This is a genomic window from Enterobacter sp. 3U4 (assembly GCF_057224565.1).
In genome coordinates this window covers 3,658,065-3,772,285 of sequence record NZ_CP136665.1, presented here as the reverse complement: position 1 = coordinate 3,772,285, position 114,221 = coordinate 3,658,065, and the positions used below count along the sequence as shown (strand labels likewise).

Annotated in this window: 110 protein-coding genes (2 of these 110 cut by a window edge); 59 read left to right on the top strand and 51 right to left on the bottom strand. The window is 56.8% G+C overall.

Annotation, left to right across the window (positions count from 1 at the left end):
• Positions 1 to 1,118 carry the 3' portion of a YjbH domain-containing protein gene (locus RVY89_RS18000; protein WP_484826062.1) on the top strand. It extends 979 nt beyond the left edge of the window, so 1,118 of the gene's 2,097 nt are visible here — the last part of the coding sequence; the start codon falls outside the window, past its left edge; its stop codon occupies positions 1,116 to 1,118.
• Between the two features lie 78 nt (positions 1,119 to 1,196).
• On the opposite strand, the gene RVY89_RS17995 is transcribed toward RVY89_RS18000, so the two are convergent.
• Positions 1,197 to 1,649: an acyltransferase gene (locus tag RVY89_RS17995; RefSeq protein WP_484826061.1), complete on the bottom strand. Its 453-nt coding sequence runs from the start codon at positions 1,647 to 1,649 to the stop codon at positions 1,197 to 1,199.
• A gap of 96 nt (positions 1,650 to 1,745) precedes the next feature.
• On the opposite strand from RVY89_RS17995, the gene psiE reads away from it, so the two are divergent.
• A complete protein-coding gene (gene psiE / locus RVY89_RS17990; protein WP_000202963.1) occupies positions 1,746 to 2,156 on the top strand; it encodes a phosphate-starvation-inducible protein PsiE in 411 nt (136 codons plus the stop codon).
• 97 nt (positions 2,157 to 2,253) lie between these two features.
• Here the strand turns inward: psiE and malG are convergent, their stop codons facing one another.
• From malG to malE, 3 genes are all read right to left on the bottom strand, one after another.
• Positions 2,254 to 3,144, bottom strand: a complete 891-nt coding sequence (gene malG / locus RVY89_RS17985; RefSeq protein WP_008500077.1) for a maltose ABC transporter permease MalG — start codon at positions 3,142 to 3,144, stop codon at positions 2,254 to 2,256.
• 14 nt (positions 3,145 to 3,158) lie between these two features.
• Positions 3,159 to 4,703: a maltose ABC transporter permease MalF gene (gene malF / locus RVY89_RS17980; RefSeq protein ID WP_395314510.1), complete on the bottom strand. Its 1,545-nt coding sequence runs from the start codon at positions 4,701 to 4,703 to the stop codon at positions 3,159 to 3,161.
• A gap of 120 nt (positions 4,704 to 4,823) precedes the next feature.
• Positions 4,824 to 6,014: a maltose/maltodextrin ABC transporter substrate-binding protein MalE gene (gene malE, locus RVY89_RS17975; protein ID WP_039264157.1), complete on the bottom strand. Its 1,191-nt coding sequence runs from the start codon at positions 6,012 to 6,014 to the stop codon at positions 4,824 to 4,826.
• A gap of 370 nt (positions 6,015 to 6,384) precedes the next feature.
• On the opposite strand from malE, the gene malK reads away from it, so the two are divergent.
• From malK to ubiA, 5 genes are all read left to right on the top strand, one after another.
• Positions 6,385 to 7,494 carry a maltose/maltodextrin ABC transporter ATP-binding protein MalK gene (malK, locus tag RVY89_RS17970; protein ID WP_371899851.1) on the top strand — a complete coding sequence of 370 codons (1,110 nt, stop codon included), beginning with the start codon at positions 6,385 to 6,387 and terminating at the stop codon, positions 7,492 to 7,494.
• Between the two features lie 71 nt (positions 7,495 to 7,565).
• Positions 7,566 to 8,879: a maltoporin gene (locus RVY89_RS17965; protein WP_331413752.1), complete on the top strand. Its 1,314-nt coding sequence runs from the start codon at positions 7,566 to 7,568 to the stop codon at positions 8,877 to 8,879.
• Positions 8,880 to 8,992: 113 nt separating this feature from the next.
• On the top strand, positions 8,993 to 9,946 hold the full coding sequence (malM, locus tag RVY89_RS17960) for a maltose operon protein MalM (RefSeq protein ID WP_484826060.1): 954 nt from the start codon (positions 8,993 to 8,995) through the stop codon (positions 9,944 to 9,946).
• 180 nt (positions 9,947 to 10,126) lie between these two features.
• Positions 10,127 to 10,624, top strand: a complete 498-nt coding sequence (gene ubiC / locus RVY89_RS17955; RefSeq protein WP_484826059.1) for a chorismate lyase — start codon at positions 10,127 to 10,129, stop codon at positions 10,622 to 10,624.
• 12 nt (positions 10,625 to 10,636) lie between these two features.
• Positions 10,637 to 11,506: a 4-hydroxybenzoate octaprenyltransferase gene (ubiA, locus tag RVY89_RS17950; RefSeq protein ID WP_371899572.1), complete on the top strand. Its 870-nt coding sequence runs from the start codon at positions 10,637 to 10,639 to the stop codon at positions 11,504 to 11,506.
• 88 nt (positions 11,507 to 11,594) lie between these two features.
• Here ubiA and zntA read toward each other — a convergent pair whose 3' ends face one another.
• Together zntA and RVY89_RS17940 are read right to left on the bottom strand one after the other, a co-directional pair.
• A complete protein-coding gene (gene zntA, locus RVY89_RS17945; protein WP_484826058.1) occupies positions 11,595 to 13,766 on the bottom strand; it encodes a Zn(II)/Cd(II)/Pb(II) translocating P-type ATPase ZntA in 2,172 nt (723 codons plus the stop codon).
• Between the two features lie 76 nt (positions 13,767 to 13,842).
• Complete coding sequence (locus RVY89_RS17940; protein ID WP_024906687.1) at positions 13,843 to 14,469, bottom strand: lysoplasmalogenase; 627 nt, start codon at positions 14,467 to 14,469, stop codon at positions 13,843 to 13,845.
• A 129-nt stretch (positions 14,470 to 14,598) separates the two neighbouring features.
• On the opposite strand from RVY89_RS17940, the gene RVY89_RS17935 reads away from it, so the two are divergent.
• The gene (locus RVY89_RS17935; protein WP_111965828.1) at positions 14,599 to 14,955 is read left to right on the top strand and encodes a DUF2500 domain-containing protein; all 357 of its coding nucleotides are present in this window, start codon (positions 14,599 to 14,601) and stop codon (positions 14,953 to 14,955) included.
• 60 nt (positions 14,956 to 15,015) lie between these two features.
• Here RVY89_RS17935 and RVY89_RS17930 read toward each other — a convergent pair whose 3' ends face one another.
• Positions 15,016 to 15,297: a DUF1145 family protein gene (locus RVY89_RS17930; protein ID WP_010436509.1), complete on the bottom strand. Its 282-nt coding sequence runs from the start codon at positions 15,295 to 15,297 to the stop codon at positions 15,016 to 15,018.
• On the bottom strand, positions 15,281 to 15,883 hold the full coding sequence (gene rsmD, locus RVY89_RS17925) for a 16S rRNA (guanine(966)-N(2))-methyltransferase (protein ID WP_008500089.1): 603 nt from the start codon (positions 15,881 to 15,883) through the stop codon (positions 15,281 to 15,283). The genes RVY89_RS17930 and rsmD overlap by 17 nt, the downstream gene beginning before the upstream one ends.
• A gap of 127 nt (positions 15,884 to 16,010) precedes the next feature.
• On the opposite strand from rsmD, the gene ftsY reads away from it, so the two are divergent.
• From ftsY to livJ, 6 genes are all read left to right on the top strand, one after another.
• Positions 16,011 to 17,501: a signal recognition particle-docking protein FtsY gene (ftsY, locus tag RVY89_RS17920; protein WP_484826057.1), complete on the top strand. Its 1,491-nt coding sequence runs from the start codon at positions 16,011 to 16,013 to the stop codon at positions 17,499 to 17,501.
• Positions 17,502 to 17,503: 2 nt separating this feature from the next.
• Complete coding sequence (ftsE, locus tag RVY89_RS17915) at positions 17,504 to 18,169, top strand: cell division ATP-binding protein FtsE (protein WP_025758973.1); 666 nt, start codon at positions 17,504 to 17,506, stop codon at positions 18,167 to 18,169.
• Positions 18,162 to 19,217, top strand: a complete 1,056-nt coding sequence (gene ftsX, locus RVY89_RS17910; RefSeq protein ID WP_045909157.1) for a permease-like cell division protein FtsX — start codon at positions 18,162 to 18,164, stop codon at positions 19,215 to 19,217. The genes ftsE and ftsX overlap by 8 nt, the downstream gene beginning before the upstream one ends.
• Positions 19,218 to 19,468: 251 nt before the next feature.
• Positions 19,469 to 20,326, top strand: coding sequence for an RNA polymerase sigma factor RpoH (gene rpoH / locus RVY89_RS17905; protein ID WP_033144392.1), 858 nt, complete (start codon positions 19,469 to 19,471; stop codon positions 20,324 to 20,326).
• A 136-nt stretch (positions 20,327 to 20,462) separates the two neighbouring features.
• A complete protein-coding gene (locus tag RVY89_RS17900) occupies positions 20,463 to 21,728 on the top strand; it encodes a 4-aminobutyrate--2-oxoglutarate transaminase (protein WP_484826056.1) in 1,266 nt (421 codons plus the stop codon).
• 197 nt (positions 21,729 to 21,925) lie between these two features.
• Complete coding sequence (gene livJ / locus RVY89_RS17895) at positions 21,926 to 23,026, top strand: branched chain amino acid ABC transporter substrate-binding protein LivJ (RefSeq protein WP_072163886.1); 1,101 nt, start codon at positions 21,926 to 21,928, stop codon at positions 23,024 to 23,026.
• A 177-nt stretch (positions 23,027 to 23,203) separates the two neighbouring features.
• On the opposite strand, the gene panM is transcribed toward livJ, so the two are convergent.
• Positions 23,204 to 23,587 carry an aspartate 1-decarboxylase autocleavage activator PanM gene (gene panM, locus RVY89_RS17890; protein WP_023334145.1) on the bottom strand — a complete coding sequence of 128 codons (384 nt, stop codon included), beginning with the start codon at positions 23,585 to 23,587 and terminating at the stop codon, positions 23,204 to 23,206.
• Between the two features lie 424 nt (positions 23,588 to 24,011).
• Here panM and livK point away from each other — a divergent pair, with 424 nt between their 5' ends.
• The 10 genes from livK (at position 24,012) to ugpQ (ending at position 34,117) form a co-directional block, all read left to right on the top strand.
• Positions 24,012 to 25,121: a high-affinity branched-chain amino acid ABC transporter substrate-binding protein LivK gene (gene livK / locus RVY89_RS17885; RefSeq protein ID WP_008500098.1), complete on the top strand. Its 1,110-nt coding sequence runs from the start codon at positions 24,012 to 24,014 to the stop codon at positions 25,119 to 25,121.
• A gap of 46 nt (positions 25,122 to 25,167) precedes the next feature.
• Complete coding sequence (livH, locus tag RVY89_RS17880; RefSeq protein ID WP_008500099.1) at positions 25,168 to 26,094, top strand: high-affinity branched-chain amino acid ABC transporter permease LivH; 927 nt, start codon at positions 25,168 to 25,170, stop codon at positions 26,092 to 26,094.
• On the top strand, positions 26,091 to 27,368 hold the full coding sequence (locus RVY89_RS17875; protein ID WP_024906697.1) for a high-affinity branched-chain amino acid ABC transporter permease LivM: 1,278 nt from the start codon (positions 26,091 to 26,093) through the stop codon (positions 27,366 to 27,368). The genes livH and RVY89_RS17875 overlap by 4 nt, the downstream gene beginning before the upstream one ends.
• Positions 27,365 to 28,132: a high-affinity branched-chain amino acid ABC transporter ATP-binding protein LivG gene (gene livG / locus RVY89_RS17870; RefSeq protein WP_024906698.1), complete on the top strand. Its 768-nt coding sequence runs from the start codon at positions 27,365 to 27,367 to the stop codon at positions 28,130 to 28,132. The genes RVY89_RS17875 and livG overlap by 4 nt, the downstream gene beginning before the upstream one ends.
• A 1-nt stretch (position 28,133) precedes the next feature.
• Positions 28,134 to 28,847, top strand: a complete 714-nt coding sequence (gene livF, locus RVY89_RS17865; RefSeq protein ID WP_008500102.1) for a high-affinity branched-chain amino acid ABC transporter ATP-binding protein LivF — start codon at positions 28,134 to 28,136, stop codon at positions 28,845 to 28,847.
• Positions 28,848 to 29,099: 252 nt separating this feature from the next.
• The gene (ugpB, locus tag RVY89_RS17860; protein WP_021242738.1) at positions 29,100 to 30,416 is read left to right on the top strand and encodes a sn-glycerol-3-phosphate ABC transporter substrate-binding protein UgpB; all 1,317 of its coding nucleotides are present in this window, start codon (positions 29,100 to 29,102) and stop codon (positions 30,414 to 30,416) included.
• A 156-nt stretch (positions 30,417 to 30,572) separates the two neighbouring features.
• Entirely contained in the window at positions 30,573 to 31,460 is an 888-nt protein-coding gene (ugpA, locus tag RVY89_RS17855) for a sn-glycerol-3-phosphate ABC transporter permease UgpA (RefSeq protein WP_484826055.1), read from the top strand.
• Positions 31,457 to 32,302: a sn-glycerol-3-phosphate ABC transporter permease UgpE gene (gene ugpE, locus RVY89_RS17850; protein ID WP_028015153.1), complete on the top strand. Its 846-nt coding sequence runs from the start codon at positions 31,457 to 31,459 to the stop codon at positions 32,300 to 32,302. The genes ugpA and ugpE overlap by 4 nt, the downstream gene beginning before the upstream one ends.
• Position 32,303: 1 nt before the next feature.
• On the top strand, positions 32,304 to 33,374 hold the full coding sequence (locus RVY89_RS17845) for a sn-glycerol-3-phosphate import ATP-binding protein UgpC (protein WP_484826054.1): 1,071 nt from the start codon (positions 32,304 to 32,306) through the stop codon (positions 33,372 to 33,374).
• A complete protein-coding gene (gene ugpQ / locus RVY89_RS17840) occupies positions 33,371 to 34,117 on the top strand; it encodes a glycerophosphodiester phosphodiesterase (protein WP_484826053.1) in 747 nt (248 codons plus the stop codon). Before RVY89_RS17845 ends, ugpQ begins: the two co-directional genes overlap by 4 nt.
• On the opposite strand, the gene RVY89_RS17835 is transcribed toward ugpQ, so the two are convergent.
• Entirely contained in the window at positions 34,101 to 34,478 is a 378-nt protein-coding gene (locus RVY89_RS17835; RefSeq protein WP_023326493.1) for a DUF2756 family protein, read from the bottom strand. The two genes, ugpQ and RVY89_RS17835, sit on opposite strands and share 17 nt — an antisense overlap.
• Before the next feature lie 126 nt (positions 34,479 to 34,604).
• On the opposite strand from RVY89_RS17835, the gene ggt reads away from it, so the two are divergent.
• A complete protein-coding gene (gene ggt / locus RVY89_RS17830) occupies positions 34,605 to 36,347 on the top strand; it encodes a gamma-glutamyltransferase (RefSeq protein WP_484826052.1) in 1,743 nt (580 codons plus the stop codon).
• Positions 36,348 to 36,433: 86 nt separating this feature from the next.
• On the opposite strand, the gene yhhY is transcribed toward ggt, so the two are convergent.
• On the bottom strand, positions 36,434 to 36,922 hold the full coding sequence (yhhY, locus tag RVY89_RS17825) for an N-acetyltransferase (RefSeq protein ID WP_484826051.1): 489 nt from the start codon (positions 36,920 to 36,922) through the stop codon (positions 36,434 to 36,436).
• A gap of 256 nt (positions 36,923 to 37,178) precedes the next feature.
• Between yhhY and RVY89_RS17820 the strand changes: the two genes are divergently transcribed.
• The 5 genes from RVY89_RS17820 to gntU all read left to right on the top strand — a co-directional run bounded on the left by RVY89_RS17820 (position 37,179) and on the right by gntU (position 42,119).
• On the top strand, positions 37,179 to 38,216 hold the full coding sequence (locus RVY89_RS17820; protein WP_484826050.1) for an oxidoreductase: 1,038 nt from the start codon (positions 37,179 to 37,181) through the stop codon (positions 38,214 to 38,216).
• A 122-nt stretch (positions 38,217 to 38,338) separates the two neighbouring features.
• Complete coding sequence (locus tag RVY89_RS17815) at positions 38,339 to 39,034, top strand: pirin family protein (protein WP_000639796.1); 696 nt, start codon at positions 38,339 to 38,341, stop codon at positions 39,032 to 39,034.
• Between the two features lie 91 nt (positions 39,035 to 39,125).
• Positions 39,126 to 40,121 (top strand): gluconate operon transcriptional repressor GntR, encoded by a 996-nt coding sequence (gene gntR, locus RVY89_RS17810; protein WP_021242747.1) that lies wholly within the window; start codon positions 39,126 to 39,128, stop codon positions 40,119 to 40,121.
• A gap of 126 nt (positions 40,122 to 40,247) precedes the next feature.
• On the top strand, positions 40,248 to 40,775 hold the full coding sequence (gene gntK, locus RVY89_RS17805; protein ID WP_008503362.1) for a gluconokinase: 528 nt from the start codon (positions 40,248 to 40,250) through the stop codon (positions 40,773 to 40,775).
• Between the two features lie 3 nt (positions 40,776 to 40,778).
• Positions 40,779 to 42,119 carry a gluconate transporter gene (gene gntU, locus RVY89_RS17800; protein ID WP_484826049.1) on the top strand — a complete coding sequence of 447 codons (1,341 nt, stop codon included), beginning with the start codon at positions 40,779 to 40,781 and terminating at the stop codon, positions 42,117 to 42,119.
• A 117-nt stretch (positions 42,120 to 42,236) separates the two neighbouring features.
• Here gntU and plsB read toward each other — a convergent pair whose 3' ends face one another.
• Entirely contained in the window at positions 42,237 to 44,657 is a 2,421-nt protein-coding gene (gene plsB / locus RVY89_RS17795) for a glycerol-3-phosphate 1-O-acyltransferase PlsB (RefSeq protein WP_023334157.1), read from the bottom strand.
• Positions 44,658 to 44,811: 154 nt separating this feature from the next.
• Here plsB and RVY89_RS17790 point away from each other — a divergent pair, with 154 nt between their 5' ends.
• The 4 genes from RVY89_RS17790 (at position 44,812) to RVY89_RS17775 (ending at position 47,629) form a co-directional block, all read left to right on the top strand.
• Positions 44,812 to 45,180: a diacylglycerol kinase gene (locus RVY89_RS17790; RefSeq protein ID WP_047653110.1), complete on the top strand. Its 369-nt coding sequence runs from the start codon at positions 44,812 to 44,814 to the stop codon at positions 45,178 to 45,180.
• Positions 45,181 to 45,288: 108 nt separating this feature from the next.
• On the top strand, positions 45,289 to 45,897 hold the full coding sequence (gene lexA / locus RVY89_RS17785) for a transcriptional repressor LexA (protein WP_045909165.1): 609 nt from the start codon (positions 45,289 to 45,291) through the stop codon (positions 45,895 to 45,897).
• Between the two features lie 64 nt (positions 45,898 to 45,961).
• Complete coding sequence (gene dinF / locus RVY89_RS17780; protein ID WP_484826048.1) at positions 45,962 to 47,299, top strand: MATE family efflux transporter DinF; 1,338 nt, start codon at positions 45,962 to 45,964, stop codon at positions 47,297 to 47,299.
• A 120-nt stretch (positions 47,300 to 47,419) separates the two neighbouring features.
• The gene (locus RVY89_RS17775) at positions 47,420 to 47,629 is read left to right on the top strand and encodes a CsbD family protein (RefSeq protein ID WP_024906712.1); all 210 of its coding nucleotides are present in this window, start codon (positions 47,420 to 47,422) and stop codon (positions 47,627 to 47,629) included.
• Between the two features lie 47 nt (positions 47,630 to 47,676).
• On the opposite strand, the gene zur is transcribed toward RVY89_RS17775, so the two are convergent.
• Positions 47,677 to 48,189: a zinc uptake transcriptional repressor Zur gene (gene zur / locus RVY89_RS17770; protein ID WP_008503369.1), complete on the bottom strand. Its 513-nt coding sequence runs from the start codon at positions 48,187 to 48,189 to the stop codon at positions 47,677 to 47,679.
• Between the two features lie 115 nt (positions 48,190 to 48,304).
• Between zur and RVY89_RS17765 the strand changes: the two genes are divergently transcribed.
• From RVY89_RS17765 to pspG, 4 genes are all read left to right on the top strand, one after another.
• Positions 48,305 to 48,793: a cupin domain-containing protein gene (locus RVY89_RS17765; RefSeq protein WP_193941032.1), complete on the top strand. Its 489-nt coding sequence runs from the start codon at positions 48,305 to 48,307 to the stop codon at positions 48,791 to 48,793.
• 172 nt (positions 48,794 to 48,965) lie between these two features.
• Positions 48,966 to 50,213 (top strand): conjugal transfer protein TraF, encoded by a 1,248-nt coding sequence (locus tag RVY89_RS17760; RefSeq protein ID WP_484826047.1) that lies wholly within the window; start codon positions 48,966 to 48,968, stop codon positions 50,211 to 50,213.
• 82 nt (positions 50,214 to 50,295) lie between these two features.
• The gene (dusA, locus tag RVY89_RS17755) at positions 50,296 to 51,291 is read left to right on the top strand and encodes a tRNA dihydrouridine(20/20a) synthase DusA (protein WP_484826046.1); all 996 of its coding nucleotides are present in this window, start codon (positions 50,296 to 50,298) and stop codon (positions 51,289 to 51,291) included.
• A 136-nt stretch (positions 51,292 to 51,427) separates the two neighbouring features.
• Complete coding sequence (gene pspG, locus RVY89_RS17750) at positions 51,428 to 51,670, top strand: envelope stress response protein PspG (RefSeq protein WP_407226251.1); 243 nt, start codon at positions 51,428 to 51,430, stop codon at positions 51,668 to 51,670.
• Positions 51,671 to 51,854: 184 nt separating this feature from the next.
• Here the strand turns inward: pspG and RVY89_RS17745 are convergent, their stop codons facing one another.
• On the bottom strand, positions 51,855 to 52,838 hold the full coding sequence (locus RVY89_RS17745) for an NADPH:quinone reductase (RefSeq protein ID WP_484826045.1): 984 nt from the start codon (positions 52,836 to 52,838) through the stop codon (positions 51,855 to 51,857).
• 66 nt (positions 52,839 to 52,904) lie between these two features.
• Here RVY89_RS17745 and dnaB point away from each other — a divergent pair, with 66 nt between their 5' ends.
• The 6 genes from dnaB to RVY89_RS17715 all read left to right on the top strand — a co-directional run bounded on the left by dnaB (position 52,905) and on the right by RVY89_RS17715 (position 58,582).
• Positions 52,905 to 54,317 carry a replicative DNA helicase gene (dnaB, locus tag RVY89_RS17740; RefSeq protein ID WP_023310046.1) on the top strand — a complete coding sequence of 471 codons (1,413 nt, stop codon included), beginning with the start codon at positions 52,905 to 52,907 and terminating at the stop codon, positions 54,315 to 54,317.
• A gap of 16 nt (positions 54,318 to 54,333) precedes the next feature.
• Entirely contained in the window at positions 54,334 to 55,413 is a 1,080-nt protein-coding gene (alr, locus tag RVY89_RS17735) for an alanine racemase (protein WP_484826044.1), read from the top strand.
• Positions 55,414 to 55,532: 119 nt separating this feature from the next.
• Complete coding sequence (tyrB, locus tag RVY89_RS17730) at positions 55,533 to 56,726, top strand: aromatic amino acid transaminase (RefSeq protein ID WP_484826043.1); 1,194 nt, start codon at positions 55,533 to 55,535, stop codon at positions 56,724 to 56,726.
• A gap of 256 nt (positions 56,727 to 56,982) precedes the next feature.
• Positions 56,983 to 57,696: an acid phosphatase AphA gene (aphA, locus tag RVY89_RS17725; protein ID WP_059347291.1), complete on the top strand. Its 714-nt coding sequence runs from the start codon at positions 56,983 to 56,985 to the stop codon at positions 57,694 to 57,696.
• A 113-nt stretch (positions 57,697 to 57,809) separates the two neighbouring features.
• On the top strand, positions 57,810 to 58,226 hold the full coding sequence (locus RVY89_RS17720; protein ID WP_484826042.1) for a secondary thiamine-phosphate synthase enzyme YjbQ: 417 nt from the start codon (positions 57,810 to 57,812) through the stop codon (positions 58,224 to 58,226).
• Positions 58,227 to 58,228: 2 nt separating this feature from the next.
• Positions 58,229 to 58,582, top strand: a complete 354-nt coding sequence (locus tag RVY89_RS17715) for an MmcQ/YjbR family DNA-binding protein (RefSeq protein ID WP_023310053.1) — start codon at positions 58,229 to 58,231, stop codon at positions 58,580 to 58,582.
• Positions 58,583 to 58,585: 3 nt separating this feature from the next.
• Here RVY89_RS17715 and uvrA read toward each other — a convergent pair whose 3' ends face one another.
• Complete coding sequence (gene uvrA / locus RVY89_RS17710; RefSeq protein ID WP_045328845.1) at positions 58,586 to 61,408, bottom strand: excinuclease ABC subunit UvrA; 2,823 nt, start codon at positions 61,406 to 61,408, stop codon at positions 58,586 to 58,588.
• A gap of 250 nt (positions 61,409 to 61,658) precedes the next feature.
• Between uvrA and ssb1 the strand changes: the two genes are divergently transcribed.
• Positions 61,659 to 62,189: a single-stranded DNA-binding protein SSB1 gene (ssb1, locus tag RVY89_RS17705; protein ID WP_006177466.1), complete on the top strand. Its 531-nt coding sequence runs from the start codon at positions 61,659 to 61,661 to the stop codon at positions 62,187 to 62,189.
• Between the two features lie 61 nt (positions 62,190 to 62,250).
• Here ssb1 and RVY89_RS17700 read toward each other — a convergent pair whose 3' ends face one another.
• A complete protein-coding gene (locus tag RVY89_RS17700) occupies positions 62,251 to 62,532 on the bottom strand; it encodes a YjcB family protein (protein WP_008503385.1) in 282 nt (93 codons plus the stop codon).
• Positions 62,533 to 63,176: 644 nt separating this feature from the next.
• Between RVY89_RS17700 and RVY89_RS17695 the strand changes: the two genes are divergently transcribed.
• Positions 63,177 to 64,742, top strand: a complete 1,566-nt coding sequence (locus RVY89_RS17695) for an EAL domain-containing protein (protein ID WP_484826041.1) — start codon at positions 63,177 to 63,179, stop codon at positions 64,740 to 64,742.
• 6 nt (positions 64,743 to 64,748) lie between these two features.
• Here RVY89_RS17695 and soxS read toward each other — a convergent pair whose 3' ends face one another.
• Positions 64,749 to 65,075 (bottom strand): superoxide response transcriptional regulator SoxS, encoded by a 327-nt coding sequence (gene soxS, locus RVY89_RS17690; protein ID WP_008503387.1) that lies wholly within the window; start codon positions 65,073 to 65,075, stop codon positions 64,749 to 64,751.
• Positions 65,076 to 65,173: 98 nt separating this feature from the next.
• Here soxS and soxR point away from each other — a divergent pair, with 98 nt between their 5' ends.
• The 4 genes from soxR (at position 65,174) to RVY89_RS17670 (ending at position 70,111) form a co-directional block, all read left to right on the top strand.
• Positions 65,174 to 65,632 carry a redox-sensitive transcriptional activator SoxR gene (gene soxR / locus RVY89_RS17685; protein WP_008503388.1) on the top strand — a complete coding sequence of 153 codons (459 nt, stop codon included), beginning with the start codon at positions 65,174 to 65,176 and terminating at the stop codon, positions 65,630 to 65,632.
• A 366-nt stretch (positions 65,633 to 65,998) separates the two neighbouring features.
• Positions 65,999 to 66,670, top strand: coding sequence for a glutathione S-transferase family protein (locus RVY89_RS17680; protein ID WP_484826040.1), 672 nt, complete (start codon positions 65,999 to 66,001; stop codon positions 66,668 to 66,670).
• Between the two features lie 294 nt (positions 66,671 to 66,964).
• Positions 66,965 to 68,314 (top strand): guanine/hypoxanthine transporter GhxP, encoded by a 1,350-nt coding sequence (gene ghxP / locus RVY89_RS17675; protein WP_029740208.1) that lies wholly within the window; start codon positions 66,965 to 66,967, stop codon positions 68,312 to 68,314.
• 150 nt (positions 68,315 to 68,464) lie between these two features.
• On the top strand, positions 68,465 to 70,111 hold the full coding sequence (locus RVY89_RS17670; RefSeq protein ID WP_008503391.1) for a Na+/H+ antiporter: 1,647 nt from the start codon (positions 68,465 to 68,467) through the stop codon (positions 70,109 to 70,111).
• An 81-nt stretch (positions 70,112 to 70,192) separates the two neighbouring features.
• Here the strand turns inward: RVY89_RS17670 and RVY89_RS17665 are convergent, their stop codons facing one another.
• A complete protein-coding gene (locus tag RVY89_RS17665; RefSeq protein WP_024906729.1) occupies positions 70,193 to 71,080 on the bottom strand; it encodes a LysR family transcriptional regulator in 888 nt (295 codons plus the stop codon).
• A gap of 102 nt (positions 71,081 to 71,182) precedes the next feature.
• Here RVY89_RS17665 and RVY89_RS17660 point away from each other — a divergent pair, with 102 nt between their 5' ends.
• The gene (locus RVY89_RS17660; RefSeq protein ID WP_021242769.1) at positions 71,183 to 71,593 is read left to right on the top strand and encodes a CidA/LrgA family protein; all 411 of its coding nucleotides are present in this window, start codon (positions 71,183 to 71,185) and stop codon (positions 71,591 to 71,593) included.
• Complete coding sequence (locus RVY89_RS17655; protein ID WP_484826039.1) at positions 71,586 to 72,275, top strand: LrgB family protein; 690 nt, start codon at positions 71,586 to 71,588, stop codon at positions 72,273 to 72,275. The genes RVY89_RS17660 and RVY89_RS17655 overlap by 8 nt, the downstream gene beginning before the upstream one ends.
• Positions 72,276 to 72,307: 32 nt before the next feature.
• Here the strand turns inward: RVY89_RS17655 and actP are convergent, their stop codons facing one another.
• The 3 genes from actP to acs form a co-directional block, all read right to left on the bottom strand.
• Positions 72,308 to 73,957 (bottom strand): cation/acetate symporter ActP, encoded by a 1,650-nt coding sequence (gene actP / locus RVY89_RS17650; protein WP_032662568.1) that lies wholly within the window; start codon positions 73,955 to 73,957, stop codon positions 72,308 to 72,310.
• Positions 73,954 to 74,268, bottom strand: coding sequence for a DUF485 domain-containing protein (locus tag RVY89_RS17645; RefSeq protein WP_484826038.1), 315 nt, complete (start codon positions 74,266 to 74,268; stop codon positions 73,954 to 73,956). Before RVY89_RS17645 ends, actP begins: the two co-directional genes overlap by 4 nt.
• 135 nt (positions 74,269 to 74,403) lie before the next feature.
• A complete protein-coding gene (gene acs / locus RVY89_RS17640) occupies positions 74,404 to 76,362 on the bottom strand; it encodes an acetate--CoA ligase (RefSeq protein ID WP_395305182.1) in 1,959 nt (652 codons plus the stop codon).
• A 423-nt stretch (positions 76,363 to 76,785) separates the two neighbouring features.
• Here acs and gltP point away from each other — a divergent pair, with 423 nt between their 5' ends.
• Positions 76,786 to 78,099, top strand: a complete 1,314-nt coding sequence (gene gltP, locus RVY89_RS17635; RefSeq protein WP_484826037.1) for a glutamate/aspartate:proton symporter GltP — start codon at positions 76,786 to 76,788, stop codon at positions 78,097 to 78,099.
• Between the two features lie 79 nt (positions 78,100 to 78,178).
• Here gltP and RVY89_RS17630 read toward each other — a convergent pair whose 3' ends face one another.
• From RVY89_RS17630 to fdhF, 3 genes are all read right to left on the bottom strand, one after another.
• A complete protein-coding gene (locus RVY89_RS17630; protein ID WP_371899542.1) occupies positions 78,179 to 78,853 on the bottom strand; it encodes a tetratricopeptide repeat protein in 675 nt (224 codons plus the stop codon).
• A 121-nt stretch (positions 78,854 to 78,974) separates the two neighbouring features.
• A complete protein-coding gene (locus tag RVY89_RS17625) occupies positions 78,975 to 79,127 on the bottom strand; it encodes a Hok/Gef family protein (protein ID WP_042719158.1) in 153 nt (50 codons plus the stop codon).
• 320 nt (positions 79,128 to 79,447) lie between these two features.
• Complete coding sequence (gene fdhF / locus RVY89_RS17620; protein WP_484826036.1) at positions 79,448 to 81,595, bottom strand: formate dehydrogenase subunit alpha; 2,148 nt, start codon at positions 81,593 to 81,595, stop codon at positions 79,448 to 79,450.
• A 256-nt stretch (positions 81,596 to 81,851) separates the two neighbouring features.
• Between fdhF and RVY89_RS17615 the strand changes: the two genes are divergently transcribed.
• The gene (locus tag RVY89_RS17615; RefSeq protein ID WP_484826035.1) at positions 81,852 to 82,583 is read left to right on the top strand and encodes a response regulator; all 732 of its coding nucleotides are present in this window, start codon (positions 81,852 to 81,854) and stop codon (positions 82,581 to 82,583) included.
• A gap of 2 nt (positions 82,584 to 82,585) precedes the next feature.
• Here the strand turns inward: RVY89_RS17615 and RVY89_RS17610 are convergent, their stop codons facing one another.
• From RVY89_RS17610 to RVY89_RS17570, 9 genes are all read right to left on the bottom strand, one after another.
• Positions 82,586 to 83,113, bottom strand: coding sequence for a C39 family peptidase (locus RVY89_RS17610; protein WP_484826034.1), 528 nt, complete (start codon positions 83,111 to 83,113; stop codon positions 82,586 to 82,588).
• Positions 83,113 to 84,315: a transporter gene (locus RVY89_RS17605; RefSeq protein ID WP_484826033.1), complete on the bottom strand. Its 1,203-nt coding sequence runs from the start codon at positions 84,313 to 84,315 to the stop codon at positions 83,113 to 83,115. Before RVY89_RS17605 ends, RVY89_RS17610 begins: the two co-directional genes overlap by 1 nt.
• Positions 84,316 to 84,332: 17 nt before the next feature.
• On the bottom strand, positions 84,333 to 84,911 hold the full coding sequence (locus RVY89_RS17600; RefSeq protein WP_484826032.1) for a hypothetical protein: 579 nt from the start codon (positions 84,909 to 84,911) through the stop codon (positions 84,333 to 84,335).
• Positions 84,912 to 85,151: 240 nt separating this feature from the next.
• Positions 85,152 to 86,168: a carbohydrate kinase family protein gene (locus RVY89_RS17595; RefSeq protein ID WP_484827955.1), complete on the bottom strand. Its 1,017-nt coding sequence runs from the start codon at positions 86,166 to 86,168 to the stop codon at positions 85,152 to 85,154.
• Positions 86,165 to 87,025 carry a ketose 1,6-bisphosphate aldolase gene (locus RVY89_RS17590; protein ID WP_484827954.1) on the bottom strand — a complete coding sequence of 287 codons (861 nt, stop codon included), beginning with the start codon at positions 87,023 to 87,025 and terminating at the stop codon, positions 86,165 to 86,167. The genes RVY89_RS17595 and RVY89_RS17590 overlap by 4 nt, the downstream gene beginning before the upstream one ends.
• 10 nt (positions 87,026 to 87,035) lie before the next feature.
• Positions 87,036 to 87,722, bottom strand: a complete 687-nt coding sequence (locus tag RVY89_RS17585) for a D-lyxose/D-mannose isomerase (protein WP_484826031.1) — start codon at positions 87,720 to 87,722, stop codon at positions 87,036 to 87,038.
• A 146-nt stretch (positions 87,723 to 87,868) separates the two neighbouring features.
• Positions 87,869 to 88,810, bottom strand: coding sequence for an ABC transporter substrate-binding protein (locus RVY89_RS17580; RefSeq protein WP_021242935.1), 942 nt, complete (start codon positions 88,808 to 88,810; stop codon positions 87,869 to 87,871).
• Between the two features lie 32 nt (positions 88,811 to 88,842).
• Positions 88,843 to 89,838 (bottom strand): ABC transporter permease subunit, encoded by a 996-nt coding sequence (locus RVY89_RS17575; RefSeq protein ID WP_484826030.1) that lies wholly within the window; start codon positions 89,836 to 89,838, stop codon positions 88,843 to 88,845.
• A 2-nt stretch (positions 89,839 to 89,840) separates the two neighbouring features.
• Positions 89,841 to 91,355 (bottom strand): sugar ABC transporter ATP-binding protein, encoded by a 1,515-nt coding sequence (locus RVY89_RS17570; RefSeq protein ID WP_484826029.1) that lies wholly within the window; start codon positions 91,353 to 91,355, stop codon positions 89,841 to 89,843.
• A gap of 233 nt (positions 91,356 to 91,588) precedes the next feature.
• Here RVY89_RS17570 and RVY89_RS17565 point away from each other — a divergent pair, with 233 nt between their 5' ends.
• Positions 91,589 to 93,871, top strand: a complete 2,283-nt coding sequence (locus tag RVY89_RS17565) for an ATP-binding protein (protein ID WP_484826028.1) — start codon at positions 91,589 to 91,591, stop codon at positions 93,869 to 93,871.
• 69 nt (positions 93,872 to 93,940) lie between these two features.
• Positions 93,941 to 94,264, top strand: a complete 324-nt coding sequence (gene yjdP, locus RVY89_RS17560; RefSeq protein ID WP_033144428.1) for a DDRRRQL repeat protein YjdP — start codon at positions 93,941 to 93,943, stop codon at positions 94,262 to 94,264.
• A gap of 52 nt (positions 94,265 to 94,316) precedes the next feature.
• Here yjdP and phnP read toward each other — a convergent pair whose 3' ends face one another.
• The 16 genes from phnP to RVY89_RS17480 form a co-directional block, all read right to left on the bottom strand.
• Positions 94,317 to 95,075 carry a phosphonate metabolism protein PhnP gene (gene phnP, locus RVY89_RS17555; protein WP_484826027.1) on the bottom strand — a complete coding sequence of 253 codons (759 nt, stop codon included), beginning with the start codon at positions 95,073 to 95,075 and terminating at the stop codon, positions 94,317 to 94,319.
• Between the two features lie 9 nt (positions 95,076 to 95,084).
• Complete coding sequence (gene phnO / locus RVY89_RS17550; protein ID WP_484826026.1) at positions 95,085 to 95,519, bottom strand: aminoalkylphosphonate N-acetyltransferase; 435 nt, start codon at positions 95,517 to 95,519, stop codon at positions 95,085 to 95,087.
• A complete protein-coding gene (gene phnN, locus RVY89_RS17545; RefSeq protein ID WP_484827953.1) occupies positions 95,512 to 96,063 on the bottom strand; it encodes a ribose 1,5-bisphosphokinase in 552 nt (183 codons plus the stop codon). The genes phnO and phnN overlap by 8 nt, the downstream gene beginning before the upstream one ends.
• On the bottom strand, positions 96,060 to 97,196 hold the full coding sequence (gene phnM / locus RVY89_RS17540) for an alpha-D-ribose 1-methylphosphonate 5-triphosphate diphosphatase (RefSeq protein ID WP_484826025.1): 1,137 nt from the start codon (positions 97,194 to 97,196) through the stop codon (positions 96,060 to 96,062). The genes phnN and phnM overlap by 4 nt, the downstream gene beginning before the upstream one ends.
• On the bottom strand, positions 97,193 to 97,873 hold the full coding sequence (gene phnL, locus RVY89_RS17535) for a phosphonate C-P lyase system protein PhnL (protein WP_484826024.1): 681 nt from the start codon (positions 97,871 to 97,873) through the stop codon (positions 97,193 to 97,195). The genes phnM and phnL overlap by 4 nt, the downstream gene beginning before the upstream one ends.
• A 107-nt stretch (positions 97,874 to 97,980) precedes the next feature.
• The gene (gene phnK / locus RVY89_RS17530; protein WP_484826023.1) at positions 97,981 to 98,736 is read right to left on the bottom strand and encodes a phosphonate C-P lyase system protein PhnK; all 756 of its coding nucleotides are present in this window, start codon (positions 98,734 to 98,736) and stop codon (positions 97,981 to 97,983) included.
• On the bottom strand, positions 98,733 to 99,578 hold the full coding sequence (gene phnJ / locus RVY89_RS17525; protein ID WP_229226663.1) for an alpha-D-ribose 1-methylphosphonate 5-phosphate C-P-lyase PhnJ: 846 nt from the start codon (positions 99,576 to 99,578) through the stop codon (positions 98,733 to 98,735). Before phnJ ends, phnK begins: the two co-directional genes overlap by 4 nt.
• Positions 99,571 to 100,635 (bottom strand): carbon-phosphorus lyase complex subunit, encoded by a 1,065-nt coding sequence (locus RVY89_RS17520; RefSeq protein WP_484826022.1) that lies wholly within the window; start codon positions 100,633 to 100,635, stop codon positions 99,571 to 99,573. Before RVY89_RS17520 ends, phnJ begins: the two co-directional genes overlap by 8 nt.
• Positions 100,635 to 101,219: a phosphonate C-P lyase system protein PhnH gene (gene phnH, locus RVY89_RS17515; RefSeq protein WP_484826021.1), complete on the bottom strand. Its 585-nt coding sequence runs from the start codon at positions 101,217 to 101,219 to the stop codon at positions 100,635 to 100,637. Before phnH ends, RVY89_RS17520 begins: the two co-directional genes overlap by 1 nt.
• The gene (gene phnG, locus RVY89_RS17510; RefSeq protein WP_484826020.1) at positions 101,216 to 101,668 is read right to left on the bottom strand and encodes a phosphonate C-P lyase system protein PhnG; all 453 of its coding nucleotides are present in this window, start codon (positions 101,666 to 101,668) and stop codon (positions 101,216 to 101,218) included. The genes phnH and phnG overlap by 4 nt, the downstream gene beginning before the upstream one ends.
• Positions 101,669 to 102,394, bottom strand: a complete 726-nt coding sequence (phnF, locus tag RVY89_RS17505; protein WP_371899527.1) for a phosphonate metabolism transcriptional regulator PhnF — start codon at positions 102,392 to 102,394, stop codon at positions 101,669 to 101,671.
• A gap of 20 nt (positions 102,395 to 102,414) precedes the next feature.
• Positions 102,415 to 103,194: a phosphonate ABC transporter, permease protein PhnE gene (gene phnE, locus RVY89_RS17500; protein WP_008500063.1), complete on the bottom strand. Its 780-nt coding sequence runs from the start codon at positions 103,192 to 103,194 to the stop codon at positions 102,415 to 102,417.
• A gap of 126 nt (positions 103,195 to 103,320) precedes the next feature.
• A complete protein-coding gene (phnD, locus tag RVY89_RS17495; protein ID WP_484826019.1) occupies positions 103,321 to 104,337 on the bottom strand; it encodes a phosphonate ABC transporter substrate-binding protein in 1,017 nt (338 codons plus the stop codon).
• A gap of 24 nt (positions 104,338 to 104,361) precedes the next feature.
• Positions 104,362 to 105,150, bottom strand: coding sequence for a phosphonate ABC transporter ATP-binding protein (gene phnC, locus RVY89_RS17490; RefSeq protein ID WP_484826018.1), 789 nt, complete (start codon positions 105,148 to 105,150; stop codon positions 104,362 to 104,364).
• A gap of 173 nt (positions 105,151 to 105,323) precedes the next feature.
• Positions 105,324 to 105,764: a VOC family metalloprotein YjdN gene (gene yjdN / locus RVY89_RS17485; RefSeq protein WP_484826017.1), complete on the bottom strand. Its 441-nt coding sequence runs from the start codon at positions 105,762 to 105,764 to the stop codon at positions 105,324 to 105,326.
• Positions 105,765 to 105,887: 123 nt separating this feature from the next.
• Positions 105,888 to 106,223 carry a zinc ribbon domain-containing protein YjdM gene (locus RVY89_RS17480; protein ID WP_484826016.1) on the bottom strand — a complete coding sequence of 112 codons (336 nt, stop codon included), beginning with the start codon at positions 106,221 to 106,223 and terminating at the stop codon, positions 105,888 to 105,890.
• 594 nt (positions 106,224 to 106,817) lie between these two features.
• Here RVY89_RS17480 and crfC point away from each other — a divergent pair.
• Both crfC and RVY89_RS17470 read left to right on the top strand, forming a co-directional pair.
• Positions 106,818 to 109,163 (top strand): clamp-binding protein CrfC, encoded by a 2,346-nt coding sequence (gene crfC / locus RVY89_RS17475; RefSeq protein ID WP_484826015.1) that lies wholly within the window; start codon positions 106,818 to 106,820, stop codon positions 109,161 to 109,163.
• Positions 109,160 to 110,035 carry a diguanylate cyclase regulator RdcB family protein gene (locus RVY89_RS17470; protein WP_484826014.1) on the top strand — a complete coding sequence of 292 codons (876 nt, stop codon included), beginning with the start codon at positions 109,160 to 109,162 and terminating at the stop codon, positions 110,033 to 110,035. Before crfC ends, RVY89_RS17470 begins: the two co-directional genes overlap by 4 nt.
• Before the next feature lie 55 nt (positions 110,036 to 110,090).
• Here the strand turns inward: RVY89_RS17470 and kdgT are convergent, their stop codons facing one another.
• Positions 110,091 to 111,083, bottom strand: a complete 993-nt coding sequence (gene kdgT, locus RVY89_RS17465; protein WP_484826013.1) for a 2-keto-3-deoxygluconate transporter — start codon at positions 111,081 to 111,083, stop codon at positions 110,091 to 110,093.
• 649 nt (positions 111,084 to 111,732) lie between these two features.
• Between kdgT and proP the strand changes: the two genes are divergently transcribed.
• A complete protein-coding gene (gene proP, locus RVY89_RS17460) occupies positions 111,733 to 113,235 on the top strand; it encodes a glycine betaine/L-proline transporter ProP (protein WP_371899520.1) in 1,503 nt (500 codons plus the stop codon).
• Positions 113,236 to 113,268: 33 nt separating this feature from the next.
• On the opposite strand, the gene RVY89_RS17455 is transcribed toward proP, so the two are convergent.
• Positions 113,269 to 114,221, bottom strand: partial view of a nickel/cobalt transporter gene (locus tag RVY89_RS17455; protein ID WP_484826012.1) — the 3' portion only. The gene runs 1 nt beyond the window's last position; only the last 953 of its 954 coding nucleotides appear in the window; only part of the start codon is in view: it crosses the right edge, with 2 bases visible at positions 114,220 to 114,221; it ends in the stop codon at positions 113,269 to 113,271.

Sequence of the window (114,221 nt, the reverse complement as noted above, 5' to 3'; positions counted from 1 at the left end):
ATACGCTTTATGTCACCGGCGAGCAGGTGAAATACCGCGACTCGCGCGAAGGGATCGAACGCGCCAACCGGATCGTTATGAACGATCTGCCTGAGGGGATCCGCACGATCCGCGTGACGGAGAACCGTCTCAACCTGCCGCAGGTGACGACGGAAACGGACGTTGCCAGCCTTAAGCGCCACCTGGAAGGCGAACCGCTCGGGCATGAAACCGAGCTGGTGCAAAAGCGCGTTGAGCCGATCGTGCCGGAGACCACCGAGCAGGGCTGGTATATCGACAGGTCGCGTTTCGATTTCCATATCGATCCGGTGCTGAACCAGTCCGTCGGCGGGCCGGAAAACTTCTACATGTATCAGCTGGGCGTCATGGCGACGGCGGATCTGTGGCTTACCGACCACCTGCTGACCACCGGTAGCCTGTTCGGCAACATCGCTAACAACTACGACAAGTTCAACTACACCAACCCGCCAAAAGACTCACAGCTGCCGCGCGTGCGTACTCGCGTGCGTGAATACGTGCAGAACGATGCTTACGTGAATAACCTGCAGGCCAACTACTTCCAGTACTTCGGCAACGGCTTCTACGGCCAGGTGTACGGCGGGTATCTGGAAACCATGTACGGCGGCGCGGGAGCGGAAGTGCTTTATCGTCCTGTCGATAGCAACTGGGCGTTCGGGGTTGATGCCAACTACGTCAAGCAGCGTGACTGGCGCAGCGCGCAGGACATGATGAAGTTCACCGACTACAGCGTCAAAACCGGTCACCTGACCGCCTACTGGACGCCGTCGTTCGCGCCTGACGTGCTGGTGAAAGCCAGCGTCGGCCAGTACCTGGCGGGCGATAAGGGCGGCACGCTGGATATCTCCAAACACTTCGACAGCGGCGTCGTGGTGGGCGGCTACGCCACCATCACCAACGTTTCGCCGGACGAGTACGGGGAAGGGGACTTCACCAAAGGGGTCTACGTGTCGATTCCGCTGGATCTGTTCTCGTCAGGCCCAACCCGCAGCCGTGCGGCAGTGGGCTGGACGCCGCTGACGCGTGACGGGGGTCAGCAGCTTGGACGTAAGTTCCAGCTGTATGACATGACCAGCGATAAGAACATTAACTTCCGCTGATGCTTCACGCCGGGCGGCACTGCGTTTGCCCGGCCTACGGTTTTTGTAGGCCCGGTAAGCGCAGCGCCACCGGGCAAACTACAAGCGGCGCAGCAGCCTTGCCGGGTTCCCGGCATAGACACCTTTCTCGACGATCGATTTCGTCACCACGCTTCCCGCCCCTATCACCGCTCCGTCGCAAATGGAGACCGCCAGAATGGTGGCACCGCTGCCAATCGACACATCATTTCCGACAGTAATATGGCCCCAGCTGGACCGGTCGGCGCTCGGTTTCCCCTCGCGAAACATATCGTTGGCAAACATCACGCCATGGCCAACAAAGCAACGCTTACCAATGGTCACATACTCACAGATGAAGGTGTGCGATTGAATTTTGCTGTCGTCACCGATGCGCGAATTGCCCTGGATTTCAACAAAGGGGCCGACGAATACGCCGTTGCCCAGTACACAGTCGTAAAGATTAGTGGGTTCATATACGGTCACATTGTCGCCGCACGTTACGTTGCGAACCCCGGTTGGTTTACGATCCATCGGTTACCTCCCTACATAAAACATAATTAAAAAATATAGATCTCCGTCACATTTTTGCGTTATACAGAAACCTCGCCCTGGAGAATGAGGTGCTGTATGACATCCCTGACTCGCCCGCGCGTTGAGTTTATCTCAACTATCCTCCAGACCGTGCTGAACCTCGGTCTGTTGAGCCTTGGCCTGATACTGGTCGTCTTTTTGGGTAAAGAGACGGTGCATCTGGCGGATGTGCTGTTCGCCCCTGAACAAACCAGCAAATATGCGCTGGTGGAAGGCCTGGTGGTCTACTTTCTCTACTTTGAATTTATCGCCCTGATTGTGAAGTACTTTCAGTCCGGCTTTCACTTCCCGCTGCGCTATTTTGTCTACATCGGGATCACCGCGATTGTGCGGCTGATCATCGTCGATCATAAATCCCCGCTCGACGTGCTGATCTACTCGGCGGCGATCCTGCTGCTGGTGATCACCCTCTGGCTGTGCAACTCGAAGCGGCTGAAACGCGAATAAAAAAATGGCGGCCCGGAGGCCGCCTAACAACAGTCACAAGTTGGGTCAATACAATACGTCTAAAGTTGAGGGTTGCAGTGGCATAACAAAATGAAACTTAACCTTTCACACCGCCCGCCGTCAGGCCGTTCACCAGCCAGCGCTGCGCCAGCAGGAACACCACGGTAATCGGGATGGCGGAGAGTACGGCCGCCGCGGCAAAGTCGCCCCACAGGTAGTTTTGCGGGTTGAGGTATTGCTGCATACCTACGGCCAGGGTGTAGCTGTTCACATCACGCAGTAACAGTGAGGCAACCGGTACTTCGGTGATCGCAGCGATAAACGACAGGATAAACACCACCGCCAGAATCGGCACCGACAGCGGCAGCAGCACCAGGCGGAACGCCTGCCACGGGGTAGCCCCATCCAGCGCGGCCGCTTCTTCCAGCGAACCGTCGATGGTTTCGAAATAGCCCTTAATGGTCCACACATGCAGTGCGATACCGCCAAGGTAGGCGAAGATCACGCCGCCGTGGGTGTTCAGACCGATAAACGGAATGTACTGGCCCAGGCGGTCAAACAAGGCATACAGCGCCACCAGCGACAGCACCGCCGGGAACATCTGGAAAATCAGCATCCCTTTCAGCAACGTCGCTTTGCCCGGGAAACGCATACGGGCAAAGGCGTAAGCGCAGGTGGTGGACAGCGCCACGATACCGATCGCGGTAATGCCTGCGATTTTCACCGAGTTCCACAGCCACAGCAGCACCGGGAACGGCGGCGGCGTGACGCGGCCATCCGCGTGTTCCACGCTGAAGCCCAGCGCGAGCTTCCAGTGCTCCCAGGAGATTTCGTCCGGGATCAGGCTCCCGGTGGCGAAGTTACCCGAACGCAGGGAGATGGCGATAACCATCAGCAGCGGGAACATGATCGCCGCGATGAAAATCAGCAGGCCTAAGTGCGTCGCCAGGAGGCGCAGTTTCTGAGATTTGGGTTGTACCATAGCCATGTTCAGTGCCCTCCTTAGTCAAATTTCATACGTGTGGCTTTCAGGTTCACTATCGCCAGAGCGCCCACCAGCAGGAAGATCAGGGTGGCAATCGCTGCCGCCAGGCCGAAGTCCTGGCCGCCGCCGCCTTCGAAGGCGATACGGTAGGTGTAGCTCACGAGCAGGTCGGTATAGCCTGCGGGCGTCGTGGTGCCGAGGCGGTCCGGGCCGCCGTTGGTCAACAGCTGAATCAACACGAAGTTGTTAAAGTTAAAGGCGAAGCTGGCAATCATCAGCGGGGTGAGCGGCTTGATGAGCAGCGGCAGCGTAATCTTGAAGAAGTTCTGGAACGGACCCGCACCGTCCATCGCCGAAGCTTCGTACAGGTCATCCGGGATGGCCTTCAGCAGCCCCATGCACAGGATCATCATGTACGGATAGCCCAGCCAGGTGTTGACGATGATGATCATCGAGCGGGCGGTGGTCGGGTCGCTGAACCAGGCCGGTTTGATGCCAAACAGGGCGCTCAGCATCATGTTGATTTCACCGAAGCTCTGGTTAAACAGCCCTTTGAAAATCAGAATCGAGATAAACGACGGTACGGCATACGGCAGAATCAGCAGCACGCGGTAGATCGCTTTGCCCTTCAGGGATTCCCACTGGACCAGACAGGCCAGCACCATACCCACGGCCACGGTGAGGATCACGGTCAGTACGGAGAAGACCACCGTCCAGACGAAGATGGCAAAGAACGGTTTCTGAATGCCTTCGTCGGTAAACACGCGGGTAAAGTTGTCCCAGCCGATGGTGACGGTATAGCCCGGGCTGAGTTTGTCATCACCCCATTTGCCGTCGGCAGTAATGGACTGATAGAAACCAATGTCGTTATTCGGACGATATTTCACGCCGCTCTGGTTGTTGGTCAGCGTGCCGTCATCCGCCAGGGTATAGAGCGGTTGGGTGCCTGAGAACTGGCGCAGCGAGCTCATGATCACTTTGCTTTCGTCTGGCAGCACGGCGGTGAGTTGGGTCAGCGCCTGACGGTTCTGAGTAATGACGCGCAGGTTGGCACGTTCACCTTCCGGCAGGGCTTGCGCCTCTTTTAAGGCCAGCTTCTGCTCGCCGCCAAATTTGAAGGCGTCAGAGATATAGTATTTTCCGCTTGCTTCGTCAGTGAGTGCTAACTTCCACTCATTGCCTGCAGGATACAGGCCGAAGTTAAAGGTCTTGCCTGCCTGATATGAGCGGTCCAGCAGAACCTGCTGCGCGCGTTCCTGCGCAAGCTGGTTAGTGCTGCTGTAGTTGGTAAACGCAATGGCGACGGTACAAATCAGCGGGAACAGGACAAACAGCCCCATCCCGGCCACGCCAGGGTAGACATAGCGCCAGGCGTAGGCTTTACGGTTGGCGAAAATATACAGGCCAGCAGAGCTTAAAATCAGCGTCATGATGGCGAACAGATATTCCCCTTGTACGTACATTAAAACAACAAGGTAACCCACCAGCAGGCACAGCAGACCGATCGCTGACCACTTCAGCGCGTCGCTTTGCCACCAGCGTTTCTTTTTAATGACATCCATGGGGTTCTTCCTCTACAACGGTGGAATCTTATCGTCAGGTGGCGCTGCGCTTACCTGACCTACGGATCGTGCCGTAGTCGTAGGGCGGGTAAGCGCATGCGCCACCCGCCGTTTTTCTGCTTACTTAGTAATACGACCCTGAGCATCTTTCAGCGCAGCATCAACGGTCTGGCGACCGCTTGCAGCGTTGATAACCGCGGTACGGGTGGCGTACCAGAACGCGGCCATCTGTGGGATGTTCGGCATGATTTCGCCTTTCTGGGCGTTATCCATGGTTGCCGCGATACGTGGGTCTTTCGCCAGCTGATCCTGGAAGGATTTCAGCGCAACGGCACCCAGCGGTTTGTCCTTGTTCACTTCATCCAGACCCTGATCGGTCAGCAGGTAGTTTTCCAGGAACTCTTTCGCCAGCTCTTTGTTCGGGCTGGCGGCGTTGATGCCCGCGCTCAGCACGCCAACGAACGGTTTAGACGGCTTGCCTTTGAAGGTTGGCAGCAGCGTTACGCCGTAGTTGACTTTGCTCTTATCGATGTTTGTCCAGGCCCACGGACCGTTGATGGTCATCGCGGTTTCGCCTTTGTTGAACGCCGCTTCCGCGATGGAGTAATCGGTATCCGCGTTCATGTGTTTGTTCTTGATAAGGTCAACCAGGAAGGTCAGGCCCGCTTTCGCGCCAGCGTTATCCACGCCCACGTCTTTCACGTCATATTTGCCGTTTTCAAACTTGAACGCATAACCGCCGTCGGCAGCAATCAGCGGCCAGGTGAAGTACGGCTCTTGCAGGTTGAACATCAGGGCGGATTTACCTTTCGCCTTCAGCTCTTTATCCAGTTTCGGGATCTCTTCCCAGGTTTTCGGCGGGTTAGGTACCAGGTCTTTGTTGTAAATCAGAGACAGGGCTTCAACCGCGATTGGGTAAGCGATCAGCTTGCCGTTATAGCGAACGGCGTCCCACGTGAACGGGAACAGCTTATCCTGGAAAGCTTTGTCCGGGGTGACTTCAGCCAGCAGGCCAGACTGTGCGTAGCCCCCGAAACGGTCATGCGCCCAGAAGATGATGTCCGGGCCGTCGCCGGTTGCTGCAACCTGCGGGAATTTCTCTTCCAGCTTATCCGGGTGTTCTACGGTAACTTTGATGCCGGTGTCTTTCTCGAATTTTTTGCCCACTTCGGCCAGGCCGTTGTAACCCTTGTCGCCGTTAATCCAGATAACCAGCTTGCCTTCTTCAATTTTGGCGAGCGCCGGTGCGGAAATCATCATTGCTGCGAGGGCGGACAATGCGAAAACGCGTGCGCCAGTCTTGATATTCATATCTGCCATCCTTTTTGGTGATGTGCTCGTGGATACATAAGGTGGTTCAACGTGACTCAGTCTCCTTATTTGACATCCTCTTTCCATCCTCCCAACCCCTACGCCCCACCCCCCGTTTGTGTGATCTCCGTTGCATAAATTTAAGTTATGAGTGCTGGCGCACATAAAAACCCACCGAATTTTGCAGGCGGCTTCACGAATTTTGCCGCAGCCCTCCCACGCCGGTCGCAGAGCCTGCTCCCTCATCCTCCCGCCTCCTCCCCCATAAAAAAGCCGGGGGGTGGAGGATTCGGGAAAGTAATGGATACCCCATAGTGAACTTATCTTGAATGTTTCTGTCGGTGACAGGTTGTAACGAAGGGAGAAGGGCATGGCGAGCGTACAGCTGCGTAATGTAACGAAAGCCTGGGGTGACGTAGTGGTGTCGAAAGACATCAATCTGGACATCCACGAAGGTGAATTCGTGGTATTTGTCGGCCCATCAGGCTGCGGTAAATCAACTCTGCTGCGTATGATTGCCGGTCTTGAAACCATCACCAGCGGCGACCTGCTGATCGGTGATACCCGAATGAACGACATCCCGCCTGCCGAACGTGGCGTAGGCATGGTGTTTCAGTCTTATGCACTCTATCCCCACCTTTCCGTTGCCGAAAACATGTCCTTTGGCCTGAAGCTGGCCGGCGCGAAGAAAGAGGTTATTAACCAGCGCGTGACGCAGGTGGCGGAAGTGCTACAGCTGGCGCACCTGCTGGAGCGTAAGCCGAAAGCGCTTTCCGGCGGTCAGCGCCAGCGCGTGGCGATTGGCCGTACGCTGGTGGCAGAGCCGCGCGTGTTCCTGCTCGATGAACCGCTCTCTAACCTGGATGCCGCCCTGCGCGTCCAAATGCGTATCGAAATCTCCCGTCTGCACAAGCGTCTTGGCCGCACGATGATTTACGTCACCCACGATCAGGTGGAAGCGATGACCCTCGCCGACAAAATCGTGGTGCTGGATGCCGGTCGCGTGGCGCAGGTGGGTAAACCGCTGGAACTGTATCACTACCCGGCAGACCGCTTTGTTGCGGGCTTCATTGGCTCGCCAAAGATGAACTTCCTGCCCGTCAAAGTGACCGCGACAGCGATTGAACAGGTACAGGTGGAGCTGCCAAACCGCCAGCAGGTCTGGCTCCCGGTCGACAGCGCCAACGTACAGGTGGGGGCAAACATGTCCCTCGGTATTCGTCCTGAGCATTTACTGCCGAGCCACATCGCCGATGTGACGCTGGAAGGTGACGTTCAGGTCGTCGAACAGCTTGGTCACGAAACACAGATTCATATCCAGATCCCCGCCATCCGTCAGAACCTGGTCTACCGCCAGAACGACGTGGTGTTGGTAGAAGAGGGTGCCAGATTCGCTATCGGCTTGCCGCCAGAGCGTTGCCATCTGTTCCGTGAGGATGGCACTGCATGTCGTCGGTTGCACAAAGAGCCAGGCGTTTAAGCAATCCCAAAAGAAGACACGAAACCGACAGGTGAAGTGTTCAAAGAAAAGCAATGATCTCAGGAGATAGAATGATGATTACTCTGCGCAAACAAGTCCCTCTGGCAATCGCCGTTGCGGCAGGCATCCTGTCTGCCCAGGCAGGCGCCGTGGACTTTAAAGGTTATGCTCGTTCCGGCATTGGCTGGACCGGGAGTGGCGGTGAACAGCAGTGTTTCCAGGCAACAGGTGCTCAAAGTAAATACCGTCTGGGTAACGAATGTGAGACCTACGCTGAACTGAAACTGGGCCAGGAAGTGTGGAAAGAGGGCGACAAGAGCTTCTACTTCGACACCAACGTTGCCTATTCCGTCTCTCAGCAGAACGACTGGGAATCCACCAGCCCAGCCTTCCGTGAAGCTAACGTGCAGGGTAAAAACCTCATTGAAGCATTGCCAGGTTCCACCATCTGGGCCGGTAAGCGCTTCTATCAGCGTCATGACGTTCACATGATCGACTTCTACTACTGGGATATTTCAGGTCCTGGTGCGGGTATCGAAAACATCGACCTGGGCTTTGGTAAGCTCTCTCTGGCCGCAACCCGTTCTTCTGAAGCGGGCGGCTCAGCGACCTTCGCCGATCGTGACGCGCTGGGTAACCGTATTTATGACAACCTGGTACCGAACGATGTCTTCGACGTCCGTTTAGCACAGATGCAGGTCAACGAAGGCGGTACGCTGGAGTTCGGTGTTGATTATGGCCACACCAATATTCCGGATGACTACTACCTGCAGCCTGGCGCGTCTAAAGACGGCTGGATGTTCACTGCTGAACACACCCAGAGCATGCTGAAGGGCTTTAACAAATTTGTGCTGCAGTACGCAACGGACTCTATGACCTCCAACGGCAAGGGCCGTCCGGAAGGTGGTAGCATCAACAACAACGGCGACATGTGGCGCGTGCTGGACCACGGTGCGATCTCTCTGGGCGACTCCTGGGACCTGATGTACGTGGGTATGTACCAGGACATCAACCTGGATAACAACAACGGCACCAAATGGTGGACCGTCGGTGTTCGTCCTATGTACAAATGGACGCCAATCATGAGCACCCTGCTGGAAGTTGGCTACGACAACGTCAAATCTCAGAAAACTGACGATACCAACAGCCAGTACAAAATCACCCTGGCACAACAATGGCAGGCAGGCGACAGCATCTGGTCCCGTCCGGCTATCCGTGTCTTCGCAACCTACGCGAAGTGGGATGAGAAATGGGGCTACGCGAACGGCGACTCCGGTGCAGGCTATGACTCTGGTATTGCGTACAGCGACACTTCCGCAAAAACCTTCAGCCGTGGCGACTCTGATGAGTGGACCTTCGGTGCCCAGATGGAAATCTGGTGGTAATTCGTTAGACCTGACGTAATGACCTAAAAGAGGGGCGTAAGCCCCTCTATCCTTAGGGTGCTGCGCGCTATTGCCTGGCCACCGCAGTGCTCACGCTATCAGAGGTAATAACAATGAAAATGAAGAAAAGTCTCGTCGCGCTGTGCCTCTCTGCGGGGCTGATGGCCTGTGTTCCGGCGGTCTCCCTGGCAGACGTGAATTTCGTGCCACAAAATACCAGCGCTGCGCCAGCTATCCCGGCAGCGGCGCTCCAGCAGCTGACCTGGACACCGGTTGATCAATCTAAAACGCAATCTACTCAGCTTTCTACGGGCGGACAACAGCTGAACGTGCCGGGGATCGCCGGGCCGGTTGCCGCCTACAGCGTGCCGGCTAACATTGGTGAGTTAACCCTGACGCTGACCAGCGAAGTGAGCAAGCAAACCAGCGTCTTTGCGCCGAACGTGTTGATTCTTGATCAAAATCTGACCCCATCTGCCTTCTTCCCAAGCGAGTACTTTGGCTATCAGGAACCTGGCGTCATGAGCGCGGACCGTCTGGAAGGTAAAATGCGCCTGACGCCAGCCCTGGGACAGCAGAAGATTTATGTTCTGGTTTTCACGACTGAAAAAGATCTACAGCAGACCACTAAGCTTATCGATCCGGCAAAAGCCTACGCCAAAGGAACGGGTAACTCTGTTCCGGATATCCCGGATCCGTTAGCGCGCCACGTCACCGATGGCCTGCTCAAGCTGAAAGTCTCAACGAACAATGCGTCCAGCGTCCTGGTCGGCCCGCTGTTTGGCTCCTCCGGTACCGGCCCTGTCACCGTAGGTAACACCGCTGCACCTGCCTATACCGCACCCGCTGCCACGGCAGCCGCACCGGTAGCAACCGCAGCGCCTGCCCCGGCGAAGAAAGCGGAGCCGGTACTGAATGACACCGAAGAGTACTTCAACAACGCCATTAAGCAGGCGGTGAAGCGCGGCGATGTCGATAAAGCGCTGAAACTGCTTGATGAAGCCGAACGTTTAGGTTCAACCACTGCCCGTTCCACCTTTATCAGCAGTGTAAAAGGCAAGGGGTAACCGTTTCCCCACAGTGCTGATTTGTTAGTCGTTTGGTGCGCCTGAGTGGGCGCACTTTTTTTCGTCTCCGCCAGGCTGTTGCACTCTTGTTGCGATCGTGATCGTTAAATAACGTTTGGCCCCCCTCAATCCGTGTTTCTGCGATACAATGCCATTACGTTATGTATCGGAGAGTCTGGCATGTCACACCCTGCGCTAACGCAACTGCGTGCGCTGCGCTATTTCGACCAAATACCTGCGCTTGATCCGCAGCAACTGGACTGGTTGCTGCTGGAAGATTCCATGACGAAACGTTTTGAGCAGCAGGGAAAAACGGTTACGGTGACCCTGATTCAGGAAGGGTTTGTCTCTGGCGAGGAGATCGCCAGCGAGCTGCCGCTGCTGCCGCAAGAGCCACGCTACTGGCTGCGCGAAATTTTACTCTGTGCCGATGGCGAGCCTTGGCTTGCCGGGCGGACGGTGGTGCCCGAGTCCACCCTTTCCGGGCCAGAGCTGGCGCTGCAGCGCCTGGGTAAAACGCCGCTGGGGCGTTACCTTTTCACCTCGTCTGAGCTTACCCGGGATTTTATTGAGATTGGTCGTGATGCCGAACTGTGGGGGCGTCGTTCCCGCCTTCGCCTGAGCGGTAAGCCGTTAATTCTGACGGAGCTTTTTTTACCGGCATCACCGTTGTACTAAGAGGAAGAAAAAATGGAGTGGAGCCTGACGCAGAATAAGCTGTTGGCGTATCACCGCTTAATGCGTACCGATAAACCGATTGGCGCGCTGCTGCTGCTGTGGCCGACCCTGTGGGCGCTGTGGCTCGCCACGCCGGGCGTGCCGCCGCTGTGGATCCTTGGCGTGTTCATTGCTGGCGTCTGGCTGATGCGCGCGGCGGGCTGCGTGGTCAATGATTATGCCGATCGTAAATTCGACGGCCATGTAAAGCGTACTGCCGGTCGTCCGTTACCCAGCGGACAGGTCACCGGGAAAGAAGCCCGCGTGCTGTTCATCGTTCTGGTGCTGCTCTCTTTCCTGCTGGTGTTAACCCTGAACACCATGACCATCCTGCTTTCCGTTGCGGCGCTGGCCCTGGCCTGGGTGTATCCGTTTATGAAGCGCTATACCCATCTGCCTCAGGTGGTGCTGGGGGCGGCGTTTGGCTGGTCGATTCCGATGGCGTTTGCGGCGGTTAGTGAGTCCTTACCGCTCAGCTGCTGGCTGATGTTCCTGGCGAACATTCTCTGGGCCGTGGCTTACGACACGCAATACGCGATGGTAGACCGCGACGATGACCTGAAAATTGGCATCAAATCAACCGCCATCCTCTTTGGCCGTCAGGACAAGCTGATTATCGGTATCCTGCAGGTCGCAGTACTGGCTCTGATGGTGGCGATCGGCCGCCTGAACGGGCTGAACTGGGAGTTTTACTGGTCCGTGCTGGTGGCGGGGCTGCTGTTTGCGTACCAGCAAAAGCTGATTGCGAAGCGCGAACGCGACGCCTGCTTCAAGGCGTTTATGAATAATAACTACGTCGGTCTGGTGCTGTTTTTAGGCCTGGCGATGAGCTACTTCTTATAAAAAAAGCCGGGTGGCGGCTTCGCCTTACCCGGCCTACGTTTTAGCAGGATATGTAGGCCCGGTAAGCGTCAGCGCCACCGGGCGTTTTTTACCGCCGACGCAGCAGCCGAAGCGCGTTCGCCGTCACCAGCACCGTCGCGCCGGTATCCGCCAGCACCGCCAGCCACAGCCCGGTCATGCCCAGCAGCGTGGTCACCAGGAAAATCCCCTTCAGCCCCAGCGCGATGCCGATGTTCTGACGGATATTGGCCCGCGTCGCCCGCGCCAGGCTAATCATCTGCGCCAGCCCGGTCAGGCGGTTGTGGGTTAGCGCCGCGTCAGCCGTTTCCAGCGCCACGTCGGTACCGCTCCCCATTGCAATACCGATGGTGGAGGCTTTCATCGCCGGAGCATCGTTAATCCCGTCACCGACCATCGCCAGAGGGGCCTTAGCGTTCAGCTCCGTCACCGCGCTGACCTTATCCGCCGGCAACAATCCAGCTTTAAACTCCAGCCCCAGCTCGCCGGCAATCGCAGCCGCCGCGCGAGGGTTATCACCGGTGAGAATAACGCCCTGCACGCCCAGCTGATGCAGTGCCGCCACGGCCGCTTTGGCGTCATCGCGCAGGGTATCGCGCAGCGCCAGCATCCCTTTCGCGACGCCGTCCTGCATAACGGTCACGACGGTTTGTCCGGTCTGTTCTAACGCCTCAACCTCTGGCGTAGAAGACTTACCCGCCGCGACAATCAGTACCTTTTTACCGTCAACGACGGCCTCAATCCCTGACCCTACCAGCGCCCGCTGGGCGGTTGCCGGAGGGAGGTTCAGCCCGCGCGACTGCGCTTCACGTACAATCGCCTGCGCCAGCGGGTGGGTCGATCCCTGCTCAACGGCGGCGGCCAGGGTCAGCAGTTCATCTTCACTGATGTCCTGCGGATATACGCCGGTCACCTGCGGCTTGCCGACGGTTAACGTTCCGGTTTTATCGAAGGCGATATGCTGGACCTGGCTCAGCTGCTCCAGCGCCGCGCCGCCCTTAATCAGCGCCCCGCGACGTGCCGCCGCCGCCAGCCCGGACGTAATGGCCGCCGGGGTGGAAATCACCAGCGCGCACGGGCAGCCAATCAGCAGCAGCGTCAGCCCTTTATAAATCCAGCCCTCCCACGGTGTGCCAAAGAACAGCGGCGGCACGATAGTGACCAACAGGGCCACCAGCATAATGGCGGGCGTGTAGATCCGGCTGAAGCGGTCGATAAAGCGTTCGACCGGCGCGCGGCGCTCTTCGGCCTCTTCAATCAGCTTCAGGATACGGTCGATGGCGCTGTCGCCCGGCTCGGAAAGCACGGTGAGCTGCACCAGACGGTCGACGCTGGTGGCACCGGCGGGCACTTTTTCACCCGCGGCACGCTCTACCGGAATGGATTCCCCGGTCAGGGCGCTTTCATCAAAGCTCGCGGTGGCGGTAAGCAGCGCGCCGTCTGCAGGCAAGCGTCCGCCTGCTGCGACTTCAATCACGTCGCCCGGACGAAGGGTCGTGATGGCGACCGTTTCACGCGTGCCGTTTGCCACGCGAGTGGCGGTTTCCGGCTTCAGCGCCATCAGCGCGCTGACCCCTTTACGCGCCCGGCTGGCCGCCCAGCCCTCAAGACGTTCACCGATTAAGAACAGCAGCAGCACCATTGCCGCTTCTGCCGTTGCGCCAATAAACAGCGCCCCAATCGCCGCCACGCTCATCAGCGTTTCAATGGCGAACCAGCTGCCGCTTTTCATCAGGCGCAGCGCCTGACGGGCAATCGGGAACAGCCCGACCAGCGTGGTGGCGATAAACGCCAGGTTGCCGAACGGGTGGTTAATCTGTTCCAGCCCCCAGCTCAGGGCCATCATGATGATGAGGGTAATGAGCGGCAGGTTTTCCTTCACGGAAGAGGCTTTTTCAGCGGGTGCCGTTTCGCTGCGGAGGGTATAGCCCGCCTGGCTGACGGCGGCTTCCACCTGTTTGCTGACGTCGTTATCGGCGCTAACCAGCAGCTTTTCGGTGGCGAACAGCACCTGTACGTGACTCACGCCCGGCACTTGTTTGACGGCGTTTTCCACTTTGCGCGCGCAGGCGGCGCAGTCCATGCCGTTGACGACCCAGCTGTAGCGATTTCCGCTTTCAGGAAGGGGTTGAGTTGGCGTTTCGCACGCGCCTTCGCAGCAGCACTCGTCTTTCGACGGAACCGGGCTGAGCTTAAGTGCCGAAAATTGAGGAACTTTTTTAGGTATTTCTGGAGTCGACATGGCAGTCTCCGGTAATGATAATTTTCTCATTAACCGCAGCATACACTCTGGAGTCGACTCCAGAGTCAAGCGCTATTTAGATATACAGTGAACGCACGATCAGGAAGTGCCCGGCAAAGTAGCAGGCGGCGGCTATCGCGTTATCCGCCCGGAAGCGGCGGCGATAGTGGCTGCCCAGCCAGACGACATTCCCGATCAGCAGCAGCGCGGCACCGAAGAACGCGGACATCGCCGGAGCGGTCGGACGGAAGAACCACAGCTCGCCCGCCAGCCACACCATTACCAGGGTCATGGCGATAAACGTGCAGACCGGCAAACGCATCTCTTCCAGACGCGACCAGATCACCGCGATTAGCAGGGCGCCAATCACCAGCAGGACCAGCGGCAGCGGCCAGAAGAAAGAGAGCGTCATCTGGCTGGCAAAGTAGATGGTATACAGCAGATGGGAGAGGAAGAACGCCCCAACGGCGTACAGCAGGCGCTGGCGCGGCAGCAGGGTTAAGGCATCGCCAATCAGGGATGCACACAGCCCCGCGAGCACCAGATAGCTGACGGCGTTGAACATCGGCGCTTGCCAGGCCAGGAGCAGCAGGAGCAACAGCGTGACTGGTTTAAACAGCCAGCGCTGCCAGGTGGGACCACGGTACGACGCATCGACATAAAGCCATGCGGAAAAACAGACAGCGATAAATGACCAAAGCATATTAACTCCCTGTATCTGTTAAGCCTGAATAATCAGTTTCTGATCCAGTGTAGTGATGCGGGCGGGCGTTTGGCAATGGCGGGGAAGGCAGGGTATCCTGAATTCCGCATAATCTGATGGGATTTTTCAATGAGCAAGATGCCGCTTTTTTTCATTATCGTGGTGGCGATTATCGTTATTGCCGCCTCGTTTCGTTTCGTGCAGCAGCGCCGCGAGAAGGCGGACAACGATGCCGCACCGCTGATGCAAAAGCGCGTGGTGGTGACGAACAAACGCGAAAAACCGCTCAATGACCGCCGCTCGCGACAGCAGCAGGTGACGCCTGCAGGCACAACAATGCGCTATGAAGCGAGCTTTAAGCCGGAAACGGGCGGCCTTGAGATGACCTTTCGCCTGGAGGCGCAGCAGTATCATCAGCTGACGGTGGGGGAGAAAGGGACGCTGAGCTACAAAGGGTCGCGGTTTGAAGATTTTAGAGCTGAGTAACGCTCGATCGGTTCCCTCTCCCTGTGGGAGAGGGTTAGGGTGAGGGCATCAGCCCGCACCTTACTTCTTCACCTGCGCCTTAAACTTCTTCATCCACACCAGCAGCTCAAACACGCCGAAAATAAACACGCGCAGCTGCTGCCAGCCCGTCATCTGCGGGCCGTCTTTCGGCAGGCCGTTTTTCAGCATCACCATCTGCAGGGCGTGCATGAACGAGGTGAAAATCAGCGCCACGTTAACGAAAATGTTCATCGGGCGCGGGAACGGGTGCACCAGATTCAGAATCAAGAACGCCCAGACGCCCAGCATCAGTAAACGTCCCAGGTTAATCAGTACCGGCATCGGATCCTCCTTGTGCCTGACGGTGATACAGACGATAAGCAACCTGACCTGCGACTTTTTCACGGTGCAGATCCCAGTGGGCGGGAACCGGCGGTAAACCGTTTTCCACTTCGCTTTCCACGTAAATCAATGCGTCATCCGCCAGCCAGCCGTTTTGCTCCAGCAGGGATAACGTCTCCTCCAGCAGCCCCTTGCGGAACGGCGGGTCGACAAACACCACGGTGTGCGGCGTGCCTTTCTGCGCAAGAAAACTCAGCGTATTGGTATTCACCACTTTGGCGTTGCTCGCCTTCAGCGTCGCCAGATTTTGCTGCAGCGTCTGCGCCACGCCGCGCTCCATCTCCAGCAGCGTGGCGCTGGCAGCATAGCGCGACAGCGCTTCCAGACCTAGCGCGCCGCTTCCGGCGAAGCAGTCCAGGCAGCGGGCGTCTACCATTGACGGGGCCAGCCAGTTAAACAGCGTCTCGCGCACGCGATCGGTAGTAGGGCGTAAACCGGGGCTGTCCGGTACCGGTAATTTCCGGCCTCGCCACTGACCGCCGATAATACGAATTTGACCGGCCGGGGCGCGGTTGGGTTTCTTCATCTCAGGAAAGCTCTGTTAACAATTGGCCTGCGATTGCGGGCGGTGATGTCAATTAAGTAAAGTGTTAGACTATTTCATCATTTTTTTAGCTTCCATGTATATAGCGCCGCGAGGAGTGTAGTCGCAGATGGCAAAACAAAAAAAACGTGGCTTCTTTTCCTGGCTGGGCTTCGGTGAAAAAGAGCAAGAAACAGAACAGAAAACCGAAGATCAACAAGCCGTTGAAGAGCAGTCGCAGCCTGAAACGCCTGTAGAAACCGCCGCGGTTGTCGAAGCGGAAGAGACGGCGCACAGCAAAGAAGAGATTGAAACCTTTGCACAAGAGGTGGTTGAGGTCACGGAACAGGTTCAGGAGAGCGAGAAGCCAGAACCGATTATCGTTGAGGATATTACCGAAACGCCACAGGCCGTTATCGAGCACGAAGAGCTGCCGCTGCCGGAAGAGGTGAAAGCCGAAGAGGTTTCTGCCGAAGAGTGGCAGGCCGAAGCGGAAACCGTTGAAATTGTTGAAGCGGTGGAAGAAGAAGCGGCGCTTGAGCCAGAGCTGACCGACGAAGAACTGGAAGCTCAGGCGCTGGCGGCGGAGGCCGCTGAAGAAGCGGTCATCGTTGTGCCGGTAGAAGAGCAGGCTGAAGAAGAGCAGGCTGAAGAAGAGCAGGCCGAAGACGAGATCGTTCAGGAGCAGGAAAAACCGACCAAAGAAGGTTTCTTCGCGCGCCTGAAGCGCAGCCTGCTCAAAACCAAAGAAAACTTAGGTTCCGGATTTATCAGTCTGTTCCGCGGCAAGAAGATCGACGACGATCTCTTTGAAGAGCTGGAAGAACAGCTGCTGATTGCGGACGTCGGCGTGGAAACCACCCGTAAGATCATCGCCAACCTGACCGAAGGAGCGAGCCGCAAACAGCTGCGCGACGCCGAAGCGCTGTACGGCCTGCTGAAAGACGAGATGGGTGAAATTCTCGCAAAAGTTGACGAACCGCTTAATATTGAAGGCAAAACGCCATTTGTTATTCTGATGGTTGGCGTGAACGGCGTGGGTAAAACCACCACCATCGGCAAGCTGGCGCGTCAGTTCGAGCAGCAGGGCAAATCGGTGATGCTGGCGGCGGGCGACACCTTCCGTGCGGCGGCGGTTGAGCAGCTGCAGGTCTGGGGCCAGCGCAACAATATCCCGGTGATTGCCCAGCATACCGGCGCGGATTCCGCGTCCGTTATCTTCGACGCCATCCAGGCGGCGAAGGCGCGCAACGTGGACGTGCTGATTGCCGATACCGCAGGGCGTTTGCAGAATAAATCGCACCTGATGGAAGAGCTGAAGAAGATCGTTCGCGTCATGAAGAAGCTGGACGAAGACGCACCGCATGAAATTATGCTGACCATTGATGCCAGCACCGGGCAGAACGCCATCAGCCAGGCGAAGCTGTTCCATGAAGCGGTAGGACTGACGGGGATCGCGTTGACCAAGCTGGACGGCACCGCGAAAGGCGGGGTGATCTTCTCCGTGGCCGACCAGTTCGGTATTCCTATCCGTTACATCGGTGTGGGCGAGCGTATTGAGGATTTACGTCCGTTTAAGGCGGACGACTTTATTGAGGCATTATTTGCCCGAGAGGACTAACAATGATTCGCTTTGAACACGTCAGCAAGGCCTATCTCGGTGGGAGACAAGCGCTGCAGGGGGTCACATTCCACCTGCAGCCGGGCGAGATGGCATTCCTGACCGGCCATTCCGGCGCGGGGAAAAGTACCCTGCTCAAGCTTATCTGTGGGATCGAGCGGCCAAGCGCCGGGAAAATCTTTTTCGGCGGGCATGAGATCAGCCGCCTGAAAAACCGCGAAGTGCCGTTCCTGCGTCGTCAGATCGGCATGATTTTCCAGGATCACCACTTGCTGATGGATCGCACCGTTTTCGATAACGTGGCCATTCCGCTGATTATTGCCGGCGCCAGCTATGACGATATCCGCCGTCGCGTCTCTGCGGCGCTGGATAAGGTCGGGCTGCTGGACAAAGCGAAGAACTTCCCGATCCAGCTCTCCGGCGGTGAACAGCAGCGCGTGGGTATCGCCCGCGCGGTGGTGAACAAGCCAGCGGTGCTGCTGGCGGATGAACCGACCGGTAACCTGGACGATGCCCTGTCAGAAGGGATTTTGCGTCTGTTTGAGGAGTTTAACCGCGTGGGGGTTACCGTATTGATGGCGACGCACGACATCGGGCTGATTTCCCGTCGTTCGTACCGCATGCTGACCCTGAGCGACGGGCATTTGCACGGAGGCCACGGTGAATAAGCGTGATGCAATAAACCAGATTCGGCAGTTCGGGAACCGGTTTGACCGTTTCCGTAAGCCGCAGGGCGGGGGTGACGGCAATCGTAATGCGCCGAAGCGCCAGAAGGCCGCGCCAAAACCGGCTTCCCGCAAAACCAACGTGTTTAACGAGCAGGTGCGCTACGCGTTCCACGGCGCGCTGCAGGACCTGAAAAGCAAACCGCTGGCGACGTTCCTGACGGTGATGGTGATTGCTATCTCCCTCACGCTGCCAAGCGTCTGCTATATGGTCTATAAAAACGTTAACCAGGCGGCCTCACAGTATTATCCGTCTCCGCAGATCACGGTCTATCTGGATAAAGCGCTCGACGATAACGCCGCCGCGCAGGTGGTTGGGCAAATCCAGGCCGAGCAGGGCGTGGAGAAGGTCAACTATCTCTCACGCGAAGACGCCCTGGGCGAGTTCCGTAACTGGTCTGGCTTTGGCGGCGCGCTGGATATGCTCGAAGAGAACCCGCTGCCTGCCGTGGCGGTGGTGATCCCGAAGCTGGATTTCCAGGGGACCGATTCGCTTAATACCCTGCGCGATCGCATCACGCGTATTAAGGGCATTGATGAAGTACGCATGGATGACAGCTGGTTTGCGCGTCTCTCTGCTCTGACCGGGCTGGTCGGACGCGTCGCGGCGATGATTGGCGTGCTGATGGTGGCGGCGGTCTTCCTCGTCATCGGCAACAGCGTTCGCCTGAGCATCTTCGCCCGTCGCGATACCATTAACGTGCAAAAACTGATTGGTGCGACGGATGGCTTCATCCTCCGCCCGTTCCTTTACGGTGGTGCACTGCTCGGTTTTTCCGGCGCATTTCTTTCACTGATATTGTCAGAAATTTTGGTGATGCGGCTTTCCTCTGCCGTGACTGAAGTGGCGCAGGTTTTCGGAACCAAGTTTGATATCAGCGGCTTAGGGTTCGATGAGTGCCTGTTACTGCTGCTGGTGTGTTCGATGATTGGGTGGGTGGCAGCGTGGCTGGCAACCGTTCAACATTTACGTCACTTTACTCCCGACTAATAAAAGCGTGATATAATCTTTCCCTGCACCGAGATGTTCGCTCTGCAGGGAAAGCGTCCCTGTTGTCGCTTCCCCTGTTATCATTTCCATGTCACATTTTGTGCGTAATTTATTCACCGTTGCACCTGGAACTTGTGGATAAAATCACTGTCTGATAAAAGAGTGAATGCTAATCTCGTTGCTCAAACGCTTTGGCATGGTTGTTGCCTGACGGGGACAACCTGGACCAGAAGAAACATTGAGAGGAATGAATGACCAAAGAAATGCAAACTTTAGCTTTAGCCCCTGTTGGTAACCTGGAATCTTATATCCGGGCTGCGAACACCTGGCCGATGTTAACGGCCGAGGAAGAAAAGGAGCTTGCTGAAAAGCTGCATTACCAGGGCGATCTGGAAGCAGCGAAAAAGCTGATCCTGTCTCACCTGCGCTTTGTTGTTCACATTGCTCGTAATTATGCGGGCTATGGCCTGCCGCAGGCGGACTTGATTCAGGAAGGTAACATCGGCCTGATGAAGGCTGTGCGTCGCTTTAACCCGGAAGTGGGTGTGCGACTCGTCTCCTTCGCCGTACACTGGATCAAAGCAGAAATTCATGAATACGTGCTGCGCAACTGGCGTATCGTGAAAGTCGCCACGACAAAAGCGCAACGCAAACTGTTCTTCAACCTGCGTAAAGCCAAGCAGCGTCTGGGCTGGTTCAATCAGGATGAAGTTGAAATGGTGGCGCGCGAGCTGGGCGTATCCAGCAAAGACGTGCGTGAGATGGAATCCCGTATGGCCGCGCAGGATATGACCTTTGATATGTCCTCCGACGACGACGCATCTGACAGCCAGCCGATGGCGCCGGTTCTGTATCTGCAGGATAAAACCTCTAACTTTGCCGATGGCATCGAAGAGGATAACTGGGAAGATCAGGCCGCGAACAAGCTGACCCACGCGATGGAAGGCCTCGACGAACGTAGTCAGGATATTATCCGCGCTCGCTGGCTGGACGAAGACAACAAGTCCACTCTGCAGGAGCTGGCCGACCGCTACGGCGTTTCTGCGGAACGTGTCCGTCAGCTTGAAAAGAACGCCATGAAAAAACTTCGCGCCGCCATCGAAGCGTAATTTCCGCGAAGTACACCGAGAACCCTCGAATGCAAATTCGGGGGTTTTGTTTTTTTAGCGCCCGCTCTGGCGAATTCCCTCCCCCTGGCAAACACTTACTGATGCGCTAAGCAGGCGACTTTCTCAGGGGGACAGGGTGAAAAATAACGAACTGAACGACCGGCGTTTACAGGCGACGCCGCGCGGCATCGGCGTGATGTGTAACTTCTATGCCGATAAAGCCGAAAACGCCACGGTGTGGGACGTGGAAGGCAATGAGTACATCGACTTCGCCGCCGGGATCGCGGTGCTGAATACCGGCCATCGCCATCCCAAAGTCATCTCAGCCATTGAAAAACAACTCCACGCGTTTACCCATACGGCGTACCAGATTGTGCCGTACGAAAGCTATGTGGCGCTTGCCGAGCGCATCAACCAGCGCGTGCCCGTTGACGGTCCGGCTAAAACGGCGTTCTTCTCCACGGGGGCTGAGGCGGTCGAAAACGCGGTCAAAATTGCCCGGGCGTACACTAAACGTCCCGGCCTGATCACCTTCGGCGGCGCGTTCCACGGCCGCACCTTTATGACCATGGCGCTGACCGGCAAAGTTGCGCCGTACAAGCTCGGCTTTGGCCCGTTCCCCGGTTCGGTCTATCACGCGCAGTATCCGAATGAACTCCACGGCGTCAGCACGGCGGAAGCGTTAAAAAGCCTGGAACGCATCTTTAAGGCGGATATCGCACCCGACCAGGTCGCGGCCATTATTCTCGAACCGGTTCAGGGAGAGGGCGGTTTCAACATTGCGCCAGCTGATTTTATGCAGGCCCTGCGCGCCCTGTGCGACACCCACGGTATTTTGCTGATTGCCGACGAGGTGCAAAGCGGCTTCGCCCGTACCGGCAAGCTGTTCTCGATGGAACACCACTGCGTGAAGCCCGATCTGATCACCATGGCGAAAAGCCTGGCGGGCGGGATGCCGCTCTCGGCGGTGTCGGGCCGTGCTGAGGTGATGGACGCCCCTGCGCCGGGCGGGCTGGGCGGTACCTACGCCGGTAACCCGCTGGCGATTGCGGCGGCTCATGCCGTACTGGACGTGATTGATGAGGAAGATCTCTGCACGCGCTCGGCGCATCTGGGCCATCACCTGGTGGAAGTGCTGAACAAGGCGAAGGAACACTGCCCGTATATCGCGGATATTCGCGCGCAAGGCTCGATGGTGGCGGTGGAGTTTAACGACCCGCAAACGGGCCAGCCTTCGCCGGAATTTACCCGCCAGGTGCAGGAGCGGGCGTTGCAGGAAGGGCTGCTTCTTCTGAGCTGCGGCGTCTACAGCAACGTCATTCGTTTCCTCTATCCGCTGACTATCCCTGAAGTCCAGTTCCGTAAAGCGCTGGACATTATCTCCGCGTCGCTGACACGTTAAAGCCACACGCCCGGCGAAAATCCCTGCCGGGCTTATCATATATTCATTTCAAATTAGCTATTCCAATATCATAAAAATCGGGTATGTTTTAGCAGAGTATGCTGAAAAAGCGCGAACAGCACACCTATAACTGACATAAAGCGCTACACAACAACATCACAACAATCGTAATAACCATAATAATGGGGAATCTCAGGATGAACATGAAGGGTAAAGCGTTACTGGCAGGATGTATCGCGTTGGCATTCAGCACCATGGCGCAGGCAGATATTAAAGTGGCTGTGGTTGGCGCCATGTCCGGACCGGTAGCGCAGTACGGCGACCAGGAGTTTACTGGCGCAGAACAGGCGGTTGCAGACATTAATGCCAAAGGCGGTATTAAGGGCGAAAAACTGCAGATCGTAAAATATGATGATGCCTGTGACCCGAAACAAGCGGTCGCGGTCGCGAACAAAGTGGTGAACGACGGGATCAAATACGTTATCGGTCACCTGTGCTCTTCTTCTACTCAGCCTGCGTCTGACATCTACGAAGACGAAGGTATTCTGATGATCACCCCGGCTGCGACCGCACCGGAGCTGACCGCGCGCGGCTATAAGCTGACCCTGCGTACCACCGGTCTGGACTCTGACCAGGGCCCAACCGCGGCGAAATACATCGTTGAAAAAGTGAAGCCGAAGCGCATTGCTATCGTTCATGACAAGCAGCAGTACGGTGAAGGTCTGGCGCGTTCCGTCCAGGATAACCTCAAAAAAGCCAATGCTGACGTGGTGTTCTTCGACGGGATCACCGCCGGTGAGAAAGACTTCTCCACGCTGGTGGCGCGTCTGAAGAAAGAGAATATCGACTTCGTATACTACGGTGGCTACCACCCGGAAATGGGCCAGATCCTGCGCCAGGCGCGCGCGGCGGGCCTGAAAACCCAGTTTATGGGCCCGGAAGGCGTGGCGAACGTTTCTCTGTCTAACATCGCGGGTGAATCTGCTGAAGGCCTGCTGGTGACTAAACCGAAGAACTACGATCAGGTCCCTGCGAACAAGCCTATCGTAGATGCCATCAAGGCGAAGAAACAGGATCCAAGCGGCGCGTTCGTCTGGACCACCTATGCGGCGCTGCAGTCTCTGCAGGCGGGCCTGAACCAGTCAGCCGATCCGGCTGAAATTGCCACCTGGCTGAAAGCGAACACGGTTGAGACCGTCATGGGGCCACTTTCCTGGGACGCGAAGGGCGACCTGAAGGGCTTCGAGTTCGGCGTGTTTGACTGGCATGCTAATGGCACGGCGACAGACGCCAAATAATTTTCCCGTCGCCTTTCGCGCCGCAGGTGCGTTGGCTGCGTTATTCAACCCCGGTCACTTACTTATGTAAGCTCCCGGGGATTTCATAACTTGCCGCCTTCCTGCAACACGAAATGCTTGGGAAAATGCGGTAGAAATTGTAGGCCGGGTAAGGCGCAGCCGCCACCCGGCTTTCTTTTAGCGCTTCTCCCACCCGCTCTCCTGCGCCGTAAACCCTAACGCCTGCATAAACGCCGCCATCACGCCGCGGTCTTCTACGCCCACGTCAGCCATCCACCATGAGGTCACGCTCGGGTTTTCACGGATCACTTCTTCAATTAAATACTGGCCCACGCCGCGACGACGGGTGACGTCACGCACGCGCAGCGAGTCCAGCGCCCCTTCTGTACCGCTCAGGGTGACGCGAACCGCTGCCAGCAGGCGCTCGTTAAAACGCGCGGCATAAATGCGGTGGGTCTCATCCACGCGCAGCGACGAAGGGGAATATTCCGGCCAGATCTTGCCCAGGTCGATATGATCCTGGTCGCTAAAGGTCACCAGACGCACGATAGTCAGTTTCATTAGCTACTTGTCCAAATCAAATTGAGTAGAGGCAGTGTACTCAATTTATTCACTCAGCGGCTTCCTCTTTTTATTCTCATTAACCAGGTGATTAGTTTTTTGGCAACGCAATGGGCAGTTTGAAAACACATGGATCGAAAAATAAGCAGAATTTTAACCTGAATGGTAGTGATTTATTCGGCGCTTTGTACCGTTATTTTATGCTGCAAACTGCACTTTTATTTGTTTATCTCCGCTTGATTTCAGAATATTATCTTTGCTTAATCGCCTGAAAAATAGAGATTTTAGTCTGGTTTTTGACAAAAACCTGCGCTAAACCATTAAAGGCACTGGTAAAAATAGCGTTGTTCATTAAAAGTACAGAATGCTTTTTAACCATAATAAAACAAAATATAAACACGACATCACGAATGGGGATTCAGAGATGAAAAGGAACGCGAAGACGTTAATCGCGGGGATGGTCGCACTGTCGATCTCGCATGCCGCCATGGCGGAGGACATTAAAGTTGCGGTAGTGGGTGCGATGTCCGGCCCTGTTGCCCAGTGGGGTGACATGGAGTTCAACGGTGCGCGCCAGGCCATCAAAGACATTAACGCTAAGGGCGGCATCAAAGGCGACAAGCTGGTGGGCGTGGAATATGACGACGCCTGCGATCCGAAACAGGCCGTCGCGGTCGCCAACAAAATCGTCAACGACGGTATCCAGTATGTAATTGGCCACCTGTGTTCATCCTCCACCCAGCCTGCGTCTGATATCTACGAAGACGAAGGCATCCTGATGATCACCCCTGGCGCAACTAACCCTGAGCTGACCCAGCGCGGCTATCAGCACATTATGCGTACCGCGGGGCTGGATTCCTCTCAGGGGCCCACCGCCGCCAAATACATCCTTGAGACGGTCAAGCCGCAGCGTATCGCCATTATTCATGACAAGCAGCAGTACGGCGAAGGCCTGGCGCGCTCCGTGCAGGACGGCCTGAAAAAAGGCGGCGCAAACATCGTCTTCTTCGACGGGATTACCGCCGGTGAGAAAGACTTCTCCGCGCTGATCGCCCGCCTGCAAAAAGAGAATATCGACTTTGTTTACTACGGCGGCTACTACCCGGAGATGGGGCAGATGCTGCGTCAGGCGCGCGCTACAGGTCTGAAAACCCAGTTTATGGGGCCAGAGGGTGTGGGTAATGCCTCTCTGTCGAACATCGCCGGGGATTCTGCCGAAGGCATGCTGGTAACGATGCCAAAACGCTATGACCAGGATCCGGCCAACAAGGCTATCGTGGACGCGCTCAAGGCGCAGAAGAAAGATCCGAGTGGTCCGTACGTCTGGATCACCTATGCGGCCGTACAGTCTCTGGCCACCGCGCTGGATCGTACCGGCAGCAAAGAACCGCTGGATCTGGTGAAAGATTTAAAAGCACACGGGGCGAACACCGTGATTGGGCCGCTGAACTGGGATGAGAAAGGCGATCTGAAGGGATTTGAGTTTGGTGTCTTTAAGTGGCACGCCGACGGGTCATCCTCGGCCGCCAAATAATTATCCCACCGCCCGGCATGACGGGCGGGTATAAAAAGGTTTGCATATGTCCGAGCAGTTTCTCTATTTCCTGCAGCAGATGTTTAACGGCGTTACGCTGGGAAGCACCTACGCGCTGATCGCCATCGGCTATACGATGGTTTACGGCATTATCGGCATGATTAACTTCGCCCACGGCGAGGTTTACATGATCGGTAGCTACGTCTCCTTTATGATCATCGCCGCGCTGATGATGATGGGCATCGACAGCAGCTGGCTGCTGGTCGCCGCCGGGTTTGTCGGCGCGATTGTGATAGCCAGCGCCTACGGCTGGAGCATTGAACGCGTGGCCTATCGGCCGGTGCGCAGCTCCAAGCGTCTGATTGCGCTGATTTCCGCCATCGGGATGTCGATCTTCCTGCAAAACTACGTCAGCCTGACCGAAGGCTCGCGCGACGTGGCGTTGCCAAGCCTGTTTAACGGCCAGTGGATTGTGGGGGCCAGCGAAAACTTCGCGGCGTCTATCACCACCATGCAGCTGGTTATCTGGGTAGTGACCTTTATTGCGATGCTTGCCCTGACGCTGTTCATCCGCTACTCGCGGATGGGACGCGCCTGCCGCGCGTGCGCAGAAGACCTGAAGATGGCGAGCCTGCTCGGCATCAACACCGACCGCGTGATTGCCCTGACCTTCGTGATTGGCGCCGCAATGGCGGCCGTCGCAGGTGTCCTGCTCGGCCAGTTCTACGGCGTGATAAACCCGTACATCGGCTTTATGGCCGGGATGAAAGCCTTTACCGCGGCGGTGCTGGGCGGTATCGGCAGTATTCCGGGCGCGATGATTGGCGGCCTGATCCTGGGCGTGGCGGAAGCGCTCTCCTCGGCGTATCTGAGTACGGAATATAAAGATGTGGTGTCGTTTGCCCTGCTGATTCTGGTTCTGCTGGTAATGCCTACCGGTATTCTGGGCCGTCCGGAGGTAGAGAAAGTATGAAACCGATGCATTTTGCAATGGCGCTGCTCTCTGCCGCCATGTTCTTCGTGCTGGCGGGCGTCTTTATGGGCGTCCAGTTAGGTCTGGATGGGACGAAGCTGGTGGTGGATACCGCCCCCGACATCCGCTGGCAGTGGGTGTTTATCGGCACTGCCGTGGTGTTCCTGTTCCAGCTGCTGCGTCCGCTGTTCCAGAAGTCGCTGAAAAACGTCTCCGGGCCGAAGTTCGTCCTGCCGGCCATCGACGGGTCTACCGTTAAGCAGAAGCTGTTCCTCGTAGCGCTGCTGGTGGCCGCCGTGGCGTGGCCGTTTGTGGTCTCTCGCGGCACCGTGGATATCGCTACCCTGACCATGATCTACGTGATACTCGGTCTCGGTCTGAACGTGGTGGTGGGCTTGTCAGGCCTGCTGGTGCTGGGCTACGGCGGCTTCTACGCCATCGGCGCCTACACCTTCGCGCTGCTGAACCACTATTACGGCCTCGGCTTCTGGACCTGTCTGCCGCTGGCGGGGCTGGTCTCTGCCGCCGCGGGCTTCCTGCTTGGCTTCCCGGTACTGCGCCTGCGCGGTGACTACCTGGCGATTGTGACCTTAGGCTTTGGCGAAATCGTCCGTATCCTGCTGCTGAACAACACTGAAGTGACCGGCGGCCCGAACGGCATCAGCCAGATCCCGAAACCAACCTTCTTCGGCCTGGAATTCAGCCGCACCGCCCGCGAAGGCGGCTGGGACACCTTCAGTAACTTCTTCGGCGTGAAGTATGACCCGTCCGACCGCGTAATCTGGCTCTATCTGGTGGCGCTGCTGCTGGTGGTCATCACCCTGTTCGTGATTAACCGTCTGCTGCGCATGCCGCTGGGCCGCGCGTGGGAAGCGCTGCGTGAAGATGAAATCGCCTGCCGCTCCCTGGGCCTGAACCCGACCCGCATCAAGCTGACCGCGTTCACCATCAGCGCCGCGTTTGCCGGTTTCGCCGGAACGCTGTTTGCCGCCCGTCAGGGCTTCGTTAGCCCGGAATCGTTCACCTTTGCCGAATCCGCCTTTGTGCTGGCCATTGTGGTGCTCGGCGGGATGGGCTCGCAGTTCGCCGTTATCCTCGCGGCCATCCTGCTGGTGGTCTCGCGCGAGCTGATGCGCGACTTTAACGAATACAGCATGTTGATGCTGGGTGGTTTGATGGTGCTGATGATGATCTGGCGTCCGCAGGGCTTGCTGCCGATGACTCGTCCACAGCTGAAGCTGAAACGCACTCAGGCGAAAGGAGAGCAGGCATGAGTCAGCCATTATTATCCGTTAACGGTCTGATGATGCGTTTTGGCGGCCTGCTGGCGGTCAACAATGTGTCACTGGATCTGCACAAGAAAGAGATTGTCTCCCTGATTGGCCCGAACGGCGCGGGGAAAACCACGGTCTTTAACTGCCTGACCGGTTTTTACAAGCCGACGGGCGGCACCATCATGCTGCGCGACAAGCATCTTGAAGGGCTGCCGGGCCAGCAGATTGCCCGCATGGGCGTGGTGCGTACTTTCCAGCACGTGCGTCTGTTCCGCGAGATGACGGTGATTGAGAACCTGCTGGTGGCACAGCATCAGCAGCTGAAAACCGGGCTGTTCTCCGGTCTGCTGAAAACCCCGGCCTTCCGCCGCGCCCAGGATGAAGCGCTCGATCGCGCCGCCACCTGGCTCGATCGAATTGGCCTGCTGCAGCACGCTAACCGTCAGGCGAGCAACCTGGCCTACGGCGACCAGCGTCGTCTGGAGATTGTGCGCTGCATGGTGACCCAGCCGGAGATCCTGATGCTCGACGAACCGGCGGCGGGCCTCAACCCGAAAGAGACCAAAGAGCTGGACGAGCTGATTGCCGAGCTGCGCGATCACCACGACACCACCATTCTGCTGATTGAGCACGACATGAAGCTGGTAATGGGCATTTCCGACCGTATCTACGTGGTTAACCAGGGTACGCCGCTGGCAAACGGCACGCCGGAAGAGATCCGCAACAACCCGGACGTGATCCGCGCATACCTGGGTGAGGCATAAGATGGAAAAAGCGATGTTAACGTTCGACAAGGTCAACGCGCACTACGGCAAGATCCAGGCGCTGCACGATGTCAGCCTGCATATCAATCAGGGTGAAATCGTTACTCTGATTGGCGCCAACGGCGCGGGCAAAACCACGCTGCTCGGCACCCTGTGCGGCGACCCGCGCGCCACCAGCGGGCGGATTGTGTTTGATGGCAAAGACATTACCGACTGGCAGACCGCCAGAATCATGCGTGAGGCGGTGGCGATTGTCCCGGAAGGGCGTCGCGTCTTCTCGCGTATGACGGTGGAAGAGAACCTGGCGATGGGCGGTTTCTTCGCCCACCGCGATGAATACCAGACCCGCATCAAGTGGGTGTACGAACTCTTCCCGCGCCTGTGGGAGCGCCGCATTCAGCGTGCGGGCACCATGTCCGGCGGCGAGCAGCAGATGCTGGCGATTGGCCGCGCGCTGATGAGCCAGCCGCGCCTGCTGCTGCTGGACGAGCCGTCGCTCGGCCTGGCGCCGATCATCATCCAGCAGATATTCGACACCATCGAACAGCTGCGTAAAGAGGGGATGACCATCTTCCTCGTCGAGCAGAACGCCAACCAGGCGCTGAAGCTGGCTGACCGTGGCTACGTGCTGGAGAACGGCCGCGTGGTGCTGGAAGACACCGGCGACGCGCTGCTGGCGAACGAAGCGGTGCGGAGCGCGTATTTGGGCGGATAGGTAAAAGCAAAAAGGCAACGCAAGTTGCCTTTTTTAGTGTTTTCTCCCTCTCCCCGTGGGAGAGGGCCGGGGTGAGGGCACCAGACCGCACCCAACCATCCAACCCCCTTCACACAACCATCATCCCCCTGACGCCTGGCTGTCACTTATCTGTAAACAAACAGTTATTTTTCTGTCATTCGAGCATGTCATGTTACCTCGCGAGCATAAAACGCGTGATATCGCGCATCCGGCACAATAAGAGAGATGACAATGACATCGTTACGACACACAGCTTTGGGTCTGGCACTGGGTCTGGCTTTTGCGACGAACGCAATGGCTGTCACCACCATTCCGTTCTGGCATTCCATGGAAGGGGAGTTAGGTAAAGAAGTTGACTCCCTGGCGCAGCGTTTCAACGACACCCATCCTGATTACAAAATTGTGCCGGTGTACAAAGGCAACTATGAGCAGAGCCTGAGCGCGGGCATCGCCGCCTTCCGTACCGGTAACGCACCTGCGCTGTTACAGGTTTATGAAGTGGGTACCGCCACCATGATGGCTTCCAAAGCCATCAAGCCGGTCTACGAAGTGTTCAAAGAAGCGGGCATCAACTTCGACGAGTCGCAGTTTGTGCCGACCGTAGCGGGTTACTACACCGACTCCAAAACCGGGCATCTGCTGTCCCAGCCGTTTAACAGCTCCACGCCGGTGCTGTACTACAACAAAGACGCCTTCAAAAAAGCCGGCTTAGATCCGGAGCAGCCGCCAAAAACCTGGCAGGACCTGGCGGAGTACACCGCGAAGCTGAAGGCGGCGGGGATGAAGTGCGGCTACGCCAGCGGCTGGCAGGGCTGGATCCAGATTGAAAACTTCAGCGCCTGGCACGGCCTGCCGGTTGCGACCAAAAACAACGGCTTCGACGGCACCGACGCGGTACTGGAGTTCAACAAGCCGGAGCAGGTGAAGCATATTGCGCTGCTGGAAGAACTCAACAAGAAGGGCGACTTCAGCTACTTCGGGCGTAAAGACGAATCCACCGAGAAGTTCTACAACGGCGACTGCGCCATTACCACCGCCTCGTCCGGCTCGCTGGCGGATATCCGTCACTACGCCAAATTCAACTACGGCGTGGGCATGATGCCGTACGACGCTGACGTGAAGGGCGCGCCGCAGAACGCCATCATCGGCGGAGCTAGCCTGTGGGTCATGCAGGGTAAAGATAAGGGCACCTACAAAGGGGTGGCCGAGTTCCTCGATTTCCTGGCGAAGCCTGAAAACGCCGCCGAATGGCACCAGAAGACCGGCTACCTGCCAATCACCAAAGCGGCTTATGACCTGACCCGCGAGCAGGGCTTCTACAGCAAGAACCCGGGCGCGGACATCGCAACGCGTCAGATGCTGAACAAGCCGCCGTTGCCGTTCACTAAAGGCCTGCGCCTGGGCAATATGCCGCAGATCCGCACCATTGTGGATGAAGAGCTGGAAAGCGTGTGGACCGGGAAGAAAACGCCACAGCAGGCGCTGGACTCTGCGGTAGAGCGCGGGAATCAGCTGTTGCGCCGCTTTGAGCAGTCGACTAAGTCGTAATCGTTGACATGCCCGGTGGCGCTTCGCTTACCGGGCCTACGGGGATCGTGCGGGCTGATGCCCTCACCCCAACCCTCTCCCACGGGAGAGGGAGAAATATTTGTAGGCCGGGTAAGGCGTAGCCGCCACCCGGCATTGCTCAGGAACCCAATCTCAATGTCACCATCCCGTCCGGTGTTTCGCTCCCGCTGGCTGCCGTACCTGTTGGTCGCGCCCCAGCTGGTCATCACCGTTATCTTCTTTATCTGGCCTGCGGGCGAAGCGCTGTGGTACTCGGTACAAAGCGTCGATCCGTTTGGGCTCTCCAGCCAGTTTGTCGGGCTGGACAACTTTACCGCGCTGTTCCATGACAGCTACTACCTGGACTCCTTCTGGACGACGATGAAGTTCAGCGCGCTGGTGACCGTCAGCGGCCTTGTTGCCTCGCTGTTTTTCGCCGCGCTGGTGGATTACGTGGTGCGCGGCAGTCGTATTTATCAGACCCTGATGCTGCTGCCTTATGCCGTGGCACCCGCCGTCGCCGCCGTGCTGTGGATTTTCCTGTTTAACCCCGGCCGCGGGTTGATTACCCATTTCCTGGCAGAGTTCGGCTACGACTGGAACCACGCCCAGAACAGCGGTCAGGCCATGTTCCTGGTGGTGTTTGCCTCGGTGTGGAAGCAGATCAGCTATAACTTCCTGTTCTTCTTTGCCGCGCTGCAGTCCATCCCGCGCTCGCTGGTGGAAGCCGCCGCGATTGACGGCGCAGGGCCGATTCGTCGTTTCTTCAGGCTGTCGCTGCCGCTGATCGCCCCGGTGAGCTTCTTCCTGCTGGTGGTTAACCTCGTGTACGCCTTCTTCGATACCTTCCCGGTGATCGACGCGGCGACCGCAGGCGGTCCGGTACAGGCGACGACCACGCTTATCTATAAGATCTACCGCGAAGGTTTCGCCGGGCTGGATCTCTCGGCCTCCGCCGCGCAGTCGGTGGTGCTGATGTTCCTCGTCATCATCCTCACGGTGGTGCAGTTCCGCTATGTTGAAAGTAAGGTGCGCTACCAATGATTGAGAACCGTCGCGGGCTGACGATTTTCAGCCATACCATGCTGATTCTGGGGATTATCGTCATTCTGTTCCCGCTGTATGTGGCCTTTGTCGCCGCCACGCTGGACACCAAAGCGGTGTTCGATACGCCGATGACGCTGATCCCAGGCGGACATCTTTTCGAGAACATGAAGACCATCTGGACCCAGGGCGTGGGCGCCAACAGCGCGCCGTTCTGGCTGATGATGCTCAACAGCTTCATCATGGCGTTCGGCATTACCGTCGGCAAAATTACGGTGTCGATGCTCTCGGCCTTCGCCATCGTCTGGTTCCGCTTTCCGCTGCGTAACCTGTTTTTCTGGATGATTTTTATCACTCTGATGCTGCCGGTAGAGGTGCGTATCTTCCCGACGGTGGAGGTGATCGCCAACCTGAAGATGCTCGACAGCTACGCGGGCTTAACCCTGCCGTTAATGGCCTCGGCGACCGCCACCTTCCTGTTCCGCCAGTTCTTTATGACCCTGCCGGACGAGTTGATTGAAGCGGCGCGCATCGACGGCGCATCGCCGATGCGCTTCTTCCGCGACATCGTGCTGCCGCTGTCGAAAACCAACCTTGCGGCGCTGTTTGTGATCACCTTTATCTACGGTTGGAACCAGTACCTGTGGCCGCTGCTGATTATTCAGGACGTCAATCTCGGCACCGCCGTGGCGGGCATCAAAGGCATGATCGCCACTGGCGAAGGCACCACCCTCTGGAACCAGGTGATGGCGGCGATGCTGCTCACCCTTATCCCACCCGTAGTCATTGTTTTAGCCATGCAGCGCGCGTTTGTCCGCGGCCTGGTCGATAGCGAGAAATAAGATGGCAGGTTTAAAACTTCAGGCAGTAACCAAAAGCTGGGACGGCAAAACCCAGGTTATCCAGCCGCTCACGCTCGACGTGGCGGACGGGGAGTTTATCGTGATGGTTGGCCCGTCCGGCTGTGGCAAATCTACCCTGCTGCGCATGGTGGCGGGACTGGAGCGCGTGACCTCCGGGGATATCTGGATTGACCGCCAGCGCGTCACCGAGATGGAGCCGAAAGACCGCGGCATCGCGATGGTTTTCCAGAACTACGCTCTCTATCCGCACATGAGCGTGGAGGAGAACATGGCCTGGGGGCTGAAAATCCGCGGCATGGGCAAAGGCCATATTGAGGAGCGCGTGAAAGAAGCCGCCCGCATTCTGGAGCTGGACGGCCTGCTCAAGCGCCGCCCGCGCGAGCTCTCCGGCGGCCAGCGCCAGCGCGTGGCGATGGGGCGCGCCATCGTACGCGATCCGGCGGTATTCCTCTTCGACGAGCCGCTCTCTAACCTCGACGCCAAGCTGCGCGTGCAGATGCGGCTCGAGCTGCAGCAGCTGCACCGTCGTCTGAAAACCACGTCACTGTACGTTACCCACGATCAGGTCGAAGCCATGACCCTCGCCCAGCGCGTGATGGTGATGAACAAAGGCGTTGCCGAGCAGATTGGTACCCCGGTGGAGGTCTACGAGAAACCGGCCACCCGTTTCGTGGCGAGCTTTATCGGCAGCCCGGCGATGAACCTGCTCGAAGGGCGCATCAGCAGCGCGGGCTCGCACTTTGAGCTGGAAAGCGGGATGGCATTGCCGATCAACTGGTACTATCGTGGCTACGCCGGGCGTAAGATGACGCTCGGTATCCGCCCGGAACATATCGGTTTAACCTCTCAGGCGGAAGGCGGCGTGCCGCTGGTGATGGACACGCTGGAGATGTTGGGTGCAGATAACCTGGCGCACGGGCGCTGGGGCGAGCAAAAAATGGTAGTGCGCCTGGCGCATCAGGAGCGCCCGCAAGCAGGCAACACGCTGTGGCTGCACCTGCCGGAAAACCATCTGCACCTGTTTGACGGTGAAACAGGACAACGAGTATGAGCAACTGGCCTTATCCCCACGTCGTCGCCCACCGGGGCGGCGGTAAGCTGGCGCCGGAAAACACGCTGGCGGCGATTGACGTTGGCGCGCGCTACGGTCACACGATGATCGAGTTCGACGCCAAGCTGTCGAAAGACGGCGAAATTTTCCTGCTGCATGACGATAATCTTGAACGCACCAGCAACGGCTGGGGCGTGGCGGGCGAGCTGCCGTGGCGCGATCTGCTGAAGGTAGACGCCGGAAGCTGGTACAGCGGCGAATTCAAAGGCGAACCGCTGCCGCTGCTGGCGGAAGTGGCCGATCGCTGTCGCCAGCACGGCATGATGGCCAATATCGAAATCAAACCGACCACCGGCACCGGGCCGCTGACCGGCAAAGTGATTGCCCTCGCCGCACGCGAGCTGTGGGAAGGGATGACCGCGCCGCTGCTGTCATCATTTGAAATCGATGCGCTGGAGGCTGCGCAGGAGGCCGCACCGGAGCTGCCGCGCGGGCTTCTGCTTGACGAGTGGCGCGAGGACTGGCGAGAGCTGACGACGCGCCTGGCGTGTGTCTCTATCCATCTCAATCACAGGCTGCTGGATGAGGCGCGGGTGAAGATGCTGAAAGACGCGGGTCTGCATATTCTGGTCTACACAGTTAATAGACCCCAGCGTGCAGCCGAACTGCTGCGCTGGGGCGTGGATAGCATCTGTACCGATGCTATCGACCTGATCGGCCCGGACTTTAGTTCTGCGGATTAAGCATACTGCCATTCGACTGCGGCGGCAGCATATGCTGCTGTCCGCTGCCTGACGACGTCATTCCCCCTAACATCCCGCCGTTTTTATTCGGCAGCGGCTGCTCGCGCACCTGCCCCTGCTGCACGCGCTGGGTGTTGGCGTTCATCTGATTTTGCAGGCTTTGCTGCTGCATCTGGGTCTGCGTTCTCAGTTGCTGATTAAGCATCCCTTTCTGCTGCTGTTGCTGGCTCATCATCTCGGTCTGCATACGCTGCTGACTCGGGATAACATAGCCCTGCTGGTTCGGGTTGTTCATGGTGTTGAGTGGCTGTGCGAGCGCGGCAAACGGGATCAGCGCCGTAAGAATCATCAAGCGTTTCATTGTCATTTCCTCCTTTTGAGGTCTCTCTTAAGTTTACCCTGATTTCACCATGACGATGATTTTTTAGGAGTTGTGAACCAGGCTTAAGCGGGGAATATGGATCCCTTCACCTGGAGAACAATAATCATGAAACCAACGTTTTTGCGCTGGGTCGCCCTCGCCGCGCTGATGGCAGGAGGTACATTTAGCGTGGCGGCCAACCCGCCCGCGGCGCCTCCGGTCTCTTACGGCGTGGAGGAAGATGTTTTTCATCCCGTGCGGGCAACCCATGGCATGGTGGCATCCGTGGATGCGCTGGCGACCCGCGTGGGCGTCGATATTCTCAGGCAGGGCGGTAACGCGGTGGATGCCGCGGTCGCCGTCGGCTACGCGCTGGCGGTGACGCACCCGCAGGCGGGGAACCTGGGCGGTGGCGGCTTTATGATGCTGCGCACCAAAGACGGGAAAACCACCGCCATCGACTTCCGTGAAATGGCGCCTTCTCAGGCGTCACGGGACATGTTCCTCGACGACCAGGGGAACCCGGACAGTAAAAAATCCCTGACCTCGCATCTCGCGTCCGGCACGCCGGGCACCGTTGCGGGCTTCTCGCTGGCGCTCGAAAAATACGGCACGATGCCGCTGAACAAGGTGGTGCAGCCTGCCATCAAGCTGGCGCGGGAGGGCTTTGTGGTAAACGACGCGCTGGCAGACGACCTCAAAACCTACGGTAGCGAAGTCATTCCGAATCACGAAAACAGCAAGGCTATCTTCTGGAAAGACGGTGAACCGCTGAAGAAGGGCGACAGGCTGGTACAAAAGAACCTTGCTAAAAGCCTGGAGCTGATTGCGGAGCACGGTCCGGACGCCTTCTACAAAGGGGCGATTGCCGACCAGATTGCGGAAGAGATGCAGAAGAACGGCGGTCTTATCACCAAAGCGGATCTGGCGGACTACAAGGCGGTGGAGCGCGAGCCGATTAGCGGCACCTACCGCGGCTATGAGGTCTTCTCCATGCCGCCGCCGTCTTCCGGGGGCATTCACATCGTGCAGATCCTCAACATTCTTGAAAACTTCGATATGCACAAGTTCGGCTTCGGCAGCGCGGATGCCATGCAGGTGATGGCGGAAGCGGAAAAACGCGCCTATGCTGACCGCTCGGAATATCTCGGCGATCCGGACTTCGTGAAGGTGCCGTGGCAGGCGCTGACTAACAAAGCCTATGCCAAATCTATTGCCGATCAGATCGACATCAACAAGGCTAAGCCGTCGAGCGAGATCCGCCCCGGCAAGCTGGCGCCGTATGAAAGCAACCAGACCACCCACTTCTCGGTGGTAGATAAAGACGGTAACGCGGTGGCGGTGACCTATACGCTCAATACCACCTTTGGCACCGGGATTGTGGCGGGCAACAGCGGCATCCTGCTGAACAACGAGATGGATGACTTCTCCGCCAAGCCGGGCGTGCCGAACGTCTACGGGCTGGTCGGCGGCGATGCGAATGCGGTAGGGCCGAAGAAACGTCCGCTGTCGTCCATGTCGCCCACCATCGTGGTAAAAGACGGGAAAACCTGGCTGGTGACCGGCAGCCCAGGCGGCAGCCGGATTATCACCACCGTGCTACAAATGGTGGTGAACAGCATCGACTTTGGGATGAACGTCGCCGAAGCGACCAACGCCCCGCGTTTCCATCACCAGTGGCTGCCAGATGAGCTGCGCGTCGAGAAGGGCTTTAGCCCGGATACCATCAAGCTGCTGGAGCAGCGCGGTCAAAAGGTGGCGGTGAAAGAGGCGATGGGCAGCACGCAGAGCATTATGGTGGGACCGGACGGGGCGCTGTTTGGCGCATCGGACCCGCGTTCAGTGGATGATTTGTCGGCGGGGTACTAATGTGTTGCCCGGTGGCGCTGCGCTTACCGGGCCTACAACTGCATGAACGTAGGCCGGGTAAGGCGAAGCCGCCACCCGGCAAATAACTACTTCATTCTCGCCATATAATACGCATCCACATACTCGCCGTTGCGTAGTCCATAGCGCTTTCCTGTGCCTTCGATCTCAAATCCGTGCTTTTTGTACACCGCGATCGCCGGTTCGTTATCAACAAACACCGTCAGCTCAATACGATCGACGCGCAGCCAGTTGTCGCACATATCAATCATGGTGCGCATCAGCGCGCTGGCTACGCCTCGGTTTTGCCACTGTGCGCCTACGCAAATCCCAAAATCAGCCACATGGCTGCGACGTGGGCGTTGCGCGACGGCGATGCACAGATGTCCGGCGACATTACCATCTATGCAGGCGACAAGCTGCTTGATGCCGGGCTGGTCGGATAGCCGTTCTTGCCACATGTGTTCAGAGGGGTGAGGAACCTGTAGCGTGTTGTGGTACACCTCCGGCTGGGCGTGGATCTGACGAATGGCGTCATAATCTTTCGGTTCCGCGTGGCGTATCACTATCTCACTCATTCCTTGTTCCTCAGTCAGTTAAACGTCCCTTCCAACATCAATGACTTTAAAATTTGAGTCAACCGCTATTTTTTGCAAAAAGTATTGGACAAGTGCGAATGAGAATGATTATTATTGCTCTGCATTCAGGAAGACCCCTACGGGAACCTGAAAGCACGACATTGCTCACATTGCTTCCAGTATTACTTTAGCCAGCTTTTAGCTGGCTTTTTTTTTGTTATGGTTAGACTCAGTAACCTTCCAAAAGGACTGAGCTATGACACTACATTGCGCATTTATTGGATTTGGTAAAAGTACGACCCGCTACCACCTGCCGTATGTTCTAAACCGTAAAGACAGCTGGCATGTGGCCCATATCTACCGCCGCCGCGCGAAGCCGGAAGAGCAGTCTCCGCAGTATTCTCATATCCATTTCACCAGCGATCTTGATGAAGTGCTTAACGATCCGCAGGTCAAACTGGTTGTCGTCTGCACCCATGCCGACAGCCACTTCGACTACGCGAAGCGCGCGCTGGAAGCGGGCAAAAACGTGCTGGTAGAAAAGCCGTTCACCCCGACTATCGCCGAAGCGAAGGAACTGTTCACGCTGGCGAAAAGCAAAGGCCTGACCGTTACGCCGTATCAGAACCGTCGCTTTGACAGCTGCTTCCTGACGGCGAAAAAAGCGATTGAAAGCGGCAAGCTGGGCGACATCGTGGAAATCGAAAGTCATTTCGATTACTACCGTCCGATGGCGGAAACGCAACCCGGACTGCCGCAGGATGGTTCGTTCTACGGGCTGGGGGTGCACACCATGGACCAGATCATCTCCCTGTTTGGCCGACCGGACCACGTGGCGTATGACATCCGCAGCCTGCGTAATAAAGCCAACCCGGACGATACTTTTGAAGCGCAGCTGTTCTACGGCGACCTGAAAGCCATCGTCAAAACCAGCCATCTGGTGAAGATCGACTACCCGAAATTTATCGTTCACGGCACCCGAGGCTCGTTCATTAAGTACGGTATCGACCAGCAGGAGACCAGCCTGAAGGCTAACATCATGCCGGGCGAACCGGGTTTTGCGGCGGATGATTCTGTGGGCGTCCTGGAGTACGTGAACGATGAGGGCGTAACGGTCAGGGAGGAGCTGAAACCGGAAACTGGCGACTATGGCCGCGTCTACGATGCGCTGTTTGAGACCCTCACAAACGGCGCGCCGAATTACGTCAAGGAATCTGACGTTCTGACCAACCTCGAAATCCTTGAGCGGGCCTTCGAGCAGGCTTCTCCTGCCACGATAACCCTTGCGAAATAAGCAAAAACGGCTCCTCTGCGCTTGTTCATAATTTTTGAACAGAGGAGTCAATTTTCACCCTCTATGATCCCAGGCGGTTTGCGTCCACACTTACTCCATCGAAACGAACTGAGGGTGAAACAATGATCTACTTACGCAAAGCAAACGAACGTGGTCACGCGAATCATGGCTGGCTGGACTCATGGCATTCATTCTCGTTTGCCGACTACTACGACCCGAACTTCATGGGCTTCTCCGCACTGCGCGTGATTAACGACGACGTGATTGATGCAGGCCAGGGCTTCGGTACCCACCCGCACAAAGACATGGAAATCCTGACCTATGTACTGGAAGGGGCGGTTGAGCACCAGGACAGCATGGGTAACAAAGAGCAGGTTCCGGCGGGCGAGTTCCAGATTATGAGCGCGGGTACCGGGGTGCGTCACTCCGAGTACAACCCGAGCAAAACGGAAAAACTGCACCTGTATCAAATCTGGATCATTCCAGAAGAGACCGGCATCACCCCGCGTTACGAGCAGCGCCGCTTCGACGCGAAACAGGGCAAACAGCTGGTGCTCTCCCCGGATGCGCGTGAAGGTTCCCTGAAAGTGCATCAGGATATGGAGCTGTACCGCTGGGCGCTGGCGAAAGACGAACAGTCTGTCCATCAGATTGCCGCCAACCGCCGCGTCTGGATCCAGGTGGTGAAAGGTGAAGTGTCAATCAACGGCACCAAAGCAACCACCGCCGATGGTCTGGCCATCTGGGATGAGCAGGCGCTCTCCGTGCATGCCGACAGCGAAAGTGAAATCCTGCTGTTTGACCTGCCGCCGGTATAAATAATTACTCAACCTTCCCTTTAAACGGGGAAGGTTGAGCTTTGTACGTGATAAACTGAGCAAATCTCTCACTTCAAGATTTCTCAGGACGATGAAAAAGAAACGCCCCGTACTTCAGGATGTCGCCGATCGCGTCGGTGTGACCAAAATGACGGTCAGCCGTTTTTTACGTAACCCGGAACAGGTTTCCGTGGCGTTACGTGGCAAGATTGCCGCTGCCCTTGATGAACTGGGTTACATCCCCAACCGCGCGCCCGATATTCTCTCCAATGCGACCAGCCGCGCGGTGGGCGTTCTGCTTCCTTCTTTGACCAACCAGGTTTTTGCCGAAGTATTGCGTGGAATCGAAAGCGTCACCGATGCTTTTGGCTATCAGACCATGCTCGCCCACTACGGGTACAAGCCGGAACTCGAAGAGGAACGCCTTGAATCGATGCTTTCCTGGAACATTGACGGCCTGATTTTAACCGAACGTACCCACACTGCCCGCACGCTCAAAATGATCGAAGTGGCGGGTATCCCTGTGGTGGAGCTGATGGACAGCCAGTCGCCGTGCCTCGATATCGCCGTTGGGTTCGATAACTTCGAAGCGGCGCGCCAGATGACGGCGGCCATCATCGCCCGCGGGCATCGCCACATCGCCTATCTGGGTGCGCGTCTTGATGAACGTACTATCATCAAACAGAAGGGATACGAGCAGGCGATGCTCGACGCAAACTTAACCCCGTACAGCGTGATGGTGGAGCAGTCCTCTTCCTATACGTCGGGTATTGAGCTGATGCGTCAGGCGCGACGCGAGTATCCGCAACTGGACGGTATTTTCTGTACCAACGATGACCTTGCGGTCGGCGCGGCGTTTGAGTGTCAGCGTCTGGGGCTGAAGATCCCTGATGATATGGCGATCGCCGGTTTCCACGGACATGACATCGGCCAGGTGATGGAGCCGCGTCTGGCGAGCGTCCTGACCCCGCGTGAACGTATGGGCCGCATTGGCGCAGAACGCCTGCTGGCGCGCATTCGTGGCGAGACGGTTACCCCGAAAATGTTAGATTTAGGTTTCACCTTGTCACCGGGTGGATCTATTTGAACTGACAAATTTGAAGTAGCTCACACTTATTCACTTCGCGCACGTTTGGATATTGCTTCTCTTTTGCCCCGGCAGGACAATGTTACCGATAACTGTTACCCGTAACAATTGACTGAGGGACACCCTTTGAGCACGACTAATCACGATCACCACGTCTACGTCCTGATGGGCGTTTCCGGTAGCGGGAAATCAGCCGTAGCCAGCGAAGTGGCGCATCAACTCCAGGCTGCGTTCCTTGATGGCGACTTCCTCCATCCGCGCAGCAACATCATGAAAATGGCCTCCGGCGAGCCGCTGAACGACGACGATCGCAAACCGTGGTTGCAGGCGCTGAACGACGCCGCGTTCGCTATGCAGCGGACCAACAAAGTCTCCCTGATCGTCTGTTCCGCGCTGAAAAAAACCTACCGCGACCTGCTGCGCGACGGTAACCCGAACCTCTCTTTCATCTACCTGAAAGGGGATTTCGAGGTGATTGAAAGCCGCCTGAAGGCGCGTAAAGGTCACTTCTTCAAAACCCAGATGCTGGTAACGCAGTTCGAAGCGCTGCAGGAGCCGGGTGAAGACGAGAAAGACGTCTTAGTGGTTGATATCGATCAGTCACTGGAGGGTGTTGTTGCCAGCACCATCGAGGTCATCAATAAAAGGCAGTAAGTTTTGAGTACATTAACGCTAGTTTTGACGGCAGTAGGTTCCGTGTTGCTGCTGCTGTTTTTAGTGATGAAGGCGCGTATGCACGCCTTTGTTGCTTTGATGGTGGTTTCTATTGGTGCTGGTCTCTTTTCCGGTATGCCGCTCGACAAGATCGCCGCGACGATGGAAAAAGGGATGGGCGGTATGCTGGGCTTCCTGGCGATTGTAGTCGCGCTGGGCGCGATGTTTGGCAAGATTTTGCACGAGACGGGCGCGGTCGACCAGATTGCCGTCAAGATGCTGAAATCCTTTGGCCACAGCCGCGCGCACTACGCGATTGGTCTGGCCGGTCTGATTTGCGCGCTGCCGCTGTTCTTCGAAGTGGCCGTTGTGCTGCTGATAAGCGTCGCATTCTCCATGGCGCGCCATACCGGCACTAACCTCGTGAAGCTGGTCATTCCGCTGTTTGCGGGCGTGGCGGCTGCTGCGGCGTTTCTGCTGCCGGGGCCTGCGCCGATGCTGCTCGCATCCCAGATGCACGCTGACTTTGGCTGGATGATCCTGATCGGCCTGTGCGCGGCAATTCCGGGGATGATTATTGCCGGCCCGCTGTGGGGCAACTTCATCAGCCGTTACGTTGAGCTGCATATTCCGGACGACGTCACCGAGCCGCACCTGGGCGAGGGCAAAATGCCGTCCTTCGGCTTCAGCCTGTCGCTGATCCTGCTGCCGCTGGTGCTGGTGGGTCTGAAAACTATCGCCGCGCGCTTTGTGCCGGTGGGTTCCAGCGCCTATGAATGGTTCGAGTTCATCGGTCACCCGTTCACGGCGATCCTGGTGGCCTGTCTGGTGGCGATTTACGGCCTGGCGATGCGTCAGGGGATGCCAAAAGACCGGGTGATGGAGATCTGCGGTGCCGCGCTGCAGCCTGCGGGTATTATCCTGCTGGTGATCGGTGCCGGCGGCGTGTTCAAGCAGGTGCTGGTGGATTCCGGCGTGGGCCCGGCTCTCGGCGAAGCGCTGACCGGGATGGGCCTGCCGATTGCGGTCACCTGCTTCGTGCTGGCTGCGGCGGTGCGTATCATCCAGGGTTCCGCAACCGTGGCGTGTTTAACCGCCGTGGGTCTGGTGATGCCGGTGATTGAACAGCTGAACTACTCCGGTGCGCAGATGGCGGCGCTGTCTATCTGTATCGCGGGCGGTTCGATTGTGGTCTCTCACGTTAACGACGCAGGCTTCTGGCTGTTCGGTAAATTTACCGGCGCCACCGAAGCGCAAACCCTGAAAACCTGGACGCTGATGGAGACCATCCTCGGCACGACGGGTGCGATTGTCGGGATGATTGCCTTTACGCTGCTCAGCTAAACGCGGTGATTTAACAAGGCTAAAAATAAGGCCCGGTAGCGTAAGCGCTTACCGGGCCTTTTTATTATGCAGAACACCAGGCCGGGTCAGGTGAAACCACCACCCGGCTTTTTCACATCACTCGCCCTGCGTCGCGCTCTCAATCGTCAAACGTACATCCGACGTAATCAGTTCAGCCAGCATCTGGTAAACCTTCAGCGTCTCTTCCGGCTCGGCATCGCCCGTATCGCTGATGAAACCTTCGTCACGCAGCGTCAGGACCAGAGAACTGAAGACCGCTTTGTCGAAGAATTCAGGGGCGTTAATGCCGTGCAGAACGGACAGGCGCTGTGCCAGCGTCCGGCTCTCTTTCTCAAGCGTACCGCGGTTGATAGACGGGTTCGCACTCAGCAGCCAGAACGTAATGGCGTAGCGCTGCAGCGTTTCGCGCGCACCGGCCGCCAGCAGTTGCAGGGTACGGGAACGCGACGGATTGATGTGCAATTCGTCGTTTGAGACGGTGATCAACCCCTGACGACGCAGCTCTTCCGTCAGTTTGTCCAGTTCGCCCGCCAGCTCATCTTTGCTCCAGCGCAGGAACAGCTCCGCTTTCAGCATCGGATAGAGCGTCTCAACGTGACGCAATAGTTCCTGACGCGAGATACGGCGATGCTGGGTGATGATAGCCGCCATGAGCGACGGCAGCATCAGCATATGGGTGATGTTGTTGCGGTAGTAGGTCATCAGAACTGCCTGCTCGCGCGGCAGAATGATGATGTCGCCGATCGTGTCCTTTTCGACTTCAAACTTGTTCATCTGCAGCGCGTGATCGATAAGCTCACTGGCGGTAGCAGAAGGCACGGTTGAATCAACGGAATACGGCACGTTGCGCATCATGTCCAGATAGCAATCCAGCTGCTCCGTGAGCTGTTCACGGGTCAGCGAGCGCTGACGCGAAGCCAGAAGAGCCGTACAGCACAGGTTCATGGCGTTAGCCGCACCGGCGTTGTTAATGCGCACCATCAGCTCGGACGCGATGCCGTTGACCGTTGGCGTCAGCCAGGCCGGGCGAATCGCCTCGATAGGATCGATGGATTCGCGCCACTCGGGAACGTGATGGTTCAGGTACGTCATTAACGGCATTGGTTCGCCGAAGTTCACGTAGCCCTGACCGAGATTGCGTAGCTTGCTCAGGCCGCGCAGCATCTGCGGCAGGCTCTCTTTCTCTTTGGTCGCACCGCGCAGCTCTTTGGCATACGTGCCCACTTCCATCACGTGCTCATAGCCAATGTAGATTGGCACAAGCGTGATGGGACGGGTTCCTCCGCGCAGCATCGCCTGGATGGTCATCGACAGCGTGCCGGTCTTCGGATCGAGCAGACGTCCGGTACGGGAACGACCGCCCTCAACGAAGTACTCGACGGAATAGCCGCGGCTAAACAGCTCGCCCAGATACTCGCGGAACACGGTGGAGTAGAGCTTGTTGCCCTTGAAGGTACGACGAATAAAGAAGGCGCCCAGGCGGCGGAAAATCGGACCTGCTGGCCAGAAATTCAGGTTGATACCGGCAGCAATGTGCGGCGGTACCAGCCCCTGGTGATAGAGCACGTAGGAAAGGAGCAGGTAGTCCATGTGGCTGCGGTGGCAGGGAACATAGACAATCTCATGGCCATCATGCGCCAGTTGGCGTACACGCTCGGCGTTATGAACGTTGATGCCCTGATACAGGCGGTTCCAGGTAAAACCGAGAATGCGATCGGACAGGCGAATCATCTCGTAGGAGAAGTTCGCTGCAATCTCTTCCATCAGCGCAATGGCGTTCTGCTGGGCTTTCTCATGCGAAATTTTCTTGCTGCGCGCTTCGTCTTCAACGGCGCGGGCAATCGCTTTGGATGCCAACAGCTTGTTGAACAGATCCTGACGCGCCGGGAGACGCGGCCCTACGGCAGCCAGGCGCTGACGGGCGAAGTGCATACGCGCCACGCGCGCCAGTTTTTGCGCGATGATCTTGTCCGTGCCGTGCTCGTCCGCCATTCGACGCAGCGAAACGGAAGGGGAGAAACGCACGAAGCTGTCGCGTCCCAGCCAGGAGACCGCGAAGAACTTCTGGATGCCGTTAAGCATGCGCAGCGGCGGATTCTCTTCACCTTTTTCACGGCCCGGACGACGACCAAACATCACCGATACCGGCACCATCTGCACATCCAGATCGGGATTGCTGCGGTGCAGGTCGAGATAGTCGTGGAACAGCTTGATGGACTCTTCTTTTGGCGTGTAATAGGTAAACACGCGAGGTCCACCGTGAATGAACACGTAGCGCGGCAGCAATGTACCGTCAACTTCCAGCGGTTCAAGCGGGTCAGGTAAATCATGCGCCAGACACTGGGCGCGAAGCGTCAGTAAGTCAGCCTTCGAGTTATAAGGCAAAACGTACATAATGGGACGTGACGTATCGAGCCCCAATTCCAGCGCGGGTTCTGCTGGGATAGACTTGCTTTTTACCAGGATGCTTAATGGTAAATTAAGTAATTTGTAGTAAATTCGTGGCCAGCCGGACATAAACGATGTAAAGCCTCTGGTTAATAATGCAATTGCGGCGCAAGGATAACAGAAAGCGCGCAAAATTTCTGTTGTTACCCGTCATACTTCAGGCTGTAGCGAAACGCGCTACAGTTCCTGTTACTGACGCTTTTTTTCATAAAAGGTTCTTTTAATGGCCAATAATACCACTGGGTTAACGCGTATCATCAAAGCCGCCGGTTATTCATGGAAAGGTTTCCGTGCCGCGTGGATCAACGAAGCCGCCTTTCGCCAGGAGGGCGTCGCCGCTATCATCGCGGTGATCGTCGCCTGTTTCCTTGATGTTGATGCTATTACCCGCGTACTTCTTATCGGTTCCGTGCTTCTGGTGATGATAGTGGAAATTCTTAATAGCGCTATTGAAGCCGTTGTTGATCGCATTGGTTCCGATTTCCACGAGCTTTCTGGCCGCGCAAAAGACATGGGCTCTGCTGCCGTGTTGCTGGCGATTATCACTGCCGTTATCACCTGGGTCACGCTGCTTTGGTCACATTTCCGATGAGCCTCGAGGAATAATTAAGTCCCTGGTTTTTTGTGCAGTTTTTGGTTCCAAAATCGCCTTTGACTGTATATACTCACAGCATAACTGTATATACACCCAGGGGGCGGAATGAAAGCGTTAACGACCAGGCAACAAGAGGTGTTTGATCTCATCCGGGATCATATCGGCCAGACGGGTATGCCACCCACGCGTGCGGAAATCGCGCAGCGTCTGGGCTTCCGTTCTCCGAATGCTGCTGAAGAACACCTGAAAGCGCTGGCGCGTAAAGGCGTGATTGAGATTGTTTCAGGTGCGTCACGCGGCATCCGCCTGCTGGTGGAAGAAGAGACGGGCATTCCGCTGATAGGCCGTGTTGCTGCTGGTGAGCCTTTACTGGCTCAGCAGCACATTGAAGGCCATTACCAGGTCGATCCTGGCATGTTCAAACCGAGCGCTGATTTCCTGCTGCGCGTTAGCGGTATGTCGATGAAAGACATCGGCATTCTTGACGGCGATCTGCTTGCGGTGCACAAAACGCAGGATGTGCGAAACGGCCAGGTGGTTGTGGCGCGCATTGATGACGAAGTGACGGTTAAGCGTCTGAAAAAACAGGGTAACAGCGTACAGTTGCTGCCTGAAAACAGCGAGTTTTCACCCATTGTGGTCGATCTCCGCGAACAGAACTTCTCTATCGAAGGACTGGCGGTTGGGGTGATCCGCAACGGTGAATGGCTGTAACCTCTTCCCGACAGGCTATGGCACCGCTGTAGCCTGATTCATTCCCCACTCCCGGTATTTTTTCATGTCACTGCTGACGGCATCCGATAAGGCATTGTGGCGTCTTGCTCTGCCGATGATCTTCTCCAATATTACGGTTCCCTTGCTGGGTCTGGTCGATACTGCCGTTATTGGTCATCTTGATTCGCCTGTTTATCTTGGCGGCGTGGCGATTGGCGCGACGGCAACCAGCTTCCTGTTTATGCTGCTGCTCTTTTTGCGCATGAGCACCACCGGGCTCACGGCACAGGCTTATGGTGCAAAAGATCCGCTGCGTCTGGCGCGCGCGCTGGTGCAGCCGCTGATCCTCGCGCTTGGCGCGGGGGCGTTAATCGTTTTATTACGTACTCCCCTGATCGACCTTGCGCTCCATGTTGTTGGCGGCAGCGAGGCGGTATTAGAGCAGGCGCGACGTTTCCTTGAAATCCGCTGGCTCAGCGCACCCGCCTCGCTGGCTAACCTGGTTCTGCTCGGGTGGCTACTGGGCGTGCAGTACGCCCGTGCACCAGTGATTTTGCTGGTGGTAGGCAACCTTCTCAACATTGTGCTGGATGTCTGGCTGGTAATGGGCCTGCATATGAACGTGCAGGGCGCGGCGCTGGCGACGGCAATTGCCGAATACGGAACCTTTATCATTGGTCTGTGGATGGTCTGGCGCGTGCTGGCGATGCGCGGGATCTCCCTTGCGCAGCTCAAAACCGCATGGCGCGGCAATATCCGTAAGCTGCTGGCCCTCAATCGTGACATCATGCTGCGCTCGCTGCTGCTTCAGCTCTGCTTCGGCGCGCTGACGGTTTTCGGGGCTCGGCTGGGGCCAGAAATCGTTGCGGTCAATGCAGTATTGATGACGCTTCTGACCTTTACCGCCTACGCGCTGGACGGTTTTGCCTATGCGGTTGAAGCGCATTCCGGACAGGCGTACGGCGCGCGCGAAAGCGGGCAGCTTCGGGACGTCTGGCGGGCAGCCTGCCGTCAGTCTGGGCTGGTGGCGCTGGCGTTCGGCCTGGTTTACGCCTGCTTTGGTGAGCAGATCGTTGCATTGCTTACGTCTCTTCCTGCGCTGCGCGAGCTGGCGAGCCACTATCTCATCTGGCAAGTCGTCTTACCGGTGGTCGGCGTCTGGTGTTATCTGCTGGACGGCATGTTTATTGGTGCGACGCGCGGGGCTGAAATGCGCAACAGCATGGCGGTCGCAGCGGCAGGGTTTGGCCTGACGCTGCTAACGCTTCCCTGGCTGGGTAATCACGGCTTGTGGCTGGCCCTGGCCGTTTTCCTCTCGCTGCGAGGGATATCGCTGGCTTTTATCTGGCACCGCCACTGGCAAAACGATACCTGGTTCTCTTCACGTCACGATATATCGTGACGGTTAAAGATTCCGAATATGAAATCAACTGCCGAATCCTTAACTACAATAATTATCACGTCCAGCAGAAAAGAACGTAACGGACGTTACGACCCGACGCTTAACTAAGAGGACACGATGATGAATAAAGATGAAATCGGCGGCAACTGGAAGCAGTTCAAAGGTAAAGCGAAAGAAAAGTGGGGTAAGCTGACCGATGACGATATGACCGTCATTGAAGGTAAACGCGATCAGCTTGTCGGTAAAATTCAGGAACGTTACGGCTACGCGAAAGATCAGGCGGAAAACGAAGTCAAAGACTGGGAAACCCGTAACGACTACCGCTGGTAACGCTGAATAACCCACAGGGCGGCTCAAGGCCGCCTTTTCTTTTGCCGTTAACGCGGCTTTTTCTTCACCAGAATAGAGTGGTCGTGCTGACAGGCGTCCTGATGACGGCAGGCTTCCACTTCCACGCACGCGGAACAGAGCCCGTGCGCCTCAATCACGTTATGACGCAGGGCAAAACCCATTTTCGCCGCCAGCGTATGCATAATATCTTCCACGCCTTCCGCTGCCTCTTCTTTCACCACGCCGCAACGGTCACAGATAAACATCGCCGACGTGTGGGTGGGCTGATCGAACAGATGGCACAACACATAGCTGTTTGTGGACTCAACTTTATGCACGAATCCTTGTTCCAGCAGGAAATCCAGTGCGCGATAGACGGTCGGTGGTTTCGCCTGCGGCTCGCTTTCGCGGAGCAGGTCGAGCAGATCGTAGGCGCTGATAGCACCCTGCTGCAGGCTCATCAAACGTAAGACTTCAAGGCGCTGCGGAGTCAGGCGCACATTGCGTTGCGCACACAGCTTTTCGGCCTGCGCTAACAGCTCTTTTGTGGACTTATCCATTTAGCACCCCGGATGTTATAGGACGGAAAACCCCCACTTTATCATGTTCTGCTAAAAACGCCGAGATCCGCCAGTCTGTGCTATACCTGACCCATTGCAAACCGGGAAATAAACAATGAAAAAACCTGACTGTATTCGGCACTGGCGCGACGTGGAAGGCGCGGATGATTCGACCTATCCAGATAGCGATGAGCTTTTTTCTATCGGCGCCCCGTTGGCTCGCAAGCTTGGGCTCGGGCGCATTGGTATCCATCATGAGCGTTTACCGCCCGGGCGCAGGACGTCCTACCCGCATGCGGAAAGCGATGAAGAAGAGTTCATTTATGTGCTCGAAGGTTATCCAGAGGCGTGGATTAATGGCTATTTATGGAAGCTTGAACCGGGCGACAGCGTGGGGTTTCCTGCCGGAACCGGGATCTGCCACACCTTTATCAACAACACGGAGGAAGAGGTGCGGTTGCTGGTCGTAGGCGAGGCCAACAAGAAGCACAATCGCATCTACTACCCCCTCAACCCGGTGTATGCCGCCACGCGGGAAGATCGCTGGGTAGACCATCCCCCACAGTTTTTTGGGCCGCATGATGGAAAACCTGGGAAAAAATAATTTCCTCTTCTATAAATATTGAGGGCCGTCACAAAATATAACAGGCCGTAAGGGAGTTTTACTTAGGGATAGAAATAGCGGGTCTTTTACTACTTATTCACAGCAATAGTTCGTTCCTGTTTGGGTGATAACAGACAGGGGTTATTTCATAACAGACTATAACGGGCATACTGTGAAAAAAAATTTTAAATTTTCGGTGGTGAGTATCGCTGTTTCCTTGTTTATGGCAAATCAGGCGGGAGCAGCCAATACCTGGACAGAAGCGCGCGGTGACGCAATGGGGGGAACAGGCGTTGCGGCAGGGAGCTATGGCAGTGCAGTATTGATAAACCCGGCGCTGTTGGCAAAGGCAAAGCCGGATGATGATGTAACCGTTATTCTGCCGTCAATTGGCGCTCAGATTTCGGATAAGGACAATCTGCGCGATAAGATTGATGATATCAGCGACGACGTCAGTAAATATCGCAGCACGCTGGATAATATCAATTTTTTCGATCTCCTGAACCCCGCAAGTCAGACCTCCCGGAACGTCTCAGCTGCCGCTGGCGATCTTGCTAATCAACTGGATTCTCTGAAAGGGAAAACCGGCAGCGGTAAAGCTGGGGCCGGGATCGCTGTCAGCATTCCTAATGACGTGTTATCCGTAGCATTCGTCGCAAAAGCGAATGCGCGTGCACGCGTGAGTTCTTACATCGATCAGGGCGACATTGATACATTGCGCGGTATTGAGGCCGTTCCAGCCACCGCGTTAGTGGCAAATCCGAATGATTTGAAGTCAAAAGGCTTTGGTCGCGCGGCGATCGTTTCGGACTATGGTGTGGCGGTGGCGCGCCAGTTTGACATTAGCGGCGTACCGGTCTCGGTAGGTATCACGCCTAAGCTGCAAAAAACCTGGCTCTATAACTATACGGTCTCCATCTACAACTTCGACAGTGGCGATATCAATAGTAGTCGTTATCGTAATGATGATACTGGTTTTAACGTTGATGCCGGTCTTGCTGCTGACTTTGGTGATAACTGGACCGTTGGTTTAACCGGACAAAATCTCTTCTCCCGGGATATTGACACGAAGAAAGTGGATGGCGTGCGTGATACTTATCAAATCAGCCCTGTAGTGACCGCCGGTGCCGCCTGGCACAACGATCTTGTGACGCTGACCGCCGATGGCGATTTGACGGAAACCAAAGGCTTCAAGAGCGAAGATACGTCGCAGTATGTTGGCGTCGGTGCCGAGGTGACGCCGCTCAGCTGGCTGGCGGTGCGTGCGGGTTATCGCGCGGACGTAAAGGGTAACGACAGCAATGTATTTACCGGCGGTGTCGGTTTCGCGCCGTTTAGCACCGTGCATGTTGACCTGATGGGCCTGTACGGTGAAGACGAAACCTGGGGCGCAGGGGCTCAGCTGAGCATGACGTTCTAAAGTCAACCGGAGGCGCTGCGCCTCCGGCTTTTCTTTGTGCTATAGTAGCGCCCCTTTTCCACCAGATGCTTAAAACTTCGCCATGTCGTCAGAATCACAGACCGCTTTCCCCGCACACCGTTTCTCCATTGCGCCGATGCTCGACTGGACGGACAGACACTGCCGCTATTTCCTGCGCCAGCTCTCCCGCCACACGTTGCTGTACACCGAAATGGTGACCACGGGCGCAATCATTCACGGGAAGGGCGACTATCTGGCCTATAGCGAAGAAGAGCATCCGGTTGCCCTGCAGCTGGGCGGCAGCGATCCGGCCGCGCTGGCGCAGTGCGCGAAGCTGGCGGAAGAACGCGGCTACGACGAGATCAACCTTAACGTTGGCTGCCCGTCCGATCGCGTGCAAAACGGCATGTTTGGCGCCTGTCTGATGGGGAATGCCCAGCTGGTGGCGGACTGTATCAAGGCGATGCGCGATGTGGTTTCCATTCCGGTAACGGTCAAAACCCGTATCGGGATTGACGACCAGGACAGCTACGAGTTCCTGTGCGATTTCATCAATACGGTCTCCGGAAAGGGTGAATGCGAGATGTTCATCATCCATGCGCGAAAAGCCTGGCTCTCCGGCCTCAGCCCGAAAGAGAACCGTGAGATCCCGCCGCTGGACTACCCGCGCGTGTATCAACTGAAGCGTGACTTCCCGCACCTGACGATGTCCATTAACGGCGGCATCAAGTCGCTGGAAGAGGCCAAAGCGCACCTTGAACATATGGATGGGGTAATGGTTGGGCGCGAGGCGTATCAGAACCCGGGCATTCTGGCGACGGTCGATCGCGAAATCTTTGGCATCGAAGGCGCAGACACCGATCCGGTTGCCGTCGTGCGGGCAATGTACCCTTACATTGAGCGCGAGCTGAGCAACGGTACCTATCTCGGCCATATCACCCGCCATATGCTTGGTCTGTTCCAGGGGATTCCTGGCGCGCGTCAGTGGCGTCGCTATTTGAGCGAGAATGCGCATAAAGCCGGAGCCGATATCGAGGTGCTGGAACATGCGCTGCGACTGGTGGCAGACAAGCGATAACTTTCGCTAAAAGTTCGTCAAATTCACCACGCCCTGCGAATTCTCGCGGGGCGTTTTGCTTTAAGAACAACACGTTATGTCTGGCATGATTCTTGTAATGTGTTCAGCATCATTCGGGAACTCGTGGGAGAGCACCATGCTGGAACTACTTTTTGTGATTGGCTTTTTTGTCATGCTGTTAGCAACGGGCATTTCGCTGCTCGGCATTCTGGCGGCTATCGTTGTGGCGACGGTCGTCATGTTTATTGGCGGACTGTTTGCCCTGACGATCAAACTGCTGCCGTGGCTGCTGCTGGCCGTGGCGGTGGTGTGGGTGATACGGGCGATTAAATCGCCAAAAGTGCCCGGTTATCAGCGCAATAACCGCTTTCGTTACTAAGGTATTGAGGGGTTCGTCACATAGTTGTAACTTTTCCGGCAGCATGGCTTAGAACAGAATAGGATTTACTTATCGAATCTGTCACTATGACTGCTGTTAAAGAATTCATCGAGCTGTACCCTACATACAGCCGAACTAAAAAAAGAAAGGGCTTCCCACGGGAAGCCCAATTTCTTTTTGGGGCTCAGGGAATCAACAAACTCGACCCCTGCGTTGCCCGGCTCTCCAGCACCTCATGCGCGCGCTGCGCATCGGTTAGCGGATATTTCTGCGCCTCTGCCACATCCACCTTAATGACGCCGCTGGCGATCAGCGAGAACAGCTCGTTGCTGGCTTCCTCAAGTTCTTCCCGGTTGGTGATGTATCCTTGCAGGGAAGGGCGAGTCACATACAGCGAACCTTTCTGGTTCAGAATGCCGAGATTCACGCCGGTGACTGCACCTGACGCATTCCCGAAGCTCACCATCAGCCCACGACGCTGCAGGCAGTCCAGCGAGGCTTCCCAGGTATCTTTCCCAACCGAGTCATACACGACGCGCACCTTATTGCCGTTAGTGATCTCCTTCAGCCGTTCGACAATGCTCTCTTCACGGTAGTTAATCACCTGCCAGGCGCCCGCCTGCAGCGCGCGCTGCGCTTTTTGTGCATTTCCAACGGTGCCGATCAGCTTCGCGCCCAGTGCTTTTGCCCACTGACAGGCGATGAGCCCGACGCCACCCGCTGCGGCGTGAAACAGGAACTGCTCGTCGGGTTTAATTTCATAGGTTTTGCGCAGCAGGTAGTAAACCGTCAAACCTTTCAGGAACGAGGCTGCTGCCTGCTCAAAGGAGATGGCGTTAGGCAGCAGGGCGGCTTTATCCGCCGGAACGTTGTGGACGGAACTGTACGCGCCCAGCGCAGACTGCGCATACACCACGCGGTCGCCCTCTTTAATATGTTTGACCGCGCTGCCCACTTTGACGACGACACCGGCTGCCTCGGTGCCCAGGCCGCTGGGCATTGACGGAGGCGGGTACAGACCGCCGCGAATATAGGTGTCGATGTAGTTTATGCCTATGGCTTTGTTTTCAACCTGTACTTCGTTTTCGCCAGGCGCGGCTGGGGTGAACTCCACCGCTTTCAGTACGTCTGGCCCACCGTGTTTCTGGAATTCAATGCGCGTTGCCATGCTCCCTCCGTAAGAAAAATATGGTAATCTTTCGACCCACTCTTTATCTCGGTAACTCCATTCACTATGGCAGGAAACAAACCCTTCAACAAACAGACTGAACCTCGCGAGCGTGATTTCCAGGTCGCAGGGTTAAAAGTCCCGCCGCACTCGATTGAAGCGGAACAGTCGGTGTTGGGCGGTTTAATGCTGGATAACGAACGCTGGGACGACGTCGCAGAGCGCGTCGTGGCGGAAGATTTCTACACCCGCCCGCACCGCCATATCTTTACCGAAATGGCGCGTCTGCAGGAGTCGGGCAGCCCGATCGACCTGATTACGCTCGCGGAATCGCTGGAGCGTCTTGGGCAGCTCGACAGCTGCGGCGGATTTGCCTATCTGGCGGAACTGTCAAAAAACACGCCTAGTGCGGCGAACATCAGCGCTTATGCCGATATCGTGCGCGAACGTGCCGTCGTTCGCGAGATGATCTCGGTGGCGAACGAGATCGCCGAAGCCGGTTTTGATCCGCAGGGTCGCACCAGCGAAGACCTGCTCGACCTTGCCGAGTCCCGCGTCTTTAAAATCGCCGAAAGCCGCGCCAACAAAGACGAAGGCCCAAAAAACATCGCTGATGTGCTCGATGCCACCGTCGCCCGTATCGAACAGCTGTTCCAGCAGCCGCACGACGGCGTCACCGGGGTAAACACCGGCTATGACGATCTCAACAAGAAAACCGCCGGCCTGCAGCCGTCGGATTTGATTATCGTCGCGGCGCGTCCGTCGATGGGTAAAACGACATTTGCGATGAACCTCGTCGAAAATGCGGCGATGTTGCAGGATAAGCCGGTACTCATTTTCAGTCTTGAGATGCCCTCCGAACAGATTATGATGCGTTCTCTGGCGTCGCTCTCGCGCGTGGATCAGACCCGCATTCGTACCGGTCAGCTCGATGATGAAGACTGGGCGCGCATCTCCGGCACAATGGGCATTCTGCTGGAAAAACGTAACATCTATATCGATGACTCCTCCGGCCTGACGCCGACGGAAGTCCGTTCCCGCGCGCGTCGTATCGCCCGTGAACACGGCGGTATCGGCCTTATCATGATCGACTACCTTCAGCTGATGCGCGTCCCGTCGCTTTCCGACAACCGTACGCTGGAAATTGCCGAGATTTCCCGCTCGCTCAAGGCGCTAGCCAAAGAGCTGCACGTGCCGGTCGTTGCGCTTTCGCAGCTGAACCGCTCCCTGGAACAACGCGCCGACAAGCGCCCGGTCAACTCCGACCTGCGTGAATCCGGCTCCATCGAGCAGGATGCCGACTTAATCATGTTCATCTACCGTGATGAGGTTTATCACGAGAATAGCGACCTGAAAGGGATCGCCGAAATTATTATTGGTAAACAACGTAACGGCCCTATCGGGACGGTGCGTCTGACCTTTAACGGACAGTGGTCGCGTTTCGACAACTATGCCGGTCCTCAATATGATGATGAGTAATTTCTAAGGAATTCAAATGCAAGCGGCAACTGTTGTGATTAACCGCCGCGCTCTGCGACACAACCTGCAACGTCTGCGTGAACTGGCACCCGCCAGCAAGCTCGTTGCAGTCGTGAAAGCGAACGCTTACGGACACGGTCTTCTTGAGACCGCGCGAACGCTCCCCGATGCCGACGCCTTTGGCGTCGCCCGTCTTGAAGAAGCCCTTCGCCTGCGCGCGGGGGGGATTACTCAACCGATTTTGCTGCTGGAAGGCTTTTTCGAAGCCACAGATTTGCCGACCATTGCTGACCAGCATCTTCACACGGCAGTGCATAATGAAGAACAGCTCGCCGCACTCGAAACCGCTGAACTGAGCGAGCCGGTGACCGTGTGGATGAAGCTTGATACGGGCATGCACCGTCTGGGCGTGCGTCCGGAAGGTGCGGAAGCATTTTATCAGCGCTTATGCAGGTGTAAAAACGTGCGCCAGCCGGTGAATATTGTCAGCCACTTCGCCCGCGCCGATGAGCCCGAGTGCGGTGCGACCGAGCGCCAGCTGGATATCTTTAATACCTTCTGCGAAGGCAAGCCGGGGATGCGATCGATCGCCGCATCCGGGGGGATCCTGCTGTGGCCGCAGTCGCATTTCGACTGGGCGCGACCGGGCATCATTCTCTACGGCGTGTCGCCGCTGGAGAACAAACCCTGGGGGCCGGACTTTGGCTTCCAGCCGGTCATGTCGCTGGTCTCTAACCTGATTGCCGTGCGTGACCATAAAGCGGGCGAGCCGGTGGGCTACGGCGGTACCTGGACCAGCGAGCGTGATACCCGTCTCGGCGTGGTGGCGATGGGCTATGGTGACGGCTATCCGCGTGCCGCACCTTCGGGCACGCCGGTTCTGGTCAACGGTCGCGAGGTGAAGATCGTCGGCCGCGTGGCGATGGACATGATTTGTGTCGATCTTGGGCCTGAAGCCCAGGATAAGCCTGGCGACGATGTGGTGATGTGGGGGGAAGGTTTGCCTGTTGAACGCATTGCTGAAATTACGAAAGTGAGTGCTTACGAACTTATCACGCGCCTGACCTCACGGGTGGCGATGAAATATATAGATTGAACCGCCAATGGAGTGAGGTTTTTATCCTCGCTCCAACTTTATTAACATCCTCTCGACCTTCTCCCACTTCCGGTTTATTGTTGAAATCCCTGCCTCATCGAATTCCGGAGAACCATCGCGTGTTTCAGAAAGTTGACGCCTATGCCGGCGACCCTATCCTCTCCTTAATGGAGCGTTTCAAAGAAGATCCTCGCAGCGACAAAGTGAACCTCAGCATCGGTCTGTATTACAACGAGGATGGCATTATTCCTCAATTAAAAGCCGTAGCTGAAGCCGAAGCGCGTCTGAACGCTGTTCCACACGGTGCTTCTCTGTATCTGCCGATGGAAGGGCTAAACGCTTATCGCAACACCATCGCACCGCTGCTTTTTGGCGCCGATCACGCGGTGCTCGCGCAAAAACGCGTGGCGACCATCCAGACGCTGGGCGGCTCGGGTGCGCTGAAAGTGGGTGCAGACTTCCTGAAAAAATACTTCCCGGATTCAGGCGTGTGGGTGAGCGACCCGACGTGGGAAAACCACGTTGCTATCTTCGAGGGCGCGGGATTTAAGGTGGCGACTTATCCGTGGTTCGATAGCGAAACTAACGGCGTGCGCGTTGACGCGCTGCTGGAAAAGCTGAACACCCTGCCGGCACGCAGCATTGTGCTGCTGCATCCATGCTGCCATAACCCGACCGGGGCGGACCTGACCAACGCCCAGTGGGATGCGGTGATTGAGGTACTGAAGGCCCGCGACCTGATTCCGTTCCTCGACATTGCCTATCAGGGCTTTGGCACGGGCATGGAAGAAGACGCCTATGCCATCCGCGCCGCTGCCAGCGCCGGGCTGCCTGTTCTGGTGAGTAACTCCTTCTCTAAAATCTTCTCGCTGTACGGTGAACGCGTTGGCGGTCTGTCCGTGGTCTGTGAAGACGCCGAAGCGGCGGGTCGCGTGCTCGGCCAGCTTAAGGCGACGGTGCGCCGCATTTACTCCAGCCCGCCAAACTTTGGTGCGCAGGTGGTGGCAACGGTTCTCGGTGACGAAAAGCTGAAAGCTTCCTGGCTTGGCGAAGTGGAGGCGATGCGCAAGCGCATCCTGTCGATGCGTCAGGAGCTGGTTAACGTGCTGAAAGAGGCCGTGCCTGGGCATAACTTCGACTATCTGCTCAAGCAGCGCGGGATGTTCAGCTATACCGGACTGAGCGCGGCGCAGGTCGATCGCCTGCGGGAAGAGTTCGGCGTTTATCTCATTGCCAGCGGCCGTATGTGCGTGGCGGGTCTGAATGCCAGCAACGTTCATCGCGTGGCGCAGGCGTTTGCCGCTGTAATGTAAGTACTCACTATTTATTTCCCCCTCTCCCTGCGGGAGAGGGCCGGGGTGAGGGCATCAGGCCGCACAAGAATCTTGCCCCTGGCGCTCCGCTTACCGGACCTACTCGTTTCTTCTGCGCTTTGTGATCGTCTTCTTTTTATTCCGCTTCATAAGCAAAAACTCCTTCCCTTCACCTCCCGCTGGGGTTATGGTCGGATAGTTTTTTGACCATTCACTCAAAATAAAACAATAACAAGCTGAATATTCAGGGGAAAATATGCGCAAGATCACACTGGCGCTCAGCGCCGCCTGCTTATTGTTCTCACTTAACAGCGCTGTCGTCGCGCGTGCTTCTGCCCCGACGCCGCTTTACACCGGCACCACCGCCGCCATTCTTGCCGAGCAGGCACCTATTCACTGGGTTTCCGTGGCCCAAATCGAAAACAGCCTGATGGGCCGTGCGCCAATGGCCGTGGGTTTTGACATTGACGATACCGTACTGTTCTCAAGCCCGGGCTTCTGGCGCGGGAAGAAAACGTATTCACCCGACAGCGAAGCGTATCTGAAAAACCCGGAATTCTGGGAAAAAATGAACAACGGCTGGGACGAGTTCAGCATCCCGAAAGAGGTTGCCCGTGCGCTTATTGCCATGCACGTGAAGCGCGGCGACAGCATTTACTTTGTCACCGGCCGCAGTCAGACCAAAACCGAAACCGTCTCTAAAACGCTGCAGGACGATTTCCAGATCCCGGCGACCAGCATGAACCCGGTAATTTTTGCCGGTGACAAAGAGGGGCAAAACACCAAAACCCAGTGGCTGGAAAAGAAAAATATCAAAGTATTCTACGGCGATTCGGATAACGACATCACCGCCGCGCATGACGTGGGTGCAAGAGGGATCAGGGTGTTACGCGCGTCTAACTCAACCTATCGACCGCTGCCGATGGCCGGAAAGTTTGGCGAAGAGGTGATCGTCAACTCGGAGTATTAAGTATCCGGCAGCGTGTTTGACTCTTTTTTAATCAAATCTCGCTGCTGTGGGTTTTACCTTTCGCCTTCTTGCTGCACACTTAGAAAGATTCATCTTTCATTACGGAGCAGCACATGTGGTACCAACAGACCCTGGCCTTATGCGCAAAACCACGCGGATTTCACCTGGTGACCGATGAGGTCATCGGGCAACTCCGCGACCTGTCGCGGGTGAAAACGGGTTTGCTACATCTGCTGCTTCAGCATACGTCTGCCTCTCTGACGCTGAATGAAAATTGCGATCCCACCGTCCGGTCTGACATGGAGCGGCATTTTCTGAAGAGCGTCCCGGACAACGCCCCTTACGAGCATGACTATGAGGGGGCAGACGATATGCCTTCGCATATCAAATCCTCTTTGCTGGGCGTATCGCTGATGCTGCCGGTCCACAACGGGCGGCTGCTGTTGGGAACGTGGCAGGGGATCTGGCTGGGAGAGCATCGCATTCACGGTGGTTCGCGTAAAATTATCGCCACGCTACAAGGGGAATAAAGATGACAATTTCGGAGATACTACAGTACTGCATGAGCAAACCCGGCGCGGAGCAGAGCGTCCACAGCGACTGGAAAGCCACGCAGATTAAGGTGGGGGATGTGCTGTTTGCGATGGTGAAGGAGGTGGAAGGCCGTCCGGCGGCGTCGCTGAAAACCAGCCCTGAACTGGCCGATTTACTCCGTCAGCAGCATGATGACGTGAGGCCGAGCAAGCACCTCAATAAGGCACACTGGAGCACCGTTTATCTGGACGGATCGATTCCAGGCTCGCAAATTTACTATCTGGTGGACGCGTCCTATCAGCAGGCGGTTGAGCTGCTGCCGGAAACCACCCGACAGCAACTCTCCGTGTGACAATTACAGCAACGGCTTAAGGAAGCGCGCGGTGTGCGAGGCTTCGCACTCTGCAACGGTCTCTGGGGTACCGGAGACGAGAATTTCACCGCCGCCGCTGCCGCCTTCCGGGCCGAGATCGACAATCCAGTCCGCGGTTTTAATCACGTCCAGGTTATGTTCGATGACCACGATAGTGTTGCCCTGATCGCGCAGCTGATGCAGCACGTCGAGCAGCTGCTGGATGTCGGCAAAGTGCAGGCCGGTGGTCGGCTCATCCAGAATGTAGAGCGTCTGACCGGTGCCGCGTTTTGACAGCTCGCGCGCCAGCTTCACGCGCTGCGCTTCACCGCCGGACAGCGTGGTTGCCGACTGCCCCAGACGAATGTAGGTCAGGCCCACGTCCATCAGCGTCTGCAGCTTACGCGCCAGCGCAGGTACGGCATCAAAGAATTCGCGCGCCTCTTCGATGGTCATGTCCAGCACTTCGTGGATGGTCTTGCCTTTGTACTTAATTTCCAGCGTTTCGCGGTTATAGCGCTTGCCTTTGCACTGGTCGCACGGCACGTAAATATCCGGCAGGAAGTGCATCTCAACCTTGATCACGCCGTCGCCCTGGCACGCTTCGCAGCGGCCACCGCGCACGTTAAAGCTGAAACGTCCTGGCGTATAGCCGCGGGAGCGCGCTTCCGGCACGCCGGCAAACAGTTCACGTACGGGCGTGAAGACGCCGGTATAGGTTGCCGGGTTAGAGCGCGGCGTACGGCCAATCGGGCTCTGGTCAATGTCGATAACTTTATCGAAATGCTCCAGCCCCTGAATGTCACGGTACGGCGCAGGCTCGGCCAGCGTCGCGCCGTTCAGCGCCGTCTGCGCAATCGGGAACAGCGTATCGTTGATCAGCGTCGATTTACCGGAGCCGGACACGCCGGTGATACAGGTAAACAGGCCAACCGGCAGCGTCAGGGTGACGTCTTTCAGGTTGTTGCCGCGCGCGCCGGTCAGCTTCAGCACTTTTTCCGGATCTGCCGCTACGCGCTGTTTTGGCACCTCAATCTTACGCTTACCGCTCATGTACTGGCCGGTCAGCGATTCGGGCACCGCCATGATGTCTTTCAGCGTCCCTTCTGCAACGACCTGACCGCCGTGCACGCCAGCGCCAGGGCCAATGTCAATGACGTGGTCAGCCGCGCGGATCGCATCTTCATCGTGTTCGACCACGATCACCGTGTTGCCGAGGTTGCGCAGGTGAACCAGCGTGCCGAGCAGGCGCTCGTTGTCGCGCTGGTGCAGGCCGATGGACGGCTCGTCCAGCACGTACATCACGCCGACTAAACCTGCGCCAATCTGGCTAGCCAGACGGATACGCTGCGCTTCACCGCCGGAGAGCGTTTCCGCCGAGCGGGAAAGCGTCAGGTAGTTCAGGCCAACGTTCACCAGGAATTTCAGGCGATCGCCAATCTCTTTCAGCACTTTTTCGGCAATTTTCGCGCGCTGGCCAGAGAGCTTCAGGTTGTTGAAGAAGTCCATCGCGTGGCCGATGCTCATGTCTGAGATGGTCGGCAGCGCCGTGTTTTCCACAAACACGTGGCGCGCTTCGCGACGCAAACGCGTGCCCTCACAGGTGGCACAGGAGCGGTTGCTGATGAACTTCGCCAGCTCTTCGCGTACCGCGCTGGATTCGGTCTCTTTGTAGCGGCGCTCCATATTGTGCAGCACCCCTTCGAACGGGTGACGACGCACGGAGGTATCGCCGCGATCGTTCATGTATTTGAACTCGATGTTCTCTTTGCCGGAACCGAACAGGATCACTTTGTGTACGTTCGGGCTCAGGCTGGCCCATGGCGCTTCAACGTCGAACTTGTAGTGCTCTGCCAGCGACTTCAGCATCTGGAAGTAATAGAAGTTACGCTTATCCCAGCCGCGAATGGCGCCCCCCGCCAGCGACAGCTCCGGATTCTGGATCACGCGGTCCGGGTCGAAATACTGCTGCACGCCCAGGCCGTCACACGTCGGGCACGCGCCCGCCGGGTTGTTGAAGGAGAACAGGCGCGGTTCAAGCTCGCGCATGCTGTAGCCGCAAATCGGACAGGCGAAGTTGGCGGAGAAGAGCAGCTCTTCCGCTTTCGGGTCGTCCATGTCGGAGACCACGGCCGTACCGCCAGAGAGTTCCAGCGCCGTTTCAAAGGATTCCGCCAGACGCGTGGCGAGATCGTCGCGCACCTTAAAGCGGTCAATCACCACTTCGATGGTGTGCTTTTTCTGCAGCTCCAGCTTGGGCGGATCGGACAGGTCACACACCTCACCGTCAATACGGGCGCGGATATAGCCCTGGCTTGCCAGGTTTTCCAGCGTTTTGGTGTGCTCACCCTTACGCTCTTTGATGATCGGCGCCAGCAGCATCAGGCGCTTGCCTTCCGGCTGCGACAGGACGTTATCCACCATCTGGCTTACGGTCTGGGCCGCCAGCGGGACGTCGTGGTCCGGGCAGCGCGGCTCACCCACGCGGGCATACAGCAGACGCAGGTAGTCATGAATTTCGGTAATGGTACCGACCGTTGAGCGCGGGTTATGCGAGGTAGATTTCTGCTCAATAGAGATAGCAGGGGACAACCCTTCAATGTGGTCGACATCCGGTTTTTCCATCAGCGACAAGAACTGACGCGCGTACGCAGAGAGTGATTCAACGTAACGACGCTGTCCTTCGGCATACAGGGTGTCGAAAGCCAGTGAGGATTTGCCAGACCCCGAAAGCCCGGTCACGACAATGAGCTTGTCGCGAGGGATTATCAGGTTGATATTCTTGAGATTGTGGGTGCGGGCGCCCCGAACTTCGATCTTATCCATTCACCTTTCCCGGTTGGAACACGGATTGCCTGGTTTGTTTGAAGGACAAACGGCTGTCAGAAACGGCTAATTATGACACAATTTGACCTGTTTGAATATACAGTATTGGAATGCATTTTCTGATTCGCTGTGTAACAATGTCGAGTTGCGGGAGAACTCTGGAACGTGCTACGCAACTATCAAAGTGCAGCATGGAAATGGTACACTCGCGCGTTTACACTATTAAGAAACGTATTCAGGAGACACGAACATGGCCAGCAGAGGCGTAAACAAGGTGATTCTCGTCGGTAATCTGGGCCAGGACCCGGAAGTACGCTACATGCCGAGTGGTGGCGCAGTTGCCAACATTACGCTGGCTACTTCCGAATCCTGGCGTGATAAAGCGACCGGTGAGATGAAAGAGCAGACCGAATGGCACCGCGTTGTGCTGTTTGGCAAACTGGCAGAAGTGGCCGGTGAGTATCTGCGTAAAGGTTCTCAGGTGTATATCGAAGGCCAGCTGCGTACCCGCAAATGGACCGATCAGTCCGGTGCTGAGAAGTACACGACTGAAGTAGTAGTCAACGTCGGCGGCACCATGCAGATGCTGGGTGGCCGTCAGGGCGGTGGCGCACCGGCGGGTGGCGGTCAGAACCAGCAGCAGGGCGGTTGGGGTCAGCCTCAGCAGCCGCAGGGCGGTAACCAGTTCAGCGGCGGCGCACAGTCTCGTCCGCAGCAGCAGTCTGCTCCCGCGCCGTCTAACGAACCGCCAATGGATTTCGACGACGACATTCCGTTCTGATTTCCGAGTACTTAAAACAAAAAACCCAGACCATCGTCTGGGTTTTTTATTCCGTAAGGGATCAGGTAATCACCATCGGCCAGTCGGGTGGCGTGTGGCTCATCGCCTCAACCATCACCACTTTAATATTTTCCCAGACGGCGGCGATATCCAGCAGGGTTATGCCAAGCAGACCCGTTGCAAACCAGCAGGCTGCACCCAGCCCCAGCAGGGTGCTGATGACAGCAAGACCCGCATAGTCAGATTTACGAAACTGAATGTTCAGCGTACTGGCTAAAAACATCAGTACCGCACTCAACAAAGGCCAGCGCAGGAGAACCATGCTGGTAGTAATGGTTGCCATAAAACCCATCCTCTACAAAACAGACGAACTGAATGAAACGGTGTTTCTCGTTACAAAATATGTGTGAACTATATCACATTTGTTGATTTATTCGCCAGTGCCTGTGCGATCAAAAAAGAGGATTTTATTCCTCAGGAAAAGCGATTCTGTAGGCAGGACCAGCCTCGGCGCATGAGGAGGTGAACCCACAACGCGCCGGAAACGCCCATCGGGCAGTGGGGATACCGCAAATTCGGTATTTATAAGAAGGGCGTTATTCTCCGCCAACACTCAAAATACTGTGGTGAAGACTGATTATTTATAAATCAACGAACACAGTTCCCCAGAGCAAATAGCATAAAACGTCATGATGAAGTTGTACTTTTTTCATGCTGTCAGACATTTGGCTTAATCAACGATCGTCTGTTGTGTTATCTTCCCGCCTGCCCCGGCGGGCTGGATAATTATTTTCCTTAATTGAAACGGAACGAATACTTACAGTTTAACTTACGGGAAAATATTATCGTCATAACGGAATTTAAGATTTTTAATACTAAAAGTCAGTTGCTAACTTCGCATGATTCATGCAACGTAATCACCTGTTTAACAAAGCATCCGGCCTTCATTACTACAGGCGTACAACATGCAGGGATATAGGGCGGGAAATGAATCGTAGCGCGCGGCGCAAAATGCTCAGGGTGGTAGGGATCATCATGGTAGTTATGCTGCCTGTGATGCTTGCGCTATGGTTTGCCCAGCTACGCGCCGTGTCTGAAACAAGCGCCCAGCTACGCACATTTGCTGAACTGGCTTTAGACAAAACAGAGCTGGTTATTCAACAGGTTGACCTGGCCCGGGACGAGGCTGAAAAATATCAGGGTGGGCTTTGTACGCCAGGACACCGTCAATATATGCTGAACGTTGTTCGTGGCCGCCTGTTTGTCGCCGATTTAATTTACGCTGAAGGTCAGAATTTTCTTTGTTCGACTGTTTTTACACCGGATCAGCCCTACGCCATTCCTGCCGCTAATTACACGCGTAAACCTGACGTCGCTATCTATTATTATCGCGATACCCCATTTTATACTGGCTATAAAATGACGTATATGCAGCGTGGAAATTATGTGGTGGTCGTCAATCCACTTTCATACAGCGAAGTCATGTCCGCGGATCATTCTCTGTCGTGGGGAGTGTACGACACGGTAACCAACGCTTTCTTTTCCGTCAGCCAGAAAGCCAATGTTTCTTTATTAAATTCGATGATTCGAGATAAGGAATCGGTATTTCAAAAAGATAACCGCTTTTATACGATCGTAACATCCTCCAAAAGACCGATTGCGGCCATTGTGTCGACATCGAATAAACGCTTTTATGAAACGCTTTATCACCAGACGACGTTGACGCTACCGCTGGGCATGATCTGCAGCATTATTATTTTGCTGGTATGGTCCCGTACCCATCGTGAGCTTAATTCGCCGGGGCGCTTACTGCACCGGGCGCTGAACAAACGACAGCTTTGCGTGCACTATCAGCCGATTATTGATATCAAGAACAACCGGTGTGTCGGCGCGGAGGCGTTGTTACGCTGGCCAGGCTTTAACGGGCAGGTGATGAGCCCGGCTGAATTTATTCCGCTGGCGGAAAATGAAGGGATGAGCGAGCGGATTACGGACTATGTCGTTGAGGAGGTGTTCAACGATCTGGGCCATTTCCTGGCCGAGCATCCGCATCTCTATATTTCGATTAACCTGTCGGCCACGGATTTCCACTCCTCGCGGCTGATCGCCATGATTTCCGAGAAGGCTCACCACTACGCCGTCCGTGCGCAGCAAATCAAAATAGAAGTGACGGAACGCGGTTTTATCGATGTGCCGAAAACCACGCCGGTGATTCAGGCTTTCCGCCAGGCGGGTTATGAAGTCGCGATCGATGATTTCGGTACCGGTTACTCGAACCTGCACAACCTCTATTCGCTGAACGTGGATATTCTGAAAATCGATAAATCGTTTATCGATACCTTAACGACCAACAGCACCAGCCACCTGATCGCTGAGCATATTATCGAGATGGCGCAAAGCCTGCGGCTGAAAACCATTGCGGAAGGGGTTGAGACGGCAGAGCAGGTGAGCTGGCTGTTGAAGCGCGGCGTCCAGTTTTGTCAGGGATGGCACTTCGCGAAAGCGATGCCGCCCCAGGAATTTATGACCTGGCAGCAGCAACCTTTGCACTGAGTTTCATTAATTCAACTGGTGGCGGTAGTCGCTCGGCGTGCGGTCAAACTCGCGGCGAAACACGCGGGAAAAGGTTTGTTGCGAAACATAGCCAAGATCCATCGCGATATCAAAAATGGGCCGCTGCGTTGAGCGTAGCGCCTGCGCCGCCAGCAGCAGTCTGCGCTGGCGAATGTACTCACCTAAGGTCTGATGCATGACCGTGCGAAACATTCTCTGTAAATACCATTTCGAATAGCCCGACTTTTTAGCGACCACATCAATGTTCAACGGTTGGTCGATATGGTCATCAATCCATTCAATAAGCGTCTGAATAATCTGCTGATGCGACATAAGGTTGCCCCTCTGTAGATACAACTATCTCGGTTAATTCGTCGTTTTCTCTGCGGGGGAGTATAATTCCTCAAGTTAACTTGAGGTAAAGAGGTTTTATGGAAAAGAGATTGCCGCGAATAAAAGCGCTTTTAACCCCCGGCGAAGTGGCAAAGCGAAGCGGCGTTGCGGTATCGGCGCTCCACTTCTATGAAAGCAAAGGGTTAATCAAAAGCATCCGTAACGGGGGCAACCAGCGTCGCTATACCCGCGACGTGCTCCGCTACGTGGCGATTATCAAAATTGCGCAACGAATCGGAATTCCCCTGGCCACCATCGGCGAGGCCTTTGGGGTCCTGCCGGAAGGGCACACGCTGAGTCCGAAAGAGTGGAAAGAGCTGTCGTCCCAGTGGCGTGAAGAGCTGGACAGGCGTATTCATACGCTCGTCGCGCTGCGTGATGAGCTGGATGGTTGTATCGGCTGCGGCTGCCTGTCGCGCAGCGATTGTCCGCTGCGTAACCCCGGGGACAAACTGGGCGAGCAGGGGACGGGGGCGCGGTTGCTGGAAGAGGATTGAGATTGTGCGGCCGGTTTGCCGGGTGGCGGCTGCGCCTTACCCGGCCTACAAAACCAAGAACGTAGGCCGGGTAAGCGAAGCGCCACCCGGCAAAAAGCACATAAAGAACTAAAGCGCCACAAAGGGCGCTTTAGTTTTTCCCGGTCTTTGTCTTTCTCTCTATCCCGCTGGTTCACGGGAGGGTTTCCCCCGACATCAGCACCCCTCGTGTCGAGCTGGTTGGGGAGGTTCCGGATTGTGCTGACACTTTAATTCTATGCAAGGCCCATTTTTTCGCCAGCGTCGCTGACCGGTTTTTAGCCGAATTTTTTTCGCGGTGTTGTTCAATTTTCTATAGTTAAAAAGTATGAATAACAGGAGAAAGCCATGCTCACGGTACACCACCTAAACCAGTCGCGCTCGCACCGCGTAATCTGGGCGCTGGAAGAACTCGGTCTGTCTTATGAGATCGTTCACTATCAGCGTGAAAAGAACATGCTGGCACCTGAGGCTCTCAAAAAGGTGCATCCGTTGGGCAAATCACCGGTCATCGAAGATAACGGACTGATCCTCGCAGAGTCAGGCGCCATTCTGGAGTATCTGCAGGAGACGTACGATCCCGAGTCGCGGCTTAAGCCTTTAGATCCGGCGCATAAGGTGCAGTACCGCTTCTGGCTGCACTACGCGGAAGGGTCGCTGATGCCGCTGCTGTTAATGAAGCTGGTCTTCAACAGCCTCGGCAAGCCGCCCGTGCCGTTTGGTATCAGAACCCTGGGCAAAGCGCTGGGGCAGGGGGTGCAGAAAGCGTACCTCAACCGGCAGCTTGAAACCCATGCGCGCTTTATTGAGTCACATCTTGCCAAAAACAGCTGGTTTGCCGGGAATTCGCTCAGCATGGCCGACATTCAGATGAGCTTCCCGATTTTTGCCCTGCTGGCACGCGGCGGTATCGCTAATCTTCCGCATATTCAGGCATGGAAGACAAAAGTTGAGAACAGCCCTGGCTGGCAAAGAACTCTGGAACAAGGGGGGCCGCTATCTATCCCCGGCGAGGACTGAAATGTAAACAAATTGCGCATAGACGATAACGTTTGCGCATCCTCTGTTTATTTCTTCAGCATCATAAGTGAATTTTAGCGAAAAACGATAAAGTTCAGTTGAAAAGGGCTGGGATTACGCTAGATAATCGTTTGCCTTAATTTGACCACCCGTTTGTAAGCGCGGAGCTAAACGTTTGCTTTTTTTGTGACGCCCTTTCGTCGCAAACGCAACACAAGGATTTGACGTTTAGCTGGCAGCGGCGTCTCCACCTCGCTTACGGACTTCCTAAAAAACTCTCAGGGGATGTTTTCTATGTCTACGCCATCTGCGCGTACCGGCGGTTCACTTGACGCCATGTTTAAAATTTCGGCCCGCGGCAGCACCGTGCGCCAGGAGATCGTTGCCGGTTTGACAACGTTTCTGGCGATGGTTTACTCCGTCATCGTTGTGCCGGGCATGCTGGGCAAAGCGGGCTTCCCGCCAGCGGCTGTCTTTGTGGCAACCTGCCTTGTAGCTGGCGTGGGCTCCATCGTGATGGGCCTGTGGGCGAACCTGCCGCTGGCAATTGGCTGCGCCATCTCCCTGACCGCGTTTACCGCGTTCAGCCTGGTGCTGGGCCAGCACATCAGCGTACCGGTTGCGCTGGGCGCGGTGTTCCTGATGGGCGTGCTGTTTACCGTTATTTCAGCGACTGGCATCCGTAGCTGGATCTTGCGCAACCTGCCGCAGGGCGTGGCGCACGGTACCGGCATCGGCATCGGCCTGTTCCTGCTGCTGATCGCCGCCAACGGCGTCGGTCTGGTCATCAAGAACCCGCTGGACGGCCTGCCGGTGGCGCTAGGCCACTTCGCCAGCTTCCCGGTGATTATGTCGCTGATCGGCCTGGCGGTGATTATCGGTCTGGAAAAACTGAAAGTCCCGGGCGGCATTCTGCTGACTATTATCGGCGTTTCTATTGTCGGCCTGATTTTCGATCCAACCGTTCACTTCTCCGGTATCTTCGCCATGCCGTCGCTGAGCGATGACAAAGGCAACTCCCTGATTGGCAGCCTGGATATTGTCGGCGCGCTGAACCCGGTGATCCTGCCTAGCGTGCTGGCGCTGGTGATGACCGCCGTGTTTGACGCGACCGGGACCATTCGTGCGGTGGCCGGTCAGGCGAACCTGCTGGATAAAGACGGTCAGATTATTGACGGCGGCAAAGCGCTGACCACTGACTCCCTGAGCAGCGTCTTCTCAGGCCTGGTGGGTGCAGCGCCTGCGGCTGTGTACATCGAGTCCGCAGCGGGTACGGCGGCAGGCGGTAAAACCGGCCTGACGGCGATCACCGTGGGCGTGCTGTTCATGCTGATCCTGTTCCTCTCTCCGCTCTCTTACCTGGTTCCGGCGTACGCGACCGCGCCAGCGCTGATGTACGTTGGCCTGCTGATGCTGAGCAACGTGGCGAAAATCGACTTTGCGGATTTCGTGGACGCGATGTCTGGCCTGATTACCGCGGTCTTTATCGTGCTGACCTGTAACATCGTGACCGGCATTATGATCGGCTTCGCGTCGCTGGTGATTGGTCGTCTGGTCTCCGGTGAGTGGCGCAAGCTGAACGTTGGCACCGTTGTGATTGCCGTTGCGCTGGTGGCGTTTTACGCGGGCGGCTGGGCAATCTAAATTGGCCTTTGATGCGAAAACGGGTGGCTCAGGCCGCCCGTTTTTATTTTCAGGACTCATCCTGTTGCCTTTTGCGTTACTCTGGGGAAGATAGAATAAAAGGCACGACGCCTTCCGGAGTACATAAGCAACACAGCAAACAGGGAACGCATGGAAATCTTCTTCACAATACTCATCATGACCCTTGTGGTCTCGCTATCCGGGGTGGTTACACGCGTACTGCCCTTTCAGGTCCCCCTGCCATTAATGCAAATTGCCATCGGCGCGCTGCTGGCGTGGCCGACGTTTGGCCTGCACGTGGAATTTGACCCCGAACTGTTCCTCGTGCTGTTTATCCCGCCGCTGCTGTTTGCCGATGGCTGGAAAACGCCCACGCGCGAATTCCTTGAGCACGGGCGAGAGATCTTCGGCCTGGCGCTGGCGCTGGTGGTGGTCACCGTCGTCGGGATTGGTTTTCTGATCTACTGGACGGTACCGGGCATTCCGTTAATACCGGCTTTTGCGCTGGCCGCCGTGCTGTCGCCAACCGATGCCGTGGCGCTGTCCGGCATTGTGGGTGAAGGCCGAATTCCGAAGAAAATTATGGGGATTTTACAGGGGGAGGCGCTGATGAACGACGCCTCCGGTCTGGTTGCCCTGAAGTTTGCCGTGGCCGTTGCGATGGGCACGATGGTCTTTACCGTCGGTGGCGCGACGCTGGAGTTCTTCAAGGTGGCGATTGGCGGTATTCTCGCGGGCTTCGTGGTGAGCTGGCTGTACGGCCGCTCGCTGCGCTTCCTCAGCCGCTGGGGCGGCGATGAACCCGCTACGCAGATCGTACTGCTGTTCCTGCTGCCGTTCGCCTCTTATCTGATTGCCGAACATATCGGCGTGTCGGGCATTCTGGCGGCAGTGGCGGCAGGGATGACTATCACCCGCTCCGGCGTGATGCGCCGCGCGCCGCTGGCTATGCGTCTGCGTGCAAACAGCACCTGGGCCATGCTGGAGTTCGTCTTTAACGGCATGGTGTTCCTGCTCCTGGGCCTGCAGCTGCCGGGCATTATGGAATCCTCGCTGGTGGCGGCCGAAGCCGACCCGAACGTTGAGGTCTGGATGCTGTTTACCGATATCGTGCTGATCTACCTGGCGCTGATGCTGGTGCGTTTCGGCTGGCTGTGGACGATGAAAAACTTCAGCGTCCGCTTCCTGAAGAAAAAGCCGATGGAGTTTGGCTCGTGGACAACGCGCGAACTGCTGATCGCCTCTTTTGCGGGCGTACGCGGGGCGATTACCCTTGCCGGTGTACTCTCTATTCCGCTGCTGCTGCCCACGGGCGACGTCTTCCCGGCGCGCTACGAGCTGGTGTTCCTGGCGGCTGGCGTGATTCTGTTCTCACTGTTTGTCGGCGTGATTATGCTGCCGATTTTACTCCAGCATATTGATGTCGGTGATTCGACCCAGCAGCACAAGGAAGAGCGCATTGCGCGGGCGGCTACCGCCGAAGTGGCGATTGTCGCCATCCAGAAAATGGAAGAGCGTCTGGCTGCGGATGCGGAAGAGAACATCGATAATCAGCTGCTGACGGAAGTGAGTTCCCGCGTGATTGGTAACCTGCGTCGTCGCGCGGACGGACGTAACGATGTGGAAAGCTCGCTGCAGGAAGAAAACCTGGAGCGCCGGTTCCGTCTGGCGGCGCTGCGTTCAGAGCGTGCCGAGCTGTACCACCTGCGCGCCACGCGCCAGATCAGCAACGAAACGCTGCAAAAGCTGCTGCACGATCTGGACCTGCTGGAAGCGCTGTTGATAGAGAATCAGTAGCGCTATTTTGCCCGGTGGCGCTGCGCTTACCGGGCCTACGTTTGAACCGTAGGCCGGGTAAGGCGAAGCCGCCACCCGGCACTATTCAGACCGCACCCAAAACCCCTCACAACACTGCAGCCACGCCTGCGCGCTCTGCGACAAATAAACCCCTTCACGCCAGATCATCCCTAACTGCCAGTGCAGGTCGCTCTCCAGCGGGATCCAGCGCAGCGTGTTTTTATCCAGACGCTCGCAAATCGGCTGCGGCAGAATGGCAATCCCCACGCCTGCCTGCACCATCGCCGCCAGGAAATCCCACTGTCCGCTGCGCACCGCAATGCGCGGCTTGACGTTATGCTGGTTAAACAGCGTCATTAGCTGGCGGCTGAGGGCGAAATCTTCGTTGTAGATCAGCAGAGGATGCTCGCCGAGCAGTTCAGGCTTCACCGACTCCCTCTTCAGCCAGTCGCCGGAGCGGGGCACCAGCACGCACAGCGGATGGCTAAAGAGCGGAAGCGTCGCCAGGCCGCTCTCTTCCTCAACGGGGAGAGCGGTCATTGCCACGTCGAGCTCGCCGTTGGTGACGGCCTGCTGGACGGTTAACCCACCAAACTCCGAAATCTTCAGCTCAACGCCGGGATAACGCTGGCGAAACAGGCTAATCGGCCCGGCCATCATCATGCCGACCATTGGTGGAATGCCGAGGCGAAGCACCCCTTTGGTCAGATGATTAATATCGTCCAGCTCTGCTTCCAGCTGGCGAAACTCCGCCAGAATCGCCAGCCCGCGTTCGAACACCACGCGTCCGGTGTCGGTCAGCAAAAGCTTGCGCCCGTCGCGGATCAGCAGGGTACAGTTCAGTTCATCTTCGAGGTTTTTCAGCATTTTGCTGATGGTGGGCTGGGTAACAAACAACTTCTCCGCTGCGCGGGTAAAACTTTGCTGACGAACCACTTCGACAAAATAGCGCAGCGTTCTTATGTCCATGATTATTCCTCGAAACTATACCTTTGATGATTTTAATTCATTTCAGTCCACACCGTGCGCTCACTATACTGGCGCCTCGTCTCATTTTTGAGGAAAACCCCCATGGCCGTGGCGTTAAGCCGTGTTACGCCTGCCGTTGTACAACGACTCCAGGTACCGGTTCAGGTACTGCTCTACGCGGGACTGTTTGTTTTCGCGGAATATCTTGTCGGCTGGCTGCATCTGCCGCTGCCTGCCAACCTGGTGGGAATGCTGCTGATGCTGACGCTTATTCTGTGTCGCGTGATCCCCCTCAACTGGGTGCGCGCCGGGGCGCGCTGGCTGCTGGCAGAGATGCTGCTGTTCTTTGTTCCGGCGGTGGTGGCGGTGGTGAACTATGCGCAACTGCTGATGGTGGACGGCTGGCGAATCTTTGCGGTGATCGCGCTAAGTACGCTGATGGTGCTGGGAGCGACCGCCTGGGTGGTGGATAAAGTCTACCGGTTTGAAATCAGCAGGCACAAACATGACTAACTTTCAGATAAGCGTCTTGTGCCTGATTGCGACGCTGGCAATCTATTTTGCCAACAAGCGCCTGTATCGCCGGTTTCATGCGCTACCGCTGATGCCGCTGGTCTTCACGCCGATCCTGCTGGTGCTGATGCTTGTCTTCGGCCACATTTCCTGGCAGAACTACATTGGTGAATCCCACTGGCTGCTGTGGCTGCTCGGCCCGGCGACCATCGCCTTTGCGGTGCCCGTTTACGACAACCTGGCGATTATCAAACGCCACTGGATGTCGCTCAGCGCAGGCGTGATCACCGCCACGGTGGTCGCGGTCTGTAGCTCCGTCTGGCTGGCACGCCTGTTTACGCTGCCCGATGAAATTCAGCGCAGCCTGGCCGTGCGCTCGGTGACCACGCCGTTTGCGCTGGCGGCGGCTAAACTGCTCGGCGGGCAGCCGGATCTGGTGGCGCTATTTGTAGTGGTCACGGGCGTCTTTGGGATGGCGGTGGGTGATATGCTCTTTCTGCGGCTTTCTATCCGGGAAGGGATGGCGAAAGGGGCAGGATTCGGCGCGGCGTCGCACGGGGCGGGAACGGCGCGTTCGTATGAGCTGGGTCAGCAGGAGGGCGTTGTCGCGAGCCTGGTGATGATGCTTTCGGGCGTAGTAATGGTGCTGATTGCCCCGCTGGTGGCGTGGGTGATGTTTTAATCTCCCCGGCCAGAATGACCGGGGAGAAAGGTTTAGTGCGCGCGGCCCTGCTCAACGCCGAGACCGGTTTGTGAGCGGATAAACTGGGCGCGGAATTTCTCCCGCTCCAGGTTACCCTCAGGCGAATTGTCGGTGGCCGAGAAGAACCAGATACCTATAAACGCCACGGCGATCGAGAACAGCGCCGGGTATTCATACGGGAAGATGGCGCTTGCGTGACCGAGGATCTGCACCCAGATGGTTGGGCCCAGAATCATCAGGATCACCGCCGTCAGCAGCCCCAGCCAGCCGCCAATCATTGCGCCACGGGTGGTCAGCTTCGACCAGTACATGGAGAGCAGGATGATCGGGAAGTTACAGCTTGCCGCAATCGAGAAGGCCAGCCCCACCATGAAGGCGATGTTCTGCTTCTCGAACAGAATGCCTAAAAGAATCGCCACGACGCCCAGCACCAGCACGGTGATTTTCGAGACCTTCAGTTCATCGCGCTCGCTTGCGCCTTTGCGGAAGACGTTGGCGTAGAGGTCATGCGACACCGCAGACGCGCCGGCCAGCGTCAGGCCTGCAACTACCGCAAGAATGGTGGCGAAGGCCACGGCGGAAATAAAGCCGAGGAACAGGTTACCGCCCACCGCGTCTGCCAGGTGCACCGCAGCCATGTTGTTACCGCCAATCAGCGCACCCGCAGCGTCTTTAAACGCCGGGTTCGCCCCCACCAGCATGATCGCACCAAAGCCGATGATAAAGGTCAGGATATAGAAGTAACCCATAAAGCCGGTGGCGTAAAAGACGCTCTTGCGCGCTTCACGCGCATCGCTCACGGTGAAGAAGCGCATCAGAATGTGCGGTAAACCTGCGGTACCAAACATCAGGCCGAGACCGAGCGACAGGGCAGAAATCGGGTCTTTCACCAGCCCGCCCGGGCTCATAATGGCTTCCCCTTTCGGGTGGACCGCCATGGCTTCGGTAAACAGGTTATTGAAGCTGAACCCGACGTGCTTCATCACCATAAAGGCCATAAAGCTGGCGCCGAACAGCAGTAATACCGCTTTGATGATCTGCACCCAGGTGGTGGCCAGCATGCCGCCGAACAGGACGTACATCACCATCAGCACGCCCACCAGCACCACCGCGATGTGGTAGTTCAGGCCGAACAGCAGCTCGATCAATTTACCCGCGCCCACCATCTGCGCGATCAGATACAGCGCCACCACCACCAGCGAACCGCAGGCGGAGAGGGTGCGAATTGGCCCCTGCTTCAGGCGATATGAGGCCACGTCGGCGAAGGTATAGCGGCCCAGGTTACGCAGACGCTCGGCAATCAGGAACAGAATGATCGGCCAGCCGACGAGGAAGCCGAGAGAGTAAATCAGGCCGTCATAGCCGGAGGTGTAGACCAGCGCGGAGATCCCGAGGAACGAGGCTGCGGACATAAAGTCACCCGCAATCGCCAGTCCGTTCTGAAAGCCGGTAATGTTGCCGCCAGCGGTGTAGTAATCGTTACGGGAGCGCACGCGTTTCGAGGCCCAGTAAGTGATGTACAACGTCAGCAGGACGAAAATTAAGAACATCACAATGGCCTGCCAGTTGGTTGGTTGGCGCTGGACTTCGCCGGTAATGGCATCCGCCGCGTGGGCGGCAAAGGGAAGCGTGGCGGCGAGCGCCGTCAGAACTCTCTTCATGATGCTTTTACCTCTTGCAGTACCGCTTTATTAAGTCGATCGAATTCACCGTTCGCGCGCCAGACGTATACGCCGGTCAGCAAGAATGAAATCACAATCACGCCAATGCCAATGGGAATACCGCGCGTCACGCTGGTCCCCTCGTGTAACGGGGTGCCCAGCCAGTGCGGCGCAAAGGCGATCAGCAGAATAAAGCCGACATAGATAATCAGCATGATGATGGAAAGAGTGAAGGCAAACCGTTGCCGCTTTTCGACGAGCTCCCTGTAGTGCGCACTATTCTCTATCTGCTGACAAATATCGTTATTCATCACAGAGTCTCCAAAGGTAAGGAAGGTTTGTTTTTAGTCCCCTCTCCCCTTTGGGGAGAGGGTTAGGGTGAGGGGAGGAAGGTGCGGTCTGATGCCCTCACCCCGGCCCTCTCCCACGGGGAGAGGGAGAAAAGATTACGATGGCATTGCGATGGCCTGCTTCTCTTCGAGCAGTTTTTCCACCACGCCAGGATCCGCGAGCGTTGAGGTATCACCGAGGTTGCTGGTGTCCCCTGCCGCGATTTTGCGCAAGATACGACGCATAATTTTGCCGGAACGGGTTTTCGGCAGCGAGTCGGTCCAGTGCAGTACGTCCGGCGTCGCCAGCGGGCCAATCTCTTTACGCACCCAGTTGCGCACTTCGGTATACAGCTCTGGCGACGGCTCTTCACCGTGGTTCAGAGTGACATAGGCGTAAATCGCCTGGCCTTTAATGTTGTGCGGAATGCCGACAACGGCGGCTTCGGCAATCTTCGGATGCGACACCAGCGCTGATTCAATCTCAGCGGTGCCCAGACGGTGGCCGGAGACGTTCAGCACGTCATCCACGCGTCCGGTTATCCAGTAATAGCCGTCTTCGTCACGACGCGCGCCGTCGCCGCTGAAGTACATGTTTTTAAAGGTCGAGAAGTAGGTCTGCTCGAAGCGATCGTGATCGCCGAACAGGGTACGCGCCTGACCCGGCCACGAGTCCGTGATCACCAGGTTGCCTTCGGTGGCCCCTTCCAGCGGGTTGCCTTCGTTATCCACCAGCGCAGGCTGCACGCCGAAGAACGGACGAGTTGCGGAACCGGCCTTCAGCTGCGTGGCGCCAGGCATCGGGGTGATCATGAAGCCGCCGGTTTCGGTCTGCCACCAGGTGTCCATCACCGGGCATTTCTCGTTGCCGATTTTCTTCCAGTACCACTCCCAGGCTTCCGGGTTGATTGGCTCGCCCACGGAACCGAGGATGCGCAGGGAAGAGCGGTCGGTCCCTTCGATGGCTTTATCGCCTTCCGCCATTAATGCGCGGATCGCCGTTGGCGCGGTGTAGAGAATGTTGACCTGGTGCTTGTCGACCACCTGACACATACGCGCTGGGGTCGGCCAGTTTGGAACGCCCTCAAACATCAGCGTTGTTGCGCCACAGGCCAGCGGGCCGTACAGCAGGTAGCTGTGTCCGGTAACCCAGCCGACGTCGGCGGTACACCAGTAGATGTCGCCCGGATGGTAGTCGAAGACGTATTTGAAGGTGGTGGCCGCATAGACCAGATAGCCGCCGGTGGTGTGCAGGACGCCTTTCGGCTTACCGGTGGAGCCGGAGGTATAAAGAATGAACAGCGGATCTTCTGCGTTCATCTCTTCCGGCTGATGCTGGTCGCTCGCTTTTTCAATCAGGTCGCTCCACCACAGGTCGCGCCCCTCGTTCCAGTCGATTTTGCCGCCGGTACGCTTAAGGACGATAACGTTACTGACCGTTTTGACGTTCGGGTTTTTCAGCGCTTCGTCGACGTTTTTCTTCAGTGGGATACCGCGCCCGGCGCGCACGCCTTCATCGGCAGTGATCACCAGTTTTGAACTGGAATCGACAATACGACCCGCAACCGCCTCTGGCGAGAAGCCGCCAAAAATCACCGAGTGAATCGCGCCGATACGCGCGCAGGCCAGCATGGCCACCGCCGCTTCCGGCACCATAGGCATATAGATAGCGACCACATCGCCTTTTTTAATGCCCTTTTCCAGCAGGACGTTGGCGAAGCGGCACACGTCGCGGTGCAGCTCTTTGTACGTAATATGTTTGCTTTGCGAGGCGTCATCGCCTTCCCAGATGATGGCCGTCTCATTCCCGCGCTCGGCAAGGTGGCGATCGAGGCAGTTCGCCGCCAGGTTCAGGGTGCCATCTTCATACCATTTAATGGAGACATTGCCGGGTGCAAAGGAGGTGTTCTTCACCTTCTGATAAGGTTTGATCCAGTCAAGGATATGGCCCTGCTCACCCCAGAAGATGTCCGGGGCGGTGATAGATTGCTGATATTTCTCGTGGTACTGCTCCGGGGTGATCAGGCAACGGTCCGCAATATTTGCGGGAATGTCATGTTTGTGGATTTGGCTCATGGCTTTTTTTCTCCTTGTAAGATGTTAATAATATGTCGCAAAAACGTTAATTGTAGGGGCTTTACAAGCTTTGTTTAGTATTTGGGCTACAGATCACGCATTGTTTGAAGAGTATGAAAAATGAGCGAATGAAACTTTGAAGGAAAATAATTTATGCTGACGATTATTCACATTTATGTTTAAAAAAGCGTTTTTATAACAAAAGGTTATTTATCAGAAACAGGAGAAACTCCCGTCACGAACGCTTTTACGAGTGAAATGCGTCGTTCTTTAAGGCTTGCGCAACAGGCCGCGCAAATGATACTCATACGCCGCGTTAAAAAATCCCATAAATCGACGCAACACAATTCATACCCTATCAGTATGTCCCCATATTCATGCAGTTTGAGTGAATAAGGCGCTTCATTGAGGAAGTCAGTTTCTATGAAAAACGTTAAAGTCAGCCTGGCCTGGCAGATCTTAATTGCCCTTGTGCTGGGCATCTTGCTGGGCAGTTACCTCCACTATCACAGCGACAGCCGCGAATGGCTGATTGCGAACCTGCTTTCACCGGCAGGGGATATCTTTATTCATCTGATCAAGATGATTGTGGTACCGATTGTGATCTCGACGCTGGTGGTCGGTATTGCGGGCGTCGGCGATGCGAAGCAGTTAGGCCGTATTGGTGCGAAAACCATTATCTATTTCGAAGTGATCACTACGGTTGCGATCATTCTCGGTATTACCCTGGCGAACGTGTTCCAGCCGGGTTCCGGGATTGATATGTCTCAGCTGGCCACGGTGGATATTTCGAAATACCAAAGTACGACCGCTGACGTGCAGAGCCACGCGCACGGCCTGATGGGCACTATCCTGTCGCTGGTGCCGACCAACATCGTGGCATCGATGGCGAAGGGCGAGATGCTGCCGATTATCTTCTTCTCGGTACTGTTTGGTCTGGGGCTCTCTTCTCTGCCCGCGACGCACCGCGAACCGCTGGTGACCGTGTTCCGCTCTATCTCCGAGACCATGTTTAAAGTGACCCACATGGTGATGCGTTACGCGCCGGTAGGGGTGTTTGCGCTTATCGCCGTCACCGTGGCGAACTTCGGTTTTGCCTCCCTCTGGCCGCTGGCGAAGCTGGTGATTCTGGTGCACTTCGCGATCCTGTTCTTTGCGCTGGTGGTGCTGGGGATCGTGGCGCGTCTGTGCGGGCTGAGCATCTGGATCCTGATTCGTATCCTGAAAGATGAGCTGATTCTGGCCTACTCCACGGCAAGCTCTGAGAGCGTACTGCCGCGCATCATTGAGAAGATGGAAGCCTACGGCGCGCCAGCGTCGATCACCAGCTTCGTGGTGCCGACCGGTTACTCCTTTAACCTGGATGGTTCGACGCTGTATCAGAGTATCGCCGCTATCTTTATTGCCCAGCTGTACGGCATTGACCTGTCTCTGTGGCAGGAGATCGTCCTGGTACTGACGCTGATGGTGACGTCCAAAGGTATTGCAGGCGTTCCGGGCGTCTCCTTCGTGGTGCTGCTGGCTACGCTCGGTAGCGTCGGTATTCCGCTGGAAGGTCTGGCATTTATCGCCGGTGTAGACCGTATCCTCGACATGGCGCGTACGGCGCTGAACGTGGTGGGGAATGCCCTGGCGGTGCTGGTTATCGCCAAGTGGGAACACAAATTCGATCGTAAAAAAGCGCTGGCGTATGAACGCGAGGTGCTGGGGCGTTTTGATAAGACTGCCGATCGGTAACCTCTAAGCCCGGTGGCGCTGCGCTTACCGGGCCTACGGGTCTTGTAGGCCGGGTAAGGCGAAGCCGCCACCCGGCACTTTACTCCCCGCTCAACGCATCAAACTCTTCGCATCCCGTATCAAACCCTTCCGTACAGCTCAGGTTCAACCAGTACAGTGCTTTCTGCTTATTTGGCGTGATAAAGCCTTTCTCACCCTGCCTGAACAACATCCCTGCCCAGTACTCGGCATAGCCCGTTCGTGAAAGGGCTGAACTGCGCTTGAACCACGAGGCGGCCTGCACGTCATCCTGCGCCACCTCTACACCGTTGGCATAAATGAGTCCCAGCAGCAGCTGCGCATCGACCGCAGAGTCGCTGTCGATATCTTCGGTTGCCGTTTGCAGCAGTCTGATGGCCTGGGGATAGTCAGTTTTCCCTGCCTGAGTATTCACCAGAATGCGCGCCAGCATGATCGCGCCGCGTTTGCTGCCAGCAATGTTTGCCTGTTGGGCCAGGGCTTTGGCCTGCGCGTAATCGCCCTGCGTAAAGAGGATTTGCGAAAGCAACCCCATGGCGTCGACATCGCCGCCTTTCGCAGCTTTCTCGGCCCACAGCGCGGCCTGCTTGCTGTCGCCGGAGCTGAAGTACGTATCGGCAAGATAATACTGGGCACGCGCATCACCGGCTTCCGCCTGTTTCCGATACTGGCTGCCTATCTCTTCCGCGCGGGCGAAGGACGTTAAAAACACTAACAACAGAAAAATGGCTTTCATGGATTCTTATCATCTGGATACACGCCGCGCAGTATAATCGCGGGCGCAAAAGAAAAAAATGGGTGCATTAAGACCTCAGCATCCTACAAGCCGGGCGGAACCGTTGTTCCGCCCGTAGAGGTTAGCCTGCGTTGCAGGCTAATTTAGCCGCCACCTCCTGATGTTCACTCTTTATTGAAAACTCGCAGAGCCTGCCGCGAGTAATAAAGGTAAAGATCACTATCGTCAGGCAAATAATAAAGACGATGCCTAACGCAGTTTTTAATGGCGTCATGCCTTTTACTCCTTGTCAAAAAAAGAATAAGAGGCTACTCTCAACTTGTAGGAGTTGAGGGAGTAGCCTCGGGTAAATGAAAATTTCCCGGGGCTTTCTACTTTCTGTCCCTCAACAATGCTCAAGACAAAAAGTCTTAAGCACCCGCTGAATATCTTATCTCTCTGAATTAAAATGCAAAGATGTAATTCTTTTTCGCGAAAATTACATTATTTCTGCGAGCCGCTTTCCAAATAATAATTGATATTATTGATGAGCCAACCGGAAATAAAAAGGGAGTGAATATTTCACTCCCTTTATTCATCGATGAATTAACGGCTTCAACCCATTGCGCTTTCGCGCAGTCGGGCTTTTAGCTTGTTATATTCGTCGATCACATACTGTTCCGCTGCGTGCTGATCCGCAATCGGCTCAACGTTGACAGCGCAGTATTTATACTCCGGCGTTTTGGTTATCGGGCTTAAGTTCTCCGTCACCAGCTCGTTGCAGGCACCAATCCACCACTGGTAGGTCATATAGACCGCCCCTTTGTTTGGACGATCGCTGACCTGCGCACGGGTGATTATCCGCCCTTTGCGCGAATTCACCCACACCAGCGCCTCGTCCTCAATACCAAGGCGCTGCGCATCGGCGGTGTTGATTTGCGCGTAGCCCGGTTCGTCCGCCAGCGCGGCCAGCGCGGCGCAGTTGCCGGTCATTGAACGGCAGGAATAGTGGCCCACTTCACGCACGGTGGAAAGCACCATCGGATACTCATCGGTGAGTTTATCAATGGGCGCGACCCAGTCGCAGGTGAAGAATTGCGCAACCCCGTTCGGGGTGTCGAACTTCTCCTTAAAGAGATAGGACGTCCCTTGATCGGCCTCCGACTCATCCCGGCACGGCCACTGGATGTATCCCAGCTCACCCATTTTTTCATAGGTGGCGCCGTAGAAGTCCGGACACAGGCTGCGCAACTCATCCCAGATCTCCTGGGTGTTGTTGTAGTGCATCGGGTAGCCCATGCGGGTGGCGATTTCACTGATAATCTGCCAGTCCGTTTTCAGATCCCACTTCGGCTCTACCGCCTTGAAGAAGCGCTGGAAGCCGCGGTCCGCCGCCGTGTAGACGCCTTCATGCTCGCCCCAGGAGGTCGACGGTAAAATCACATCCGCCGCCGCCGCGGTTTTGGTCATGAAGATATCCTGGACAATTACCAGCTCCAGATCCTCAAACCCTTTACGCACCGCAGAGAGCTCGGCATCGGTCTGGAGCGGATCTTCACCCATGATGTAGGCCGCACGCACTTCGCCATGCGCCGCGCGGTGCGGCAGCTCGCTGATGCGGTACCCGGTGTGTTCCGGCAGGCTTTCCACGCCCCAGGCCTTCGCGAATTTGGCGCGATTTTCCGGGAACTTCACGTACTGGTAGCCCGGATAGGTATCCGGCAGCGCGCCCATATCGCAGGCGCCCTGGACGTTATTCTGACCGCGCACCGGGTTCACACCAACGTGGGCTTTACCGAGATTACCGGTCAGCATGGCGAGGCTGGTCAGGGAGCGCACGGTTTCCACGCCCTGGTAGAACTGAGTAACGCCCATACCCCATAGGATGGCGGCGGTTTTTGCCCCGGCATACATCCGTGCCGCCTGGCGGATCTCCTGCGCGCTGACGCCGGTTATCGCTTCAACCGACTCCGGCGTATAGCCTTCGACTATTTTCCTATACTCTTCAAAGCCTTCCGTACGGGTCGCGACAAACGCCTGATCGTACAGATTCTCCTCAATAATGACGTGCCCCATTGCGTTCAACAGCGCAATGTTCGAGCCGTTTTTCAATGCAATGTGCATATCCGCAATGCGCGCGGTTTCAATTTTGCGCGGATCGCAGACGATGATTTTCGCCCCGTTCTGTTTAGCGCGAATAACGTGGTTCGCGACGATAGGGTGAGAATCCGCCGGGTTATAACCAAAGATGAAGACGAGATCGGTGTTATCTATCTCGTTGATGGCATTACTCATTGCGCCGTTACCGACCGACTGGTGCAGACCTGCAACCGATGGGCCGTGTCAGACGCGAGCGCAGCAGTCGACGTTATTGGTACCAATAACGGCGCGCGCGAATTTTTGCATCACATAGTTGGTTTCATTTCCCGTCCCGCGGGAAGAGCCGGTGGTCTGGATGGCATCTGGGCCATACTTGGCCTTGATGGCGCTCAGGCGCGTGGCGACGTAATCCAGCGCCTCGTTCCAGGAGACGGCTTCCAGCTTGCCGCCGCGCTCGCGGCGGATCATAGGGGTTTTCAGGCGCGGGGTGAGGATTTGGGTATCGTTAATAAAATCCCAGCCGTAGTAACCTTTCAGGCATAGCGTGCCCTGGTTGGTTTTCCCCTGTGCGGCCTCCGCCCGGACGATTTTGCCGTTATCGACCACCAGGTGGATCTTGCAACCTGAGGCACAATAAGGGCAAACCGTGACGACTTTTTTCATCAGTCTGCTCCAGTTAATCGAATCATTCGCACCCACTATGCAGCTTCTATGCCATGTTTTTTGTATGGGTATACCCTGACTTTACGGTCCCTTCGCGGTGAAAACCCTGACAAAAAGCAGTCAATCGTCAAAATTGACGTGTCGACAGGGCAGCGGATGTGACATGGGTTGAATTTCCGTCACTGAAAAAACCATTTGACTGGAGCCGACGGCAGAATGGTTCAGACTTAACATAATCCCCTGACGGAAGCATACGATGAAACCGGCGATCCTGGTGGTAGATGACGATACGGCAGTCTGCGAACTGCTTCAGGACGTGCTGAGCGAGCACGTCTTTAACGTGCTTGTCTGCCATAACGGCCAGGATGCACTGCGGCAGGTACAGCAGGAGCCGAATATCGCGCTGGTGCTGCTGGATATGATGCTGCCGGATATCAACGGCCTGCAGGTTTTGCTGCAGCTGCAAAAGCAGCGCCCAGCGCTACCGGTTGTGATGTTAACCGGGCTGGGGAGTGAGTCAGACGTGGTGGTGGGGCTGGAGATGGGGGCCGACGATTATATTGGCAAACCGTTCAACCCGCGCGTGGTGGTTGCCCGCGTTAAAGCGGTATTGCGCCGAACCGGCGTGCTGGCTGCGGAAGTTCCCGCAGCGCCCGTAGCGGGCATTGCGTTTAACGGATGGACGCTAGATACCACCCGCTGCGAGCTGAGCGATCCGCAGCGTAATCCCGTGCCCTTAACCCAGGGTGAGTACGGCCTGCTGCTGGCGCTCACGCAAAATGCCCGTCGGGTGCTGAGCCGTGACCGGCTGCTTGAGCTGACCCACAGCGAAAGCGCCGACGTGTTCGACCGCACTATTGACGTGCTGATCATGCGCCTGCGCCGGAAAATCGAGGCTAACCCGCATCAGCCTGCGCTCATCAAAACGATCCGCGGGCTGGGTTACGTGTTTGCCATCGACGTTTCCCACAGCGAGAAAGCGGCGTAATACTAAGGTTTTATCAATCCCTCCGTTTTTAATGCGTAACCTTTCCACTCTGATTTTAGACGCCATACTGGCATCGATTTTCGTCCTGTTTCCGGGTCGAGAATTTCTGCAGTGTCATTATGAATGGCGGTGATCACCACAAAATGCGAATACTTTTCCCCTTCCAGAGGGATGATCATGGGTTGGTCAATCGTCAGTGGTTCATTAACGTCATATCGGAGGCCTTTTGCCTGAAAACCCATACGCTGAGCCGCATTTTTCAGATCGAGAAGGGAAAAACCTGTTTGCAGTTTCTCCGCTTCTGTCCCAGGCTCAGCGCGATAGATAATATCTGAGATGATATCTATCTCTCTGATCTCCAGTGAAAAGCGGGTATTTAGCAGGAGCGACAGCGCTGCTGGCCCGCATGAAAAATCGGTCGTCTGGCGAACAATCCCGTCTGTACGCAAGCGCATCCAGCTTTTCATGGTTGTGTTGTAGGCCTGCGCATGACAGGCCAGTAACAACAAACATGCCGCTGACCATTTCATCAGAAGTTCCTTGTCATGCTGACGCCGAACGTTGAACCCGTTGTCTCCAATGGGAAGGAGACTTCAGGCGTAATACTGAAACGCGGTGATAGCAGATAAGAGAAATAAAATGCAAGCGATTCAGACTCTTGGCTGGTGCCTTTCATTGTGCGCCCTTCGTATTTCATATTATCTGACCAGCTATAGGTAAATCTGCTGCCCAACGAACTGACATTATTGAGAGCGAAACCGGTTCCCAGGAATGCCGATGCGGTATCGCCTGCTTTAATTCGCTCCCCACCTTTACTGGTCTCAAACGTTTTTTCGTATGAGATACCGCCAAAAAAGGTCACGGGATCCGTAATTCGCACAAACGTCAGGGATGGCGTCAGGCTCCAGTTGCCTTCGCTGTTATTCAGCGGCTGCTTCCAGGCGTCCAGGTCGGAGACGTATTTTTTGCGCCCGGTCGGCGTATTGACGGCAAGTGAACCCGTCACGGATGGATGATCATTGTTCTCTTTCAGTAGCAGATACTGGATACCGGCCGAAATGTCACCGATATGGCCCTGAGAGGCATCCCGGGTCCAGGCATTACTCGAAACATCTTCGATTTTTGTGTAGGTCCAGGGTACGTTTAACCAGACGCTAAGCCTGTCGGTAATACCGAATTTTGGCGAAACATAAAAATAAAGCTTTTTAATCGAATAACTGGAAACTTGATAAGGCCCCTGCTGCGGCAATGAGGACGTGGATTTCCATGTGCGGTATTTGAAACCGAAATCAACGTCAGTTTCCCCGTGATTAAGCAGAACCGTGTAGTCGGAAAGATAACTAATCGGCGCGCTATACTCCTCCTGCTTTTTCTCTATGTTGGCTATTCGACTATTGTCTTTTCTGACGACGTCGAAATGGGTCACATCCGGGAAGGAAATGGGATACACGTTATCCTTTCGCACAATGGATGCTGAATGATTGCTATCTGACTTAAGGAACCCTGTGATTCTGTCACCATTTTTAAACGTCACTGCATACTGCTTATCGGTGTCTATCGTTTTTATTTGATCAGCGCTGATCCGCAGACTTGAACCATAGGGGGTGCTAAAAACACACACGCCATCTTTAAAGGAGACAATATCTCCAGTGATATTGTCTCCGTTGTTCAGTCTGAGAATGTCAGCATGCGCAATCGTAACAAATATAAATGGCGCAACGACGCCAGCCACTCTCGACATCATTTAAATCACCACTTTGTCATGTTGATGTCGCGGTTCCATTTTGTCCAGCGCAGTGCCCGGTTCGATAAGGTTCCATCGGTGTTTACGACGCGATAATACTCTTCAACAACCGATGATTTCGCTGCTTCGAAACGGCCATCAGTACTGCGCGCGTAGCGCCAGACATCACCAACGACCGAATATTTTTTACCGTCCCCGGTATCGGTAATCGTGGTCGGGCCGTTGACGAAGTCCTGGCTGTGCAATACATAGTTTCGACTATCTTCATCGACGCCGAAGTTATGAATCATATTCATATAGTGCATGCCAACAAAATTTGTTCCGGTGATGGTATCAAATCCTTCAAGGGGTTTTTTTATGCTGCCGGAGTCGGACAACGTCAGACTGGAGTATTTCGGAAACTTTATCCCAGCCCAAGGGTTGGTTGGGGTTGTTGGTTTAGGTATTGGGAACACTGGGCTAGTAACAAGGCCATTTCCTTTACCATTAATTTGCGATAATTGTGTGTCACTTAATTCAGTGACTGCGGCATGTGTTATGCCGGAGAATAACAATGCCGTTAGCAGCATGATTTTATGCTTCATGGTTTTTCCTTATGGTAAATTAATGTTGTTATCAAGGTGTATATTCATCTTAAGGGTAAGTGAACATGACCGATGGATAACGCAAGGAAAAACGGCAGATGCGGCTTAAACTTTAAATATGATTAAGATGAAAGCTCGATAATTGATCTGCTTAAATTTCACGCATATATATTACAGCTGAGATATAGCGCCGCTTGCAGGGTGATTTGCGATAAAGTTATATTTCTCTTTACCCTTAATTCAGGTAGGGGCTGAATTATCCTCAATATACGTTTTCAGCTCTTCCAGCGTTTTTGCGCCGTCAATCGCATTGGCGGCCAGCAGGCTTGCTCGCGCGCAGGCGTGTGCCAGATAAATACTCTCCGTGAGCGGGAGCGATTCATGGCAGCCGTATAAAAAGCCCGCGCAAAAGGCATCGCCCGCGCCGACGCTGCCGATAATCTCTTCCTGCTCCAGCATCCATGACGGGATCCAGCGACCCTCTTCACCGCGGGCTTCTCCCCATGCGCCTTCGGGGCAGTGGATAACCACCCGCTGGCGAACGCCTGCCGCCAGCAGCTGCGCCGCGGCGTCGGCGATATGGGCAACGTGCGGGGCGTCGTTTTCGTCACGCATTGTCAGGCCGCTAAACTCCCCGGCCTCCAGCTCGTTTATCACCAGATAGTCGAGATGGCGCAGGGCAGGGAGCACCAGCGGCTGATAGCGCGGATCGCCCTTGCGGGACACCAGATCGAGCGAGGTTTCATATCCCTGGTCGCGCATTTGTGCCAGCAGCCGCGCGCTGCGGGTGCCGAACTCGTCATCGGGCATATCCAGGCTGTCGAGCAGCAGGAGATAGCCGAGATGGAAGATCTTCATCGATCCGTCTAAGCGATCGAAAGCGGGAAGATCCAGCAGGCGGTTGGCCCCCGGCGAGTGGAAAAAGGTGCGCTGTCCGCTGGGATCGGTCATCACCTGCGACATAGAGGTTGGCGCAAAGGTGGTGCGCTGTACGCGCTGGCGGTTGACGTGGTACTGGTCGAGCATCGCCAGAATGTAGTCCCCGTCGGCATCTTCGCCAATCAGCCCCACCGCCTGCAGCGGCAGGCCAACGTGCATTTTAGCCAGCGTCAGCAGCACGTTGAGCGGCGCGCCGCCGGTTGAGCGTTCGCTGTGGGTGATTTCCGCCAGCCAGCCGCGCTCCGGCCACTGCACGATCTGGTGGACGTGGTCCACCAGCATGTTGCCTGCGGCAATGATCCCTTTACGTTCCATCAGGCTTTCCCCGCGCTGCCGAAGATGCGCATCTGTTCGGCGACCGTATCGGTTATCGCCTCTTCTATCCCCAGCAGCAGCTCTGCAAACTCGTCGTACAGCGGCTGGCGGTTCGCCATACGTTGCTCAACGGCGGCGAGCGCGGCCTGCGACATCCCGGTATAAAAGTTAATTTTGTGAATGCCCAGCTCGATGGCGCGGCGGAAGTCGGCATCGCTAATCCCGGAGCCGCCGTGTAAAACCAGCGGCAGCCCGGTCTGCTGGCGAATGGCGTCCAGACGTGGGAAATCGAGCTTCGGCTCGCCCCTGTATTTGCCGTGCGCATTGCCGATGGCGACCGCCAGCGCGTCAATGCCGGTTGAATCGACAAATTCGCGCGCCAGCCGTGGGTCGGTAAAGCACGCTTCATCCGCATGTCCGTAAAGCGCGCCGCCTTCATCACCCCCAACCGCGCCCAGCTCCGCTTCCACCGAGACGCCGACCGCGTGGCACATCTTCACCACTTCCCGCGTCTGGCGAATGTTCTCCTCGTAGCTCAGCGTAGACCCGTCGAACATCACCGAGCTGAACCCTAAGCGCAGGGCGCGCACCACCGCCTCGAAATGCAGGCCGTGGTCGAGATTGAGCACCACGGGAATATCGTGACGGGCGGCTTCGTACTTAACCGCTTCGACAAGGGAATCCAGCGACACGTACTTAAAATGCACTTCGGCGATGTTGATGATAAACGGCGAGCGTTCCTGCTTTGCGGCGGCGAACAGCGCGCGCAGGAAGTGGGAATCGAGCACGTTAAACGCGCCCAGCGCATAGCGATGCGCCCTGGCGTGCTCAAGACCGTCGGCAAGAGAAATCAATGGCATCATTCACCCCTTATATCCGAAACAGGTTGTACTCGTTGCACAGCACCAGCAGCGCCGGTTCGTCTTCTTCGATGTTGTTATAGCGGGCAACGGGCTGCAAAAAGTGGTTATCGTGCTCATCGTCGTTTACCGACGATACTTCTCCGACCAGCACGTCGCCGAAGCCGCGTTCGCCCCAGAAGCTGTGGTAAAGACCGGGCGTCAGGCAGATGCTTTCCCCTGGCGTGAGGCGCAGCTGGCTGCCGGGCGCGTGGGTCTGACGGCAGCCGTCGACGGTGACCGTCACGTCGGTGTTTTCCGTCTCTTCATGCGCCCCGGCATTCCATAACTCAATAATCAGATTCCCGCCGCCCCGGTTAATGATGTCTTCCCGCTTGCGCCAGTGAAAATGCATCGGCGTCACCTGGCCGTCGCGCACGTGCATAATTTTTTCGGCATAGCACTTTTCATAAGGCACGCCGTTGGGAGAGCCGTTGCGCAGGGTAAACAGCGTCAGGCCCTCAGCGGCAAAGCTGTTGCCGCCGAACGCCGTCACGTCCCAGCCGAGCCTGAGGTCGAACACCTCCTGCCATGCGGCCTGGTCAAGCTGCTGCCATTTCGTTGGCGGAAAGCTGGCAAACGGCGGGAGATGCACGTCGTGCATGGAAAAGAACTGTCGCGTGTGGCCGAGAATTTCATTGATGTCGGAGCGTTTCATGGGGACTCCTTGAGTTACGTGCAAAACCTTTCCTCTCACCCTAACCCTCTCCCCAAAGGGGAGAGGGAACTTAACCACCCTCTCCCCAAAGGGGAGAGGGAACTTAACCACCCTCTCCCCTTTGGGGAGAGGGCCGGGGTGAGGGGTCACTTAACCGTCCACCCCTTATACGTGCCGACGTTCTTTTTATCGATCATCGTCACCGGGATCAGCACGGGCGCTTTCGGCGCAGGTTTGCCCTGTAGAATGTCATAGCCGATCTCCACCGCTTTTGCCGCCATGACCTGTGGATCCTGCGCCGGGGTTGCGACAAACAGTGAGTTTTCGCGCTTCAACGCTTCCTCACCGTCCGGTGAACCATCCACGCCGACGATAAAGAACTCATTGCGCTGCGCCTGCTTCGCGGCCAGATCGGCGCCGATCGCCGTCGGATCGTTAATCGCAAACACGCCGTCGATCTTCGGATTGGCCGCCAGCAGGGAGGTCATGACTTCCAGACCGCCTTCACGGCTGCCCTTGGCGTTTTGGTTATCCGAGAGCACCTTGATATCCGGATGTTTTTTGAATTCCGTCTGGCAGCCTTCCACGCGATTTTGCACCGCAGAGACCGGCGGTCCGTTGATGATAACCACGTTGCCTTTGCCTTTCAGGCGATCGGTAATGTACTTACAGGCCATTTCGCCCGCCTGGGTGTTATCGGAGGTGATGGTGGCATCAGCCCCTTCCGCCGCCACGTCAACCGCCACGACCACAATCCCGGCGTCCTTCGCGCGCTTCACCGCCGGGCCGATCCCTTTGGAATCCGCGGCGTTGAGGATGATCATGTCCACCTTCGCGGCGATGAAGTTGTCGATCTGCGCCACCTGCTGGCCCAGATCGTACCCGCTGGAGACCAGCGTCACCTTGACGTTATCCCCCGCCAGCTTGCGCGCTTCCAGCTCGGCACCTTTGGTGATCTGCACGAAGAACGGGTTGGCCAGGTCGCCCACCGTCACGCCGATGGACTTCAGATCTTTTGCCTGCGCAAACGGCGTTGCGGCAAGCAGTGCGCCAGCACAGAGCGCGGTTACTAACGGTTTCAAACGCATATGGTTTTCCTCGAAGCTGTAGGGTGTTGTTGTTATGCACTTTGATGGTGTCGGGTACGGTATTTGTCGATCAGCACCGCTATGATGATCACCGCCCCTTTGATCACCAGCTGCCAGAAGTAGGAGACGCCCATCAGCGTCATGCCGTTGTTGAGGGTGGCGATGATCAGCGCGCCGACCAGCGTGCCGGTGATCGTACCGATCCCGCCGACGAAGCTGGTGCCGCCGAGGATCACCGCCGCAATCGCATCCAGCTCGTAACCCGCGCCGAGGTTGCCGTTGGCGCTGTAGAGGCGCGAGGCGCTCATGACGCCGCCAAGGCCGGAGAGCAGGCCGCTCATGCCGTAGACAAACAGCAGCACCAGCCAGACCTTGATGCCGGTCAGTCGCGCCGCCTGCATGTTGCCGCCCACGGCGTAGATGTGAACGCCGAGCGTGGTGCGGCGCAACATAAACCAACATACCGCAATCACCGCCAGGGCGATCGCCACCAGCCACGGAATCGGGCCGAGGTAGTTATTGCCGATCCACTCGAAGTTGATGTTGGAGTTAATGACCGTCGTGCCGTCGGCCAGCAGGTACGCCGCGCCGCGCAGCGCCGTGTACGTGCCGAGCGTGACGATAAAGGGCGGTAGCCCGGCAAAGGCCACCAGCGCGCCGTTGAACAGGCCCAGCACCATGCCGAGCATCAGCGCGGCCGGAATGGAGAGCATGGCGAATTCGGGAATGAGCGAGACCACCATCGCCGCTACCGCCGTGGTGCCCAGAATAGAGCCCACGGAGAGGTCAATCCCGCCGGTCAGGATAATGAAGGTCATTCCCGCCGCCAGCACGATGTTGATCGACGCCTGACGGGTAATGTTGAGCAGGTTGCTCTCGGTAAAGAAGTTCGGGGCAATAAAGCCAAATACCGCCACAATCAGGATAAGAATCGGCAGGATACCGACCGTTTGCATCAGATCGCTCATCAGCATTTTTTTTGCGGAGGCGGATTTCGCCACCTGCTGGGGACTGGTTGAATGTGTCATGGTTACACCGCCTGATGATGAGTGTCGTTCACGCCGGTTGCCAGCGTCATGATGTTTTCCTGAGAGATGTCGCGCCCGTGGAGCTCGCCCGCAATGCTGCCTTCGCGCATCACGTACACCCGGTCGCTCATCCCCACCACTTCCGGCAGCTCGCTGGAGATCATTAAAATCGCCACCCCTTTGCGCGCCATCTGGTTCATGATGCGGTAGATCTCGCTTTTCGCGCCGACGTCCACGCCGCGCGTGGGTTCGTCCAGAATCAGAATGCGCGGGCCAATCGCCACCCAGCGGGAGATCAGCAGCTTCTGCTGGTTGCCGCCGGAGAGCCCGCCCGCGCGCACCTGAGCATGCGGCACGCGGATGTTAAGCAGGGCGATGGCGTCATCGGAGATGGACTGCGCTTTTTTGCGATTTAACATGCCGAAGGTGGCGTCGCGCTCAAGCGTCGCCATGGTGATGTTCTCCTGCGCCGCAAGCTCCAGAAACAGCCCCTGCTCCTTGCGGTTCTCGGTGAGAAAACCGATCCCGTTCTCGATGGCAGCACGCGGGGAGTGGATCACCACCGGCTCGCCGTCGACCTCAATCATGCCGCCGGTGGCTTTACGCACGCCGAAAATCAGCTGCGCCAGCTCGGAGCGTCCGGCCCCGACCAGCCCCGCCAGCCCGACGATTTCACCGGAACGCACCTGCAGGCTGCAGGGCTGTACTTTTTTACCGTCGGTGAGGTGGTGGACGTTGAGGCGCGGGCTGCCGAGGGGAATATCACGCTCTTTGTTGAACAGGTCGCTTAACGGGCGGCCCACCATCATGCGCACCAGCTCGGAGGCGTTGAGCTTGTCGCGCGTCAGGCTCCCGACGTACTGCCCGTCGCGCAGAACGCTGACGCGGTCAGAGAGTTCATACACTTCCGCCATGCGATGGCTGATATAGATGATCGCCATCCCTTCATCGCGCAGGCGCAAAATCAGTTCAAACAGGCGATGCGTTTCCCGCGAGGAGAGGGCGGCGGTGGGTTCATCCATCACCAGAATGCGGCTGTTGCGGTGCAGCGCGCGGGCAATTTCCACCTGCTGCTGTTCGGCGATGGTCAGCTTCATTACCAGATCGGTGGCGTTGAACTGTGCGCCGAGGCGGTCAATCACCGCCTGCGCCTGGGCAGCCATCTCTTTGCGCTGCACCATCCCGCCGCGCGACAGCTCGCTGCCGAGGAAGATATTTTCGGCTACGGTCAGATTGGGCGCGAGCTGCATCTCCTGATAAATCAGGGTGATGCCTGCGGCCAGCGCATCTTTCGGCCCTTTAATGTGAAACGGCTGACCGTCGATCAGGATCTCGCCGCTGGTCGCGGTATAGGCCCCCGCGAGGATTTTCATCAGCGTGCTTTTTCCCGCGCCGTTTTCGCCCATCAGCGCGTGGATCTCACCGGGAAAAACCGTCAAATCCACACCCTTGAGCGCGTGGAAACTGCCAAACGTTTTGGCAATGCTGCGCATCTCTAATACCGGGGTTCTGCTCATGGCGGATCTCCTGTGAATGCCGATTTCTGCACTTCATCACAGGTGCGTAAATGCAAAATGTCAGAAGCTGTTCATATTTGTCATAGTTATGAATAGCTAATGTGGATCACAGTTATTGAATTACCCTCACCCCGGCCCTCTCCCTGAAAGGGAGAGGGAGCAAATCATTCCCTCGCCCCTTTGGGGAGAGGGTTAGGGTGAGGGGACACCAAACCGCACAGGAGCCTCAATCCATGCCATCACGCCGCCCTCCGTTTTTCTCCAGCGCCCGCGGTCGCCTGCTGATATTTAATCTGCTGGTGGTCGCCGTGACGCTGATGGTGAGCGGCGTGGCGGTGCTCGGCTTTCGTCACGCCAGTCAAATCCAGGAGCAGGTGCAGCAGCAAACGCTGGACGATATGACCGGCAGCATGAACCTGGCCCGCGATACCGCCAACGTGGCGACGGCCGCGGTGCGGCTCTCGCAGGTGGTGGGGGCGCTCGAATATAAAGGGGAAGCCGAGCGCCTGAAGCAGACGCAAATGGCCCTGCGCCATTCGCTGGAGCAGCTTGCGGAGGCGCCGCTGGCGCAGCAGGAGCCGGCCCTGGTGGCGCGTATTATTCAAAGAAGCAATGAATTACAGCAGAGCGTGACGGAGATGCTGGAGCGCGGACAGCGGCGCCATCTGGAGCGTAACGCGCTGCTGAGCTCGCTGTACCAAAGTCAGAGCTACCTGCACCATCTGCAGGACATCAACCGCCGTTACGACAGCAACGTGCCGGATGCGCAGCAGCTGATGGAGATGGACCGGCTGATCGCCGCCGCCATCGACACCCCCTCGCCGCGCGCGACCGTTCAGCAACTGGACGCGGTAGCCGCGATGCTGCCCCGGGATGCCGCACAGCCTGTCGTGAAGGCGGTTTTGCCAGATTTTAACGCCGAGCTAGGTAAGCTCGCCCCGCTGTCGAAGCAGCTGGAGGAGAGCGATCTGGCGATAAGCTGGTATATGTTCCACATCAAGGCGCTGGTGGCGATCCTCAACGGCGACATCAATCAGTACGTGGAGCAGGTGGCGCAGGCCTCCCGGCTTCGCACCGCTCAGAGCCATCACGAACTGCAATCCATCAGCGTATTTATCACCATTTTCGCCGTGCTGGCGCTGATCATCACCGGGTGTGCCTGCTGGTATATTTATCGCAATCTGGCCTCCAACCTGACGGCGATTTCCCGGGCGATGTCGCGCCTTGCTCACGGCGAGCAGGATGTGTCCGTTCCCGCCCTCCAGCGGCGCGATGAGCTGGGCGAGCTGGCGCGCGCGTTTAACGTTTTTGCCCGCAACACCGCCTCGCTTGAGCACACCACGCGCCTGCTGAAAGAGAAAACCACGCAGATGGAGATCGACCGTATTGAGCGTCAGGGGCTGGAAGAGGCGCTGCTGCACAGCCAGAAAATGAAAGCCGTAGGGCAGCTGACGGGCGGGCTGGCGCATGATTTTAATAACCTGCTGGCGGTGATCATCGGCAGTCTTGAGCTCACCGACCCTGAATCAAAAGACGCGCCGCGCATCAGCCGGGCGCTGAAGGCGGCCGAGCGTGGCGCCTTACTGACGCAGCGCCTGCTGGCGTTTTCCCGCAAGCAATCCCTGACGCCGCATGCGGTAGAGATGCTGCCGCTGCTGGAGAACCTCCGGGAACTCCTGCGTCACTCCTTGCCCGCCACCCTGACCCTGGAAATTGAAGCGCAATCCCCGGCATGGCCCGCGTGGATTGACGTCAGCCAGCTGGAAAACGCCATCATCAACCTGGTGATGAACGCGCGCGATGCGATGGAAGGGCAAAGCGGGGTGATTAAAATTCGCACCTGGAATCAGCGCGTCACCCGCAGCGACGGGCGCAGGCAGGATATGGTGGCGCTGGAGGTCATTGACCGCGGCAGCGGCATGTCGCAGGAGGTCAAATCCCGGGTCTTTGAACCGTTCTTCACCACCAAGCAGACCGGAAGCGGAAGCGGGTTAGGCCTGTCGATGGTCTACGGCTTTGTGCGCCAGTCCGGTGGCCGCGTGGAGATTGAAAGCGCGCCGGGACAGGGAACGACCGTCCGGCTTCACCTCCCACGCTCGACGCAGCCCGCCGCTGCAGTGGATGAAGCGCTGTCAGCCACCGCCTCCGTCGAGAGCGAGCGTCTGGTGCTGGTGCTGGAGGATGAAGCGGATGTCCGTCAGACCCTGTGCGAGCAGCTTCATCAGCTTGGTTACCTGACGCTGGAAGCGGACAACGGCGAGCAGGCGCTGAGCATGCTGGCGGCGTCGCCGGATATTGGCATGTTTATCAGCGACCTGATGTTGCCCGGCAGCCTGAGCGGGGCCGAGGTGATTAGCCATGTGCGCAGTCACTATCCGCAGCTTCCGGTGCTGTTGATCAGCGGCCAGGATTTACGACCCACGCATAATCCTCAGCTGCCGGACGTTCCGTTATTGCGTAAGCCGTTTACGCGGGCGCAGCTGGCGCAGGCCCTGCGGAAGGTCATGGTAATTTGAGATTCCTCCGCTACCCCCGTTTCCTGCCGTTGATTATCGTAAAGCCAGTTCACCTGCGAGTCTGGCCTTATGAAACGTTACTCAACTGCTCTGTTATTTGGTCTGCTGTCTCTCACCAGCCAACTGGCTCATGCCGACATTGTTGATGATGCTATTGGCAACATTCAGCAGGCGATCAACGATGCCTACAACCCCAGCAGCAGCCGCAGCAATGACGACGACGATCGTTATGACCGCAGCCGTCAGATAGACAGTCGACAGTACGACGATCGTCGTCGGCAGCTCGAAGACAGACGCCGCCGTTTAGACGAGCGCCAGCGCCAGCTGGATGACGACAGGCGTCGCCTGGAAGAGGATGAGCGCAGGTTAGAAGACGATTACGATCGAGGCTAAGTGCGGCCTGTTGCCCTCACCCCAACCCTCTCCCACGGGAGAGGGAGAGAACTTAATCCAGTACCAGCACCATCCCGTCATACCCCGCTTCAATGCCGTCTGGCAACGGGTTATCCATCATCCACACGTCAAACTGATGGCTGATGTGCGTCAGGATCGCCTGCGGGCAGCCAATCACCTCGTTTAGCGCAATCACGGTATTTAAGTCGCAATGGTTTCGCGGCGTCTCGTCGCGCGGTTCGTGGCTGCAGTCGATAATCATCGCCTGCGGCTGATTGTTGAGCAGGAACTTCACCGTTTTATCCGGCAGCCCGGCGGTGTCGGACAGCCAGGCCACGCGGCTGTGGGCCGACTCCAGTAAATACCCGAAGGTCAGTTTCGAATGGTTGAGCGGCAGCGGCGTGACCCGTAAACCCTGAAGCTCAAACATCACAAACGGTTCGACCGTGTGGCTGAAATCCAGGATCCCCGGATGTTTAAACAGGTCGTCGCATCCTGCTTCGTCCGGCGGACCGTAAACCGGAATCGTCGCGCCCACGCCCCATCGCAGGGGGAAGAGCCCCTGAACGTGATCCATATGGTAATGGGTCAGCAAAAACTGCTGAAAGCTGCCTGCGGCCCAGTCGTCCATCAGGTGCGGAATGCCCGCGTCCAGCAGGGTCACCGCATCGTTGAATTTGACCACCGCGCTACAGGGACGACGGCGATAGTTATCCTGCAGGCGCGCCCGGCGACACGCCGCGCAGTCGCAGCCAAAGACCGGCACGAGTTGCGCGCTTCCGGTTCCTGTTAACGTGATTGTCAGACTCATAACGCACCTCTACAGCGGTTTGGTGAATCGGAAATGGCTCTGCATATATCCTTCACGTACGTAAAAACGATGGGCGTCCACGCGCTTCACGCTGGTGGAAAGTTCGGTCAGCTCCGCGCCGGCCTCTCGTGCCACCCCTTCCGCCCAGGCGAGCAGCTGACTTCCTACCTTTAACCCACGCGCCTGCGGCATCACCACCAGCTCCTGGATCTCGCCGATCCAGCGCGCATGATGGAGGTGAAACTGCAGGTGCAGTCCGATCATCCCGATGGCCTGCCCGTCCAGTTCGGCAAGCTGATAGCGCATATTGCGATCCTGCAGATTGGCAAGATAGCCCGCGTGAAACGCCTGGCGATCGAACTCGGCCTGCTTTAACTCGCAGATTAACGCGTAAACGATTTGCGCATCGTCGGCGGTAGCGGGGCGAAGCCTGGAGTCAGGCATGCTGTTTCTCCTTCTGACGGATAAGCGATAAAAAGGTCTCGACTGACTGTAGCAAACTTCCGTCGTTATTGAGGACGTGGCAGTCGGACGGGGTATAGCGGGACGCACGTTCAAGCCGCTGGTCGATCTCACGGGCGGATTCACGCCCCCGACTCTGCAACCGGCTGCGCAGGACCTCCGGCGAAACCTGCAGACAGACCGGCAGCAGGGCTGCTCCATAACGGGCACGCGCCTGCGGAAGATGCGCACGGGAGCCGTTGACCAGCACGTCGAACCCCGCATGCAGCCACAGATCGGTCTCAATACCGATCCCGTAGTAGTAGCCGTTAGCGTGCCAGCTCAGCGCCAGCAGGTTTTGCCCGGCGCGAGTAAAAAACTCCTGCTCGCTCAGGGCGATATGGTTTTCACTTCCCGCATTGGCCGCCCGGGTAATGTACCGGTGCGCCACCAGCAGCTGCGGATGTTCCTGCTGCCGTAAGGCGGACAGCAGGCTGTCCTTACCGGAGCCGGACGGCCCCATTAACCAGATAAGTCTTCCCATCAGAACACCCTCTTTCCCTGACGCCAGACGTGGTCGATATGAACGTGCTCGCCCCTGCGGTGGGCGAGTACCAGATCCGCCCGTTTCCCTTCGGCAATTTCTCCGCGATCGTGAAGGTTAAGCGCCGAGGCCGGGTTTTTCGTCACCAGGCGAATCGCCTGCGGCAGCGTAAAGCTGTTGCTCTCGTCGTCGGCAACCCTGAACGCCGCATCCAGCAGGCTGGCGGGGTAGTAGTCGGACGAGAGGATATCCAGCAGGCCAAGTGAGGCGAGCTTGCTTGCCGCGACGTTGCCGGAGTGCGAGCCGCCGCGCACGATGTTCGGTGCGCCCATCAGCACGTTCATGCCGTGCCTGCGGGAGGCTTCAGCCGCCTCGAACGTGGTGGGAAATTCGGCGATCACGCTGCCAAGCTGGTGGGATTCGAGCACGTGATCGTGAGTGGCGTCGTCATGGCTGGCCAGCGCGATATTACGGTCCCGACACATCGCGGCAATCCTGAGACGGTTAGGCTGCGACCACTGTGCAGCAAGCGCCAGCTGCTCTTCCTCGTAACGGGCCATCTCTGCGTCGTTGAGCGAGTATTTGCCCTGATAGTATTCGCGATACTTCTCAATATTGGCGAACTGGCGCTGCCCCGGCGAGTGGTCCATCAGGGAGACCAGCGAGACCGGCTCGCGGCCTACCAGCTTTTCAAACAGCGGCAGTGTAGTGTGGTGCGGCAGCTCGCAGCGTAGATGCAGACGATGCTCGGCGCGGTTAAGGCCGCGTTTTTGCGTCTCCTCCACGGCGTTGATCATCTTCTCCAGGTTCTCCAGACGGTCTCCGCCGTCGCGTACGTCACCGATGGCCACCGCGTCCAGTACGGTGGTGATGCCGCTGGCGACCATCAGCGCGTCGTGGCTGCTCATCGCTGAATGGGCGGGCCAGTCTACCTTCGGGCGTGGCGTGAAGAACTTGTCCAGATTATCGGTATGCAGTTCGATCAGCCCCGGCAGCAGCCAGCCGCCTTCGCCGTCCATCGCTTCAGGGGTACGGCTTTGGGTTTCGGCAAAGGCGCGAATAACGCCTTCATGGACTTCAACCGAGCCATCAACGACTTCATTTTCCAGCACCAGCTTGACGTTATTGATAATCATACGGGAGTCCCCATCGGGTGCAGTCTGTCCGCGACGCGGGTGCGAACGGTCTCGTCGTGGAAGATCCCGACGATCGCCGCCCCGCGCGCTTTGGCCTGTTCGATCAGTGCCACTACGGCCGCGCTGTTTTTATCGTCGAGCGAGGCGGTGGGCTCATCAAGCAGCAGTATCGGGTAGTCGACGATAAAGCCGCGGGCGATATTGACGCGCTGCTGTTCGCCGCCGGAAAAGGTTGACGGGGCGAGGTGCCACAGGCGTTCAGGCACGTTGAGGCGCGTCAGCAGGCTGGCGGCTTTGGCGGCGCAGTCTTCGCGCGGCACGCCGAGATCCAGCAGCGGCTGCATGACCACGTCCAGGGCGGAGATCCGCGGGATCACCCGCAGAAACTGGCTCACCCAGCCGATCGTGGTGCGGCGCACGTCCAGCACCTTCCGCGCGGGGGCCTGTACCAGGTCGACCCATTCATCGCCGTGGCGAATATGAATATGGCCTTCGTCGGGTAAATAGTTGGCGTAGAGGGAGCGCAGCAGGGTCGATTTTCCGCTGCCGGAGTGGCCGTGCAGCACCACGCATTCGCCGCGATTAACCTCCAGAGAGGCATTTTGCAGCACCGGCAGGCGCACGCCGTTTTGCTGGTGGAGCACAAAGGTCTTACTTACGTTTTGTACGTGGATCATGTTGGCCTCGCGATTCGTTTTGCCGGGTGGCGTCTTCGCCTTACCCGGCCTACAAGGTGCGCTATTCGTAGGCCGGGTAAGCGCAGCGCCACCCGGCAGCAGTAACCTCAGTTCTGCAACACGGACGACACCAGCAGCTGGGTGTAGGGATGGTGGGGATCGTCGAGCACGCGGTCGGTTAACCCACTTTCCACCACCTGACCCTGCTTCATCACCAGCAGGCGGTCCGCCAGCAGGCGCGCGACGCCCAGATCGTGGGTGACAATCACCACCGCCAGGTTCAGCTCCACCACCAGAGTGCGCAGCAGGTCGAGCAGGCGCGCCTGCACCGAGACGTCCAGCCCGCCGGTGGGTTCATCCATAAACACCAGCTTCGGGTGCGTGACCAGGTTGCGGGCGATCTGCAGGCGCTGCTGCATACCGCCGGAGAAGGTGGTGGGCAGGTCGTCGATGCGCGAGGCGGGGATTTCAACTTCTTCCAGCCAGTGCTGCGCCGTGGCGCGGATGTTGCCGTAGTGGCGCGCGCCGGTAGCCATCAGGCGTTCGCCGATATTGCCCCCCGCAGAGACCTGACGGCGCAGGCCGTCCATCGGGTGCTGATGCACCACGCCCCACTCGGTGCGCAGCAGGCGGCGGCGCTCGGCCTCGCTCATGCCGTAGAGGGAGTGTCCCTGATACAGGATCTCGCCGTGTTGCGGCGTCAGGCGCGCGGAGATGGACTTCAGCAGGGTGGTTTTGCCTGAGCCGGACTCGCCGACAATCCCCAGCACTTCACCCGGCCACAGCTCGAACGACACGTCGCTAAAGCCCTTGCCCGGCGCATACAGGTGGGTCAGGTTGTTAACCGAAAGCAGCGGTTTCATTGGCCGTTCGCCTCGCTCTGTTGGCGGCAGAAATCGGTGTCGGAGCAGACAAACATCCGTTTGCCCGTGTCATCCAGCACCACTTCGTCCAGATAGCTGTGTTTGGAGCCGCAGATGGCGCACGGCTCGTCCCACTCCTGCACCGTAAACGGGTGATCGTCGAAATCCAGGCTTTCGACACGCGTGTAAGGCGGGACGGCGTAGATGCGTTTCTCGCGCCCGGCGCCGAAAAGCTGCAGGGCGGGCATCATGTCCATCTTCGGGTTATCGAATTTTGGGATCGGCGACGGGTCCATGACGTAGCGCCCGTTGACCTTCACCGGGTAGGCGTAGGTGGTGGCGATATGGCCGAAGCGGGCGATATCCTCATACAGCTTCACCTGCATGACGCCGTACTCTTCCAGGGCGTGCATGGTGCGGGTTTCGGTTTCACGCGGCTCGATAAAGCGCAGCGGCTCCGGGATCGGCACCTGAAAAATCAAAATCTGATCTTCAGTCAGCGGGGTTTCCGGAATGCGGTGGCGGGTCTGAATCAGCGTCGCGTCTTCGGTTTTTTCCGTGGTCGCGACGCCCGTTACCCGCTGAAAGAAGTTGCGGATCGACACGGCGTTGGTGGTGTCGTCCGCGCCCTGGTCGATCACTTTCAGCACGTCTGCTTCACCGATCACGCTGGCGGTGAGCTGGATACCGCCGGTACCCCAGCCGTAGGGCATTGGCATTTCGCGACCGCCGAACGGCACCTGATAGCCCGGGATCGCCACCGCTTTCAGAATGGCGCGGCGGATCATGCGTTTGGTTTGCTCATCCAGATAGGCAAAGTTGTAGCCGCTTAAGTTAGCCATGTTTGCGCTCCCGTTGCAGGCGTTTCAGCAGTTCCAGTTCGGCCTGGAAATCGACGTAGTGCGGCAGCTTGAGGTGCGAGACGAAGCCCGCAGCCTCGACGTTATCCGCGTGGGCCAGCACGAATTCTTCGTCCTGCGCCGGGCCAGCGATCTGTTCACCGTAGTCAGGCGCCTGCAGGGCGCGGTCGACCAGCGCCATGGCCATCGCCTTGCGTTCACCGAGGCCAAACACCAGCCCGTAGCCGCGGGTAAAGTGCGGGTCTTCATTTTCGGGGGCGACAAAACCGTTCACCATTTCGCATTCGGTCATCAGCAGTTCGCCGACGTTCACCGCAAAACCCAGCTCTTCCGGCACGATTTCAACGTCGATGTAGCCGCTGCGAATTTCGGCGGCAAACGGGTGGTTGCGCCCGTAGCCGCGCTGGGTGGAGTAGGCCAGCGCCAGCAGATAGCCTTCGTCGCCGCGCATCAGCTGCTGCAGGCGAGACGAACGCGAGCACGGGTAAACCGGCGGCTTGCGGGTGATATCGTCCGGCTGCGCGCCGGAATCCTCTTCCCTTTTCGCCAGGCCCTGTTTCGCCAGCAGGCTGAAGACGTGCGGAGACGGTTCTTGTTCGGCGTCACAGGTGCTGAGCTGCGGCGCCTCGCCGTTCGCCAGCAGGGTAAAATCCAGCAGGCGATGGGTGTAGTCATAGGTAGGACCCAGCCGCTGGCCGCCGGGGATATCTTTATAAACGGCAGAAATGCGGCGCTCCAGGCGCATCTCCGCCGTATTCACCGGCTCGCTGACCGCCAGTTTGGCAAGCGTGGTGCGGTAGGCTCGCAGCAGGAAGATGGCTTCGACGTTATCGCCGCTGGCCTGCTTGAGGGCCAGCGCCGCCAGCTCGCGGTCGGCAATGCCGCCTTCGGTCATCACCCGGTCGACCGCGAGGTTTAATTGCTGTTCAATCTGGGCGACGCTCAGCTCGGGCAGCTGTTCATCGCCCCGTCGTCTGTGCGCCTGCAGCGCATGGGCGGCGGCGATGGCCTTTTCGCCCCCTTTGACGGCAACGTACATCAGCACACCTCCACGTGGGTGGTCCGCGGGATTGCCAGCAGGCGCTCGCCGCAGGTCAGGATCAGATCAATGCCCAGCGGGAACGGGTGCGGACGCTCGGTAAGCTCGTGAATGATGCACTCCGGCAGCTGCGGCGCGACCATGCGCTCGTCGGCGATGCCTGCGCCCGTCAGGCGCAGCATGCGGCCACCGCTGAGGCTGGAGACCTGCAAAATCAGCGTGGCGCTGGTCTCCGGTGCGACGGCGGTGCCTTCGCTCAGGGCATTCAGCTGTTCATGGCTGATTTGTTCGTCGGCTACGGCAAAGATTGCCTGCTGCGGCTGTTCAACCAGCGGGGCGCTGGTGTGAAAACGCAGGTTCTGGCTGGCGATGTCGTTCGAGAGGGTGCCCGAAAGCCATACCGGGGTATCGTTGTCGGCCAGGGTCAGCAGTACGCTGGTGGTGGCCAGATTCAGCGGCAGCCAGCCCTGGGAGAGCTGGTGCAGCGAGACAATCACGCCCGGCTCGCTCATCGCTTTCAGCAGACGACGAAAACTGTGTTGGGCATCCTGGACGGACAGGGTAAAAGCAGGTTGAAGCGTCATGCGTTGTCTCCGCGAACGAGCGTAAAGAAGTCGACCCGGCTGGTGTTCACTTCGGCCTGACGAGCGGCAATGCGTGCGGCGCGGTCGGCTTCCAGTGGGGCAATAAGGGTTTCCATTAACGTCTGGAAATTCGGTTGTTCCTGTAAAAGCGCGTCGATGACCGCGCAGCGCTCGGCGTGGGCTTTATCACGCCCCAGCACGTAGCTGTAGCCCAGCGTGCCGCTGTGCAGGCGGATCGCTGCGCGAGTGAGGGTGGCATCCCCGGCGAAAAAGCGCTCGCCGGTGCCGCCCATGCGCGCCTGGATCTGCACGAGGCCGATCTCCGGCGCGCGGAGGATGTCGTACCCGGGTGCCAGGCTAAGGGCGTTCATGCGTGCAGACAGCGCAGCAGGCTGGCTGTGGGCCAGCACGCGCATCCAGCGCTGTCGGGTGGCGGTGTCGAAGTGCATTCAGTGCTCCATGGTGAATTCGATCATGTCGGCGCGGGTCAGGCTGACGGAGTATTCCGTCGCGTCGATCTCGCCGTCACGGTGGTTGAGGGTGCGCACGCAGAGCAGCGGGGCCATATTGGGGATTTCGAGCACTTTGCTCTCTTTCGCCTGCGCTCGGCGGGCGCTGATGCGCGTCTGGGTGCGCTTGAGCGCAATGCCAGTCGCATCCTGAAGAAAATCATGCAGCGAGCCGCTGGAGAAATTCTGCAGCACGGGCCAGAGGGCGAGATCCGCGAAGTAGTGGTCTATCTGGCACACCGCCACGCCGTTGACGCGGCGCAGCGTGCGCAGGTGAATGACGTCGTCGCCCTCCTGAATACCCAGCGCGTCCGCCACGTGGCTGGAGGCCGGACGCAATACCGAGAGCAGCTTTTCGCTGGTTGGGTGGCTGCCCTGATCCAGCAGGTTCTGGCTAAAGCGCGCCTGGGCGTTAAGCGGGTAGTCGAACGGGCGCATTAGTACCAGCACGCCCACGCCCTGACGGCGCTGGACCCAGCCGCGCTCGACCAGCTGGTCAATGGCGCGGCGCAGGGTGTGTCGGTTCACTTCATAGCGGTCGGCAAGCTGCTGCTCGGCAGGAAGGTAGTCTCCGCAGCGGTAGTGCGTGCGCAGCTCCACTTCGAGCTTTGCCGCAATCTCTTGCCAGCGTGTGGGATAACTGGTCGGATGTCTGGATAAGTGCATAGAAAACAAAGCCTCGCTTCTCAGATGAAGTGCTTACGCAAACGTTGAGAGAGGAAATCCAGCAGGCTGACGGTGACGATGATGAGCACCATCAGGGCGCAGGTTTGCTGGAACTGGAAACCGCGAATCGCTTCCCACAGGGTGACGCCAATCCCGCCAGCGCCGACCATGCCAACGACGGTGGCGGAGCGGACGTTGGACTCAAAGCGGTACAGGGAGTAGGAGATCAGCAGCGGCATCACCTGAGGCAGAACGCCGTAGAGGATCTCTTCGATTTTGTTGGCACCGGTGGCGCGGATGCCTTCCACCGGACCGGGCTCGATGGCTTCAACCGCCTCGGAGAGCAGCTTGGAGAGCACGCCGGTGGTGTGGATAAACAGCGCCATGACGCCCGCGAACGGACCCAGGCCGACGGCGACCACGAACAGCATCGCAAAGACCATTTCGTTGATGGCGCGGCAGGCGTCCATCAGGCGGCGCATGGGCTGGTATACCCACCACGGCACGATGTTTTCAGCGCTCATCAGGCCAAACGGAATAGAGAGAATAACGGCCAGCGCGGTGCCCCAGACGGCGATTTGCAGGGTGACAGCCATTTCGCTGAGGTAGTCCTGCCACTGGCTGAAGTCCGGCGGGAAGAAGTCGGCGGCGAAGGTCGCCATGTTGCCAGCGTCTTTGAAGAGCAGCAGCGGATCCATTTCCGCGCCCTTCCAGGAGATAACCAGCACCGCCAGCAGGATGGCCCAGCTTATGAGCGAGAACCAGCTGCGCTTTGGCGGTGGGAGGGTGATGGTTTGCATGTTGGCTCCTTTGGTTTATATCCCCTCACCCCGACCCTCTCCCCAAAGGGGCGAGGGGGAAAAGACCGCACCGTGCAGTCCCCTCTCCCCTATGGGGAGAGGGTTAGGGTGAGGGGTAGAAAGGCACTACTGCACCGCTTTATTCACGCTGGTCATCGCGCCGAGCGCGGCGGTCAGGCGGTCGAGGTCTTCCAGCTGGGCCTGAATCGCGGCCACTTTGCTGGTCTTCTCCTCGTCCTTCAGCCCTTTGTTGTCCTTCACGCCCTGCATCTCTTTAAACAGCGCCAGCTGGCGAATCGGGACCAGCTGCAGGTCGCTTGACGGGCGGAACGGTGCCCAGCCAAGACGCTCCAGGACCGCTTTTTCTTCCGGCGTTTTGCCATAGGTCATAAAGAAGTCGTACACCTTGTCCTTGGTGCTTTCGGACAGGTTTTTACGCCACACAATCGGGTCGCCGGGGATTAGCGGGGATTTCCAGATAACCTTGATCTCTTTCAGCTTGTCCGGTGCGGAGGTCTTCAGCTTGTCGAGGTTCTCGGTGTTGTTGGTGGCAACATCCACCTGCTTGTTGGCCACGGCCAGAGCGTTGGTTTCGTGGCTGGCGTTTACCGTGCGCTTGAAGTCGCTGGCGGAGGCGTTATTTTTGGCGAAGACGTAGTAGCCAGGGACAAGGTAACCTGAGGTGGAGTTCGGATCGCCGTTGCCGAAGGTGAGCTCTTTGCGTTTGGCGAGCATGTCGTTGAGGTTGTTGATCGGGCTGTCTTTGTTGACGATAAGCACGCTCCAGTAGCCCGGGGAGCCATCTGCCGCGACGGTCTGGGCAAAGACCTGGCCGTTCGCGCGGTCCACCGCCTCCATGGCGGAGAGGTTGCCGTACCAGGCGATGTCCACTTTATTAAAGCGCATCCCCTGGATGATGCCCGCGTAGTCCGGGGCGAAGAAGGCGTTCACTTTGATCCCCAGCTTGGTTTCCATATCTTTCAGGAACGGTTCCCACTGAGGCTTCAGGTTTTGCTGTGATTCCGTCGAAATAATGCCGAAGTTCAGCGCTTTTTCCTGGTCTTGTGCATACGCTGGGCTTAACAGGGTGCTGATGCTGAACATGCTGGTAAAGGCCAGCGCGGCAACGGCTTTGTAGCTCATGTACTTTCCTCGGATCGGGTTTAATTAAGCAGCCTGCGCGTTCTCTTCGACGCGGTTAATGCTGCGGTAAAGATGGTCAAAACGTTCGTTATCAAACTGATGGCTCGCGCCATCAAAGAACACGTGTCCCTGACGCAGGGCGACGATGCGTTCGCAATAGCGCAGGGCGTAATCCACCTGATGCAGCGTGACCACCACGGTAATGCCGTCGTTCTGGTTAATGTCGCGCAGGGTTTCCATCACGATGCGGGCGGACTCCGGGTCCAGCGAGGCGATGGGTTCGTCGGCGAGAATGATTTGCGCTTTTTGCATCAGCGCGCGGGCAATGGCGACGCGCTGCTGTTGTCCACCGGACAGGGTGGAGACGCGCTGGTGGGCAAAATGCGCCATGCCGACGCGGGTTAACGCCTGTAAGGCTTCCTGCTTCTGCGAAGGGGAGAACCAGCGCAGACAGGTGCGCCAGAACGGGGTGCTGCCGAGCGCGCCAATCAGCACGTTCTCCAGTACAGTCAGGCGGTTCACCAGGTTGAACTGCTGGAAGATGTAGCCCGTCTGGGCGCGGCTCTTGCGGATATCGCTCGCGAGACGCCCCGCGCGCTGCACGGTATTGCCCAGCAGCTCGATGTGGCTTTCCGGCGTTTTATCGCAGGTGATAAGACCGCTTAAATGACGCAGAAGGGTAGATTTACCTGAGCCGGATGGCCCCAGCAGCGCCACCATTTCGCCCTGCTGGACGGTCAGATCAACGGCATGCAGAGCCTTATTGTGATTGAAGGTCTTGCTCAGTTTCTCGACGCGGATGACGTTTTGCATGTGCTGGGCCTCACGATAAATGTGGCCTCATGCTGGCGCATCAATGTGACATTTGGGTTAAGTGCAGGTTGCGGGAGTTTGAAGAGTTGAAGTGAAAGCGATGACAGTTACTGTAGGCCCTGTAAGCGCAGCGCCACCGGGCGCTTTTGCCGGATGCGCTGCGCGTGTCCTGCCTACGACGTTTGTTGCTTAACGACGTTAATCATCCACGGCACGCCGTATTTGTCGGTGACTCTGCCGAAACCGTGCGCCCAGAAGGTTTCCTGCCACGCCATTTCGATATTCCCGCCCGCGGCGAGGTTGTCGAACCAGCGTTTGCCTTCATTGACGTCCTGGGTGTCGAGAACCAGCGTAAAGCCCGCGTACTGCGCATTGCTGCCGGGCGGCATCCCGTCGCTCATCATAATATCGCTGCCCGCAATGCGGACGTTGGAGTGGGCGATAGCCGAATCCGGAAACTGCATACCGGACGGACAGCCTTCATCGCTGTTATCGCTTTTTGGCATTTCGCCGAAGGTGATTTTATAGAGAAGTTCTGCGCCGACGGCTTGCTGATAGAAGGCGGTGGCCTCTGCGCAGTTGCCGGCGAAAGAGATGTAGGGACTTAACGGCATAATCTTTACCTCACGTAAGAAAAGCCCATTAAGTTTAGTTCTTTTTTTGTAGGCCGGATAAGCGTAGCGCATTCGGCAAAAGCGCCCGGCAGCGCTGCGCTTACCGGGCCTGCAGGCGAAAAATCAGTTCTTTTTCACGAATTCAGATTTCAGTTTCATTGGACCGAAACCGTCAATTTTGCAGTCGATATTATGATCGCCTTCAACAAGACGGATATTCTTCACTTTGGTGCCGATTTTCAGCATGGAAGAACTGCCTTTCACCTTCAGGTCCTTAACGACGGTAACGCTGTCACCGTCCGCCAGCAGATTGCCGTTCGCATCTTTTACGACAAGTGCATCAGAATCGTGTGATGGTTCGGCATCATTCCATTCGTGAGCGCATTCCGGGCAGATGAACATGCCATTGTCTTCATAGGTGTATTCAGAATTGCATTTTGGGCAGTGTGGAAGTGACATATCGGTATCCTCAAAAAGTGTAAACGCGCCGGAAAGTGCCAGCTAAATGACGGCAGGGTGCCGAAAAAGGCGGCAAGTATAGCGCAAATCCACACGTTTGTCGGTGACATTGTTAATTAAAAAAATGCAAAAAGCGTATCGGGAGTGACACTTCCTGTCAGTCAGTTAAGCGATGCTTAGCTCATTAACACGGTGGGAAGAAATGACGATAAATATATCGAATATTTTATTGCAGCAAATTGCTACGTTCCTTCATTTCGGATAAGGTGAAGCGACACATTGTTATTTATCTCCGGACTTCGCTGCTCTACATATCTTATGGCAGTGGGGTATTACCTCTCTTTTTAGGGGGGAAATAATGATGATATATCCTGAAGTTTCTTAAAATTGGGCTACGCTTTTTTCCTTTGGCCGTCAGGCCAGGAGGGGAGCTATACACGCCATGCAAGGATGGCGAATTATTTCTGATTATCATCAATCAGTTATATTTCGGCGAACATGTTTTCCACACGTGATCATATAAGCCTGAACAACATAATTAATACCAGTGGCTTAATAAAAGTAATAAATTTGCGTTAAGGAAAGGCTTTTATCATGCACACACAGACCATTTTTGAATTAAGCCAGGAAGCTGAACGTTTGCTACAGCTCGCCCAGCAAAACCTCGATACCTTGAAATCAATGCCGACCGCGATGCTGGAGAGCACCGCGGCTGCTATTACGGGTGAAAAGAACAACGTTTTACCTTTGCATTTTAGTGCGCGTGGTGTCGAAGCGCAGCAGGCGATGCTGAATAATGAATTACGAAAAATAACCCGGCTGGAAATGGTTCTGGCTATTGTTGGCACTATGAAAGCGGGGAAATCGACCACCATTAATGCGATTGTGGGGACCGAAGTGTTACCGAACCGCAATCGTCCAATGACGGCGCTTCCTACCCTGATTCGCCACACGCCGGGTCAGAAGGAGCCGGTGCTGCATTTCTCACATGCCTCGCCCATTGATGAATTGATCCAACTGCTCCAGAAAAAGCTATGCGATTACGATCGCGGGAAGCTGGCCCAGCATCTGGAAATTGATAAAGACATGAATACGCTGCTGGAGCGCATTGAAAAAGGAGAGGCTTTTGAGAAGCATCACCTGGGCGCGCAGCCGATATTTCATTGTCTGAAAAGCCTCAACGACCTGGTTAGGCTTTCCCAGGCGTTAGGTGTGGAGTTTCCGTTCTCTGAATATGCGGCTATCGAACATATCCCGGTAATTGAAGTGGAATTCGTGCATCTTGCGGGCCTGGATGCTCACCTCGGGCAACTGACGCTGCTCGACACGCCCGGGCCGAACGAGGCCGGACAGCCGCATCTGCAAAAAATGCTCAGCGAGCAGCTCTCCCGCGCATCGGCAGTGCTGGCCGTGATGGATTATACCCAGCTTAAATCCATCTCTGATGAAGAAGTCCGCCAGGCCATTTCCGCTGCGGGAAAATCGGTGCCGCTGTATGCGCTGGTTAATAAATTCGATCAGAAAGATCGCAATAGCGACGATGAAGAACAGATCCGGGCGATGATCTCCGGCACTTTAATGAAAGGCAATATTTCGCCCGGCCAGATTTATCCCGTTTCGTCCATGTGGGCGTATCTGGCGAACCGCGCGCGCTACGAGCTGAGTACCTCCGGACAACTGCCGGATCACCAGGAGCAACCCTGGGTGCAGGATTTTGCCGAAGCGGCACTCGGACGTCGCTGGCGTACGGCGGACCTGGACGACATCGACCATATCCGACATTCTGCCGATTTGCTCTGGGAAGATTCGCTCTTCGAGCAACCGATACGCAAACTGATTCACGCCGCCTATGCTAACGCCTCGCTATACGCGCTGCGTTCGGCCTCGCATAAGCTGCTCAACTACGCGCAAAATGCCCGCGAGTATCTCGATTTCCGCTATCAGGGGCTAACGGTGGCCTTTGAGGCGCTGGAGCTCAATATCGCTCGTCTGGAAGAGGACATGGCGCTTTTGCAGACGCGTCAGTGCGTGGTGAGCGATGAGGTGAAACATGAAGTTGAGGAGGCGCTGAACGCCACGGCAGACTTTATGGGATCCCAAAAAACCGCGCTTCACCAGGCCATTGACCAGGTGTTCAGCACGCACCCGATTCTTGATTTGCCAGGCACCGAACGGCAGAACCTTCGTGGTGACGTGCAGAAGCAGCTGGTTCTGGACGATGAAGGGCAGGCGCAGATTGCGCTGAGTAAATTACGCTCCTCCTGCGAGCAGGTGATGCTGGATGCACAGACGAAAATCTGCCGGGAGCTGGCGTTACGCTTCGACCAGCTTGAATCTACGCTGGCGCGTTCCCTGAATGAAGCCATGCGCCCTATTGAAGCACGTATTAAAGAGCATCTGAGCCATGCGGGTTTTCGGGCGCGAATCAGTTTCCCGGCGTTTCAGGCTCACCAGCTTAACTTTAATACGCGGGCGCTGTTTAATGATGCGATAGCGCAGGATGACAGCCAGGCTGGGCCATCATCAGGCGGGAACAGCATGCGAGAAACGGTCTCTCGATGGCTCAATAATCCGGGCTGGGGCTGGGATGAGTATGTGGAAACGCGCACGCGCTATGTTATCGATATTGCGCAGCTACATGACAAATTTAAGCAACATATTGAGCTGTTTTGTGAACAAATACGTAAAGCTTTGTCCGCGCAGGTCGATGTCTCTGTTACGGCAGGAATGGCAACGTTCTTTGCAGAATTTTCGTTGTGCCTGACCGGGTTACAGGAAAGCTTGCGTGATAGCCTCGCAGTGCGTCAACAGAATGAGCATTCAACCCGAGCGCTCTGCCAGCTGTTGAAGCAAAGTATTACTACTGCGACGTGGATACAGGAAGATACCCGACTGTTACGCGATGATATTCAAACTCTATTCGCGGCAGAGCAACCATGACAACATCATTACTGGACGGCCCCGGGCGAACGCTGGAATGTATTAATCCAAAATTTATGGTCGATCTGGTGCAGGGAGTGGACGCGGCGCGTCATCCTCACATGGGACCACAACAGCTTCAGTTTCGTGAGCGTTTGACTCAGGAAATCATGACGCATACCCGGCTACGCCCCTGGGCGATGGCGGGGATGCTCAATGAAAATGCGGCGCTGCGCCTGGGGCTGGCGGAAAAACTGGCCGGCATGCTTGACCCGGGTCATCTCGCGCTGACGCTGATGGCAGATAAACTGATTGCTTTGCGCCAGCTGACTCACCCACGCGCCCTGCAGTCCCCCGGGCTGATCCAGCAGTACGCTGAACTCGCTTCTCATTTTACCCAACGCGCAGCATATAAAGAGAAGGCCCTAACCCAACGCGGGCTCACGGTGCAGGCGGGTGAGCATAGCGAGCAGATTTTTACCCGCTGGCGGGCCGGGCATTATGATGGCTGGTCGCTGGCCGGGCGCTGTTTTATCGTTCTGGAAGAGCTGCGCTGGGGTGCATTTGGTGACGCATGCCGCCTCGCGAATGAAGATGTGGCGGCAATGCTTAAGGATAACCTGCGCAGCATGGCGGCTAACTATCTGGCACGGGGCATCAACGCGTCACCCACGACCCGCCATTTCTATCACCAGTGGCTGACAACGCCAGCCTCGCCGGGTTTAATCGATCATAAAGACATGCTGGGCTGGCTGGGGGACTGGTGTCAGGCGGATCAACATCCGGTGAGCTGGTCAGTTACGCAAAACTGGCAGACCGTCGCGCTGGGCATGCCGAGGCTCTGTTCGGCAAAACGGCTGGTGGACGGGATGGTGGAAGAGATTTTTGGGTAAATCCCTTACCCCTCACCCTCTCCACGTTGGGAGAGGGGATGGTTGGTGCGGTGTGTTAATGATTCATTTCTAACGGCTTCGGTTCAGGCAAGGTCTCTTGCATATTCCCGTAGCGCTTCGCATACAGCGCCGTGATGATGGGGACCAGAATCGCGGTGACAATTACGCTCGCGGCAACCAGTGCCGTCGCTGAAGCGGCGACCGGTTCGAAGGCCGGGTTAATCTGGGCAATAATCACCGGGTTTGCAACAGCAGCACCAGCGGCTGAAGAGGCGGCGACGCCGGCCGTACCGTTTCCCCCTCCGATTACGCGGTCAGCAATAATCAGCGGAATACCGGTAATGATAATTACGGCGACACCCAGCACAATACCCAGCAGGCCGGTATCGAGGATAACCTTCAGATTGATGGTGTTGCCCAGCGCGAAGCCGAAGAACGGGATCAGCACCGGCGTGGCTTTGCTGAAGAAATCTCGCAGATCGCGATCGAGATTGCCAAGGGCGAAACCGACCAGGAAAGGTAGGATCGCGCCGACAAAGTGGTGGGGTTCAAACGAGGCCAGGCCAGCAGACCCCAGGATCAGCATCGTCATTAATGGGCCGGACTCCAGAGACATCAACACAAATGCGCCGGACTCTTCTTTCGTCCCGTACTGGTTCATCAGGCTGGCGTACAATCCACCGTTAGTCATATCCATCGCCGAGACAATCGCCAGGACCGATAATCCCGCGAAGAACCCGGTCTGAATTCCATTCTCCGGGATGAACATCGCGCATATCATCGCTACCGCCCAGGCTACCGCTATTTTGGTTATCACCAGCGTGCCGGATTTCCGTAATACTGTCCCCGTTGCCCGCAAATTAATGGATGCGCCGATACAAAAAAACCAGACGGCAAGAATGGGAACCGTGCCTGTTATCATCCCTTTTGTGAAACCGCCAAAATAGGCTCCAGTATCGGGAGCGAGGGTATTCAGAATGGCGCCCAGCACCAGCGGAACCAGCATCATGCCGCCGGGTATACGTTCTATCGTGGCTTTAATCTTCATAGATAAACCTCACATCGGATCCCGCAGGACGGGTGATGGGTGTTAGAAATTACTCAATAAATTCAATTGATTGCTCTTACTGCTTGCAGTCTTTTTTTCGATAACCCTGCAACATAATTAAATGTGTGCTTCTGATTAACCTCATTCAGAAACACCTAAAACTCTGAATTCGGATTTATCATGCGATCATTGGAATAGTGATTCAATGAAAATAAAACATCGTTTTAGTTATCTTTGTCACATATTGGATGTAAAACTTGAGGGTGGTTCCTGTCGGTGAAAATTTATGTAAAGCCGATGTGAATTAACGTGGTTTGTTTTTCTGTCAGGAAAGAAATAATGACGTGCGTCAGGACGATCTTTAGGTTGGTTAAGTAAGTGCTTATTGGCGCTTCTTGACAAAAATTTGACTCATTTGACCAGACACGAAAATATGTGTGAAGTTGATCACAAATATAAACGCTGGTAGGGTAAAAAGGTCATTAACTGCCCAGGCAGGCGTCAACAGGTTCGGTTGTATCGACGTAAAACGTCAATGTAAGTAAACCTGCTACGCTTGAATAAGGCGATTCGCATGGAGCGGATCCCATGGTTCACAGAACGCAAACTGGACTGTGAAACAGACAGGGCCGAGTCAACGAGGATAGCTATGCTGAGAAGGAAAAAGATTAAACCCATCACGCTTCGCGACGTCACCATTATTGATGACGCAAAGCTGCGTAAAGCGATTACCGCAGCCTCGCTCGGTAATGCGATGGAATGGTTCGATTTTGGTGTCTACGGCTTTGTGGCCTATGCGTTAGGTAAAGTGTTTTTCCCCGGGGCCGATCCTAGCCTGCAGATGATTGCCGCACTGGGTACGTTCTCCGTTCCCTTCCTGATTCGCCCGCTGGGCGGTCTGTTCTTCGGTATGCTCGGCGATAAATATGGTCGTCAGAAAATCCTTGCCATCACCATCGTCATTATGTCGATCAGTACATTCTGTATCGGCCTTATACCGTCATACGCCACCATCGGCATTTGGGCACCGATTCTGCTGCTGATTTGTAAGATGGCACAGGGCTTCTCCGTGGGCGGTGAATATACCGGTGCCTCGATCTTCGTTGCCGAGTATTCCCCCGACCGTAAGCGCGGCTTTATGGGAAGCTGGCTGGACTTCGGCTCCATTGCCGGGTTCGTTCTGGGCGCGGGCGTGGTGGTGCTGATTTCAACCGTAGTGGGGGAAGAGAACTTCCTCGACTGGGGCTGGCGTATCCCATTCTTCCTGGCACTGCCGCTGGGGATTATTGGTCTCTACCTGCGTCATGCGCTTGAAGAGACGCCTGCGTTCCAGCAGCACGTCGATAAGCTGGAACAGGGTGACCGTGAAGGGCTGCAGGATGGTCCTAAGGTATCGTTCAAAGAGATTGCCACTAAGCACTGGCGCAGCCTGCTGACCTGTATTGGTCTGGTGATTTCGACCAACGTGACCTACTACATGTTGTTGACCTACATGCCGAGCTATCTGTCTCATAACCTGCACTACTCGGAAGATCACGGTGTGCTGATTATTATCGCCATCATGGTCGGTATGCTGTTTGTGCAGCCGATTATGGGCCTGTTGAGTGACCGTTTTGGCCGTCGACCGTTCATTATCCTGGGAAGCGTCGCGCTGTTTGCTCTGGCAATCCCGGCATTTATTCTGATTAACAGCGATGTGCTGGGGCTGATTTTTGCCGGTCTGCTGATGCTGGCGGTGATCCTTAACTGCTTTATCGGGGTGATGGCCTCAACGCTGCCCGCGATGTTCCCAACCCACATTCGCTACAGCGCGTTGGCCGCGGCCTTCAACATCTCGGTGCTGATTGCCGGTCTGACCCCGACGCTTGCCGCTTCGCTGGTAGAGAGCACGCAGAACCTGATGATGCCGGCTTATTACCTGATGGTGATCGCGGTGATTGGCTTGATTACCGGTATTACCATGAAGGAGACGGCGAATCGTCCTCTGAAAGGCGCAACGCCTGCGGCATCGGATATCCAGGAAGCGAAAGAGATCCTGCGTGAGCACTACGACAACGTAGAGCAGAAGATTGAGGATATTGACGCCGAGATTGAAGAGCTGCAGAAGAAACGCTCCCGACTGGTGGATCAGCATCCACGCATCAACGAGTAATAAAGAAACCCGCCAACGGCGGGTTTTCTTTTATTAGCATCCGGCTGCGATGTAGTCGCCATTGGCACTGATGGGGATCACCGTCAGGAACAGCACCGTCGCGAACAGGATCAGGACTATCCCTCCGGCTATTTTGACTGCCGGTATGAGCCATCTTAATGAGGCGCTTTCTCCGAACCAGCTCACCGTGCGTTCGCGGGCGTACCGTACAGCCAGGGAAAGTCCCATGATAGAAAGCGCGGTGCCCAAAGACATGGTCATGACTGCGGCCACCCCCCAGGTGACAATGCCCAGCGCGTTCGAAAACATCAGAATCATGATCGCTCCGCTGCACGGGCGTGCCCCAATCGCCAGAATCACGCCCAGACGGGTTTTCCAGTCGCCCTGCGTCAGGTCTGTGCCTACGCCGTGATGGCCGCAGCCACAGTGTTCATCGTGCTGATGAATTGGCTTAATGGCAGAGACAGACATCCTGCGCGGGCGCAGACTCTTCAGCGCCTGGTAAATGACAAATGCGCCGAATGCGCCAATAAGCACTGCGCTTATCTTCTCCACGTACCAGCGGCTGGTACTGATATCCCCTGAGGCGAGGTTAAAACCTACAGCAAGAATAAAGACAAACAGAATGGCGCTCACGCCCTGCATCAGGCTGCCCAGGAAGGGGACGACCCGGGCGGCCAGCTCGCTTTCCTTATTGGTAGTCAGATAGGTCGTCACAATGAATTTTCCGTGCCCGGGGCCAATGGCGTGAAGAACACCATAAAGAAAAGCCCCCGTTAACAGCCATAATCCGCCGCTGTACTGATGGTTATTAAGCTGCAGCAGATACATCACCAGATACCGGTGCAGCGTAATTTGCGTGGCGAGACACCACTGGATAAAAGCGTTCCAGTGCTCATGCAGGGTAAAAGCAGCAAAGAGAATTGCCAGCAGCATCACTCCTGCTGTAGGGAGACGCCAGTCACGGGCGAGGCGTTGTGTAGTCA

Coding starts and splice junctions, on each gene's coding strand:
- RVY89_RS17995 (WP_484826061.1), bottom strand. CDS start 1,649: ATGGATCGTAAACCAACCGGGGTTCGCAACGTAACGTGCGGCGACAAT.
- psiE (WP_000202963.1), top strand. CDS start 1,746: ATGACATCCCTGACTCGCCCGCGCGTTGAGTTTATCTCAACTATCCTC.
- malG (WP_008500077.1), bottom strand. CDS start 3,144: ATGGCTATGGTACAACCCAAATCTCAGAAACTGCGCCTCCTGGCGACG.
- malF (WP_395314510.1), bottom strand. CDS start 4,703: ATGGATGTCATTAAAAAGAAACGCTGGTGGCAAAGCGACGCGCTGAAG.
- malE (WP_039264157.1), bottom strand. CDS start 6,014: ATGAATATCAAGACTGGCGCACGCGTTTTCGCATTGTCCGCCCTCGCA.
- malK (WP_371899851.1), top strand. CDS start 6,385: ATGGCGAGCGTACAGCTGCGTAATGTAACGAAAGCCTGGGGTGACGTA.
- RVY89_RS17965 (WP_331413752.1), top strand. CDS start 7,566: ATGATGATTACTCTGCGCAAACAAGTCCCTCTGGCAATCGCCGTTGCG.
- malM (WP_484826060.1), top strand. CDS start 8,993: ATGAAAATGAAGAAAAGTCTCGTCGCGCTGTGCCTCTCTGCGGGGCTG.
- ubiC (WP_484826059.1), top strand. CDS start 10,127: ATGTCACACCCTGCGCTAACGCAACTGCGTGCGCTGCGCTATTTCGAC.
- ubiA (WP_371899572.1), top strand. CDS start 10,637: ATGGAGTGGAGCCTGACGCAGAATAAGCTGTTGGCGTATCACCGCTTA.
- zntA (WP_484826058.1), bottom strand. CDS start 13,766: ATGTCGACTCCAGAAATACCTAAAAAAGTTCCTCAATTTTCGGCACTT.
- RVY89_RS17940 (WP_024906687.1), bottom strand. CDS start 14,469: ATGCTTTGGTCATTTATCGCTGTCTGTTTTTCCGCATGGCTTTATGTC.
- RVY89_RS17935 (WP_111965828.1), top strand. CDS start 14,599: ATGAGCAAGATGCCGCTTTTTTTCATTATCGTGGTGGCGATTATCGTT.
- RVY89_RS17930 (WP_010436509.1), bottom strand. CDS start 15,297: ATGCCGGTACTGATTAACCTGGGACGTTTACTGATGCTGGGCGTCTGG.
- rsmD (WP_008500089.1), bottom strand. CDS start 15,883: ATGAAGAAACCCAACCGCGCCCCGGCCGGTCAAATTCGTATTATCGGC.
- ftsY (WP_484826057.1), top strand. CDS start 16,011: ATGGCAAAACAAAAAAAACGTGGCTTCTTTTCCTGGCTGGGCTTCGGT.
- ftsE (WP_025758973.1), top strand. CDS start 17,504: ATGATTCGCTTTGAACACGTCAGCAAGGCCTATCTCGGTGGGAGACAA.
- rpoH (WP_033144392.1), top strand. CDS start 19,469: ATGACCAAAGAAATGCAAACTTTAGCTTTAGCCCCTGTTGGTAACCTG.
- livJ (WP_072163886.1), top strand. CDS start 21,926: ATGAACATGAAGGGTAAAGCGTTACTGGCAGGATGTATCGCGTTGGCA.
- panM (WP_023334145.1), bottom strand. CDS start 23,587: ATGAAACTGACTATCGTGCGTCTGGTGACCTTTAGCGACCAGGATCAT.
- livK (WP_008500098.1), top strand. CDS start 24,012: ATGAAAAGGAACGCGAAGACGTTAATCGCGGGGATGGTCGCACTGTCG.
- livH (WP_008500099.1), top strand. CDS start 25,168: ATGTCCGAGCAGTTTCTCTATTTCCTGCAGCAGATGTTTAACGGCGTT.
- RVY89_RS17875 (WP_024906697.1), top strand. CDS start 26,091: ATGAAACCGATGCATTTTGCAATGGCGCTGCTCTCTGCCGCCATGTTC.
- livG (WP_024906698.1), top strand. CDS start 27,365: ATGAGTCAGCCATTATTATCCGTTAACGGTCTGATGATGCGTTTTGGC.
- livF (WP_008500102.1), top strand. CDS start 28,134: ATGGAAAAAGCGATGTTAACGTTCGACAAGGTCAACGCGCACTACGGC.
- ugpB (WP_021242738.1), top strand. CDS start 29,100: ATGACATCGTTACGACACACAGCTTTGGGTCTGGCACTGGGTCTGGCT.
- ugpA (WP_484826055.1), top strand. CDS start 30,573: ATGTCACCATCCCGTCCGGTGTTTCGCTCCCGCTGGCTGCCGTACCTG.
- ugpE (WP_028015153.1), top strand. CDS start 31,457: ATGATTGAGAACCGTCGCGGGCTGACGATTTTCAGCCATACCATGCTG.
- RVY89_RS17845 (WP_484826054.1), top strand. CDS start 32,304: ATGGCAGGTTTAAAACTTCAGGCAGTAACCAAAAGCTGGGACGGCAAA.
- ugpQ (WP_484826053.1), top strand. CDS start 33,371: ATGAGCAACTGGCCTTATCCCCACGTCGTCGCCCACCGGGGCGGCGGT.
- RVY89_RS17835 (WP_023326493.1), bottom strand. CDS start 34,478: ATGAAACGCTTGATGATTCTTACGGCGCTGATCCCGTTTGCCGCGCTC.
- ggt (WP_484826052.1), top strand. CDS start 34,605: ATGAAACCAACGTTTTTGCGCTGGGTCGCCCTCGCCGCGCTGATGGCA.
- yhhY (WP_484826051.1), bottom strand. CDS start 36,922: ATGAGTGAGATAGTGATACGCCACGCGGAACCGAAAGATTATGACGCC.
- RVY89_RS17820 (WP_484826050.1), top strand. CDS start 37,179: ATGACACTACATTGCGCATTTATTGGATTTGGTAAAAGTACGACCCGC.
- RVY89_RS17815 (WP_000639796.1), top strand. CDS start 38,339: ATGATCTACTTACGCAAAGCAAACGAACGTGGTCACGCGAATCATGGC.
- gntR (WP_021242747.1), top strand. CDS start 39,126: ATGAAAAAGAAACGCCCCGTACTTCAGGATGTCGCCGATCGCGTCGGT.
- plsB (WP_023334157.1), bottom strand. CDS start 44,657: ATGTCCGGCTGGCCACGAATTTACTACAAATTACTTAATTTACCATTA.
- RVY89_RS17790 (WP_047653110.1), top strand. CDS start 44,812: ATGGCCAATAATACCACTGGGTTAACGCGTATCATCAAAGCCGCCGGT.
- lexA (WP_045909165.1), top strand. CDS start 45,289: ATGAAAGCGTTAACGACCAGGCAACAAGAGGTGTTTGATCTCATCCGG.
- dinF (WP_484826048.1), top strand. CDS start 45,962: ATGTCACTGCTGACGGCATCCGATAAGGCATTGTGGCGTCTTGCTCTG.
- RVY89_RS17775 (WP_024906712.1), top strand. CDS start 47,420: ATGAATAAAGATGAAATCGGCGGCAACTGGAAGCAGTTCAAAGGTAAA.
- zur (WP_008503369.1), bottom strand. CDS start 48,189: ATGGATAAGTCCACAAAAGAGCTGTTAGCGCAGGCCGAAAAGCTGTGT.
- RVY89_RS17765 (WP_193941032.1), top strand. CDS start 48,305: ATGAAAAAACCTGACTGTATTCGGCACTGGCGCGACGTGGAAGGCGCG.
- dusA (WP_484826046.1), top strand. CDS start 50,296: ATGTCGTCAGAATCACAGACCGCTTTCCCCGCACACCGTTTCTCCATT.
- pspG (WP_407226251.1), top strand. CDS start 51,428: ATGCTGGAACTACTTTTTGTGATTGGCTTTTTTGTCATGCTGTTAGCA.
- RVY89_RS17745 (WP_484826045.1), bottom strand. CDS start 52,838: ATGGCAACGCGCATTGAATTCCAGAAACACGGTGGGCCAGACGTACTG.
- dnaB (WP_023310046.1), top strand. CDS start 52,905: ATGGCAGGAAACAAACCCTTCAACAAACAGACTGAACCTCGCGAGCGT.
- alr (WP_484826044.1), top strand. CDS start 54,334: ATGCAAGCGGCAACTGTTGTGATTAACCGCCGCGCTCTGCGACACAAC.
- aphA (WP_059347291.1), top strand. CDS start 56,983: ATGCGCAAGATCACACTGGCGCTCAGCGCCGCCTGCTTATTGTTCTCA.
- RVY89_RS17720 (WP_484826042.1), top strand. CDS start 57,810: ATGTGGTACCAACAGACCCTGGCCTTATGCGCAAAACCACGCGGATTT.
- RVY89_RS17715 (WP_023310053.1), top strand. CDS start 58,229: ATGACAATTTCGGAGATACTACAGTACTGCATGAGCAAACCCGGCGCG.
- uvrA (WP_045328845.1), bottom strand. CDS start 61,408: ATGGATAAGATCGAAGTTCGGGGCGCCCGCACCCACAATCTCAAGAAT.
- ssb1 (WP_006177466.1), top strand. CDS start 61,659: ATGGCCAGCAGAGGCGTAAACAAGGTGATTCTCGTCGGTAATCTGGGC.
- RVY89_RS17700 (WP_008503385.1), bottom strand. CDS start 62,532: ATGGCAACCATTACTACCAGCATGGTTCTCCTGCGCTGGCCTTTGTTG.
- RVY89_RS17695 (WP_484826041.1), top strand. CDS start 63,177: ATGAATCGTAGCGCGCGGCGCAAAATGCTCAGGGTGGTAGGGATCATC.
- soxS (WP_008503387.1), bottom strand. CDS start 65,075: ATGTCGCATCAGCAGATTATTCAGACGCTTATTGAATGGATTGATGAC.
- soxR (WP_008503388.1), top strand. CDS start 65,174: ATGGAAAAGAGATTGCCGCGAATAAAAGCGCTTTTAACCCCCGGCGAA.
- RVY89_RS17680 (WP_484826040.1), top strand. CDS start 65,999: ATGCTCACGGTACACCACCTAAACCAGTCGCGCTCGCACCGCGTAATC.
- ghxP (WP_029740208.1), top strand. CDS start 66,965: ATGTCTACGCCATCTGCGCGTACCGGCGGTTCACTTGACGCCATGTTT.
- RVY89_RS17670 (WP_008503391.1), top strand. CDS start 68,465: ATGGAAATCTTCTTCACAATACTCATCATGACCCTTGTGGTCTCGCTA.
- RVY89_RS17665 (WP_024906729.1), bottom strand. CDS start 71,080: ATGGACATAAGAACGCTGCGCTATTTTGTCGAAGTGGTTCGTCAGCAA.
- RVY89_RS17660 (WP_021242769.1), top strand. CDS start 71,183: ATGGCCGTGGCGTTAAGCCGTGTTACGCCTGCCGTTGTACAACGACTC.
- RVY89_RS17655 (WP_484826039.1), top strand. CDS start 71,586: ATGACTAACTTTCAGATAAGCGTCTTGTGCCTGATTGCGACGCTGGCA.
- actP (WP_032662568.1), bottom strand. CDS start 73,957: ATGAAGAGAGTTCTGACGGCGCTCGCCGCCACGCTTCCCTTTGCCGCC.
- RVY89_RS17645 (WP_484826038.1), bottom strand. CDS start 74,268: ATGAATAACGATATTTGTCAGCAGATAGAGAATAGTGCGCACTACAGG.
- acs (WP_395305182.1), bottom strand. CDS start 76,362: ATGAGCCAAATCCACAAACATGACATTCCCGCAAATATTGCGGACCGT.
- gltP (WP_484826037.1), top strand. CDS start 76,786: ATGAAAAACGTTAAAGTCAGCCTGGCCTGGCAGATCTTAATTGCCCTT.
- RVY89_RS17630 (WP_371899542.1), bottom strand. CDS start 78,853: ATGAAAGCCATTTTTCTGTTGTTAGTGTTTTTAACGTCCTTCGCCCGC.
- RVY89_RS17625 (WP_042719158.1), bottom strand. CDS start 79,127: ATGACGCCATTAAAAACTGCGTTAGGCATCGTCTTTATTATTTGCCTG.
- RVY89_RS17615 (WP_484826035.1), top strand. CDS start 81,852: ATGAAACCGGCGATCCTGGTGGTAGATGACGATACGGCAGTCTGCGAA.
- RVY89_RS17610 (WP_484826034.1), bottom strand. CDS start 83,113: ATGAAATGGTCAGCGGCATGTTTGTTGTTACTGGCCTGTCATGCGCAG.
- RVY89_RS17600 (WP_484826032.1), bottom strand. CDS start 84,911: ATGAAGCATAAAATCATGCTGCTAACGGCATTGTTATTCTCCGGCATA.
- RVY89_RS17590 (WP_484827954.1), bottom strand. CDS start 87,025: ATGCCATTGATTTCTCTTGCCGACGGTCTTGAGCACGCCAGGGCGCAT.
- RVY89_RS17585 (WP_484826031.1), bottom strand. CDS start 87,722: ATGAAACGCTCCGACATCAATGAAATTCTCGGCCACACGCGACAGTTC.
- RVY89_RS17580 (WP_021242935.1), bottom strand. CDS start 88,810: ATGCGTTTGAAACCGTTAGTAACCGCGCTCTGTGCTGGCGCACTGCTT.
- RVY89_RS17575 (WP_484826030.1), bottom strand. CDS start 89,838: ATGACACATTCAACCAGTCCCCAGCAGGTGGCGAAATCCGCCTCCGCA.
- RVY89_RS17570 (WP_484826029.1), bottom strand. CDS start 91,355: ATGAGCAGAACCCCGGTATTAGAGATGCGCAGCATTGCCAAAACGTTT.
- RVY89_RS17565 (WP_484826028.1), top strand. CDS start 91,589: ATGCCATCACGCCGCCCTCCGTTTTTCTCCAGCGCCCGCGGTCGCCTG.
- yjdP (WP_033144428.1), top strand. CDS start 93,941: ATGAAACGTTACTCAACTGCTCTGTTATTTGGTCTGCTGTCTCTCACC.
- phnP (WP_484826027.1), bottom strand. CDS start 95,075: ATGAGTCTGACAATCACGTTAACAGGAACCGGAAGCGCGCAACTCGTG.
- phnO (WP_484826026.1), bottom strand. CDS start 95,519: ATGCCTGACTCCAGGCTTCGCCCCGCTACCGCCGACGATGCGCAAATC.
- phnM (WP_484826025.1), bottom strand. CDS start 97,196: ATGATTATCAATAACGTCAAGCTGGTGCTGGAAAATGAAGTCGTTGAT.
- phnL (WP_484826024.1), bottom strand. CDS start 97,873: ATGATCCACGTACAAAACGTAAGTAAGACCTTTGTGCTCCACCAGCAA.
- phnK (WP_484826023.1), bottom strand. CDS start 98,736: ATGAAACCGCTGCTTTCGGTTAACAACCTGACCCACCTGTATGCGCCG.
- phnJ (WP_229226663.1), bottom strand. CDS start 99,578: ATGGCTAACTTAAGCGGCTACAACTTTGCCTATCTGGATGAGCAAACC.
- RVY89_RS17520 (WP_484826022.1), bottom strand. CDS start 100,635: ATGTACGTTGCCGTCAAAGGGGGCGAAAAGGCCATCGCCGCCGCCCAT.
- phnH (WP_484826021.1), bottom strand. CDS start 101,219: ATGACGCTTCAACCTGCTTTTACCCTGTCCGTCCAGGATGCCCAACAC.
- phnG (WP_484826020.1), bottom strand. CDS start 101,668: ATGCACTTCGACACCGCCACCCGACAGCGCTGGATGCGCGTGCTGGCC.
- phnF (WP_371899527.1), bottom strand. CDS start 102,394: ATGCACTTATCCAGACATCCGACCAGTTATCCCACACGCTGGCAAGAG.
- phnE (WP_008500063.1), bottom strand. CDS start 103,194: ATGCAAACCATCACCCTCCCACCGCCAAAGCGCAGCTGGTTCTCGCTC.
- phnD (WP_484826019.1), bottom strand. CDS start 104,337: ATGAGCTACAAAGCCGTTGCCGCGCTGGCCTTTACCAGCATGTTCAGC.
- phnC (WP_484826018.1), bottom strand. CDS start 105,150: ATGCAAAACGTCATCCGCGTCGAGAAACTGAGCAAGACCTTCAATCAC.
- yjdN (WP_484826017.1), bottom strand. CDS start 105,764: ATGCCGTTAAGTCCCTACATCTCTTTCGCCGGCAACTGCGCAGAGGCC.
- RVY89_RS17480 (WP_484826016.1), bottom strand. CDS start 106,223: ATGTCACTTCCACACTGCCCAAAATGCAATTCTGAATACACCTATGAA.
- crfC (WP_484826015.1), top strand. CDS start 106,818: ATGCACACACAGACCATTTTTGAATTAAGCCAGGAAGCTGAACGTTTG.
- RVY89_RS17470 (WP_484826014.1), top strand. CDS start 109,160: ATGACAACATCATTACTGGACGGCCCCGGGCGAACGCTGGAATGTATT.
- kdgT (WP_484826013.1), bottom strand. CDS start 111,083: ATGAAGATTAAAGCCACGATAGAACGTATACCCGGCGGCATGATGCTG.
- proP (WP_371899520.1), top strand. CDS start 111,733: ATGCTGAGAAGGAAAAAGATTAAACCCATCACGCTTCGCGACGTCACC.